The sequence below is a fragment of the Microcella flavibacter genome (assembly GCF_012530535.1).
GTDB lineage: Bacteria > Actinomycetota > Actinomycetes > Actinomycetales > Microbacteriaceae > Microcella > Microcella flavibacter.
The window spans coordinates 1,521,351-1,632,700 of sequence record NZ_CP051299.1 but is presented as its reverse complement, the minus strand read 5'-3'; the positions used below and the strand labels follow the sequence as shown (position 1 = coordinate 1,632,700).

Here is a 111,350-nt window from a genome sequence, read left to right as displayed (position 1 = left end):
CGGCCCCGTCGAGCACGTCGCCCGCGTCGCGGCCGGCGAGCGTGCTGTCGATGACGCTCACGATCTCGTAGCGCTCGCTGCGGCGCACGAGGCCGTTGGCGGTCTTGCCGTCCTGCTCGCCGAACTGGCCCTCGCAGTAGACGACGGCGGTCACGGCGCGGTGCGGCAGCGGGGCGGGGCGATCGGGATGCCCGAGCGCGCGGCGGTCGGAGGGGACGGGACGGTTGATGCCGGGCACGGGAGTGCTCCTCTGATCGAGTCAGAGGAGGCGGACGAGAGTCTTCCCTGAGATTGCCCGATGACGTTCACCGGTGGGGCGACCGTAGCAGGGGGGTCTGCGCGCCGACCCCGTGCCCTGATCGTGACCCGCTCGACTTGAGGCATCGCGAGCCCTTCGATATCACGCGCGCGGTGTCACATCACCCTCCGCGGCACCTGGCCGGATCCACGGAGACGGCCGACGACGGCTCGTAGCCTCGATGCACGTGACAGATCTGCAGACCGATACCCGTGCCCCCGTCCAACGCTGGGTCTTCTGGCCCACCGCCGTCATCGTCCTCGTGTTCACGGCCATCGCGCTCATCGCCCCGGAGGCCTCGGGCGAGGCATTCGGCGCCGTCCAGTCGACCATCATCGCCAACTTCAACTGGTACTACGTGCTCATCGCCGCCTTCTTCGTAGCTTTCGCCCTGTGGGCCGGCTTCAGCCGCCACGGCCATCTGCGACTCGGCAACGACGACGACAGGCCCGAGTTCTCGCTGGTGTCGTGGTTCGCCCTGCTCTTCGCCGCCGGCATGGGCATCGGCCTCGTGTTCTGGGGCGTGAGCGAGCCGCTCAGCCACTTCGCGAACCCGCGCCCCGGCGTCACCGGAACCGACGTCGAGCTCGCCCAGAAGGCGATGTCGCAGACGTACCTGCACTGGGGCGTGCACGCCTGGTCGATCTACGTCGTGCTGGGCCTCGCCCTCGCTTACGCCATCCACCGCCGCAAGCGCCCGGTGTCGATCCGCTGGGCCCTCGAGCCCCTGCTCGGCAAACGCGTGCAGGGCGGCTGGGGCAATGTCATCGACATCGCCGCCCTCGTCGGCACGATCTTCGGCGTCGCCACGTCGCTCGGCCTGGGGGTGCTGCAGATCGGTGCCGGCCTCGAGGAGGCGGGCATCATGCCCGCGAGCGACCTGTCGACGATCATCATCATCGCGGTCATCACCGTGGCGGTGCTGTTCTCGGTGCTCTCGGGCGTCAATCGCGGCATGAAGTGGCTCTCGGTCACGAACCTCGCCCTCGCCGGCGCGCTCGTGCTGTTCCTCATCATCGTCGGCCCCACCCAGTTCCTGCTCCGCGAGTTCGTGCAGTCGCTCGGCAACTACCTGCAGGACTTCGTCGGCTTGAGCTTCACCGTGAGCGCCTTCGCCGGCGCCGAGGGCGAGGCCTGGCAGGCCGCGTGGACGAGCTTCTACTGGGGTTGGTGGATCTCGTGGGCGCCGTTCGTCGCCATCTTCATCGCCCGCATCTCGAAGGGCCGCACCGTGCGGGAGTTCGTGTTCGGCGTCATGCTCGTGCCGACCGCGATCACCTTCCTGTGGTTCTCCGTGCTCGGCGGCAGCGCCCTGTACCGCGAGCTGTTCGGCGGCGGCGGGCTCGTCGGCGCGGACGGCGCGGTCGATACCGAGGCGGCTCTGTTCGGTCTGCTCGGCGACCTGCCCGGCGGCATCGCGCTGACGATCGGCGCGATCCTCCTCATCGCCATCTTCTTCATCACCTCCTCCGACTCCGGAGCCCTCGTGATGGCGATGATCGCGAGCGGCGGCGACGTCGACCCGGCCAAGCGCCTGCGGGTCTTCTTCGTCTTGGCGACGGCCCTGCTCGCCATCGCGCTCATCCTCGCGGGCGGGCTCGGAGCGCTGCAGACGGCGGCGATCATCATCGCGCTGCCGTTCTCGGTCGTGATGCTGGCTGCCTGCTGGGCCACCGCGATCGCCTTCCAGCGGGAGGCGCGGGCCTACGACCGCGCCCGCCGCGCCGCGTTCGTCGACCACATCGGCGAGTACTACGGCCTCGAAGTGGATGCCCCTGCCGAGCGCGATCCCCGCGGTCTGCTCAGCGGCCTGCGCCGCCGCTTCACGAAGGACCGCGCCGCGACGGATGCCGCGCTCGCGACGCCCGTCGGCGCGAGCCCCGACCTCACGTCGACGCTCGAGCCCGACGAGACGGCCGGGCAGAAGCAGCTGACCGAGCTGCCGGAGCGTGCGGCGGGCCCCGCCCCCCGCTGAGCCCGGCGCTGCTCACGACGACGCCCCGTCCCGCTGATCGCGGGGCGGGGCGTCGTCGTGCCGGAGGCGGTGCCGCGGGCCTTGCCGCGGGCGGTGCCGGGGTCGCCGCTCAGGCCCGCGCGAAGGCCCGCGCCGGGGAGTCGGCGAGCACGAAGCGGGCGGGGGAGGCGCTCGCCACGAGGCCGAGCACGACGGTGGCGACGAGCAGCCCGACGACGAGGGCGGGCGGGATGACGAAGGGCACGATCCGACCCGCCATCGAGAAGCCCATGACGCTCTGCGCGCCGACCCAGCCGAGCGCCGTGCCGAGCAGCAGGCCCGCGAGGGCCGCGCTCGTGCAGACGACCGCGGTCTCGACGAGGATCGCGCGCACGGCATCCCGCCGGCTCTGCCCGAGCACGCGGCCGGTCGCGATCTCGCGGGCCCGCAGCCGGGTGGTGAGCGCCACCGTCGTCGTCAGCCCGATGGCCGAGATGAGTGCGATCACCGAGACGAGCGCGCCGACGACGGCCAGGATGCCGGTGAGGATCACCGCGACCTCGGCCTCATCGCCCGTGCCGTAGTACTCGTCGATGATGGACCGCTCGAAGATGGCCGTGCCGACCGCGAACATCGTGACGACCGCCGTGCTCAGCACGACGCCGAGCGAGGCGCGGGCTGCCCGCACGGGATGCTGGGCGAGGCTGCGCCGGGCGGCCCCGCCCGCGCCGCTGCGGGGCAGCAGGCGGCCGAGCAGGCGGAACAGGTGCGGCAGGGTGCCGCCGATGCTCGTCATGACGCCGATGGCGAGCAGTACGCCGCCGAGGAGGCCGACGACGACGGCGAGCGGGCTGACGGCGCCGAGCACGGCGGCGACGGCGAGCAGCAGCACCCCGAGGCCGAGCAGCGCGACCGCGGGCGCCGAGATGCGCACGCGCTCATCGCCGGTCGCCCCCGTCTCGTGCGTCGCCGCGGCGCCGAGGGCGAGCACGGGCTGCGCGGAGAGCACCCCGTGGGAGCCGCGCCACGCCGCCACGGCGGTCGTCACGGCGACCGCGACGGCCGGCACGATCGCGAGCGGGTAGAGCACGTCGAGCGGTCCGGCCGCGGCCAGCAGCCCGTCGCCGTCGGGCCCCCGACCGATGGCGAGCATGCCGAAACCCGCGAGCACCGCGAGCGCCGTGCCCGCCGTCGCCCCGACCGCGCCCATGACGGCGCCCTGCCGGGCGATGCGGCCGCGCTCCTGTTGCGCCGAGGCCCCGAGCAGCCGGCGCAGGGCGATCTCGCGCACCCGGGAGGCCGTGACGAGGGTGAAGGCGCTCGAGATGACGCTCGAGGCGACGATGACGGCCACGGCGATGAAGGCGAAGGCCAGGACGCCGAGCACGAAGACCGTGGCGTCGTTGTCGCCGAAGCCCGTCTGCAGCACGCCCGCCGAGATGAGGCTCGTCGTGATGAGCAGCAGCACGCCGTAGAAGGCGCTGAGCACGACCACGGTCATGGCCGCGACCATGCCCGACCGGGTGGTCATCGGCCGGCCGCCGTCGCGCCGGCCGTCGCCGAGGCTCCGAGCATGACCGAGGCGAGCTGCTCGGCGCTGCGCGCGCCCGTGTCGCTCACGATGCGGCCGTCGCGGAGGGCGACGACCCGGCCGGCGTGGCTCGCCGCGACGGGATCGTGGGTGACCATGACGATGCCGCTGTCGGTCTCGGTGACGAGCTCCGACAGCAGGGCGAGCACCTCGCCGCTCGTGCGCATGTCGAGGTTGCCCGTCGGCTCGTCGGCGAAGACCACGGCGGGGCGGTGCGCGAGCGCCCGGGCGATCGCGACGCGCTGCTGCTGCCCTCCCGAGAGCTCGCCCGGCCGGCGGTCGAGCAGCGGAGCGATGCCGAGGCGGCTGACGAGCTGCTGCTCCCACACCCGGTCGTTCTGCCGCACCCGGCGGCCGAGCGTCTCGGGCAGGCGGATGTTCTCGAGCGCGGTCAGCGCGGGCATGAGGTTGAACGACTGGAAGACGAAGCCCGTGCGCTCGTGCCGCAGCGCCGCCATCGCGGTGTCGTCGAGGCCGCCGAGCGGCACGCCGTCGAGCTCGACGTCGCCCACGGTGGGGGCGTCGAGGCCGGCGAGCAGGTGCATGAGGGTCGTCTTGCCCGACCCGCTCGGTCCGATGACGGCCGAGAGCACGCCGCGCTCGAAGGCGACGGTGACCCCCTCGACGGCGTGCACGACGCTCGAGCCGGCGCCGAACATGCGCGAGACGCCGAGGGCGCGGGCCACGGGGGTGCGGCCCGAGGGGACGGTGGCGGGGGCCGGGGAGGCCGCTGCTGGTGAGGTGTGGAGGTTCATGCCGACGACGCTAGGAGCGCGGGGCATCCCGCAGCATCGGTCGCGGGGGCCGAGCCGGCCGCCCCCGGTACCGCCCCTCCGGCACGCGAGTACCGGGCCGACGGTCCGATCGGTGGATGCCCGCGCCGCGGCTCTTCGCCAGACTGGGGTGCATGACCCCCGACGAGCGGCACCGCCGCACGCAGCGCCTCGTCGTCGACGGGCTCGCCGCGCTGCTGCTGCTCGTGGTGGTGGCGGTCTCGGGGCCCGGCGGCATCGGCGACCCCGCCACGGGGCCCTTCGCCTCCGTCGCCCGCGTGCTCGCGGCGCTGCTGCTCGGCGCCGGCATCACCGTGCGGCGCGAGCTGCCCGCCGTCGGCCTGCTGCTCGCCTGGGCCTCGACCCTCGTGCACATGGCGGGCGGGCTCGACGCCTCGGTGCTGCAGCTCGGCCTGCTGCTCGTGCTCTACGGCGCGGCCCGCCACGGCAGCCGGCTCGTGCTGCTGCTCAGCGGCGTCTCGGTCGTCTTGGGCGCCCTGCTCGCGATCGTCTACCTGCTGGGCATCGGGTCGTGGGTGGTCTCCGACCTCGGGTTCCAGGGCCCGGCGACGGCGATTCTGCAGCTGCTCATCACGACCGCGGTGCTCGCCGTCGTGCTCGCCGTGCCGTGGCTGCTCGGACTGCTCGGGCGCACCGTCACCCAGGCGAAGGCCACCCGGCTGCGGCAGGCCGAGGCCGAGCGCGAGGCCGAGCGCTCCCAGCAGATCGCCGACCTCAGCGCCGAGCGCACCGCCCTCGCCCGCGACGTGCACGACATCGTCGGCCACTCGCTCGCCGTCATCATCGCCCAGGCAGAGTCGGTGCGGTTCCTGCACGAGCGCGAGCCGGGCGCCGTGCTCGCCGCCGTCGACACGATCGCCGGCACGGCGCGCCGCTCGCTCGCCGACGTGCGGCGCGTGCTCGAGCGCACCACCGATCTCGAGACCGCCGAGCACGGGGCCTCGCTCGCCCTCGACGACCTCGACCGTCTCATCGACGACGTCGCGGCGGCCCGCCCCGCGCTCGTACGCGGCGAGCACGGGCCTCGGCGCGCGCTGCCGCCCGAGATCGCCGCCGTCGCCTACCGGGTCACGCAGGAGCTTCTGACCAACGCCCTGAAGCACGGCGACCGCTCGGGCGAGCTGCGGCTCGACCGGTACTGGACGGCGGAGGCCCTCGTCGTCGTCGTGCGCAACGCCGTGGTGGGGGATGCCGCTGCCGGGGCCGACGCGGAGGGCGAGCCCGCTCCCGGCCCGGGCGGGCAGGGCGTGCCCGGCATGCGCTCGCGGCTCGCCGAGGTGGGCGGAGCGCTCGAGATCGAGCTCGTCGAGGGCACGATGACGGCGCGGGCGAGCATCCCGCTGCCGATCACGACGGAGGAGGCGGCATGAGCGCCCCGATCAGGGTCGTGCTCGTCGACGACCAGCCGCTGTTCCGCGCGGGCGTCGCCGCCGCCATCGAGGCGCAGCCCGACCTGACAGTGGTCGGGCAGGCCGGCACGGGCGTCGAGGCGCTCGCCCTGCTCGACGGGCTCGAGGCCGACGTCGTGCTCATGGACGTGCGGATGCCCGAGATGACGGGCGTCGAGGCGACCCGACGCCTGTTCAGCCCCGAGCGCGCCGCCGATCGGGCGACGCCGCTGCGCGTCATCGTGCTGACGACCTTCGCGCTCGACGAGCAGGCCAGGGCGGCGATCCAGTACGGGGCGAGCGGGTTCCTGCTGAAGGACACCAGCCCCGAGTTCCTCTGCTCGGCCGTGCGGGCGGTGCACGGCGGCAGCCCGGTGCTCGCGGCGGGCGACCTCACGGCACTGCTCGCCGAGGCCGCGACCCCGCCCGCGGCCCCGGCCTCGGTCGCCACGCTCACCGAGCGCGAGCGGGCCGTCTTCGACGCGGCCGCCACCGGGCTCAGCAACGCCGAGATCGGCACGGCGCTGTTCCTCAGCGAGTCGACGGTCAAGACGCACCTCAGCAGCGTGCTCGGCAAGCTCGGCCTGCGCGACCGCGTGCAGCTCGTCGTCTTCGCGCACCGGCACGGCCTCGCGGGCGGTGACGCGTCGGCCGCGACCTAGGCTGGCCTGATGCACCGCTTCGAAGAGCTGGCCTGGGTCGACACCGAGATGGGCGAGCTGACGCTGCGGCGCCGCCACGAGCCCTCCGTCGATGCGGAGGTCTACGAGGTCAAGCTCGGCGAGGAGTACCTCATGTCGAGCCTGTTCACCGTGGCGGAGGAGGAGCTCAGCCGCCTCGGCCTCGCCGCGCTCGCCCCCGACGCGCGCGAGCTCGACGTGATCGTCGGCGGCCTCGGGCTCGGCTACACCGCCGTCGCGGCGCTGCGCGACGATCGCGTGCGCTCCGTCTCGGTGGTGGATGCCCTGCCCGCCGTCATCGACTGGCACCGGGCCGGCCTGCTCCCGGTCTCCTCGTCCCTCGTCGACGACGCGCGCACGCGCCTCGTGCACGCCGACTTCTTCGCCCTCATGCGCGGCGACCCCGGAGCCCACGAGGCCGTGCCCGCCCGCGCCCACGCCATCCTGCTCGACGTCGACCACACGCCGAGCTTCCCGCTCGACGTGAGCCACACGAGCTTCTACACGGCCGACGGCCTGCGGCTCATGGCCCGGCACCTGCACCCCGGCGGCGTCTTCGCGCTGTGGAGCGACGACGAGCCCGACGAGGCCTTCCTCACCGTGCTCGGTGCGGTGTTCGGCCACGTCGAGGGCCACACCGTGCCCTTCGACAACCCCGTCACGGGCGGCGTCTCGACGAACGGGGTCTACGTGGCTCGCGACCTGCTGCCGATCTGACGTCGCTACAGCACCTTGCCCGGGTTCATGATGCCGAGCGGGTCGAACACGGCCTTGATGCGGCGCTGCAGCTCGAGCTGGGTCGTGCCGAGCTCGTCGCCGAGCCACTGCCGCTTGAGCGTGCCGATGCCGTGCTCGCCCGTGAGGGTGCCGCCGAGCTCGAGGGCGGCGGCGAAGATCTCGCCCGCGGCCGTCCACACCTGCTCGGGCACCTGCTCGCCCGTGTAGATGATGTTCGGGTGCATGTTGCCGTCGCCGGCGTGCGCCACCGAGGGGATGAGCAGCCCGTGCCGCTCGCCGATGCGCTCGATCGCGGCGACCATGGCGGGCAGCTGCGATCGCGGCACGCACACGTCCTCGATGAGCACCTCGCCCTGCGCCGCCATGGCCGGGTGGAAGCCGCGGCGCACGGCGAGCATCCCCTCGCCCTCGGCGGCGTCGCGCGCGATCGAGGCCGCGCCGCCGTGGGCGTGCACGATGCCGAGCACCGCCTCGGCCTCGCGCGCCGCGGCGGATCCGTCGGTCTGCACGATGAGCGAGGCGCTGCCCTCGGCCTCGAGCGGCAGCCCGAGGTGCGCGTGGATGAGGCGAAGGGCGAGCGGATCGATGAGCTCCATGGCGGCGGGCCGCAGCCCCGCGGCCGTGATCGCCGAGGCGGCGGCCGCGGCGGCGACGACGCTCGGGAAGGCCGCGGCGAGGGTGGCGGGCTCGCCCTCGGGCAGCGGCAGCAGGCGCAGGGACGCCTCGACGACGATGCCGAGCGTGCCCTCGCTGCCGATCATGAGCGCCGTCAGGTCGAGACCCGTGACGCCCTTGACGGTGCGGCGGCCCAGCTCGAGTAGGGTGCCGTCGGCGAGCACGACCGTGAGGCCCAGCACGGCCTCGCGGGTGACGCCGTACTTGGCGCAGAGCAGGCCGCCCGCGTTGGTGGCGATCGTGCCGCCGATCGAGCAGATCGCCCTGCTCGCCGGATCGGGCGCGTAGAACAGGCCGTGCGGCGCGACGGCGGCGCCGAGGTCGGCGACGATGACGCCCGGCTCGACGACGGCCAGCTGGTCGGCCGGCTCGATCGCGAGGATGCGGGTCATGCGCGCCGTGCTGACGACGAGCTCGCCGCCGCGGGCGATGGCGCCGCCGGTGAGCCCGGTGCCGGCGCCGCGGGGCACGACCGGCAGACGGTGCTCGGTCGCGATGCGCAGCGCCGCCTGCACGTCGCCCGCGGTGCGCGCGTGCACGACGGCGAGCGGCGGCGAGTCCGAGCGCTGGCCCGAGTAGTCGCCCCGCGCCGCGTCGAGGTCGGCCGGGTCGGTCGAGAGCGCGTCGCCGAGGGCGCGGCGCAGGGCGTCGAGGGCGGGATGCTCGGCAGCGGTCACCCTCCCGAGCCTACGGTCGCCCTCCCGCGCCGCGCCCCGGCCCGCGCTCAGCCCCGACGCGCTCAGCGCCGGCGCGTGCGGTCGGTCAGCCAGAACAGGCCGGAGACCATGACGAAGGTCGTCGCGATGAGCAGCGGGATGCTCGATCCCGCGCCGATCGGCTCGGTGGCGACCCCGACCGGCACGACGGGCCCCACGAGCAGCAGGCGCAGCCAGCCGAGGGCGATGCCGAGCGCGGCGACGGCGAAGCCGAGGGCGAGCCCGACCACGGTGATGCCGCGGTCGTCGCCGGCGGCGATGCGGGTGACCCGCACGCGCGTCCACAGCACGGCGGCGCCGATGGCGGCGATGAACGCGACGGTGAAGGGGTCGAGCAGGGCGGCGGACAGGCTCTCGCCCCCGATCGTGAGCCGCGCGACGAGGGCGGCGGCGGCCGCGACGACCGCGGCGACGACCACCCAGCGGAACCGCTCCGCGATCGCCCGCCAGCGCAGCGCGTGCAGGATGATCGGCGCGGCGGCGAACCACAGCACGGGCGCGAGGTCGACGAAGAGCAGCAGCAGCTGGCCCGGGCGGTCGAAGGAGGTCTCGGAGGCGCCGAGCTGGTACGCCAGCCCGATGACGGCGGTCGCGACGAGCGCCGCGAGCAGCAGGGTCTGTCGCACGCTCGCCGAGCGGGTCGTCCAGCCGTGGGCGTAGCCCGCGTGCTCGGGGGCCCTGCGCTCGTCGGCGGGGGTCGCATCGTCGCTCACAGGCGCGATGCTACGCCGCGTCGCTGGATCGAAGGCGTCAACCCCTCAGGGGTGAGGAGCAGTGAATCAGGCCTGCAGGGTTGATCGCTCACGGCCGATGCCTCTCGGTCGTCGTCCTCGGCTGTGCGGCCGCTGGACGACCCGGCCGATCCCCGAGCCGCCGCGCCTAGGGTCGGGCCCATGCTCCCCGCCCCCGACGACCGCCTCGACCCCTCGCCCGTCATCGCCCACCAGGTCGTCGTCATCGGCGGCGGCAACGCGGGCCTCTCGGTCGCCGGCCGCCTGCGGCGCGGGGGCGTGCGCGACGTCGTCGTCATCGAGCCGAGCGACGAGCACCGCTACCAGCCGATGTTCTCGCACATCGCGGGCGGCACGGCGACGGCCGCCGACGCGGTGCGCGCGCAGGCGCAGGTCATGCCGCGCGGCGTCGGCAGCATCCGCGACGAGGTCGTGTCGGTGAACCCGGGGGCGCGCACGGTCGCGCTCGCCTCGGGCGGCACGGTCGGCTATCAGCAGCTCATCGTGTGCCCGGGCATCCATCGCCGCTGGGACGCCGTGCCGGGGCTGGCGGAGGCGATCCGCACGCCCGCGGTCGCCTCGAACTACGAGCTCGAGCTCGCGGTGAAGGCCGCGCCGCTGCTCTCGCAGCTGCGCTCGGGCACCGTCGTCTTCACGCAGCCGCCCGGCCCCGCCTCCTGCGCGGGCGCGAGCCAGAAGCCGATGTACCTCGCCTGCGACGCCTGGCGCCGCGCGGGCGTGCTCGACGCCGTGCGCGTCGTGCTCGTGCTGCCCGATCCGACGATGTTCGGCATCCCCGCGATCGACCGCGAGCTCGAGCGCAAGGTCGCCGAGTACGGGATCGAGGTGCGCTGCTCCTCCGAGCTGCGCGGGGTCGACGCCGCGGCGCGCACGGTCGACATCGGCCCCGTCTCCGGTCCGGGGCGGGATGCCGCTGCCGGCCCGATCGAGCGCCTCGAGTACGACGTGCTGCACGTCGTGCCGCCCCAGTCCGCCCCGGGCTGGATCGCCGAGAGCGGCCTCGCCGCCGCCGACGACCCCGGCGCCTTCGTCGAGGTCGATCCGCGCACGCTGCAGCACGTGCGGCATCCCGAGATCTGGTCGCTCGGCGATGCGGCGGGCACCCGCAACTCGAAGTCGGGCGGCGCGCTGCGGCCGCAGGCGACGGCGCTCGCCCGCAACGTCATCGACGCCCTGCGGGGCGCGCGCCCGACGGCCGAGTACGACGGCTACTCGGTGTGCCCCTTCACGGTCTCGCGGGGCACCCTCGTCTTCGCCGAGTTCGACGAGGCGATGCGCCAGAAGCCGACCATCCCGTTCTGGCCGGGCCTCGCCCGCGAGCGGCGGTCGACGTGGGTCGTCGACCGGCACGTGCTGCCGCGGGTGTACTGGCGGCTCATCCTGCAGGGCAGGGCCTGAGGCGTCTCAGCGCCGCGCGCCCGCCTCCCCGTCGACCGGCACAGCGCCGCCGCGCTGCACGAAGCCGGCGCGGGTCTGCACGCCCCACTCCGACGGCCGGGAGAGGATCGCGCGCAGCAGGCCGATGGAGCGCCACACCGCGTGCGGGAAGTAGAAGACGATCGGCTCGATGAAGGCCGTGGCGACGAGCCGGGCCACCGATCGGGCGCGCCGGTAGTCGCGCGTGGCGGAGAGCTCGATCGCGATGGCGAGCAGCGAGGTCGCCACGGCCAGGAAGTACGAGACGGCGAGCGCGAGGCCGATGACCGGCCAGGGGATGAGCCCGAGCGCCCCGGTGAGCACGGTGAAGACGAAGGCGAGCATGACGATCGGGGCGCCCCACTGCTCGAACAGCCAGAAGTAGGGCAGCGTCACCATGCCGAGCGTGCCGAACCGGGGGCGCATGATCATGTCGCGCGCGCCCTTGAGCAGCTCGCCGAGGCCCTGCGACCACCGCTTGCGCTGGCGCGCCACCGCGCCCCAGGTCGACGGCACCTCCGTCCAGCAGACCGGGTCGGCGACGAAGACGATGCGGTACGGCTCGCGCGCGGCGCGGTGGTGCCGGTGCGCGGCGACGACGAGCTCGGCGTCCTCGGCGAGGCTCGCCGCGTCCAGCCCGCCGAACGACACGAGGGTGTCGCGGCGGAACACCCCGAACGCCCCCGAGATGATCAGCAGCCCCTTGATCGCCGACCAGCCGGCGCGTCCGACGAGGAAGGCGCGCAGGTACTCCAGCACCTGGATGCGCTCGATGAGCGTCCTCGGAACCTCGACCGAGTCGATCTCGGCGTCGAGCAGCACGGCGCCGTTCGCGGGGCGCACGATCCCGCCCGAGGCGACGACGGTCGGATCGTCGATGAAGGGCTGCACGACCCGCAGCAGCGCCGTCGGCTCGAGGATGGAGTCGCCGTCGATCATGCAGACGAGCTCGTGCCGGGCGAACTGCAGCGCCGCGTTGACGGCGTCGGCGCGGCGGCCGGAGGAGACCTTGCGCACGAGCAGCGCATCGCGATCCACGAAGCGCCAGACCTCCTCGACCGGCTTCAGCAGCTCGAGCGGGTTCACCGGGTCCTCGTCCGTGCGCAGCATGGGGTACGTCTCGCGCAGCACCTCCGAGGTGCCGTCGGTCGACCCGTCGTCCACGACGACGATCTGCACCTGGGGGTACTGCAGCCGCAGCAGGCTCTCGACGCAGGCGACGACGCCGGCGCTCTCGTTGTGCGCGGGCACCAGCACGCTCACTCCGGGCGTCAGCGGGCTCGCGAAGGTGCCGGAGAGCAGGTCGTCCGAGGCCCAGCGGCGCTCGTCCGTGATGGCGCCGATGGCGCGCGTGACGATCACGAGGTAGATGAGCTGGTACAGCAGGAAGTAGCAGGCGAAGGCGATCGTCGCGACGACGAGCACGGATTCGACGACCTGGGCGACGACGGGGTCGATCATCGGTCGCCGCCGAGCGCGCCGATCGCGGAGATCAGGTGGCGGCGGGCCACGGGGTTCTGCTCGATCCGCGCGCGGTCGCCGAGCGCCTGCAGCGACGGCCGCGTCCCCACCCGGCGCAGCGCGTCGGCCGCGGCGATGCGGACGAGCACGTCGTCGTCGTCGAGCGCCGCGAGCGCGTGCGCCTGCACGCCCGGGAGGCCCGCGGCGCTGCCGGTGGCGAGCGCCACGCGCAGACCGTCGGGGTCGCCTGTGCTCCAGGCGGCGTGCAGCGAGGCGATGTCGAGCAGCCGGCAGCGCATGATGGCGATCGACGCGACGAGCGGGGGGAGGCGGTTCTCGCTCCGGCACACGGCGGCGAGCATGGGGGCGATGGCCTCCGAGCGGCCCGTGCTGCCCCACTCGAGCGCGCAGACCCCGCGCACGCGGCGGTCGTGGTCCTCGAGCATCCGCTGCATGATGACCGCCGACGGTCGATCGATCGAGCGCACGTAGAGGCGCAGGGAGCGCGCGCGGGTCAACGGCCGCCGCGAGCGCATCCCGGCGAGCGCGCGGGTGATGGCGCCGTGCTCGCGCAGCCAGGTCTGGATCGCCTCGCGGTCCTCCCCGCTCACGCGGGACGCGACGGCGGCGACGGCGTGCAGCGTGCTGAGCCGTCGGGGCGCGGGGGCGGCGGCGACGTCGCCGACCAGCAGGCTGCGCAGCACGGCGGAGACCTCGGTGCGGCGCCGCGCGGCGCGGCGGTCGAGCCGCGCCAGCCGCAGCATCACGATGATCACCGCGGCCAGCAGCAGCAGGCACACCCCGAAGGACGCCCACACGGCCACGACCAGGCCGGTCATCGCGACCGGTTGAGCAGGGTGGTCGCCCGCAGCAGCAGCTCGCGGGGGCTGAACGGCTTCGTGATGTACTCCTCGGCGCCGGCGGCGAAGGCGCGCTCGACGTCGACCTCCTGCGCCCGCGCGGTGAGCATGAGGATGCGCGTGCCGGAGAGCGTGCCGTCCGAGCGCACCGCGCGGCACACCTCGAGGCCGTTGCGCCGCGGCAGCATCCAGTCGAGCACGATGAGGTCGGGCTTCTCCGCCAGCGCCCGCACGAGGGCGTCCTCGCCGTCGAAGACGCTCGTGACCTCGTGCCCGGCGCCCTCGAGCTTCATCGTGACGAGGTCGTTGAGGTCGATGTCGTCGTCGGCGACGAGTACCCGTGCCATGTGCATCCCTCCCGGGACTGCACAACGATCCCGCCGTGTCTCGCGCCCCCGCGCTGCACCCCGAGGATAATGCACGAGCAGGGCGACGACGGGGGATGACATGGTCGGCATGAGCGTCGCGGTGCTGATCCGCCGCTGGTCGACGGGGCGATCGCTCCTGGCGTTGGCCGCGGCCATCCTCATCATCTTCGGCCTCGCCGCGTTCTCGGCCTCGATCGTGGAGGCGCCGGGGCGGACGGCGCCCTGGGCGCCGGCCCTCGGGGTGCTCGCGGCGGCGGCGCTCATCGCGACCCCCCGCTACCGCATCCCGGTCATCGTGCTCGGCTCGCTCGCCGTGTTCGCGGCGAACATCGTCGCCGGTCAGGCGCTCGCCTTCGCCGGCGTCCTGGCCGTGATCCGCATGGTCGAGGTCGTGGTCTTCTGCCAGCTCGTCGATCGCGCCGGCCGGTTGCCGCGCCTCGACTCGGTCGTGCTCGTCCTCCGATTCGTCGTGGCGGCCGTCGTCGCGGCGAGCATCTTCGCCGCGGGCGTCCTGCTCGCGCGGGTCGTGGCCGGACTGCCGCTGCAGGCGGTGCTGCCGATCGACAGCCTCGTCGCCCACATCGTCGCGCTGCTGCTGGTGACCCCGCTGGCTCTCGCGCGCCGCGATCACGGTCGCCGCGCCTCCGGCGTCGAGACGGTCGTGCAGACGATGCTGCTGCTCGGCACCATCGCCGCGGTGTTCTCGCCGCTCAACTCCCTCCCGCTCGCCTTCCTGCCCCTGCCGTTGTTCGCCTGGGCGGCGCTCCGGCTGTCCGCCGTCACGATCGCCCTCCAGCTCCTCGCGGTCGCCCTGCTCAGCAGTGCGGCCACGCTCGTCGGGTGGGGTCCGTTCGGGGCGGGGAGCCTCGACGGGATCGATGCCCGCGAGTCGATCATCCTGCTGCAGGTCTTCCTCTTCGTCTTCGCGGCGTCGACGCTCGTGCTCTGGGCGAAGCGGGTGGAGGGCGACGCGGCGGCGGAGCGCGCCCGGGTGAAGGACGCCATCCTGCGCCGATCGATCGAGCAGGCCCAGACGGGTCTGCTGCTCGTCGAGCGCCTGATGGAGGACGTCTTCATCGTCGTGCAGGCCAACTCCCGCGGGCTCGAGGCCCTCGGGCTCGACCCGCAGGACGACTTCTTCTCGGGGTCGTCCGAGATCAACGTCGCGCTGCCCCCGCACCACCCGCTGCTCGCGGGCCTGAACGCGATGTCGCCGACGGTTCCCGCGTGGCGCGGCGAGCTGGAGCTCTCGCTCGCCGGGGGCCCGATGTCGATGGACGTCGTGATCGAGCAGGGATCGGGGGAGGCCGTCGACGTGCTCGCGGTTGAGCTGACCGACGTGACCGCCGCCCGCGAGGAGGGGCGCCGCCTGCGGGGGATCGTCGAGCGCGAGCGATCGCTCTCCGCCCAGTACCAGCAGCTCGCCGGCCAGAAGGACGACTTCCTCGCGTCGGTGAGCCACGAGCTGCGCACGCCCCTGTCGAGCATCGTCGGGTACATCGAGACGCTGGAGGAGACCGCGCTGGACGATGCGCAGCAGCGCTTCGTCGAGACCATCCGGCGCAATGCGGACCGCCTGCAGGAGCGGGTGGAGGAGCTGCTCACGGCGGCACGGCGCTCGGGCGCGGAGGGCGACGACCTGCACCCGGTCGACGTCGCCCGTCTCACCGCCGAGGTCGTCGACGACCTCCGGCCCCTCGCGGCGGCGCGGTCGATCTCCATCGCATCGAGCCCGGGGCGCGACGTGCCGTGGGTGCGCGCGACCGAGGACGCCGTCACCCGATCGGTCACCAACGTGCTGGCGAACGCGGTGAAGTTCGCGCCCACGGGCAGCACCATCGACGTCGACCTCGTCGCGACGGGTGATCGTCTGCAGATCGTGGTGGCGGACACGGGGCCGGGAATCCCCGCGGAGGATCGCGAGAAGGTCTTCGACCGCTTCTACCGCACGGAGGATGCGCGGACGAAGGCGGTGCCCGGTACCGGCCTCGGCCTCGGGATCGTCCGCGCCCTCCTCACCGGCGTCGGGGCGGTCATCTTGATCGAGGCGAACGAGCCCCGTGGCACCCGCGTGGTGATGACCTTCCTCGTCGACGCCGATCGCGCGGTCATCGCGGAGGCGGCACCCGTCCGATCGGCGTGATCGCCGGGCGCACCCCTGCGAAGAGCCTCCGAGAATCGAGCTCGGGCTTGCGAGCGGTCCCTCGGCTGCGGAATCGTGGCCGGCTTCCGAACGACCGCGAACGACCGCACCAGGAAGGAGCATCCCCATGCTCACACTGACGCCGACCGCCAGCACCGTCATCGAGACCCTCGTCGCCCGCGAGGGCGCACCGGAGACCGCCGGGCTCCGCATCGACTCCGGCACCCCCGAGAGCACCGAGTTCGCCGTCTCGGTCGCGGGGGAGCCGCAGCCCGGCGACCAGGTCGTCGAGGCCGGCGCCGCCCGCGTCTTCCTCGAGCCGAACGCCTCCGCCGCCCTCGACGACAAGGTGCTCGACGCCCAGGTCAGCGAGGAGGGCGCCGTGCGCTTCGCCATCGGCGAGCAGGCCCCGCAGGCCTAGCTGTACCCGGTCAGCACGTTGGTGACACAAGGCAGAGGAGAAGGCCTTCATTCTGGGTGGTGTCTAAACGCCCTGAAGAGGAAGGCCTTCTCGTGGTCCACCGTAACGCTCCCCTTGCTCCCGCCGGCCGACTGATCCTGGTCCGACGGGTGCTGTCCGGTCGTCCTGTGTCGCATGTCGCGAAAGAGCTCGGAGTATCACGCCAGTGCGCTCACCGCTGGGTGACCCGCTTCCGCGAGCACGGAATCCGCGCGCTGGAGGACCGCTCGTCGCGGCCGCGCCGATCACCCAGCACCACGTCCCCGCAGCTGGCCGCAGCGCTGATCGCGTCCCGGGAACGCGACAGGCTCGGCCGCGATGAGCTCGCGAGGCGTTTCGCGGTGAGCCCCTCGACCGCGTCCCGACTGATCGTGAAGGCGGGGTTGCCTGCCCTGCATGAGTTGGACCCGGTCACCGGGACTCGCATCCGTCAAGGCCGCCGGACCCGTCTTCGATACGAGCGCGAGCAGCCGGGTGATCTGATCCATATCGACGTGAAGAAGCTCGGCCGCATCCCTGACGGCGGCGGATGGCGCCTGAACGGTCTGGGAACGATCGAGCACAACATCGGCCGGAAACGATCCGTGAGGCTCGGCTTCGACTACGTCCACGTCGCGGTCGATGACCACTCCCGGCTCGCGTTCGCGCAGGTGCTGCCGGATGAAAAGGGCGAAACCTGCGCGGCGTTCCTCAACAACGCTGCTGCGTTCTTCACCGGACACGGGATCAGGATCCGGCAGGTCATGACCGACAACGCCTTGAACTACCGAAACTCCGCAGCCTTCCGAAGCGTTATGGAGTCGTTGGCGGCCACCCACGTGCTCACGAGACCGTATTCGCCCTGGCAGAACGGGAAAGCCGAACGCTTCAATCGCACCCTCCAGGAGGGGTGGGCATATCGACACGCGTTCACCTCGAACCAGGAACGCGCCAACGCCCTCGCGCCCTGGCTTGACCACTACAACTACGATCGACCCCACACCGCCTGCAAAGACCTGCCACCGATCAGTCGAGTGTCACCAACCTCATGACCGAGTACACCTAGCGCCGCCCCGCAGTCCTCCCGCTCCGCCGCCCGGATCCTCGTGGAGGCTCATGCGGGTCCGACGGCCGCCCCGCCTCCGCGCGGCGGCCGTCGTCGTCCGCGGGGGCCATCGGCCCTGGACAGCGCCGCGCGCAGCCGCCAGGCTCGCGCCATGACCGTCATCGAGAACTCCCGCCTCGCCATCATCGGCGCCGGCGCCGTCGGCTCCTCCCTCGCCTACGCCGCGCTCATCCGCGGCTCCGCCCGCGAGGTCGTGCTGTACGACATCGACGCCGCCCGAGCCGAGGCCGAGGTGCTCGACCTCGCGCACGGCACGCCGTTCACCGGGGCCTCGCGCATCACCGGCGGCGGCGACCTCGACGCGATCGAGGGCGCGAGCATGGTCGTCATCACCGCGGGTGCGAAGCAGCGGCCGGGCCAGAGCCGCCTCGATCTCGCCGCGACCAACGTCGGCATCCTGCGCGAGCTCATGCCGCGCCTCGTCGAGCGCGCCCCCGATGCCGTGCACCTGCTCGTGACCAACCCCTGCGACGTGCTCGCCGTCGCCGCGCAGCGCTTCAGCGGGCTCGATCCCGCCCGGGTCTTCTCCAGCGGCACGGTGCTCGACTCCAGTCGGCTGCGCTGGCGCCTCGCGGAGCGCCTCGGGGTCTCGCCGACGAGCGTGCACGCGATGATCGTCGGCGAGCACGGCGACAGCGAGTTCGCGCTCTGGTCGCAGTCGCGCATCGGCCCCGTGCCCGTGCGCGAGTGGGTCGACCCGCAGGGCGCGCGCATCGACGAGGTCGAGCTCGAGCGGCTCGCCGAGGAGGTCAAGAACGCGGCCTACGCGATCATCGCCGGCAAGGGGGCCACGAACTACGCCATCGGGCTCTCGGGGGCGCGCATCGTCGAGGCGGTGCTGCGCGATGAGAAGGCGGTGCTGCCGGTCAGCTCGGTGCTCGAGGGGTACCACGGCGTCGACGGCGTCGCGCTCTCCGTGCCGAGCGTGGTCGACTCGAGCGGCATCGCCCGCGTCATCGACGTCCCGTTCTCCGACGGCGAGCAGCGGGCCTTCGAGCGCAGCGCCGAGGCGGTGCGGCGCACCATCGGCACGCTCGGGCTCTGACCGGCTCTGACCGGCTCGTCGGCTCAGTCGTCGCGGCCGCGCAGCCGCTCGATGAGGCGGCGGTCGCGCTTCGTCGGCCGTCCGGCGCCGCGCTCGCGCTCGACCCGCGCGGGGCGCTCCTCGCGCGGCGGCGGCGGGGGCGTGCGGTCGACGTAGTGCTGCGCGGCGAGCGGCGCGCTCGTGCGCTTCGTGATGATGCCGGCCACCTCGACGATGCGCTCGCCGCCGGGCGTGTAGGCGCGCACGGTGTCACCCGGGCGCACGACCTGAGCGGGCTTCGCCGCGGCGCCGTTGACCTTGACGTGCCCGGCCTTGCACGCGGCCGTCGCGGCCGAGCGGGTCGAGTACAGCCGGATGGCCCACACCCAGGCGTCGACCCGCGCGCTCGTGGGGGCGGGGGCCGGGCTCATGCCCCCAGCGTAGGCGGCGGCATCACGAGAGCAGCTCGACGAGCGCCGCGTCGCTGACCCCCGAGCGGCCGAGCGCCGCCGTGCGGCCGCGGCGGTAGCGCTCGATGACCCGGGGGTCGATGTACGAGGTGCGCGCGACCGCGGGGGTGTTCCGCAGACGCTCCGCGACGGCGACGACGGCCTCCCTGACCACGCGATCCTGCTGGCGGATGCCCGCCACGGGCCCGGTGCGCGCGAGGTGCTCGGCCGCCGTGCGCGACCCGAGCAGCGTGCGCAGATCCTTCGGCGTCACGGTGCACGTGCTCGCCTCGGCGAGGTACGCGGTGAGGGCCCGCGACGACGTGCGCCGGGCATCCCCCGCGTCGTCGACCCATTCGGTGACGCGCTCGGTGCGCGCCCCTCCGCCCGCGCGCTGGGCGCGCGCGGATCGCAGGGCCGCGGCGAGGTCCTCGTCCGCCAGCTCCGCCTCCCAGCGCACGCCCGACTTCGCCGGGAAGTCGAACCGGATGGCGCTCGCGCCGACGGTGACGTGCTGCCAGCCGAGGGTGAGGGCCCCGATGGTGCCGCGCTCGAGGGCGTAGCGCTCCTCGCCGACCCGCATGCCGAGGCTGTCGATGAGGCGGGCGGCGATGGCGAGCGCGCGCGCCTCGGGGTCGTCGCCGCGCAGGTCGCGCGTCACCCGCGCACGCAGCGGGCCGGTGCACTGGGCCAGCTCGCGCACCCGGGCGTACTTGCGCTTGTCGGCGCGCGCCGACCAGGCCTCGTGGTAGCGGTACTGCCGGCGCCCCTCGGCGTCGAGCCCCATCGCCTGCACGTGACCGCGCTCGTCGGGGCAGATCCACACCTCCGTCCACGCCGGGGGGATGGCGAGCGCGGCGATGCGCGCCCGCACCTCGGCGTCGGCGATCACCTGACCCTCGGCGTCGCGATAGCTGAAGCCCTTCCCGCTGCGACGTCGGGTGATGCCGGGGGAGTCGGGGGAGGAGCGGCGCAGTCGCATCCGCTCAGCATGCCCGGTGAAGCCGGGAGCCCGTCAGGCGGTTGCGGCGTCGCCGCGCTGGGTGCTACGGCCGCGCGCCCCGGCGTCGCTGCGCGCGAGGGCGATGGCGTCGGCGGCGCGCACGAGCCCGAGGTGCGAGAGCGCCTGCGGCGTGTTGCCGATGTGCCGGTGCGTCTCGACGTCGTACTCCTCGCTCAGCAGGCCGACGTCGTTGGTCAGGCCGATGAGGCGATCCATGAGCGCCTCCGCGTCGGGGAGCCGCCCGCCCAGGGCGTAGTTCTCGACGAGCCAGAAGGCGCAGGCGAGGAACGGGTGCTCGTCGCCCTCGAGCCCGTCGACGCCCGACTCGACCCGGTAGCGCAGCGGCAGGCCGTCGCGCAGCAGCGTCCTCTCGATCTGCCCTACGGTCGCGAGCATCATCGGGTCGTCGTAGTCGACCAAGCCGACGTGCGCGAGCTGCAGCAGCGAGGCGTCGACCTCGTCGGTGTCGTAGTGCTGGGTGAAGTAGCCGTCGGCGTGCACGCCGTTCGCCATGATCTCCTCGCGCAGACCGTCGCGCAGCTGCTCCCAGTGCTCGGCGTCGCCCTTCATGCCGTGCTCGCGCACCGCGTGCGCGCCGCGGTCGAAGGCGGCCCAGAGCATGGCGCGCGAGTGGGTGAAGCGGCGGTGCGGCCCGCGGATCTCCCAGATGCCGTTGTCCTCCCGCTCGAGGTTCTGCTCGGCGTAGCTCAGCAGCGCCACCTGCAGCGACCAGGAGAAGCCGTCCTCCTCGACGCCGAGCTCGCGCGCCTCGTCGAGGGCGATCATCACCTCGCCGAAGATGTCGCCCTGGAACTGCGTGTACGCGCCGTTGCCGACGCGCACGGGGGAGGAGCCCTCGTAGCCGGGCAGCGAGTCGAGCTCGTACTCGACGAGCCGGCGCTCGCCGGCGATGCCGTACATGATCTGCAGGTCGTGGGGGTCGCCGGCGATGGCGCGCAGCAGCCACTCGCGCCACGCCATGGCCTCGGCCGAGTAGCCGTGCAACATGAGGGATTCGAGCGTGAGCGCGGCATCCCGCAGCCAGACGTAGCGGTAGTCCCAGTTGCGCGACCCGCCGATGTCCTCGGGCAGGCTCGTCGTCGGAGCGGCCACGATGCCGCCGGTGTCCTCGTGGGTGAGGGCGCGCAGCACGAGCAGCGAGCGGCGCACCTCGGCGTCGTAGGCGCCGGGCGGCGAGCAGGTGGTCGCCCAGTCGCGCCACCAGCCGCGGGTGCGCTCGATCTGCTCGTCGACGTCGAGGGCCTCGGGGTTGTCGCGATGCGAGGGGAACCAGGTGAGCACGGCGTCGTGCGTCTCGCCCTCGCGCACCGTCACGACGGCGCGGTGGGCGTGATCGACGGGGCGGAACCGCAGACCGCGCATGACGATCGCGTCGGGGCCGGCGATCGCGACGAGCTCCGGTGCCTCCTCGGTGCCGGCCTGGCGCACCCACGGCATGGCCGAGGCGTAGTCGAAGCGGATGCGCAGCAGGTGCTCCATCTCGACCTCGCCGCGGATGCCCCGCACACGCCGCACCACGTCGGCGTGCCGGTCGGCGTAGGGCATGAGGTCGACGACCTCGACCTCGCCGGTCGCGGTGCGCCAGCGGCTGACGAGGATGAAGGTGTCCTCCTCGTAGTGCCGCTCGACGAGCTCCGCCTCGCCGGTCGGCGCGAGGCTCCAGTGCCCGTGGTTCTCATCCCCGAGCAGTCGCGCGAACACCGAGGCGGAGTCGAACCGGGGCATGCAGAGCCAGTCGATCGAGCCCGACCTCCCCACCAGGGCCGCGGTGTGGCCGTCGCCGATGAGCGCGTAGTCCTCGATGGGTGCGGGCATGGGCTCCATTGCATCAGTCCCCGCTCCGAATGTCGTGCACGCGCCTCGCCGCCCGCACGGCGCGGGCCTAGCGTGGAGCCATGCCCGAACCCCGCACCCTCATCGTCCTCGGCGCCTTCGGCGACCTCTTCCAGCGACTGCTGCTGCCCGGGCTCGCCGGGCTGCTCGCCCTCGACGAGGACGAGGGGGGCGTCGTCGGCGAGCTCGAGCTCATCGGCGCCGGCCACACCGACCACTCCGACGACGAGTGGCGCGAGCGCGTCACCGCCGGCCTCGCCGACGCCCCGGCCGCCGTGCGCGAGCGCGTGCTGGCCGCCACCCGCTACATCGCCACCGATGCGACCGACGGGGATGCCCTCCGCGCCCTCATCGAGCAGGCGGCCCACCCGGCGGTGCTCTACTTCGCCCTGCCGCCCGCGGTCACGCTGAAGGCGGTCGCGGCGCTCGCCGCCGTCGACCTGCCCGCCGGCACGCGCCTGGCGATGGAGAAGCCCTTCGGCGCCGACCGGGAGGGCGCGCAGGAGCTCAACCGGCTCCTCGGCGGCCTCGTGCCCGAGGACCGCCTGTTCCGCGTCGACCACTTCCTCGGCATGTCGACCGTCGTCAACCTGCTCGGCCTGCGCTTCGCGAACCGCGTCATGGGCGCGGTCTGGAACGGCGAGAGCATCGCCCGCATCGAGATTGTCTTCGACGAGACGCTCGCCCTCGAGGGTCGCGCCGGCTACTACGACGCGGCCGGGGCGCTCGTCGACATGATCCAGAGCCATCTGCTGCTCGTGCACGCCCTCGTGGCGATGGAGCCGCCGGCGAGCCTCGAGGCCGACGACCTGCACGCCGCGATCCTGGCGGCGCTGCGCGCGACGCACATCGCCGGCTCCGACCCCGTCGCCTCGAGCCGTCGCGCCCGGTACACCGCGGGCGAGGTCGACGGCGAGAGCGTGCCCGACTACACCGCCGAGGAGGGGGTCGAGCTCAAGAACGCGACCGAGACCCTCGCCGAGGTGCTGCTCGAGGTGCGCACCCCGCGCCTCGAGGGCGTTCCGGTGCTGCTGCGCAGCGGCAAGGCCGTCGGGGCGCCCGCCTCGAGCATCCGCGTCGTGCTCGACCCGCCCCGCGACCGCCCGCGCGGTCTCACCGGCCAGGAGGGCCCCGCCGCGATCACGATCGCGCTGACCCCCGAGCGCCTCGCGCTCGACCTCGACATCAACGGCAGCGGCGACCCGACCGACCTCGACCGCGTCGCCCTCGAGACGGAGTTCTCGCCGGGCCGGCTCGACGCCTACGGCGAGGTGCTCGCCGGCATCCTCGGCGACGACCCGACCTTCGCGGTCGCCGGCGAGGTGGCCGAGGAGTGCTGGCGCATCGTCGAGCCCGTCCTCGCCGCCTGGCGCGAGGGCGCGGTACCGCTCGAGGAGTACCCGGCCGGCTCGAACGGCCCCGAGGGCTGGGCTCCGCTGGAGCGCCCGTGACCCGCGCGCTCGTCACCGGCGCGACGGCGGGCATCGGCGCCGAGTTCGCGCGGCAGCTCGCGGCGCGCGGCGACGACCTCGTGCTCGTGGCGCGCACGGCCGATCGGCTCGAGGTGCTCGCGGCCGCGCTGCGGGCCGAGCACCGCGTCGACGTCGAGGTGCTCGCGGCCGATCTGCTCGACGAGGCGGGTCTGGCCCGGGTGGATGCCCGGCTCGCCCAGGCGGAGCATCCCGTCGACCTGCTCATCAACAACGCCGGCTTCGGCCTCGTGACCGACCTCGTCGACTCGACCCTCGAGCAGGAGCTGCAGCACCTGGCCCTGCACGTCACCGTGCCCCTGCAGCTGAGCCGCACGGCCCTGCGCGGCATGCTGCCGCGCGGCAGCGGCCGGGTGGTGCTCATCTCGAGCGTCGCCGCCTTCACGCCGCGCGGCACCTACGGCGCGGCGAAGGCCTGGGGCGTCTCCTTCGCCCGCTGGGCGAACCTGCGCTACCGGCCGCGGGGCGTGAGCGTCACCGCGGTATGCCCGGGCTTCGTGCGCACCGAGTTCCACGAGCGCATGGGCGTCGCGGTCGACGGCATCCCGCGCGCGCTGTGGCTCGAGGCGCCGCAGCTCGTGCGCCTGGCGCTGCGCGGCATCGACCGCGGGCGCTCCGTCGTCATCCCGACCGTGCGGTACCGCGCGCTCGCCGGGCTCGCCCGGGTGCTGCCCGACCGTCTGGCGGCGGTCGGCGGGTTCCGCCGGGCGCGCTAGACGAGCGCGGGGCTAGACGAGCGCGGGCTGGGGCGCGTCGGCGTCCTCGGCGAGCGAGGCCTTCCACGCCACGAGGCGCTGCACGGTCTCGCTCGGGTCGGCCGCGAGCTGCTCCATCGCGTCCGCGGGCACGAAGTAGTTGATCGCGACCCAGGCGCGCACGATCTCGCTCTCGTCGCGGGCGAGCGCGCGCAGCGTGTCGCACGGCGTGTGCTCGTTGCGGGCGACGCAGGCGCGCACGCTCACCACCGGATCCGTGGCGAGGGCCTCGTAGACCTCGGTGGGCGCGTGGTACGACAGCGCGGCGCTCTCGCGGATGCGCGGATCGGGGTCGACCGCGAGCCGGCGGATGCGCGCGATCTTCGACGCCGTCACGGCGGGGGAGAGGAACTGCGCCACCGGCTCCGACGGCGCGGCCATGGTCGGGGCGCTCGCCGCGAGCTGCCGGCGCTGGGCGGGGGTGTTGAACCGGATGCACGACATGCGGGCGAGGATAACGCGCGGGCGGGCATCCATCGGGCCGGCTCCCGCGGCGCGCCGCGGCTGTCAGGGGATGCTCGGGCGGGGCCGCCCGACACGGCCCGCCACTAGGCTGACCCGCGTGAGCGAGCACCCCGTCCCCGCGCCGGCCCCCGGGCCCGCGGTGAGCGACCGCATCCTCACCATCCCGAACCTGCTGAGCTTCATCCGGCTGCTGCTCGTGCCGGTGTTCCTCGTGCTCGTGCTGGCGGGCGAGGACCTCGCGGCCCTCATCGTCATCATCATCTCCTCGGCGAGCGACTACCTCGACGGCGTCATCGCGCGGCGCTTCGATCAGATGACGCGCCTCGGACGCCTGCTCGACCCGGCCGCCGACCGGCTGTTCATCCTCGCCGCGGTCATCGGGCTCGCCGTGCGCGAGGTGGTGCCGTGGTGGCTCGTCGCCGTCATCGTGGGGCGCGACGTCATGCTGCTGCTGCTCGGCGTCGTGCTCGCGCAGCACCGCTACGGCCCGCTGCCGGTGCACCACCTCGGCAAGCTCGCGACCTTCGCGCTGTTCTACGCGCTGCCGATCCTCGTGCTCGGTCAGGCCTTCCCCGAGCTGCGCGCGTTCTCCGATCCGCTGGGCTGGGCGCTCGCGCTCTGGGGGGCCTTCCTGTACTGGTGGGCGGGGGCGCTGTACCTGCGTCAGACCCTCGATCTGGTCAGGGGATCCGGCCGGTCGGCGTCGGCGTCATCAGATAGAGTTGACGACTCAAGGAGGTCGACCGATGGCTGAAGTCCCGCCCACGGAACCCGCGGGCATCACCCCCGACGGTTCGCCGTCCGACGTGAACCGTCAGGACACCACGGTGCACCTCGGTGCCGAGTTCGCCGCGCAGCTCGCGGCGATGGAGGCCGGCGTCTCCCTCGAGGAGCAGGAGGCCATCGCGGCCCTGCCCTCCGGCTCCGCGCTGCTCATCGTGCGCCGCGGCCCGACCCTCGGCGCCCGCTTCCTGCTCGACGCCGATGTGACGGTCGCCGGCCGCCACCCCGACGCCGACATCTTCCTCGACGACGTCACGGTCTCGCGCAAGCACGCCGAGTTCGCCCGCACGGGCACGAGCTTCGCCGTGCGCGACCTCGGCTCGCTCAACGGCACCTACTTCAACGGCGAGCGCTTCGACGGCTCCGCCCCGCTCATCGACGGCTCCGAGGTGCAGGTCGGCAAGTTCCGCCTCACCTTCTACGCCTCCCGCACCGACCTGCCGGCCGCCTAGTGGCCGCCCGGTCCGCCGCCGCCCGAGCCGGGGCCGCGGGGCCGGCGCTGCTGAGCATCGGACAGGTGCTCGCGAAGCTGAGCCCCGAGTTCCCGGAGCTCACGCCCTCCAAGCTGCGCTTCCTGGAAGAGCAGCAGCTCGTCACGCCGCAGCGCACCGAGTCGGGCTACCGCAAGTTCTCCTCCGCCGACGTCGACCGGGTGCGCTTCGTGCTCGCCATGCAGCGAGACCACTACCTGCCGCTCAAGGTCATCCGCGGCTACCTCGTCGACCTCGACGCCGGCCGCACGCCGACGCTGCCGATGGGCGGCCCGGTGCCCGCGCCGTCGATGCTCGCCACCGAGCGGCGCTTCAGCCGCGACGAGCTGCAGCGCGAGGCCGGGGCCAGCCCCGCCCTCCTCGGGGACGCGATCACGGCATCCCTCATCGCCCCGGCCGACACCTACGGCGACGACGCCGTGCAGGTGCTCAAGGCCCTCGTCGAGCTGCAGCGCTCGGGCATCGAGCCGCGGCACCTGCGGGGCTTCCGCGCGGCCGCCGAGCGCGAGCTGGGGCTCATCGAGAGCGCGCTCATCCCCGTGGCCCGCCGGGCCGATCCCTCGAGCCGCGCGCGCGCCGCCGAGCTCGCCCGCGAGATCGCCGCGCAGCTCGAAGTCGTGCGCTCGAGCCTGATCAGATCGGCGCTCGGCAGGCTACAGTCGTAGTCGAGCCCGACACGCCGGGACGCCCGATCGGATGTCTCCGGTTCGCGCCCGGCGGCTCGCTAGGGTGGCTCCCGTGGCGCTAACTGTCACGGTGAACATGAAGGTTAGGTATCGGCCATGAGCGAAGTCCGCCGCAGCGACGATCGCTACGACATGGAACTGCTCTTCACCGACGGCCTGCCCGAGCTCGACAACCAGGCCGGCTACCGCGGGGCCGTCGCGGCCCGCGCCGCCGGCATCTCGTACCGCCAGCTCGACTACTGGGCCCGCACCGAGCTCGTCGAGCCCACCGTGCGCGGCGCCTCCGGCTCCGGCACGCAGCGCCTCTACGGCTTCCGCGACATCCTCGTGCTCAAGCTCGTCAAGCGCCTCCTCGACACCGGCATCTCGCTCCAGCAGATCCGCACGGCCGTCAACCAGCTGCGCGAGGCCGGCGTCAGCGACCTCGCCCAGACCACGCTCATGAGCGACGGCGCGAGCGTCTACCTCTGCACCTCCGACCACGAGGTCATCGACCTCGTCAGCCGCGGCCAGGGCGTCTTCGGCATCGCCGTCGGCAAGGTGCTGCGCGAGGTCGAGAGCACGCTCGTCGAGCTCGACTCCACGCCGGCGGAGGATCCCTCCGACGAGCTCGCCGCGCGCCGCGCGACCCGCGCCTCCTAGGGCGCTCGAGCGCCGCCGTCGGGCAGTGCCGCCAGGCTCAGCGGGCGGGGCGCGCCGAGCATCCACTGATCGTGCGATCGGCGACGGGATGCCCCGCTAGCGCTGCGCGTACTCCCCGAGCCGCCCCGTGCGCATGACGCGGTCCAGCAGCTGGTCGAAGTTGCGCGCCATCTCCTGCGCGCTCTCGCCCGGCCAGATGTGCAGCGGCTTCGCGGCGCCCTGCGCCTGCTGCAGCGAGGTGCGCTCGGGCAGCTGCGGGGCGAGCACGAGCGGGCCGAACATGTCGCGCAGCTCCTTGATGCGGAACTGATGCTCGAGGCTCTGCACGCGCGCGCGGTTGACGATGATGCCGAGCGGCTGGAGGCGGGGGGAGAGGCCGCGGCGGATCTCCTCGATCGCGCGGAGGGCGCGGTCGGCGGCGGCGACGGAGAACAGGCCCGGCTCGGTGACGACGACGACCCGGTCGCTCGCGGCCCAGGCGGTGCGGGTGAGGGCGTTGAGAGAGGGGGCGCAGTCGATGAGCACGAGGTCGTAGTCGGCCTCGACGTGGGCGAGGGCCTCCTCGAGCTTCCAGATCTCGCGGATGCTCGGATGCGGCCCGTCGAAGTTGATGGCAGAGGGGCTGCCGATGAGCACGTCCACGGTGCCCTGGCGCCCGCGGGTCCAGCCCGACGGGGCGATCGCCTGGCGCACGATCTTCTCCTTGGGGGAGGAGAGCACGTCGGCGACGTTGAGGTGCCCGGCGATCTGGATGTCCATGCCCGTGGACGCATCGGACTGCGGATCGAGGTCGACCACCAGGGTGCGAAGGCCCCGCGAGAACGCCGCCGATGCCAGCCCGAGCGTCACCGTGGTCTTCCCCACGCCGCCCTTCAGGGAGCTGATGCTCAGTACGTGCACGATCAACAACCCTACCTTCACTAGGGTGGAACCGCGCACCGCACGCGCCGTCGCACGAGCCGCCACCACTGCTCCCGGCAGCCGCCCGCACCTGTCCTGCCGCACGCCGAAAGGGATCGATGTTCCGGAAAATCCTGGTCGCCAACCGCGGGGAGATCGCGATCCGCGCCTTCCGCGCCGCCTACGAGCTGGGGGCCAAGACGGTCGCCGTCTTCCCGTACGAGGATCGCAACTCTATGCATCGGCTGAAAGCCGATGAGGCGTACCAGATCGGCGAGCCGGGGCACCCCGTGCGCGCCTATCTCGACGTGGCCGAGATCATCCGCGTCGCGAAGCTCGCAGGCGCCGACGCCATCTATCCCGGCTACGGCTTCCTGAGTGAGAACCCCGACCTCGCGCAGGCCGCCGCCGACGCCGGCATCACCTTCATCGGCCCGCCGCGCTCCGTGCTCGAGATGGCCGGCAACAAGGTCTCGGCGAAGGAAAAGGCGATCGCCGCCGGCGTGCCCGTGCTGAAGTCGAGCCCCGCGACGACCGACATCCAGGTGCTGCTCGACGCCGCCGACGAGATCGGCTTTCCCGTCTTCGCCAAGGCGGTCGCGGGCGGCGGCGGGCGCGGCATGCGCCGCGTCGAGCGCCGCGAGGAGCTGGAGGACGCCCTCAAGGCGGCCATGCGCGAGGCCGACAGCGCCTTCGGCGACGCGACCATGTTCGTCGAGCAGGCCGTCGTGCGCCCTCGCCACATCGAGGTGCAGATCCTCGCCGACGCCCACGGCGGCACGGTGCACCTGTTCGAGCGCGACTGTTCGGTGCAGCGGCGCCACCAGAAGGTCGTCGAGATCGCCCCGGCCCCCAACCTCGACGAGGGCGTGCGGCAGGCGATGTACCGCGACGCGATCGCCTTCGCGAAGTCGATCGGCTACGTCAACGCCGGCACGGTCGAGTTCCTGCTCGACACCGCGGGCGAGCGCGCGGGCGAGCACGTCTTCATCGAGATGAACCCGCGCATCCAGGTCGAGCACACCGTGACTGAGGAGGTCACCGACGTCGACCTCGTGCAGTCGCAGATGCGCATCGCCTACGGCCAGACCCTCGCCGAGCTCGGCCTGGAGCAGGAGAGCATCCACCTGCGCGGCGCCGCCCTGCAGTGCCGCATCACGACGGAGGACCCGGCGAGCGGCTTCCGCCCCGACACGGGCAAGATCACGACCTACCGCTCGCCCGGCGGCGCCGGCGTGCGCCTCGATGGCGGCACGATCGCCTCGGGCGCGCAGATCTCGCCGCACTTCGACTCCATGCTCGCGAAGATGACCTGCCGCGGCCGCGACTTCGCCGCCGCCGTCTCGCGCTCGCGCCGCGGTCTCGCCGAGTTCCGCATCCGCGGCGTGACCACGAACATCCCGTTCCTGCAGGCCGTGCTCGACGACCCGGCCTTCCAGGCCGGCGACCTCAGCACCTCCTTCATCGAGGAGCGGCCGCACCTCGTGCGCAGCAACGCCTCGAAGGATCGCGGCACGAAGGTGCTGAGCTGGCTCGCCGACGTCACCGTCAACCAGCCGCACGGCGCGGGCGCCGGCATCATCGACCCCGCGCTCAAGCTGCCGTCCGTCGACCTCGAGACCGCCGCGCCCGAGGGCTCGCGCCAGCGGCTGCTCGAGCTCGGGCCGCAGGGCTTCGCCCGCGCGCTGCGCGAGCAGACCGCGCTCGCCGTCACCGACACGACGTTCCGGGATGCCCACCAGTCGCTCCTCGCCACGCGGGTGCGCTCGCGCGACCTCACCGCCGTCATGCCGCACGTCGCGCGGCTGACGCCGCAGCTGCTCAGCGTCGAGGCCTGGGGCGGAGCGACGTACGACGTCGCCCTCCGCTTCCTGGGGGAGGACCCGTGGCAGCGGCTCGCCGCCATGCGCGAGGCCCTCCCGAACGTCGCCATCCAGATGCTGCTGCGCGGGCGCAACACGGTCGGCTACACGCCGTACCCGACCGAGGTGACCGACGCCTTCGTCGCCGAGGCCGCCGCGACCGGCATCGACGTGTTCCGCATCTTCGACGCGCTCAACGACGTCGACCAGATGCGGCCCGCGATCGACGCGGTGCTCGCCACGGGCTCCACGGTAGCCGAGGTGGCGCTGTGCTACTCGGGCGACCTGCTCGACCCGGCGGAGGACCTCTACACGCTCGACTACTACCTGCGGCTCGCCGAGCGGATGGTCGAGTCGGGCGCGCACATCCTCGCCATCAAGGACATGGCCGGGCTGCTGCGCGCCGGCGCGGCCGAGAAGCTCGTCGGCGCCCTGCGCGAGCGCTTCGACCTGCCCGTGCACGTGCACACGCACGACACCGCCGGCGGTCAGCTCGCGACGCTGCTCGCCGCCGCGCGCGCCGGGGCCGACGCCGTCGATGCCGCGAGCGCCCCCATGGCGGGCACCACCTCGCAGCCCTCGCTCTCGGCCCTCGTCGCCGCGCTCGCGCACACCGAGCGCGACACGGGCATCCCGCTCGAGGCCGTCACCGATCTCGAGCCCTATTGGGAGTCGGTGCGCCGCGCCTACGCGCCCTTCGAGTCGGGGCTGCCGGGCCCCACCGGGCGCGTGTACACGCACGAGATCCCCGGCGGCCAGCTGTCGAACCTGCGCCAGCAGGCCATCGCGCTCGGCCTCGGCGACCGCTTCGAGCTCATCGAGGACTGGTACGCCGCGGCGAACCGCATCCTCGGCCGCCCGACGAAGGTGACGCCGTCGTCGAAGGTCGTCGGCGACCTCGCGCTGCAGATGGCGGCCGCGGGCGCCGACCCGGCCGACTTCGAGCAGAACCCGCAGAACTACGACATCCCCGACTCCGTCATCGGCTTCATGGCCGGCGAGCTCGGCGACCTGCCGGGCGGGTGGCCCGAGCCCTTCCGCTCGAAGGTGCTCGAGGGCCGCACGGTCAAGATCGGCACGACGCCGATCACGGACGAGCAGCGCGCCAAGCTCGCGGGCTCGACCGACGACCGCCGACTCATGCTCAACCAGCTGCTCTTCGCCCAGCCGACGCAGCAGTTCCTGCAGGTGCGCGAGCAGTACGGCGACCTCTCGGTGCTCGCCACCCCCGACTACCTCTACGGCCTGAAGCCCGGGGTGGAGCACACGATCGAGATCGAGCGCGGCGTGAGCCTGTTCATCTCGCTCGAGGCGATCGGCGAGCCCGACGAGAAGGGCATGCGCAGCGTCATGGCGACGCTCAACGGGCAGATGCGCCCGGTGACGGTGCGCGACCGCTCGGTGGCCGTCGACGCGGTGAGCGCCGAGAAGGCCGACCCCGCGCAGCCCGGTCAGATCGCGGCGCCGTTCATGGGCGTCGTGACGCTCAAGGTCGCCGAGGGCGAGAAGGTCGCCGTCGGCCAGACCGTCGCCACCATCGAGGCCATGAAGATGGAGGCGGCGATCACCGCCCCCGTCGCGGGCACCGTGCAGCGGCTCGCCGTGCCGGCCACGCAGCAGGTCGAGGCGGGCGACCTGCTCGTCGTCGTCGGCTGAGCCCGGCGAGCCGGACGGTAGACTGGCGAGCCGCATACACAGGAGGAGGGTCGCTCTATGGTGCCTGATCGCGCCCGCCGCGACGAGACGACCGTCGACGACGGCCTCGAGCCCTCCGGCGACGACCTCGCCGCGTCTCTGCCCGAGTCGCTGACGATCGAAGTCGCCCTGCCCGCCCCGGTGCGCGTCGCTCCCGACGACGAGACCGCCGTCGCGATCCCGGGCTCGGCGATCGACCCGAGCGTCATCGAGGTGCTCGAGACGGGCACGACCACGATCGCCCTCGCCGACGAGTCGCTCGCCCGCGCGACCACCTCGCCGCCCACCGACACGGGCGGCGTCGCGGTCGCCGACTACACCCGGCACGAGCGGATGCACGGCCAGCGCGTCGGCCCCGAATCGGCCGCCATGCTCACCGCCGACCGCCTCATCGACAGCCGCCGCGGGCGGCGGGCGCAGCCCGAGGGCGCCTGGCCGCGCTTCGTCTACTCCGCGACCCTCCGCCGGGTGAACCTCGGCGACTCGCCGAAGGTGCGCGCGCGCAAGGAGCTCGACGCCCGCATCGACGTCGCCCTCGAGGGCGGGGCCCGGTTCGTGCCCGTCCTCACGCGCAAGGGCGGCGTCGGCAAGACCACCGTGACGGCCCTGCTCGGCATGGCGCTCGCCTCCGTGCGCGAGGACCGCATCATCGCCGTCGACGCGAACCCCGACCGCGGCACCCTCAGCGAGCGGATCACGAAGCAGACGCGCGCGACCGTGCGCGACGTCGTCAACCGGGCCGCGAGCATCCAGGGGTACACCGATTTCTCGACGCTCGTCTCGCGCGACGAGACGCGCCTCGACGTGCTCGCGAGCGACACCGACCCGATGCTGTCGGAGGCCTTCGACGAGAACGACTACAACGTCGTGGCCGACCTCGCCGCCCGCTACTACTCGATCGTGCTCACCGACTGCGGCACGGGCATCGTGCACTCGGTCATGCGGGCGACCCTGCAGCGCGCCGACTCGATCGTCATCGTCTCGGGCGGCAGCGTCGACGAGGCGCGGCTGGCCTCCGAGACGCTCACCTGGCTCGAGGCGAACGGCTACGGCGCCCTCGTGCGCAACGCCGTCGTGGCGATCAACGCCGGCACGCAGGCCACGAACCTCGTGAAGCTCGACGAGATCGAGGCGCACTTCGCCTCCCGCGTGCGCGCCATCGTGCGCATCCCGTACGACGAGCAGCTCGCCGCCGGCAGCGCGATCAACTGGGACTCGCTGCACTCAACCACCCGGTACTACGCCCGGCAGCTCGCGGCCATCGTCATGGACGGCATGCCCGTCGCGGAGCGCTGACCGCCCCGATGACCGTCCGCCCCATCCGCCTCTTCGGCGACCCCGTGCTGCGCTCGCGCACGGACGAGATCGCGACCATCGACGACGGCACGCGGCGGCTGGTGGCCGACCTGCTCGACACCGTGCGCGAGCCGGGCCGGGCGGGCGTCGCCGCGAACCAGATCGGCGTCGGCCTGCGCGCGTTCAGCTACAACGTCGACGGCGAGGTCGGCTACGTGCTCAACCCCGTGCTCGTCGAGGTGCGGGGCGAGCCCGAACCCGTCGACGAGGGCTGCCTCTCCGTGCCGGGCGTCGGGTTCCCGCGGCTGCGCCACCCGTGGGCGCGCGTCACCGGCATCGACCTCGACGGCGCGCCCGTCGAGCTCGCGGGGGAGGGTCTGCTCGCCCAGGCGCTGCAGCACGAGACCGACCACCTCGACGGCCGCCTCTACATCGAGGGCCTCGAGCCCGAGGTCAAGCGCGAGGCTATGCGCGCGATCCGCCGCCAGGAGTGGTTCGGCCGCTGAGCCCGCGCCGGGCATCCCGTCTCGATCGTCCGCTGCGCGGTTTCGGGATGCCCGCCGCGCGCCGCGCGCACGAACGACGCGGGCGCCCCTCCGGTGAGGAGGAGCGCCCGCGCCGATCGTGGTGCTCTAGCCCTGCAGCGAGATGCCCTGCGTCTGCGGAGCCCCGGCGTACATGCCCTCGATGACCGACGCGAAGTCGCTCGTGATGACGTTGCGCTTGATGCTCATCTTGGGCGTGAGGTGCCCGCTCGCCTCCGTGAATTCGGTGGCGAGGATGGTGAACTTGCGGATCGACTCGGCCCGCGAGACGCGGGAGTTCGCCACGTCGACGGCGCGCTGCACCTCGGCGAGCACCTTGGGGTGCCGGGCCGCGGCGTCGAGCGACATCGTGGCCTCCTCGCCGTTGTTGTTGAGCCACACCGGCAGCATCTCGCTGTCGAGCGTGATGAGCGCCGAGACGAAGGGCTTCTGGTCGCCGACGACGACGACCTGGCCGATGATCGGGTTCGAGCGGATCGGATCCTCCAGGCCGGCCGGGGCGACGTTCTTGCCGCCGGCGGTCACGATGATCTCCTTCTTGCGACCGGTGATCGTGAGGTAGCCGTCGTCGTCGAGCACACCGATGTCGCCGGTGCGGAACCACTCGCCGTCCATGACCTCGGCGGTCGCGGCCTCGTTCTTCCAGTAGCCGGCGAAGACGTTGATGCCCTTGACGAGGATCTCGCCGTCGTCGGCGATCTTCACCCCGACGCCGGGCAGGGCCGGGCCGGTGGTGCCGATCTTGAACTTGCTGACGAGGTTCACCGTCGCGGGGGCCGTGGTCTCGGTGAGGCCGTAGCCCTCGAGGATGCGGATGCCCATGCTGCGGAAGAAGTGGCCGAGGCGCAGCCCGAGGGGCGCCGAGCCCGAGACGGCGTAGACGACGCGGCCACCCATGGCGGTCTTGAGCTTCGAGTAGACCAGGCGGTCGAAGAGCGCGAACTGCACCTTGAGGCCGAACGGCACGCTGCCGGCGTCGAGCGCCTGCGAGTGCGCCACGGCGACGTCGGCCGCCTTGCGGAAGATCTTGCCCTTGCCGCCGGCCTCGGCCTTCTGCTCGGAGGAGTTGTAGACCTTCTCGAACACGCGGGGCACCGCGAGCAGGAAGGTCGGCTTGAACGAGCCGAGGGCCGGCAGCAGCTGCTTCGTGTCGGCCTGGTGGCCGACCTTCGCGCCCGCGTGCACGGCGAGGATCGAGATGAAGCGCGCGAAGACGTGCGCCGTGGTGATGAAGAGCAGGGTGGATGCTCCCGGCGCCAGCACCTCCTTCATGGCGACCGCGGCGTTGCGGCTGAGCTCGACGAAGTTGGAGTGGGTGAGCACGCAGCCCTTGGGGGTGCCGGTCGAGCCGGAGGTGTAGATGAGCGTCGCGAGGTCGGAGCCGACGGCGATGCTGCGGCGCTCCTCGACCTGCTCGTCGCTGACGGTCGTGCCCTGCGCGGCCAGCTTGTCGAGGTCGCCCAGGTGCATCTGCCACGTCGTCGTGACGTGGGCGACGTCGCCCGCGATCTCGTCGAAGCGCGAGAAGTGCTCGGCGGTCTCCACGATGATCGCGGTGGCCTCGGAGTTCTCGAGGATGTACTGGATCTGGCTCGGCGAGCTCGTCTCGTAGATCGGCACGAGCACCGCGCCGGCGAACCAGGCGGCGAAGTCGACCAGCGTCCACTCGTAGCGGGTCTTGCAGATGAAGCCGATCTTGTCGCCGGCCTGCACGCCGGAGGCCATGAAGCCCTTGGCGAGCGCGACGACCTGGCGGTGGAACTCGCCCGCCGAGACGTCCTGCCACCCCCCGTCGGCGGTCGGCAGCGCGAAGAGCGCGGCGTTCGGATCGAGGGCGACGCGGTCGACGAGGAGGTCGGTCGCGTTGGCCTGGGGGTCGGGTGTGACGACGGCCGGGACGACGAATTCTTTCACGGCAGCTCCTTCGGTACCGGTGGACGGGTGGTCGGCGCAGTCTATCCGCTGAACGGGCGCTCTCCCGGGGGCGACGAGCCCCGCTAGGCTCCATTCCCGTGCATGCTGTGGGAATCGACATCGGTGGGACCAAGATCGCGGGCGCGCTTGTCGCTGATGACGGGGTGATCCTCGCGGAGGAGCGCACCCCGACCCCGGCCGGCGACCCCGGCGCCATCGTCGACGCGGTGGTCGAGATGGTGCAGCGGCTCGGCGCGGGGCAGCAGGTCATCGCCACGGGCGTCGCCGCGGCCGGCTTCATCGACTCCTCGCAGAGCACCGTTTACTACGCGCCGAACATCAACTGGCGCAACGAGCCCTTCCGCGATCGTCTGCGCGACCGCCTCGGCATGGACGTCACGATCGACAACGATGCCAACGCCGCCGGCTGGGCCGAGTTCCGCTTCGGCGCCGCGCGGGATGCCCACGACATGACGATGCTCACCATCGGCACGGGGGTCGGCGGCGCGATCGTGACGGGCGACCGCCTGCTGCGCGGCGGCTTCGGCACGGCCGGCGAACTCGGGCATCTGCGCGTCGTCCCCGACGGCCTGCCCTGCGGCTGCGGCGCGCACGGCTGCATCGAGCAGTACGGCTCGGGCCGCGCCCTGCTGCGGATGGCCAACGAGATCGCCGACGCCGGCGGCATCGGCCTGACCCTCGCTGCGGCGCGCGAGCGGGCCGGCGCGCTCGACGGCGGGCTGCTCGCCGAGCACATCGCCGACGGCGACCCGGGCGCCCTGCACGCCCTGCGCCAGCTCGGTCACTGGCTCGGCCAGGCCTGCGCGAGCCTCTCGGCCGTGCTCGACCCCGAGCTGTTCGTCTTCGGCGGGGGAGTGTCGATCGCCGGCGATCTGCTGCTCGACCCGGTGCGCGAGAGCTACCTGAGCCACCTCCCGGCCCGCGGCTACCACCCCGAGCCGCGCTTCGTCGTCGCCGAGCTCGTCAACGACGCGGGGGTGGTCGGCGCCGCCGACCTCGCCCGCATCCACGCCGCGGCCGCCGCGGTCTGAGGCGCGGACCGCCCCCGATCGGGGGTTAGGGTGGAGCGCGGCGTCGACCGCAGTCGAGAGGAGGGGACACCGGTGTTCTACTGGCTGATGAAGAACCTCGTCATCGGGCCCATCCTCCTCACCGTGTTCCGCCCCTGGGTGCGCGGTATCGAGAACGTGCCCCGCAACGGCCCTGTCATCCTCGCGAGCAACCACCTCTCGTTCGTCGACTCGGTCTTCCTGCCGCTCGTGCTCGACCGCCGCGTCGTGTTCCTCGCCAAGAGCGACTACTTCACCGGCAAGGGCATCAAGGGCTGGATGACGAAGGTGTTCTTCGAGGCGAGCGGGCAGATCCCCATCGACCGCTCCGGCGGGCGGGCCAGCGAGGCCTCGCTCAACACCGGCCTGCGCGTGCTCGCCGACGGCTACGCGCTCGGCATCTATCCGGAGGGCACCCGCAGCCCCGACGGCATCATGTACCGCGGCCGCACGGGCGTGGCCCGCATGATCCTCGAGTCGGGCGCCCCGGTCGTGCCCGTCGCGATGATCGACACCGAGAAGGTCATGCCGATCGGCGTGCGCATCCCCAAGGTCATGCGCCCCGGCGTCGTGTTCGGCGAGCCCCTCGACTTCAGCCGCTTCGCCGGCCTCGAGGGCGACCGCTTCGTGCTGCGCTCGATCACCGACGAGATCATGTACGAGCTCGGCCGGCTGAGCGGTCAGCAGTACGACGACGTCTACGCCACGACGGTCAAGGACCGCCGACCCGCGCACACGCGCTGAGCGGCTCCCGCGCTCGACTAGGCTCGACCGAGGCCGCTGCGCGCGGCCGACGACCCCACCACCGCTCTCGAAGGACGTTCCGCCGTGGTCGATCCGACCGAACCCGTCATCTCCGCCGATCCCGCCGTGCTCGCCGGTCTCGACCACTGGCGCACGCTGCCGATCAAGCAGCAGCCCGCCTGGCCCGATGCCGCGGCCGTCGCCGCCGCCTCGGCCGAGCTCGCCACGATGCCCCCGCTGGTCTTCGCGGGCGAGGTCGACCAGCTGCGCGAGCGCCTCGCCCGCGCGGCCCGCGGCGACGCCTTCCTGCTGCAGGGCGGAGACTGCGCCGAGACCTTCGCCGGCGCGACCGCCGACCAGATCCGCAACCGCGTCAAGACGATCCTGCAGATGGCCGTCGTGCTGACCTACGGCGCCTCCATGCCCGTCATCAAGATGGGCCGCATGGCCGGCCAGTTCGCCAAGCCCCGCTCGAGCGACAACGAGACCCGCGGCGACGTGACCCTGCCCGCCTACCGCGGCGACATCGTCAACGGCTACGACTTCACGCCCGAGTCGCGCCAGGCCGACCCGGCCCGCCTCGTGAAGGGCTACCACACGAGCGCCTCGACGCTGAACCTCATCCGCGCCTTCACGCAGGGCGGCTTCGCCGACCTGCGCATGGTGCACAGCTGGAACAAGGGCTTCGCGGCGAACCCCGCCAACCAGCGCTACGAAGGCCTCGCCGGTCACATCGACCGCGCCATCAAGTTCATGGAGGCCGCCGGCGCCGACTTCGACGAGCTCAAGCGCGTCGAGTTCTACTCCAGCCACGAGGGACTGCTCATGGACTACGAGCGCCCGATGACCCGCATCGACTCGCGCACGGGCACGCCGTACAACACGAGCGCGCACTTCCTCTGGATCGGCGAGCGCACGCGCGACCTCGACCACGCGCACGTCGACTTCTTCCGCCGCATCCGCAACCCCATCGGCATCAAGCTCGGCCCGTCGACCAGCCCTGAGACGATGGAGAAGCTCATCGACGTGCTCGACCCCGATCGCGAGCCGGGCCGCATCACCTTCATCACGCGCATGGGCGCGGGCACCATCCGGGATGCCCTCCCACCGCTCCTCGAGGCCATCAAGTCGTTCGATGCCACCCCGCTGTGGGTCACCGACCCGATGCACGGCAACGGCCTCACCACCCCCACCGGATACAAGACGCGGCGCTTCGACGACGTCGTCGACGAGGTCAAGGGGTTCTTCGAGGCGCACCGCGCGGCGGGCACGCACCCCGGCGGCATCCACGTCGAGCTCACCGGCGACGACGTCACCGAGTGCCTGGGCGGCTCGGAGATGATCGACGAGGCGACGCTCGCCACGCGCTACGAGTCGCTCTGCGACCCGCGGCTCAACCACATGCAGTCGCTCGAGCTGGCCTTCCTCGTCGCCGAGGAGCTCAGCAAGGCCTGACCCGGTCGCGACCGCGCCCGCCCGCGGGCGGCGCGGTCGCCGAGACGGCGCCCGGCGTCAGTCGAAGAACGCGACGATCGTGATGGGCGTGCCCCGCAGCACCTGCGCGTCGCCCGGGCGCACCTCCTGCACGATCGCGAGGCCCCAGAACACGCTCGGGGCGTTCGTCTCGATCGTCACCTCGAAGCCGGCCTCCTGCAGGATGTCGCGCGCCGCGTTGATGCTCTCGCCGACCACGTCGGGCACGTCGACGAGGTCGGGCCCCTTCGAGATCGTGAGGCCGAACTCCGCACCGGGGCGGATCGCGCCCTCGGGCCCGGCGACGCTCACGACGCCGTCGGCGGCGATGTCGTTGTTGAACACGGGATCGCCCACGATCGTCGCGACGAGACCGCGCTCCTCGAAGGCGCGGATCGCGTCGGCGGACGACAGGCCGATCACCTCGGGGACGGCGCCGACGGAGACGACGAGGCTCACGGGGGTGCCGACGAAGGAGCCCGACTCGGGCTCGACGACGGTCTCCGAACCGTCCTCGGCGAGGCTCACGACGGCGATGACGGAGCCCTCGGCGATGCCGGCGTCGAACTGCGCGATCGTCGCCTCAGCCGGGACGAGCCCGGCGGTCTCGAGCGCGAGTCGGGCATCCGCCTCGGGGATGCCGATGACGCCGGGAACGGTGGTCGGCTCCCGACCGAGCGAGACGATGAGCCGCACGGGCTCATCGCGCGCGACGACCTCGCCCGCGGGCGGATCGGTGCCCAGCACGAGGCCGGCGGCGATCTCGGGGTCGTAGGCCTCGCCGCGCTCCTCGCCGACGAGCACGTTCTGCTCCGTCAGCGCGAGCTGCGCCTCCTCGACCGACAGCCCGCGGACGTCGCCGACGGTCGCCTGCGCGCCGGGGCCGGCGCCGAACCACCAGCCGGCGCCCGCGGCGAGACCGGCGAGCAGCAGGACGACGAGGAGGAGGATCCAGCCGCGGCGGCGGCGCGGCGCGGCCGCACGCGCGAGCTCGCCGGTGGCGCTCGAGGCGGCGAGAGCGGCCGGGTTCGTCGGCGCGGCGGCCGTGACGACGGCGCCGCGCATGCCGAGCACCTGGGTCTCGGCGGTGTCGGCGCGCGTCACCAGGGGCGTGGTGAAGGCCATCGTCTTCTGAGGCCCGGTGCCGGTGAGCGAGGTCTCGAGGTTGCGCGCGGTCTCCTGCACCTGCTCGAGCAGCGCCCGCGCGTCGGCGGGGCGGTCCTCGGGGTCGCGGGCGGTCGCCCACAGCACGAGCTCGTCGAGCTCGGCGGGCACCCTCGGGTTCGTGCCGCTCGGCGCGGGCACCGAGTCGTTCGCGTGCTGGTAGGCGATCTGCATGGGCTGCTCGCCCTTGAACGGCTGCTCGCCCGTGAGCATCTCGAACATCATGATGCCGACCGCGTAGATGTCGCTGCGGGTGTCGGCGATGCCGCGGGTCACGAGCTCGGGGGAGAGGTAGGCGATCGTGCCGAGCAGGGCGGCGCCCGTCGCGGTCGCCGCGGTCGCGGCCCGCGCGAGCCCGAAGTCGCCGATCTTGATGCGGCCGTCGTCGGCGAGCAGCACGTTCTCGGGCTTGAGGTCGCGGTGCACGATGCCGGCCCGATGGGCGGCGGAGAGCCCGGAGAGCAGCGCCTCGACGATGTCCATCGTCTGCGCGCTCGTGAGGGCGCCGTACTCCTGCAGCAGATCGCGCAGGGTGATGCCGGGCAGGTACTCCATGACGAGGTACGCCGAGTCGGCATCCTGCCCCTGATCGAAGACGTTGACCACGTTCGGGTGGGCCAGGCGCGCGGCCGATCGCGCCTCCTGGATGAAGCGCTCGGTGAAGGTGCTGTCGTCGGCGAGGTGCCCGTGCATGATCTTGACCGCGACGAGGCGCTCGAGCCGCTGATCGGTGGCGAGGTACACGGTCGCCATGCCGCCCCGCGCGATGCGCGAGCGCACCTGGTACCGGCCGTCGATGAGCCGGCCGATCATCGGGTCGGTCATCGAGGTGCTCACCCGAGCGATTCTAGGTCGCGTGCGGCGGCGGGCCCGGGTGCCACACGGATCAGGTCAGTTCGTAGAGCCAGGCCCAGGCGCTCGACTCCCACTTCGCGTAGTGGTCGGGGTACGCCGAGATCTGCACGGCCTGCGCGGCCTGCGTCAGGCTCATCGACTGCCATCCCGGGATGTCGAGCAGACCGCGGGTGAGTCCCTCGCGGCCGACGTAGAACAGCCTCGCGGCGGTGGCCGGCGTCTGCAGCTCGGCGACGGTGCCCCAGCCGGTGCTCGGCCGCTGCTGGAAGAGGCCGACCGAGTCGCGGTCGCCCCAGGTGAGGTTGCGCATCGACGACTCCTGCATCGCGGTGGCGAGCGCGATGACGATGCCGTAGTCGGGCACGCCGAGCTGGCGGCCGACCTGGATGATCGTGAGGGCGTGCTGCCGGCCCTCACCGCTCAGCGGCGAGATGGTGCCGGCCGGGGGCGGCGTCTGCTGCGGGGGAGCGGGCACGGGCTGCGCGACGGGGGCGGCCGGTGCCGCCGGAGCGGCGGCGGGGGCGGGAGCCGCGGCGGCGGGCGGCGGGCCCGGCAGTGCCGGCGACGCGCTGATCGCGGCGTCCGCGGCGCCCCCGGGCGTGATGTGGGCGGCCGGCACGGCATCGGCGAGCGGGGCGGGCCCGGTGCCGGGGATGACGATGACCTGGCCCGGGTAGATGATGCTCGACCAGCCGAGGCCGTTCGCGTCGAGGATCGACTGCGTCGAGACGCCGAAGCGCGCGGCCACGGCCGAGAGCGTGTCGCCCGAGCGGATCGCGTACTGCCCGCCGGTCACGGCCGGGGTCGAGGCGGCAGCGGCCTTGACCGGGCCGGAGGCGAGGGTCAGCCGCTGGCCGGGGAAGATCGTCGACTTCCAGCTCAGGCCGTTGAGCGCGAGCACCGAGGCGGTGGAGAGGCCGAAGCGCCCGGCGATGCCGCTGACGGTGTCGCCGGCGACCACGGTGTACTGCGTCGGCGCGGCGGCCGTCGCCACGGCCTGTGAGGCGAGGGCGCCGGGCGCGATCGCGGCGCCGACGTGGGCGAGCGCGGCGCGCAGCGTGCTGGGCCCGAGCGCCTGCTGCGGCTTGGGGCTCAGCGGCTTGCGGGGCGCGGCGTGCGCGCTGTCGGTCGGCCCGGTCAGGCCGATGCCGAGCGCGATCGCGCCCGTGAGCACGATCGGCATGGTGCTGCGCGCGGCGCTGCGCATGCGGGCGGCGGCGCGGCTCTGCTCGGGCATCCGGTCGTGGCCGTGCGCGGAGGTCGGGGCGGGCGAGGAGGCCAGAGCGGTCGCGGTGCTCGTCGGGGCGGAGGCGGCACCGCCGCGGGGCGCGAGGCCCCCGAAGACCGCGCGGGCGCGATCGCGCCCCTCGGTCTGCAGCTGCTGCCAGCGCGCCTGATCGTTCTCGTGGCTGCTCTCGGGCATGAGACGCCGTCCCCTCCGGTGGTGCGGTGCGCCGGTCGGAGTGCCGGGCGCGTGCGGATGTCCCCCATCCGCGGTCACAGAATACAACGGGTGTCAACCACTGTGGCGGATGGGGCTCCAGTTAACAAGCCCGAAACATGCAGGGATGCTCCAGCGGTGCCGCGGCGCATGGCACCCTGGAGGGGTGACCGCTGACTCCGCCCGCTGGCTGACCGTTCCCGACCTCGTCGAGATGCTCGGGGTCTCACCGGGCCGCATCCACCGCCTGCTCGAGGATCGCCAGCTGCTCGGCATCCGCCGCGACAAGGTGCTCGTCGTGCCGGAGGAGTTCCTGCGCGACGGCGAGCCGCTGCACGAGCTGCGCGGCACCCTCGTCCTGCTCGCCGACAGCGGGTACTCCGACGACGAGGCGATGCGCTGGATGCTCAGCCACGACGACGCGCTCGGCACGAGCCCGATCGCCGCGCTGCGCGAGGGCCGCAAGGCCGAGGTGCGCCGGGTCGCCCAGTCGCTCGCCTTCTAGCGCTCGCCTTCCGGCCCGGCGCCGGATCCGACCGACCTAGTCGGCCCGCGAGGGCCGCGGCGTGCGGCGCGCTAGTGCGCGCGCCGCGTGACGAGGTCGCTCAGGCCGATGAGCTCGGCGCGCGCGGAGCGGCTGAGCGGGGCATCCTCGATCGCGGCGATCGCCTGGGCCACGGAGCGGGAGATGATCTGCTCGACCGTGTCGACGGCGCCGCTCTCCTGGATGGTCGCCTGCAGGGTGCGGATCTGCGCCTCGGTGAGGTCGGGGTCGCCGAGCAGCTCGTCGATGAGGCGGGTCGCGCCGCCGGGCAGCGCCGCGCGGGCGAGGGCGATGAGCACGGTGCGCTTGCCCTCGCGCAGGTCGTCGCCCGCGGGCTTGCCGGTGACGCTCGGATCGCCGAAGACGCCGAGCAGGTCGTCGCGCAGCTGGAAGGCGACGCCGAGCGGCAGCCCGAAGGCGCGGAGGGCGTCGACCTGCTCGTCGGTGCCGCCGGCCATGAGGCCGCCGAGCGCGAGCGGCGCCTCGATGGAGTACTTCGCCGACTTGTAGGTGACGACGCGGTGGGCGCGGGGGAGGAGGTCCTCCTCGGGCGCCTCGCGCCAGGCGACCTCCTCGAGGATGTCGAGGTACTGGCCGACGGTGACCTCGGTGCGCATGAGGTGGAACTCGCTGCGGGCCCGCCGGGCGGCGCCGCGGTCGGCGACGCGGGAGAGGCCCTGGGCGAGCAGCTCGTCGCTCCACCCGAGCAGCAGGTCGCCGTGGAGGAGGGCGCTCGCGGATCCGTAGCCCGAGGAGGATCCGACCCACTCGCGGCGGGCGTGCTCGGCCTGGAAGCGGCGGTGCACGGAGGGCATCCCGCGCCGGGTGTCGGAGTTGTCCATGATGTCGTCGTGCACGAGGGCGGCGGCGTGGAAGATCTCCAGCGCCGCGGCGAGGTCGATGACGGCGTCGAGCTCGGGGTGGTCGTCGAGCTCGGCGAGCAGGTCGTCCTGGCGCACGGTGCCGGCGACGGAGTGCCAGCCCCAGTAGGCGAACAGGGCCCGGAACCGCTTGCCCCCGCTCAGCAGATCGCGGCTGGCGTCGAGGAAGACGTCGAGCTCGTCGGCGATGGTCGCCAGGTGGTTGCCCCGCTCGGTCAGGAACTCGTCGAGTCGGGCATTGACCAGGTCGACTAACCGCAATCTCTCAGGCACTCGCCTAGCCTATCCAGGAGCGCGGTCCTACACTGGGGGAGCGGTGGGAGACGACCCATCGCGCCGAGCATCAAGGGGTTCAGCATGCCGCTGTCGGAGCAGGAGCAGCGCCTTCTCGAAGAGATGGAGCGCAATCTCTACCAGAACGACGCCGACTTCGTGGCGACCGTCTCCGGTCGTCGCGGCAAGCCCAACTACACGCAGATCGCGCTCGGCGCCCTGCTCGCCATCGGCGGCGTCGGCGCCCTCGTCGCCGGCGTCATCACGCAGCTCGCCGTGATCGGCATCGTCGGCTTCGCCCTCATGCTCGCCGGCGTGCTCATCGTCATCACGCCCGGCAAGGGCTCCGCGACCGCGGAGCCGGCCGCTCGCCCGGGCGCCGCCCCGCGCAGCGGCGGCAAGCCGCGTCGCAGCGGCTCCTTCATGGACACGATCAACGAGCGCTGGGAGCGCCGCCAGGACGGCGACCGCTAGCCGCTCCACTCCCCTCCCTCTTCAGGGCCGGCCCTCCCGGGTCGGCCCTTTTTTCGTGCCCGCGCGCCGGGCTGGCGGTCATCATCGCCGCCCCGTCGCGGTTCGGGATGCTCGCGTCCTCCCCGGCGCCCAAATCCCCTCCACCGTCCTCCACCCCGGAGTTCCGCGGAATATCGGGCGAAGATGCCCCCAGTTCGGGCTACAGTGGTGCCGCGCCATAGTTTTGTGGAGCAAAGTGGAGTAAAGTGGAGCTCACCTAGATCTTCAGGCCGGAGATGGGAAGGGGGAGGGCGACGATGTTCCTCGGCACGCACACCCCCAAGCTCGACGAGAAGGGGCGCATCATCCTTCCGGCCAAGTTCCGCGAGGAGCTCTCCGGCGGCGTCGTGCTCGCCCGCGGCCAGGAGCGCTGCGTCTACGTCTTCAGCCGGCCGACCTTCCAGGAGAAGGTCGAGGCGATCACCAAGGCCCCGCTCACGAGCCGCGCCGCCCGCGACTACGTGCGCATGTTCCTCTCCGGCGCGAGCGACGAGGTGCCCGACAAGCAGCACCGCGTCACCGTGCCAGCGGCGCTGCGCGACTACGCCGGCCTCGGCCGCGACCTCACCGTGATCGGCGCGGGCGACCGCGCCGAGATCTGGGCGACCGAGGCCTGGGAGGCGTACTACGCCGAGAAGGAGGAGGCGTTCTCGAGCACCGAGGAGGAGGTGATCCCGGGCCTGTTCTGATCGCGAGGCATCGGACTCCCAGCCGTGATCTGCCCTGGCGCACCTTCCCCGGTGCCAGGTCGCACGGATGGGGATCCGGGCCCCGCGCTCCGATCCACCGGAACCGCATGACCGAGACCCGCCACGTCCCCGTGCTCCTCGAGCGATCGCTCGACCTCCTCGCCCCGGCGCTCGAGCGCCCCGACGCCGTCATGGTCGACGCGACGCTCGGCCTCGGCGGCCACACCGAGGCCGCCCTCGACCGCTTCCCCGGCCTCACCGTGGTCGGTCTCGACCGCGACACCGACGCGCTCGCGGCCTCCGGCGAGCGGCTCGCGCGCTTCGGCAGCCGCTTCCGGCCCGTGCACACGGTCTACGACGGCATCCGCGAGGCGCTCGACGACCTCGACCTGCCGGCGGCCGACGCCGTCCTCTTCGACCTCGGCGTCTCCTCCATGCAGCTCGACGAGGCCGAGCGGGGCTTCGCCTACTCGCAGGATGCTCCGCTCGACATGCGCATGGACCGCATGACGGGCCCCACCGCGGCCGACGTGCTCGCCGAGTACCCGGAGGAGGAGCTGCGCCGTATCTTCTACGCCTACGGCGAGGAGAAGCTCGCGCCGCGCTACGCCCGCCGCATCGTCGAGGCGCGGCTCAGCGCCCCGATCGCGCGCAGCGCCGAGCTCAACCAGATCATCTTCGACGCCACGCCGCGCTCGGCGCAGCGCACGGGGCACCCCGCCAAGCGCGTCTACCAGGCCCTCCGCATCGAGGTGAACGCCGAGCTGGCGGCCCTCGAGGTCGCGCTGCCCGCGGCGCTCGAATCGCTCACCATCGGCGGCCGCATCGTCGTCCTCGCCTACCAGTCCCTGGAGGATCGCATCGTCAAGCGCGAGCTCGCCGCCCGTTCCCGCTCCACCGCACCCGCCGGCCTCCCCATGGAGCTGCCCGAGCACCGGCCCGAGTTCCGCCTCCTCGTGCGCGGCGCCGAGCTCGCCGACGAGGCCGAGCGCGCACGCAACCCCCGCGCCATCCCCGTGCGACTGCGCGCCGCCGAGCGCCTGCGGATCGCCGCGTGAGCGCCGCGACGGCGACGGCCCGCCGCCTGCCCGACGCCGCACCCGGGGCGCCGGCATCCCCCCGCGCCCCGCGCCCGGTCGAGGTCGTCACGACGCGCGCCCAGCGCCGGGCCCGCCCCCGCGCCGTCTACGCGGTGGTCTCGACGGCCGGCGTGCTCGCCATCCTGCTGACGCAGCTGCTGCTCTCCATCGCGCTCAGCGACGGCGCGTACCGCATCGCCGCGCTGCAGGGCGAGGCGGTCGAGCTCGACCGATCGGCGCAGGTGCTCACCGAGAGCCTCGAGACGCTGCGCTCCCCCCAGAACCTCGCCGCCAACGCCGAGTCGCTCGGCATGGTGGCGAACGCCAGTCCCGCGTACCTGCGGCTGGCTGACGCGACGGTGCTGGGTGCACCGGTCGCGGCCGACGCCGGAGCAGGGGTGCTCGACGGGCGTGCGGGCACGATCGGCAACGTGCTGCTGACCGACGTGCCGCTGGTGACCTCGGGGCCGGAGGGAGAGGCGCCCGGCGTGGCCGCGACGCCGCCGGCCCCGGGGTCGCTAACCTCGCCCGCGAACGGCATCGCCCCCGAGCGGCCTACGACGCTGCCGTCACCGGTCACCCGGTGACGCGAACCACCCCCCGGTACGAGCATCCACCCCGGATCAGGCAGGAGCACCCCGTGATCGCAGTCCGCCGCACGCGCCGCCGCCTGGCCTTCACCGTCATCATCGTCGCGGCCATCGTGGTCGCGTTCCTCGTGCGCCTCGTCGACATCCAGGTCGTGCGGGCGGGGGAGCTCACCGCGGCGTCCGAGCAGCGGCGCTCGGTGCCGACGCTCACCTACGGCGCGCGCGGCGACATCGTCGACCGCAACGGCGCCGTACTCGCCGACACCGTCTACCGCTACGACATCACCGTGGCGCCCAAGTTCGTCGCCGATTCCACCGTCGTCGACGACGAGACCGGGGAGCGCTCGACCCGCACCGTCGCCGACGCGCTCGGCGCGATCGCCGCGCTCACCGGGCAGGAGGCGCCCGAGCTGCAGTCGTCGATCGACGCCGAGCTCGCCGCCGACCCGGACGACGACCACGCCTACCTCGTGCGCGGCGTCACGACCGAGGTGTACCGCGCCGTGCGCGACCTCGGCATCCCGTGGGTCTACTTCGAGCGGCAGCCGGCCCGCACCTACCCGAACGGGCAGGTGGCCGGCAACCTCGTCGGGTTCCTCGGCACGGATGCTCCTCAGACGGGCCTCGAAGCGAGCATGGATGACTGCCTGGCCGCCACGAACGGCACCTCAACCTACGAGCGCGGTGCCGACGGTGTGCGACTGCCCGGGTCCACGGTTGTGGAGCAGGCCGCAACCGACGGTGGCACGCTGCGCACCACTATCGACACCGACCTGCAGTGGTTCGCGCAGCAGGCGATCGAGGCGCAGGGCTCGGCGCTCGGCGCCGACTGGGCGACCGCGATGGTGGTGCGCGTCGTCGACGGGCAGATCCTCGCCGCGGCCGACTGGCCCACGGTCGACCCCAACGACGTGAACGGCACCGCTCCCGACAACCTCGGGTCCCGTATCTTCAGCTCGCCCTACGAGCCCGGATCGATCATGAAGCCCGTGACCTTCTCGGCTCTCCTCGATGCCGGCGTGACCACTCCCTCCGAGAAGGTCACGGTGCGCGACGGCTACGCGACGATCTCCGACTTCGTCATCCGCGATGCCTGGCCGCATGGCGACCTGGCGCTCACCAGCGCGGGAATCCTCGTCAACTCGTCGAACATCGGCACCGCGCAACTGACCGAACGGCTCTCGATCGCGCAGCGCGAGCAGTACCTGCGCGGCTTCGGGCTCGGCGACTACTCGGGGGTCGACTTCCTCGGCGAGTCGGCGGGCTTCGTCGACACCGCCGAGAATGTGGACGGCCACCGCGCGTTCGTGCAGATGTTCGGCCAGGGGGTCACCGCGACGAGCGCCCAGATGGCGGGGGCCTACCAGGTCATCGCGAACGACGGCGTGCGGGTTCCCCTGACCCTCGTCGCCGGGTGCGAGCGCGCCGACGGAACCGTGACCGACGTGCCCTCTGCCGAGAGGGTACGGGTGGTCTCCGAGTCCGCCGCCGACGGCGTCGTGGCGATGCTCGAGGGCGTCGTCACCGACGGCGCGCTGAGCAGCCAGCTCAGCATCCCCGGCTACCGCGTGGCGGCGAAGACGGGCACCGCCGAGGTCGCCGAGAACGGCGTGTACACGAACGAGCGCATCGTGAGCGTCGCCGGCATGGCCCCGGCGGAGGACCCGCAGTACCTCGTGATCGTCACGTACGGCAAGCCCGATACGATGAAAGTGTCCGCCGCCGCGGCACCCACCTTCCAGTCGATCATGACCCAGGTGCTGAAGACCTACCGGGTACCGCCCTCGACGCAGCCCGCGCCCCGCCTGCCGCTCACCTGGTAGCGCCTCCCTCGAGAAAGAAGTCGTGTTGTCCGGTCGCATCCCCCCCGTCCTCCGACCGGAGCACCCCGCGGCGCGCCCGCTCAGCGGCCTCGTCGAGGAGTTCGGCATCGAGGCCCGCGGGTCGCTCGACGCCATCGAGATCACCGGCATCACGCTCAGCACTGCCGACCTGCAGCCCGGCGACCTCTACGTGGGCCTGCGCGGCGAGCACCGCCACGGCGCGGAGTTCGCGGGCGACGCGGCGGAGAAGGGCGCGGTCGCGATCATGACCGACGAGACCGGCGCCGCCCTGGCGGGGGATGCCGCGCTCCCGATCCTCGTCGTCGACGACCCGCGCGCCGCCCTCGGCGACGTCTCGGCCTGGGTCTACCGCACGATGGAGGAGCCGCCGCTGCTCTTCGGCACGACCGGCACGAACGGCAAGACCTCCACCTCCCACCTGCTGGAGGGCATCCTGCGGCAGGTCGGGCTCGTGACCGGGCTCTCGTCGACGACCGAGCGCCACATCGGCGATCTGACGGTCGTGAGCCGCCTGACCACGCCCGAGGCGAGCGAGATGCACGCGCTGCTCGCCCGCATGCGCGAGGCCGGCGTGCGCGCCGTCGCCGTCGAGGTGAGCGCGCAGGCCCTCACCCGGCACCGCGTCGACGGCATCGTCTTCGACGTCGTCGGCTTCACCAACCTCAGCCACGACCACCTCGACGACTACGCCGACATGGAGGAGTACTTCCAGGCGAAGCTGCCGCTCTTCCAGCCGGAGCGCGGGCGCCGCGGCGTCGTCTCGCTCGACTCGCCCTACGGGCAGCGCGTCGTCGACTCGGCGCGCATCCCGGTGACGACGATCAGCGCGCGCGACGACGTCGACGCGGAGTGGCGCTTGCGGCTCACGGAGGAGACGCCGCAGTGGACGGCCTTCCGCCTGACCGGGCCCGGCGGGCAGTCGATCGAGACCCGCGTGCCGCTCATCGGCCGGCACATGGCCGCGAACGCCGGGCTCGCGCTCGTCATGATGGTCGAGGCCGGTTTCGAGCTCGACGCCATCGCGCACGCTCTCGGCGAGACGGGCATCGACGCCTACCTGCCGGGCCGCATCGAGCGCGTCTCGGGCGAGGAGGGGCCGAGCGTCTACGTCGACTTCGGCCACAGCCCCGACGCCTTCGAGAACACGCTCGCCGCCGTGCGGCGCTTCACGACGGGCCGCACGATCATGGTCGTCGGCGCCGACGGCGACCGCGACGCGACGAAGCGCCACGACATGGGCCGCGTCTCGGCCGAGGGCTGCGACGTGCTCGTCATCACCGACCACCACCCGCGCTTCGAGGATCCGGCGTCGATCCGCGCGACCCTGCTCGAGGGCGCCGCGCTCGCGACGAACCGCCCCGAGATCCACGAGGTCAGCCCGCCCGAGGCCGCCATCCGGGTCGCGGTCAACCTGGCGCGCGAGGGCGACTCCATCCTCTGGGCCGGCCCCGGCCACCAGGACTACCGCGACATCCGCGGCGTGCGCACCGAGTACTCCGCCCGCGAGGAGGCCCGCGCGGCCCTCCGCGAGGCCGGCTGGAGCCCGCGATGACGATCGTGGTCGATGACGTGCAGCACGGCCTCGAGGGCGCCATCGTCGAGGTGCGCCGCGGCGACGAGACGGGCACGATCCGGCTCGCCGCGCTCGGCGACGCCGTCGTCGACGCGGCCCTCGCGATGCTCGAGTCCACCCTCGCCGAGGGGGTGAGCTGGCCGGATGCCCTCGCCGCCGCCGCCCGCACCCCCGAGATCCCCGGCCGCTGCCGCCGCATCGAGCTCGGCAACGGCGCCCTGCTGCTCGACGACACCCTGGCGCGGACCCGGCACGAGGTCGGCCGCTCGCTCAAGGTGCTCGCCGACGCCACGCGCGGCCGCACCCGCTCGCTCGCCGTGCTCGGCGAGCTCGACTCCGAGCCCGCCGAGTGGTTCGAGGAGCACGACGGCCTCGGCCGTCTCGTCGTGCGGCTCGACGTCTCGCAGCTCATCGTCGTCGGGCACGGCGCCCGGCACACCGCGACCGCGGCCGGGCTCGAGGGCTCGTGGGACGGGGAGTCGGTGCTCGTCGCCGACCTCGACGAGGCCTACGCTGTGCTGCGATCGCACCTCCGACCGGGCGACGCGCTGCTCATCAGCGCGGCGGCCCGCACCCCGCTGGCCGACCTGGTCGACCGCCTGACCCAGGAGGCCTCGTGGTAGTCCTGCTCCTCTCGGGCGCCTTCGCCCTCGCGTTCACGCTCTTCACGACGCCGCTCTTCATCCGGCTCTTCAAGCGCCTCGAGTGGGGCCAGTTCATCCGCGACGACGGCCCGCAGTCGCATCACACCAAGCGCGGCACCGCCACGATGGGCGGTATCGTCGTCATCCTCGGCGCGGTCGGCGGCTACTTCTTCGGGCACCTCGTCACGGGGGAGCGCATCACCGTGAGCGCGCTCCTGGTGCTCCTGCTGCTCGTCAACCTCGGCTTCGTGGGCTTCATCGACGACTTCTCGAAGGTGCGCAAGCAGCGCAGCCTCGGCCTCGGCGGATGGGCGAAGATCGCCGGTCAGGTCATCGCGGCGACCGTCTTCGCCGTGCTCGCCCTCGGGTTCCCCGACGAGCGCGGCGTCACGCCGGCGTCGACCGCCATCTCGGCGGTGCGCGACATCGAGTGGCTCGACTTCGCGCTCCTCGGCGGCCCGGTGATCGGCGGCATCCTCTTCACGATCTGGACGATCATCATCGTGGTGAGCGCGTCCAACGCGGTCAACGTGGCCGACGGCCTCGACGGGCTCGCGACCGGATCCTCGATCTTCTCGATCGGCGCCTACATCCTCATCGCCTTCTGGCAGTTCAACCAGAGCTGCATCAGCCCCTCGCTCGACGAGGCCGTGCGGTACAAGTGCTACGAGGCGCGCGACTCGCTCGACCTCGCCATCGTCGCCGCCGCGATCGTGGCCTCGCTCATCGGGTTCCTCTGGTGGAACACCTCGCCCGCGCAGATCTTCATGGGAGACACCGGCTCGCTCGCCCTCGGCGGCACCATCGCCGCGCTCGCCATCCTCACCCGCACCGAGCTCCTCCTCGTCCTCATCGGCGGGCTCTTCCTCATCGTCACCGGCTCGGTGATCGTGCAGCGCATCTACTTCAAGCTCACCGGCGGCAAGCGCATCTTCCTCATGAGCCCGCTGCACCACCACTTCGAGCTCAAGGGCTGGGCGGAGGTGACGGTCGTCGTGCGCTTCTGGCTCATCGGCGGGTTCTTCGTCGCCATGGGCGTCGGCCTCTTCTACCTCGAGTGGGCGGTGCTCTAACGTGCAGCGGCTGGACGGGCTCACCAGCTGGCACGCCGACTGGTCGCAGCTGCGCGTCGTCGTGCTCGGCCTCGGCGTGACGGGCTTCGCCGTCGCCGACACCCTCGCCGAGCTCGGCGCCCGCGTGCTCGTGGCGGCGTCGGCGCCCGACGAGGAGCGCGCGCGGATCCTGCCCGTCATCGGCGTCGATCTCGTCGAGATCGGCGGGGGCGACGACGCGGCCGACATCGCGGCCCTCGCGGCGCACGAGCCCGAGCTGCTCGTCGTCTCGCCGGGCTTCCGGCCGGAGCATCCCCTGCTGCGGTGGGCCGAGCGCGAGGGGCTCGCGGTCTGGGGCGACATCGAGCTCGCCTGGCGCGTGCGCGACAAGATCGCCCCCGCGGCCGAGTGGATCCTCGTCACGGGCACCAACGGCAAGACCACGACGACCCAGCTGACGGCGACGATGCTGCAGGAGGCGGGCGTGCGCGTCGCGCCCTGCGGCAACATCGGCGTGCCCGTGCTCGACGCGGTGCGCGATCCTGCGGGCTTCGACGTGCTCGTGGTCGAGCTGTCGAGCTTCCAGCTGCACCGGCTGCCGACGGCCGGGCCGGGCGCCCTCGCCCCGCTCGCGAGCGTCTGCCTCAACCTCGCCGAGGACCACTACGACTGGCACGGCTCGGCCGAGGCCTACCGCGACGCGAAGGCGAAGGTCTACGCGAACACGCGCGTCGCCTGCGTCTACAACCTCCGCGACGAGGCCACGATGCGCATGGTCGAGCAGGCCGAGGTGCAGGAGGGCTGCCGGGCGATCGGCTTCGCCGCCGACACCCCCGGGCCGAGCGACGTGGGGCTCGTCGACGGCATCCTCGTCGACCGCGCCTTCCACGACGACCGCCGCCACTCCGCGCTCGAGCTCGGCACGCTCTCCGACGTCGCCGCCGCGGGCCTCGCGACGCCCCACGGTCTCGCCAACGCCCTCGCCGCCGCCGCCCTCGCGCGTGCGGCCGGTGCGCCCGTCATCGCGGTGCGGGATGCCCTCCGCCGGTTCCGCGTCGACGCCCACCGCACCGAGACCGTGCTCGAGGCGGCCGGCATCGTCTGGGTGGACGACTCGAAGGCCACCAACCCGCACGCGGCGGAATCGGCCCTCACGGCCTTCCGCTCGGTGGTCTGGATCGTCGGGGGCCTGCTCAAGGGCGTCGACATCGCCCCGCTCGTCGCCCGCCACCGCTCCCGGCTGCGGGCGGCCGTCGTGCTCGGGGTCGATCGGTCGGCCGTGCTCGAGGCGTTCGCGCGACACGCGCCCGACCTGCCCGTGTTCGAGGTCGAACCCGACGACACTGAAGGCGTGATGACCGGCGCCGTGCGAGCGGCGGCCGCGGCGGCGCACGATGGGGACACCGTGCTGCTGGCCCCGGCAGCGGCATCCATGGATCAGTTCGACGACTACGCCGACCGGGGACGACGCTTCGCCTCGGCCGTGCACCAGCATCACGGGGAGGGGGCGCCGCATGGCGACGACCCGAACGACGCACCCGGCACCGTCGACTGAGTCCGCGGCCTCCGCCGGTCGGGGCCCGGCCGCCGTCATCGCCGTCCGCAAGCTCTTCACGGCGCAGAGCACGGACTACATGCTCGTGCTCGGCACGGCGATCTTCCTCGTCGCCTTCGGGCTCGTCATGGTGCTGTCGTCGTCCTTCGTCCAGTCGGGTCGGGGCGGCGACGCCTTCGGGGTCTTCGTGCGCCAGTCGCTCTTCGCTGCCGTCGGCATCCCGGTCATGCTCGTCATGGCACGGCTGCCCGTGCTGTTTTGGCGCCGATGGGCCCGCACCTTCGTCTACATCGGCCTCGGCCTGCAGGTGCTCGTCTTCATCCCGGGGCTGAGCTACGCCTACGGCGGAAATCGCAACTGGATCTCGATCGGCGGCGTCAGCGCCCAGCCCTCCGAGTTCCTCAAGCTCGCGCTCGTGGTGTGGCTCGCGAGCGTGCTCAGCAGGCGCGCCGACGCGTTCCCCGATCTCAAGAGCGTCGTCTTCCCGGCGCTGCCGATCTCGGGCGTCGCGCTCCTGCTCGTGCTCGCCGGCGGCGACCTCGGCACGGCCGCGATCATGATCGCGATCGTCTTCGCCTCCCTCTTCTTCGCCGGAGCGCCGCTGCGGTACCTCGCTGTGATGCTCGGGCTCGGCGTCGGCGGTGCGATCGCCTTCGCCCTGACCGGCTCCTCGCGCACCGACCGCATCCGCATCTGGCTCGACGGCTGCACGCCCGAGCAGCTCGAGGGCGTGTGCTGGCAGCCGACCCACGGCATGTGGGCGCTCGGCTCGGGCGGCCTGCTTGGGCAGGGTCTGGGCAATTCCGCCGTGAAGTGGTCGTGGCTGCCCCACTCCGAGAACGACTACATCTTCGCGATCATCGGCGAGGAGCTCGGGCTCGTCGGCTGCGCCGTCGTCATCGGCCTCTTCGCCGTGCTCGGCATCGGCCTGCTGCGCATCATGCGCGGGCAGGCCGACCCGATGCGCCGCATCGCGACCGGCGGCGTCATGGTCTGGATCGTGGGTCAGGCCTTCGTCAACATCGCCGTGGTGCTCGGCATGCTGCCCGTGCTAGGCGTGCCCCTGCCCCTCATCTCGGCGGGCGGCTCGGCGATGGTCGCCAACCTGATGGCGCTCGGCGTGGTGCTCTCGATGGCGCGCACGAGCGGCGAGGGCTCGTTCACGACCGCCGCGGCGCGCTCGGCCGCGCCCACCCGGGGACCGGTCCCGTGACGACCGCACTCCTGGCCGGCGGAGGGACCGCCGGCCACGTCAATCCGCTGCTCGCCCTCGCCGATCACTGGCGCGAGCAGGAGTCTGACGCCGAGCTGCTCGTCCTCGGCACGGCCGAGGGGCTCGAGGCGCGGCTCGTGCCCGCGCGCGGCTACGAGCTGCTCACCATCCCGCGCGTGCCCTTCCCGCGCCGGCCGGACGGGGCCGCCCTGCGGTTCCCGCTGCGGTTCCGCGAGGCGGTCGCCCGCACGCGAGCGATCATCCGCGATCGCGGGGTGCAGGTCGTCGTCGGCTTCGGGGGCTACGCCTCGGCCCCCGCCTACCTCGCGGCCCGGCTCGAGGGCATCCCCATCATCGCCCACGAGGCGAACGCCCGCCCGGGCATCGCGAACCGCCTCGCGCACCGGCTCGGCGGGCGCATCGGCATCACCTTCGCCGGCACGCCGATGCGCGGCGCCCGGCTCGTCGGCATGCCGCTGCGACGCGAGATCCTGCAGCTCGACCGGGTCGCCGCGCGCCCCGTCGCGGGGGCCTTCTTCGATCTCGACCCCGCCCGCCCCGTCCTGCTCGTCACGGGCGGCTCGACGGGCGCGCGCCGCCTCAACCAGACGGTCGGGCAGTCGATCGCCCACCTCCTCGGCACGGGCTGGCAGGTGCTGCACATCACCGGCCGCGATCGCGGCGGCGACGACCCGGGCATCCCCGGCTACCGCGTCGTCGAGTACTGCGACCGCATGGATCTCGCCTTCGCCCTCGCCGACCTCGTCGTGTGCCGCTCGGGCTCCGCGACGGTCAGCGAGCTCGCCGCGCTCGGGCTGCCGTCCGTCCTCGTGCCCTACCCGGTCGGCAACGGCGAGCAGCGGCTCAACGCGCGGGAGCTCGTCGCGGCCGGGGGAGCGGTCGTCGTCGACGACGCGGACGCGACCCCGGAGTGGGTGCGCGACGCCCTCGTGCCCATGCTCATGCACCGCGCCGGCATCGCCCGGATGGCCGCCGCGGCGGGCACGGTCGGCCGTCGTGACGGCAGCGCCGCGCTGCTCGGCCTGGTGCGCGAGGCCCTCGCGACGAGCGCGTAGGGTGAGGCCGCTATGACGATCAAGCCCGACCCCGACCTCATCCTCCCCGACGACCTCGGCCGTCTGCACTTCGTCGGCATCGGCGGCAGCGGCATGAGCGGCATCGCCCGCATGTTCCACGACCGCGGGTACGCCGTGACCGGCAGCGACCGATCCGAGAGCGGGGCGGTCGACGCGCTGCGTTCGCGGGGCATCCCGGTCGCGATCGGCCACGACGCCGCCCACGTCGGCGAGGCCGACACGCTCGTCGTCACGGGAGCCCTCTGGCAGGACAACCCCGAGTACCTGGAGGCCCTGCGTCGCGGCCTGCCCGTGCTGCACCGCTCGCAGGCCCTCGCCTGGCTCGTGCGGGGCGAGCGCCTCGTCGCGGTCGCGGGCGCCCACGGCAAGTCCACCTCGACGGGGATGCTCGTCACGGCCCTGCGCGCCCTCGACCGCGACCCCTCCTTCGTCAACGGCGCGGTCATCCAGGGCGCCGGAGCCTCCGCCGGATGGGGCGAGGGCGAGCTCTTCGTGGTCGAGGCCGACGAGTCCGACGGCTCCTTCCTGCTGTACGACGCGAGCCTCGCGATCGTCACCAACATCGACACCGACCACCTCGACCACTACGGCTCGGCCGAGGCGATCGAGCAGGCCTTCGCCCAGTTCGCCCGCGCCGTGCGCGAGGTGCTCGCGATCTCCGCCGACGACCCGGCCGCGCAGCGGCTCACGGCGCTGCTCGCGGCCCGCGCCGCGGCCCCCGGCGCCCCCTCCGGCCCGCGCGTGCTCACCTTCGGCGAGTCGGCCGAGGCCGACGTGCGCGTGACCGACGTCGCCGAGACCGGTCCGATCGTGTTCACCGTGCACGCCGGCAGCTCGACGGCGACGGTCGCGCTCGCCGTGCCCGGGCACCACAACGCGCTCAACGCCGCGGGCGTCATCGCCGTGCTGCTGGGGCTGGGCATCCCGCTCGCCGAGGCCGCCGCCTCGCTCGACGGCTTCGCCGGCACCCAGCGCCGCTTCGAGTCGCACGGCGAGGCGGCGGGCGTGCGGCTCGTCGACGACTACGCGCACCACCCCACCGAGGTCGAGGCCGCGCTGCAGACGGCGCGCTCGGTCGCCGAGGGGCACCGCGTCATCGCCATCCACCAGCCGCACCTCTACAGCCGCACGCAGCAGCTCGGCGGCGAGTTCGCGGCCGCCTACGAGCGGCTCGCCGACCACACGGTCGTGCTCGACGTCTTCGGCGCCCGGGAGGACCCGATCCCCGGCGTGACCGGCGCGCTCGTGAGCGGGGCCTTCGTCGACGCCGCGCGGGTGGACTACCGGCCCGACTGGGCGGAGGCCGCGGCGCGCGTCGCCGAGATCGCGCGCCCCGGCGACATCGTCATGACGCTCAGCTGCGGCGACGTCTACCGCATCATCCCGCAGGTGCGCGAGGCGATCCTCGCCACGGCGGCGTCCGTGCCGGCGTCGGCCGACGATCCCACCGCGGCGTCCACCACCGGCGACCCGGCACCCGCGGAGCCGCAGCGATGAAGCGGCCCGAGGGCTTCGACCGCGGGCAGGGGCCCGCGGCGCCGGAGACCTCGGGAGCCCCGCGCGGACCGCGCGCGACGACGTCCGCCCGTGCGCGACGGGGCGACGCCCGGCAGCGCGGCGACGAGGGGGAGCGGCCGCGCGACGGTCGAGCCGGCGGGGGCGACCGCGTCGCCGCCCGCCCGGCGCGCGGCGACGAGGCCCGCGAGGGCGCACCCGCGCCGTCCGGCGTCGACGCCGGGCGCACGGCTCCGTCGATCCCGGGTCGCGGCCCGGGCGGGGCCGGCGGGGCCGCCGTCGCGGGCTCCTCGCTGCTCGCCCGCCTGCGCCCCGGTGCCCGCCCCGAGCGCGCGCCCCGCCCATCCCGCCCCGTCGACCCCGCCGCGCAGGCCCGCCAGGCCGATCGTCGCGCCCGCGCCGCCGCCCGGGCCGCCCGTCGCGCCGAGCGCGCCGAGGTGCGCCGCTTCACCCATCGCAGCCGCCGTCGGCGAATCCTCGTGCTCTCGTCCTCGGGGGCGCTCGTCGCGCTCGTCGCGGGCGTCGGCGCGGTGACCGTCTCGCCGCTCATGGCGCTCACCGAGATCACCGTGACGGGCGCCGAGCGGCTCGACCCCGCGGCGGTGACCGAGGCGCTCGACGAGCACACCGGCACCCCGCTCGCGCTGCTCGACCACGGCGCGATCCGCGACGACCTGCGCGCCTTCCCGCTCATCCGCTCGTACTCGACCGAGGTCGTGCCGCCGCACACGCTGGTCGTGCGGCTCGTCGAGCGCACGCCGATCGGCGCCGTCGAGCGGGCGGACGGCGTGGCGCTCGTCGACGCGGCGGGGGTCGTCGTCGACTCGACCGCCGAGCGGCCGCCCGGGGTGCCGCTCATCGAGGCGGGGGATGCCGATGCCGAGTCGATCGCCTTCCGCAGCGCGGCGGCGGTGCTCGCGGCCCTGCCCGCCGACCTCGTCGCCCGCATCGACGTGATCAGCGCGACCACCCGCGACGACGTCACCTTCTCCTTCGCCGACACCGGCCACCGGGTGCGGTGGGGGAGCGCGGAGCGCTCCGACTACAAGGCGCGCGTGCTCGCGGCGGCGATCGCCACGAGCGACCAGTCGGTCGCCTGGCAGTACGACGTCTCGGCGCCCGACAGCCTCATCGCCCGTCGCCTCTGATCCCGCGCGCCCGCCGCGCCGACGCGCCCGGGATGCGCATCCCGGCGATATTCCGCCGACACGCGGGCGTCCTTCGGCGACGAGGGGATGCCCGCCCCTACGGTCGTGTCAGGAATACATACTGAGCATAACTTTAGACCTCAACTACAGGTTTAAGGTTTGACGCGGAGGCCGGACGTGACCAGCAACCAGAACTACCTCGCCGTGATCAAGGTCGTCGGCATCGGCGGCGGCGGCGTCAATGCGGTGAACCGCATGATCGAGCTCGGGCTGCGGGGCGTCGAGTTCATCGCCATCAACACCGACGCCCAGGCGCTGCTCATGAGCGACGCCGACGTCAAGCTCGACGTGGGCCGCGAGCTCACCCGCGGACTCGGCGCCGGCGCCGACCCCGAGGTCGGCCGTCGCGCCGCCGAGGATCACGCGGAGGAGATCGAGGAGGCCCTCGCCGGGGCCGACATGGTCTTCGTCACCGCGGGCGAGGGCGGCGGCACCGGCACGGGCGGCGCGCCCGTCGTCGCGCGCATCGCCAAGTCGATCGGCGCCCTGACCATCGGCGTCGTCACGAAGCCCTTCGGCTTCGAGGGCAAGCGCCGCCAGGCCCAGGCCGAGGACGGCGTGGCGATGCTCAAGAACGAGGTCGACACCCTCATCGTCGTGCCGAACGACCGCCTGCTCGAGATCAGCGACCGCGGCATCTCGATGCTCGAGGCCTTCGCGACCGCCGATCAGGTGCTGCTCGCCGGCGTGCAGGGCATCACCGACCTCATCACGACCCCCGGCCTCATCAACCTCGACTTCGCCGACGTCAAGAGCGTCATGCAGGGCGCCGGCAGCGCGCTCATGGGCATCGGCTCCAGCCGCGGCGCCGACCGCGCCATCAAGGCGGCCGAGCTCGCCGTCGCGAGCCCGCTGCTCGAGGCGAGCATCGACGGCGCGCACGGCGTGCTGCTGTCGATCCAGGGCGGGTCGAACCTCGGCATCTTCGAGATCAACGACGCGGCCAAGCTCGTGCAGGAGGCCGTGCACCCCGAGGCGAACATCATCTTCGGCGCCGTCATCGACGACTCGCTCGGCGACGAGGTGCGGGTCACCGTCATCGCCGCGGGCTTCGACGGCGGCGAGCCGAGCACGGTCGCCAAGGACCGCCGCTCGACCTTCGTCGCCGCGGCGCCGGGGGAGAGCGTCACCGCCCAGCCGGCCGAGGGCGCCGAGCAGGCGCCCGCCGCTCCCGAGGCGCCCGGGCTCGTCGCCCGCTCGACCGTCGACCCGCTCGAGGCCGACGGCGACGACGACGATCTCGACATCCCCGACTTCCTGCGATGACGCCCGCCCCGGGCTCGACGGCGCGCCTCCGATGAGCGGGGCGCCCTCCGGCGATCCCGGGCTCGCCGAGCGCTACGCCGCGGTCACCGGGGGCATCGCCGAGGCCTGCCGGGCGGCGGGGCGCGCCGACGACCCGCCGACGCTCATCGTCGTCACCAAGTTCCACCCCGCCTCGCTGGTGCGCGAGCTCGTGAGCCTCGGGGTGCGTCACGTCGGCGAGAACCGGCATCAGGACGCGGCGCCGAAGGCGGCCGAGCTCGCCGACGAGCCGCTCACCTGGCACTTCGTCGGCCAGCTGCAGTCGAACAAGGCCAAGGCCGTGGCGCAGTACGCGAGCGCGGTGCACTCCGTCGACCGGGCATCCCTCGTCACCGCTCTCGCGAAAGCGCAGACCCCGCTCGACGTGTTCCTCGAGGTGAACCTCACCGACGACCCGGGTCGCGGCGGGGCTGCGCCCGATGCGGTGGATGCCCTGGCCGAGGTCGTCCTCGCCGCCGAGCACCTCTCCCTCCGCGGCGTCATGGGCGTCGCTCCCCTCGACGAGGAGCCGCGCGCCGCCTTCGCCCGCCTGCGCCGGATCAGCGAGCGCCTGCGCGCGATCGCCCCCGCCGCCACGCAGATCTCGGCGGGCATGTCCGGCGATTACGCCGAGGCGATCGCCGAGGGGGCGACACACCTGCGCATCGGCACGGCAATCACCGGAAAACGCCCCGCGCCCCTCTAGCCTCGAACCGCACGACGACCGTTAGGACGGATGATGAGCAACCCGCTGCGCAAGACCATGGTGTACCTCGGCCTCGCCGACGAGCAGGAGGAGTACGAGACGCCGGCCGCGCAGGACCGCGCCCCGCACGACCGCGCCCCGCACGACCGCGCCCCGCACGCCGCTCCCGCCGCCGCAGCCGCGGCTCCCGCCCCCGGCCCGCAGCGCGCCCCCGTGACGCCGCTGCGCCGCCCCGCCCCGACCCGGAATGCCGCAGCCGCCGACATGAACGAGATCCTCACCGTCCACCCCCGCCACTACAAGGACGCCCAGGTCATCGCCGAGAGCTTCCGCGACGGCATCCCCGTCATCATCAACCTCTCGCAGATGACCGAGTCCGAGGCCCGCCGCCTCATCGACTTCGCCAGTGGCCTGTCGCAGGGCCTCTACGGCAAGATCGAGCGCGTCACGAGCAAGGTCTTCCTCCTGTCGCCCGCGCACGTCGCCGTGAGCGGCGAGCAGGCCGATGTCGAGTCCGAGGTCGACGCCTCCTTCCTCGGCTGATCCGTCGCCGGGCCCCCGTGCCCGGCGCGGCGTCCGCCGACGCCCGCGCCCGTCCTCCGGGCGCAGGTTCCTCCCGCGCGCATCTGAGAGACTTCCCCCGTGACCCTCGTGCTCTCCATCGTCTTCGGAGCGATCTACGTCGCCCTCCTCGGCGTCTTCATCGCCATGTGGGCGAGGTTCATCTTCGACTGGATCCAGGCCCTCAACCGGTCGTGGCGCCCGCAGGGCGGCGTGATCATCGCGGCCGAGCTGAGCTACACGATCACCGATCCGCCGATCAAGGCCGTGCGCCGCGTCATCCCGCCGCTCCGCCTCGGCGCCGTGCAGCTCGATCTCGCCTGGACGATCGTGCTGATCGTGGTCTACATCCTGATGATCATCGCGCAGAGCATCGCCTTCTCGGGCTGACCGCGAGCGCGTCCGAGCGGTCGTCTCACCGCGCCGGCCCGATCGGCACTGCGCCGAGGCGCTCGGGTCTGTACGCTGGGGTCGCTGATGTGACGCGTGTGATGCGTTGTTGCTAGCGTTACTCCATCGTTATCCGCCCGCTCCAGAAAGTCACGAGGTGACGGACATGGCACTCACGCCCGAAGACGTCGTCAACAAGCGTTTCCAGTCCACCAAGTTCCGCGAGGGCTACGACCAGGACGAGGTCGACGACTTCCTCGACGAGATCGTCGTCGAGCTCCGCCGCCTCAACCAGGAGAACGAGGAGCTGCGCCAGCGGCTCGTCGCCGCGGATGCCCGCATGGCCGAGCAGCAGCGCAGCGGTGCGCTCCCGGCCTCGGCCCCCGCCTCCGCGCCCGCGCCGAGCCCGGTCGTCGCCGAGACCCCCGCTCCCGAGCCGACGCCGGCCCCCGCGCCCGCGGTGCCCTCGGCCCCGGCCGCTCCGGCCGTCGAGGCGCCGGCCTACGGCCAGACCTCGTCCGAGCTCGAGACGACGAGCACCAACAACCTGCTGCAGCTCGCCCGCCGCCTGCACGAGGAGCACGTGCGAGAGGGCATCGCCAAGCGCGACGAGCTCATCGCCGAGGGCGAGGCGCACAAGGCGCGCCTCATCTCCGAGGCCGAGGGCACGCAGCGCGAGATCGTCGACGCGTTGAACGCCGAGCGCGCCACGCTCGAGACCCGCGTGGAGGAGCTGCGCGTCTTCGAGCGCGAGTACCGCTCGCAGCTGCGCACGTACATCCAGGGCCAGCTGCGCGAGCTCGAGACCAGCTCGCAGAGCTCGGCCGCGCCCGCCGCGCCGGCGGGCTCCGCCGCCTCGGCGAGCTCGGCGGCCGCTCCGGCCTCCGCGCCCGCGCCCGGCTACGGCTTCCCGGGCTCCGCGCCGAGCTTCGGCCAGCCGCAGCAGACCCCGGGCACCTTCCCGGGCTACGGCTCCTGAGCAGCACCCTCCGTCGGGGACGGGGAGCACGATCGTGACCGAGTCGCGATCGCTCCCCGTCCCCGACGGGCTTTCCGGCGAGCGCGTCGACGCCGGGCTCGCGAAGCTGCTCGGCTTCTCGCGCACCCAGGCGGCCGAGATCGCCGAGGCCGGGGGAGTCCGGCTCGACGGCCGCGCGGTCGGCAAGAGCGACCGGCTGGTGGGCGACGCGTGGCTCGAGGTCGAGTGGCAGCCGCGGCGCGAGGTGCGGGTCGAGCCGCGCGCGGTCGACGACCTGCGGATCATGCACGAGGACGACGACCTCGTCGTGATCGACAAGCCGGTCGGCGTGGCCGCGCACCCCAGCATGGGCTGGGAGGGTCCGACCGTGCTCGGTGCCCTCGCCGCCGGCGGCGTCCGCACGGCGACCTCGGGCCCCGCGGAGCGGGCGGGCATCGTGCACCGTCTCGACGCCGGCACGAGCGGTCTGATGGTGGTCGCGAAGAGCGAGCGGGCCTACGTCGAGCTCAAGCGGCAGTTCCACGACCGCGAGGTCGAGAAGATCTACCACGCGCTCGTCCAGGGGCATCCCGACCCCTTCTCCGGCACGATCGACGCGCCCATCGGTCGGCACCCCGGCTCGACGTGGCGGTTCGCGGTCGTCGCCGACGGCAAGCCCTCGGTGACCCACTACGACACGCTCGAGGCGTTCCCGGCGGCGACCCTCCTCGAGGTGCACCTCGAGACGGGGCGCACCCACCAGATCCGCGTGCACATGGCCGCGCAGCGCCACCCCTGCGCGGGCGACGCGATGTACGGCGCCGACCCGCGGCTGAGCGAGCGCCTCGGCCTCGGGCGGCAGTGGCTGCACGCCATGCACCTCGGCTTCGCGCATCCCGCGACCGGCGATGCGGTGCGGTTCTCCTCGCTGTACCCGGCCGATCTGCAGCACGCGCTCGACGTGCTCGAGGCCCCCTGAGCCGACCCCCGGACACGCTCGGCCGACACGCCGATGGGCCCTCCGCGGCCGACCTAGACTGACTGCTCGACCCCACCCAGCGGAGGCTCCCGTGACATCTCCCGGCGACTCGTTCGTCCACCTCCACGTGCACAGCGAGTACTCGATGCTCGACGGCGCCGCCCGGGTGAAGCCCCTCATCACCGAGGCGGTCGCTCAGGGCATGCCCGCGATCGCCGTGACCGACCACGGCAACATGTTCGGCGCCTTCGACTTCTGGCGCACCGCCACCGAGGCGGGCATCAAGCCGATCATCGGCACGGAGGCCTACCTCACGCCCGGCACGCACCGCACGGACAAGACGCGCGTGAAGTGGGGCTCGGGCGGCGAGGACGACGTCTCGGGAGCCGGCGCCTACACGCACATCACGATGCTCGCCGAGACGACGGAGGGCATGCACAACCTGTTCCGCATGTCGTCGAAGGCCTCGCTCGAGGGCTACTACTTCAAGCCCCGCATGGACCGCGAGCTGCTGAGCACCTACGGCAAGGGCATCATCGCCACGACCGGATGCCCGAGCGGCGAGGTGCAGACCCGCCTGCGCCTGGGGCAGTACGACAAGGCCGTGGAGGCGGCGGCGGAGTTCCGCGACATCTTCGGCCGCGAGAACTACTTCGCCGAGATCATGGACCACGGGCTCGGCATCGAGCGGCGCATCATGAGCGACCTCATCCGGCTCGCGAAGGATCTCGGACTGCCGATGGTCGCGACGAACGACCTGCACTACACGCACCCCGGCGACGCCCAGTCGCACGCGGCGCTGCTGTGCGTGCAGTCCGGCTCGACCCTGCACGACCCGAACCGCTTCAAGTTCGACGCCGACGAGTTCTACCTGAAGACGCCGGCGCAGATGCGCGAGCTGTTCCGCGACCACCCCGAGGCCTGCGACAACACGCTGCTCATCGCCGAGCGCGTCGACGTGCGCTTCGACACGCAGGCGAACTACATGCCGAAGTTCCCCGTGCCGGAGGGCGAGACGGAGGACGGCTGGTTCGTGCAGGAGGTCGAGAAGGGCCTCGCCTACCGCTACCCCGACGGCGTGAGCGCCGAGGTGCGGGCGCGCGCGGAGTACGAGATCGGCGTCATCACGCAGATGGGGTTCCCGAGCTACTTCCTCGTGGTCGCCGACTTCATCAACTGGTCGAAGAACCACGGCATCCGCGTCGGGCCGGGCCGCGGCTCGGGCGCGGGCTCGATGGTCGCCTACGCGATGCGCATCACCGACCTCGACCCCATCCGGCACGGCCTCATCTTCGAGCGCTTCCTCAACCCCGACCGCGTCTCGATGCCCGACTTCGACGTCGACTTCGACGACCGGCGCCGCGGCGAGGTCATCCGCTACGTGACGGACAAGTACGGCGACGAGCGCGTCGCCCAGATCGTCACCTACGGCACCATCAAGGCCAAGCAGGCCCTCAAGGACAGCTCGCGCGTACTCGGGTTCCCGTTCGGCATGGGCGAGAAGCTCACGAAGGCGATGCCGCCGGCGATCATGGGCAAGGACATGCCGCTGTCGGGCATCCTCGACCGCTCGCACGAGCGCTTCAAGGAGGCCGCCGACTTCCGCACGGTCATCGAGACCGATGCCGAAGCGCGCACCGTCTTCGACACCGCGCTCGGGCTCGAGAACCTCAAGCGGCAGTGGGGCGTGCACGCGGCCGGCGTCATCATGTCGAGCGAGCCGCTGCTCGACATCATCCCGATCATGAAGCGGGAGCAGGACGGCCAGATCGTCACGCAGTTCGACTACCCCGCCTGCGAGTCCCTCGGGCTCATCAAGATGGACTTCCTAGGGCTGCGCAACCTCACGATCATCGACGACGCGCTCGACAACATCGAGGCGAACCGCGGCGAGAAGCTGGTGCTCGAGGAGCTCGAGCTCGACGACCCCGCCGCGTACGAGCTCATGGCCCGCGGCGACACCCTCGGGGTGTTCCAGCTCGACGGCGGGCCGATGCGCTCACTGCTGCGCATGATGAAGCCCGACAACTTCGAGGACATCTCGGCCGTGCTCGCGCTCTACCGGCCAGGCCCGATGGGCGCCGACTCGCACACGAACTACGCGCTGCGCAAGAACGGCCGTCAGCAGATCACGCCCATCCACCCGGAGCTCGCCGAGCCGCTCGAGGAGGTGCTGGGGCAGACCTACGGCCTCATCGTCTACCAGGAGCAGGTCATGGCGATCGCGCAGAAGCTCGCCGGGTACACGCTCGCCCAGGCAGACCTGCTGCGGCGCGCGATGGGCAAGAAGAAGAAGAGCGAGCTCGACAAGCAGTTCGAGAACTTCAGTGCCGGGATGGCCGCGAACGGCTACTCGATGGCCGCGGTGCAGACGCTCTGGGACATCCTGCTGCCCTTCTCCGACTACGCCTTCAACAAGGCGCACTCCGCGGCCTACGGCGTCGTGTCGTACTGGACGGCCTACCTGAAGGCGCACTACCCGGCCGAGTACATGGCCGCCCTGCTGACGAGCGTCGGCGACTCGAAGGACAAGATGGCGGTGTACCTCAACGAGTGCCGCCGCATGGGCATCACGGTGCTGCCGCCCGACGTCAACGAGTCGATCGGCTTCTTCGCGGCCGTCGGCGACGACATCCGCTTCGGCCTCGGCGCGGTGCGCAACGTCGGCACCAACGTCGTCGACGGCATCCGCTCGGCGCGCGAGCAGAAGGAGCCGTTCACGGGCTTCTTCGACTTCCTCAAGAAGGTGCCCGCCCCGGTCGCGAACAAGCGCGCGATCGAGTCGCTCATCAAGGCGGGCGCCTTCGATTCGCTGGGGTCGACCCGCCGCGCGCTCATGGAGATCCACGAGGGCGCCGTCGAGGCGGCCGTGAAGGAGAAGCGGGCCGAGCTCAACGGCGACGTCGGCTTCGACTTCGACAGCCTCTTCGACGAGCCCGCCCAGACCGAGCTGGTCCCCGAGCGCCCGGAGTGGGCGAAGAAGGACAAGCTCGCCTTCGAGCGCGAGATGCTCGGCCTCTACGTCAGCGACCACCCGCTCGCCGGGCTCGAGGTCGCGCTCTCGAAGCACGCGGGCTCGAGCATCGCCGAGCTCAACGACAACCCCCCGGGCGATGGCGAGCAAGTGACGGTCGCGGGCCTCATCACGAGCGTGCAGCACCGGGTGGCGCGCAACTCGGGCAACCCCTACGGCATGGTGACGATCGAGGACTTCGGCGGCGAGGTGCAGGCCATGTTCCTCGGCAAGACCTACCAGGAGTTCGGCATGCGGCTCGCGGCCGACTCGATCGTGGTGGTGCGCGGCCGGGTCAACCACCGCGACGACGGCATCACGCTGCAGGCGATCACGTTGCAGATGCCCGACATGGGGGTCGCCACCGAGTCGGGGCCGCTGACTCTCACGGTGCGCGAGCAGCGGGCGACGGTCGACGTCGTGACCGAGCTCGGCGCGGTGCTGAGCCGGCACCGCGGCACGACCGAGGTTCGCCTGCGCCTCGTGCGCGCCGACGCCGCGCGCGTGTTCGAGCTGCCGCACCGCATCGCCCCGACCACCGACTTCTTCGGCGAGGTCAAGAGCCTGCTGGGCCCGCGCGCGCTCGCCTGACCGCCTCTTGCCCCGGGGCCCCCGGTCATCCATGATCGTCAGGAGTGGATGCCCGCCCGCGGCCTCCCCGTGACGGAAGGCTCGGCCCATGGCCATCGACGACATCACCAAGAAGGCGCAGGAGTTCCTGAACGACGAGAAGGTCAAGGGGATGCTCGCGAGCGAGCAGGCGGAGGGCGTCAGCGACAAGGTGCTCGACGGTGTGGCCGGCCTCGCCGACTCGCTGACCGGGGGCAAGTTCAGCGAGCAGATCGACGACGTCAAGGGGACGATCGACGAGAAGATCGGCGACGAGTAGCGCGCTCCTAGAGGTGGGCGCCGAGCACGCGGTACGCGCGCTCGTGGTAGAGCAGCGGCTCGTCGGGCTCCCCGAGGGCGCCCTGCTCGATCTGCACCGCGATCATGGCGTTCTCGGCCACGTTCGTGCGCGCGACGATGCGGCCGAGCATCCAGGCCGTCACGTTCTTCAGCACCGGCAGCCCGTGCGGTCCCGGCTCCCAGTGGTCGCCGTCGAACCGCTCGGCGTTGGGGCCGGCCATGATGCGCGCCACCTCGAGGTCGCCCTCGCCGAGCATGTGGATGACGACGAGGTCGGTCTGCTCGATCGCGGGCCAGCTGCTGGCGATGCGGGCCATGTTGAAGGTGGCGAGCGGGGGCTCCGCCGCGAGCGAGGCGAGCGAGGTGGCGGTGAAGCCGACCGGCCGCCCCTCGGGGCTCAGCGCGGTGATGACGGCGACCCCGGCGGCGTGGCGGCGGAAGGCTTGGGCGAAGGCGTCGAATCCGGTGGCGTCGGCTGTCGTGGTCATCACGCAAGCATGCAACAGCCGAGGCGCTCGGCTATTCCCGAGCCGGCCCCCGATTAGGCTGATGCCGCCATGATCCAGACCCTCGATCTGCGCGGTCGCAGCCTCTCGACCGCCGACCTGCTCGCCCTCGTCCCGCGCTCCGCGAGCGACGTCGGCTCGGCGGTCGCCGTCGTCGACGCCCTCATCGCGGATGTGCGCGAGCGCGGCTCCGCGGCCCTGCTCGAGCAGGCCGAGCGCTTCGATCGCGTGCGGCCCCCGCACCTGCGCGTGCCGGCCGAGGCGCTCGCCGCCGCCGCCGCCCAGCTCGATCCGGCGGTGCGGGATGCCCTCGACGAGGCCATCACCCGGGTGCGGCGCGGCACGGCCGGCCAGGTGCCCCCGCCCGTGACCACCGAGGTGGCGCCGGGAGCGCGCATCGTGCAGCGCTGGGTTCCCGTCGCCCGCGTCGGCCTCTACGTGCCCGGCGGCAAGGCCGTCTACCCGTCGAGCGTCGTCATGAACGTCGTCGCGGCGCAGGTCGCGGGCGTGCGCTCGATCGCCCTCGCGAGCCCGGCCCAGGAGGCCTTCGGCGGCTCGGTGCACCCCACGATCCTCGCGGCCGCCCACCTGCTCGGCGTCGACGAGGTCTACGCCATGGGCGGCGCCGGCGCGATCGGCGCCCTCGCCCACGGCGTGCCCGACCTCGGCCTCGAGCCCGTGCAGGTCATCACCGGTCCCGGCAACCTCTTCGTCGCGACGGCGAAGCGCGCCGTGAACGGCGTCGTCGGCATCGACTCCGAGGCCGGCCCGACCGAGATCCTCGTCATCGCCGACCGCACGGCGAATCCGGCCTACGTCGTCGCCGACCTCGTGAGCCAGGCCGAGCACGACGAGCTCGCCGGCAGCGTGCTCGTCACCGACGACCTCGAGCTCGCGCGCGCTGTCGAGCGGCTGCTGCCCGCCGCGGTCGCCGCGGCGCACCACCGCGAGCGCATCACCACGAGCTTCGCCGGCCCGCAGTCGGCGATCGTGCTCGTCGACGACCTCGCGCAGGCGGTCGCCTTCAGCAACGCCTACGCGCCCGAGCACCTCGAGGTGCAGGTCGCCGACCCGGAGGCGCTGCTGCCGGCCCTCGAGAACGCCGGCGCCATCTTCGTCGGCGATCACACCCCGGTCAGCCTCGGCGACTACATCGCCGGCTCCAACCACGTGCTGCCGACGGGCGGCGCCGCGCGCTACTCCTCGGGGCTCGGGGCCTACACCTTCCTGCGCCCGCAGCAGATCGTCGAGTACGACCGCGCCGCGCTCTCCGTCGTCGCCGATCAGGTCTCGGCGCTGAGCGGGGCCGAGCAGCTGCCCGCGCACGGCCGCGCGGTGCAGGTGCGGTTCGACCCGGCGGCGGACGGCGGCCCGGCCGCCGGATCCGGCGCCGACGGCTAGGCTCGGGAACCATGCACTGCCCCTTCTGCCGGTACTCCGACAGCCGCGTCATCGACTCGCGCACGAGCGATGACGGGCTGAGCATCCGCCGACGCCGTCAGTGCCCCGAATGCGGTCGCCGCTTCTCGACGACCGAGACCGCGAGCCTCTCGGTCATCAAGCGCAACGGCTCGGTCGTCCCGTTCTCGCGCGAGAAGATCGTGGCCGGCGTGCGCAAAGCCTGCCAGGGCCGCCCCGTCACCGACGGCGACCTCGCCCTGCTCGCGCAGAAGGTCGAGGAGTCGCTGCGGGCGACCGGCGCCTCGCAGCTCGAGGCCAACGACATCGGGCTCGCCATCCTGCCCGAGCTGCGCGAGCTCGACGAGGTCGCGTTCCTCCGATTCGCGAGCGTCTACCAGGCCTTCGAGAACCTCGAGGACTTCGAGGCCGCGATCGCCCAGCTGCGCGTCGAGGACGCCGCGCGACCCGAGAAGGGCTGAGCAACGTGAGCGCGTACGACCTGCTGTTCCGCCAGGTCTTCGCCCGCATGGACCCGGAGCGCGCGCACCACGTCGCCGTCGCGGTCATCCGCGCCATCCCGCGCCTCGGCCTGACCGGTCTCGTGCGCCGCGCCACCCGGCCCGACCCGTCCCTCGCGGTCGAGACGCTCGGCCTGCGCTTCGAGTCGCCGTTCGGCGTCGCCGCCGGCTTCGACAAGAACGCCGAGAGCATCCGCGGGCTCTGGGCCCTCGGCTTCGGTCATGTCGAGATCGGCACCGTGACGGCGGTGCCGCAGGAGGGCAATCCGCGGCCGCGGCTCTTCCGCCTGATCGACGACCGCGCCGTCATCAACCGCATGGGCTTCAACAACGAGGGGGCCGCCCGGGCCGCCGAGCGCGTACGCCGCGAGTCCGTCCGCCGGCCCCGAGCGATCATCGGTGCGAACATCGGCAAGAGCCGCGTCGTCGCCGTGGAGGACGCCATCGCCGACTACCGCGAGTCGGCCCGGCTGCTCGCCCCCGTCGCCGACTACCTCGCCGTCAACGTCTCCTCGCCGAACACCCCCGGCCTGCGCGGCCTGCAGGACGAGGCGATGCTCGGCCCGCTGCTCGACGCCGTGCTCGAGGAGGCCGGCGCGACCCCGGTGCTCGTGAAGATCGCCCCCGATCTCGATGACGAGGCCGTCGAGGGCGTCGCGCGCCTCGCCGTCGCGAAGGGCCTGCGCGGCGTCATCGCGACGAACACGACGATCGCCCGCGAGGGGCTGCGCACCGATGCCTCGGTGGTGGATGCCGCCGGGGCGGGCGGACTGAGCGGCGCGCCGCTGCGGGCCCGCGCCCTCGAGGTGCTGCGCATCGTGCGCGCCGCGGTGCCCGCCGACTACTGCGTCATCGCCGTCGGGGGAGTGGACACCGCCGAGGACGTCGCCGAGCGGCTCGAGGCCGGCGCGACGCTCGTCCAGGGGTACACGGCGTTCCTCTATCGCGGGCCGGGCTGGGCGCGCGCGATCAACCGCGGGCTGGCGCGACGCACGGTCTCCGCCCGCGTCTGAGCGTCCACCCGGGTCCGAGCCGAGGGCTCGTCGACGGGGGAGCGCCGCGGCTCAGGCGGGAAACTCGCCGCGCTTGACCTGCGGCTTCGGCAGGCGCAGCACGCGCAGCTGCAGCGAGCGCATCGCCGCGTAGAAGCGCACCTTCTCGACGCGGTCCTTGCCGTACTTGCGGGCGAGCGCGCGGGTCACGAGCCAGCCGAGCACGGTGGAGTCGATGATGGCGACGAGGAAGAAGGCCCACAGGGCGAGCACCGCGTAGACGTCGAGGGTCGGGATGAAGGTGATGATGATGACGACGAACATCACCGGGATCATGAACTCGCCGAGGCTCCAGCGCGCGTCGACGTAGTCGCGCACGAACTTCTTCTGCGGCCCGCGGTCGCGCTGCGGCAGGTAGCGCTCCTCACCGGCGGCCATGCCGAGGCGGGCGCGCTCGCGGGCCTCGTTCATCTTCGCCCGGTGCGCCTTCGCCGCCTCCTTGCGGTCGTTCGGCACGAGCGGCCGCTTGCGGGCAGCCTCGCGCTCCTTGCGGCTGGGCGTCGGCCGGCCCTTGCCGGCGGCGATCGCCTCGGCGTGCGCGATGGCGTCGGCGCCGGCCTTCTCGGCGGCGCGGGGGGCGGACTTGGCGTTGTCTCGGGCGGCCACGGCGGCACATCCTTCCGGTGGGCGTGAGCTATAGATTACCGCCATGACGCTCGACGCCCGGCCCACGAGGCCCGCAACCCCCGCCGATCTCCTCGACCGCCTGCGCGACGCCGTGCGCGACGGACTGCCGGCGGCGATCGCCGATCTGTCGACGCTTGTCCGCATCCCCTCGGTCTCGTGGGACGGCTTCGACCCCGCGCACGTCGAGGCTTCGGCGGCCGAGGTCGCCCGCCTGCTCACCGAGCTCGAGGTCTTCGACACCGTCGTGGTCGACCGCGTCGAGATCCCCGGCACCGAGGGCGTGCTCGGCCAGCCCGCCGTCTTCGCGCGCCGCGCGGCCCGCGGCGGCAAGCCGACCATCCTGCTCTACGCGCACCACGACGTGCAGCCCCCCGGCGACGAGGCCGACTGGCAGACCCCGCCCTACGAGCCGACCGTGATCGGCGACAGGCTCTACGGCCGAGGCGCGGCCGACGACAAGGCGGGCGTCATCGCGCACGTCGCCGCCATCCGCGCGCTCGTCGAGACCTCGGGCGACCCCGAGCTCGGCATCGCCGTCTTCATCGAGGGGGAGGAGGAGTTCGGCTCGCGCTCCTTCGGCGCTCTGCTGGCAAAGCACCGCGACCTGCTCGCCGCCGACGTCATCGTCGTCGCCGACTCCGACAACTGGAACGTCACGACCCCCTCGCTCACCGTCGGCCTGCGCGGCAACGCCGCCTTCACCCTCACCGTCTCGACGCTCGGCCACGCCTCGCACTCCGGCATGTTCGGCGGTGCGGCCCCCGACGCGATGCTCGCCGCCGTGCGCCTGCTCGCGACGCTGCACGACGACGACGGCGCGGTCGCCGTCGAGGGGATGCGCGCCCACGAGCAGTCCGTCCCCGCCTTCGACGAGCAGCGTCTGCGCGAGGAGGCCGCCCTGCTCGAGGGCGTGCGCTCGATCGGCCGCGGCGAGATCCTGCACCGGCTCTGGGCGCAGCCCGCGATCACGGTCACCGGCATCGACGCCCCGAGCGTGAAGAACGCGTCCAACACCCTCCTGCCGAAGGTCTCGGTGAAGATCAGCGCTCGAGTCGCCCCCGGGCAGGACGCCCGCGAGGCCTTCGAGGCCATCCGCGCCCACCTCGAGGCGCACGTGCCCTTCGGCGCGCACCTCGAGTTCTCGAGCATCGACTGCGGCAACCCCTTCCTCGTGGACACGAGCGGCTGGGCCGTCGACGAGGCGCTCACCGCCATGCACGAGGCATGGGGGGAGGAGCCCCGGCTCGTCGGCGTGGGCGGATCGATCCCCTTCATCGCGCAGCTCAACGACACCTTCCCCGAGGCGCACGTGCTCGTCACGGGCGTGGAGGATCCCGACACGCGGGCCCACAGCCCGAACGAGTCGCTGCACCTGGGCGTACTGCACCGGGCCGTGCTCACCGAGGCCGTGCTGCTGGCCCGCCTCGGCGGTGCGGTCGACGCCGGCAGCGCATCCCGCGACGCCGAATAAAACGCCCCCGTCGGCTGTTCACCCTGACAGGGTGCCGACGTACACTGGCCCCCGACCGCCTACGCACCGAGGAGCGAACCCATGACCGACACCGCCATCTCCACCCACGGCGTCGCCCTGACCGACGCGGCCGCGTCGAAGGTCAAGAGCCTGCTCGAGCAGGAGGGCCGCGACGACCTGCGTCTGCGCCTCGCCGTGCAGCCCGGCGGCTGCTCGGGCCTGATCTACCAGCTGTACTTCGACGAGCGCATGCTCGACGGCGACATCGCGCGCGACTTCGACGGTGTCGAGGTCGTCGTCGACAAGATGAGCGTGCCCTACCTCGACGGCGCCTCGATCGACTTCGAGGACACCATCCAGAAGCAGGGCTTCACGATCGACAACCCCAACGCCGGCGGGTCCTGCGCCTGCGGCGACAGCTTCCACTAGGCGGCGGCGCGACGCGGGCCCCGGCCTGCGAATCGCCCGCGAACCGTGCGACCGGCGCGGGCATCCATCGAGCGGTGGATGCCCGCGCCGTCGCCGTTCGCGGGCCCGAGCACCCCGTTCGCATGCCGATTCTCACGCCTGTTTCGGAGCGTCGCCGGGAAGGCCGGGGGATGCGGGTGACGTAGACTGAAGCCCGTTCCACAATCCGTCTTCCCTCCGAGAGGCCCCCGGTGCGCTCCAACCGTCGACTCCGCATGGCGGCGATCCCCCTCGCCATCGTGACCACCCTCGTTCTCGCCGCGTGCACCCCCCAGCAGACGCTGGGCTGGCTGCCGACGGAGCCCGGGACGACGAACCAGGTGGACCGCGTCATCGGCCTCTGGACCACCTCGTGGATCGTGCTCCTCGTCGTGGGCGCCATCACGTGGGGCCTCATCATCTGGGCCGCCATCGTCTACCGCCGCCGCAAGGGCCAGACGGGCCTGCCGGTGCAGCTGCGCTACAACATGCCGATCGAGATCCTCTACACGGTGATCCCGCTCATCCTCGTGATCGGCTTCTTCGCCTTCACCGCGCGCGACCAGGCCGCGATCGAGGAGCCCCTCGCCGACCCCGACGTGCAGATCGAGGTCTACGGCAAGCGCTGGGCCTGGGACTTCAACTACCTGACCGACGACGTCTACTACCAGGGCATCCAGGCGCAGGAGGGCGAGAACGGGATCACTTTCGACTCGCTGCCGACCCTGTACCTGCCGGTCGGCCAGAAGGTCGAGATCAAGATCGAGTCGCGCGACGTGCTGCACTCCTTCTGGATCGTGGACTTCCTCTACAAGAAGGACATGGTCCCCGCGAAGTCCAACTACTGGTACTTCATCCCTGAGAAGGAGGGCTCGTACCAGGGCAAGTGCGCCGAGCTCTGCGGCGAGTACCACTCGCTCATGCTGTTCAACGTCGAGGTCGTCTCCGTCGAGGAGTACGAGGCCTACACCGCCTCGCTGCGCGACGCGGGCAACGAGGGCCGACTCGGCGTAGAGTTCAACACTAACCAGAACCTGCCGGGCACCACCGGCGCCAGCGAAGAGGAGTAGTCGGCACATGACGACGACCGCACCGCGTCCTACCGTCGGCACCGAGCCGGGCTACAGCCGCCCGGGTGTCGAGAGGAAGGGCAACGTCTTCGTCGGCTGGATCACCTCCACCGACCACAAGACCATCGGGTACATGTACCTGATCACCTCCTTCATCTACTTCCTCGTCGGCGGCGTCATGGCGCTCGTCATCCGCGCGCAGCTCTTCGCGCCGGGCCTCGAGATCGTGGCCACGAAGGAGCAGTACAACCAGCTCTTCACGATGCACGGCACGATCATGCTGCTGATGTTCGCGACGCCGCTCTTCGCCGGCTTCGCCAACGTGCTCATGCCGCTGCAGATCGGCGCCCCCGACGTCGCGTTCCCGCGCCTCAACGCCTTCGCGTACTGGCTCTACTCCTTCGGCTCGCTCATCGCCGTCGCCGGCTTCTTCACCCCGCAGGGCGCGGCCTCGTTCGGCTGGTTCGCCTACGCCCCGCTGTCCAGTCAGACCTTCTCACCAGGGCTCGGCGGCAACCTCTGGGTCTTCGGTCTCATCATGAGCGGATTCGGCACCATCCTCGGCGCCGTGAACTTCATCACGACGATCATCTGCATGCGCGCTCCCGGGATGACGATGTGGCGCATGCCGATCTTCACGTGGAACACCCTCGTCACCTCGCTGCTCGTGCTCATGGCCTTCCCCGTGCTCGCCGCCGCGCTCTTCGCACTCGGCTCCGACCGCGTGTTCGGCTCGCACTTCTTCGACCCGGCCAACGGCGGCGCGATCCTCTGGCAGCACCTGTTCTGGTTCTTCGGGCACCCCGAGGTGTACATCATCGCGCTGCCGTTCTTCGGCATCGTCTCCGAGATCCTCCCGGTGTTCAGCCGCAAGCCGATCTTCGGCTACAAGACGCTCGTCTACGCGACCATCGCGATCGCCGCCCTCTCGATGACCGTGTGGGCGCACCACATGTACGTCACCGGCTCGGTGCTTCTGCCCTTCTTCTCGCTCATGACGATGCTCATCGCGGTGCCGACGGGCGTGAAGATCTTCAACTGGGTCGGCACGATGTGGCGCGGTTCGGTCACCTTCGAGACACCCATGATGTGGTCGATCGGCTTCCTCATCACCTTCGTCTTCGGCGGCCTCACCGGCGTCATCCTCGCCTCGCCGCCGCTCGACTTCGCGGTCTCCGACTCCTACTTCGTCGTCGCGCACTTCCACTACGTCGTCTTCGGCACGGTCGTGTTCGCGATGTTCGCGGGCTTCTACTTCTGGTGGCCGAAGTGGACGGGCAAGATGCTCAACGAGCGCCTCGGTCAGATCCACTTCTGGACGCTGTTCGTGGGCTTCCACACGACGTTCCTCATCCAGCACTGGCTGGGCGTCGTGGGGATGCCCCGTCGCTACGCGACCTACGCGGTCGAGGACGGCTTCACCTGGATGAACCAGCTGTCGACCTTCGGGGCGTTCCTGCTCGCGGCTTCGATGATCCCGTTCCTCCTGAACGTCTACATCACCGCGCGCCGTGCACCCAAGGTGACCGTGAATGACCCGTGGGGCTACGGCCGCTCGCTCGAGTGGGCCACCTCGTGCCCGCCGCCGCGCCACAACTTCACCTCGATCCCGCGCATCCGCTCGGAGTCGCCCGCGTTCGACCTCAACCACCCGGAGGCCGGCATCCCCGTCGGCATCGGGCCGGCGAAGGACGCCCCGGACGCCCCCACGTACGACCTCGGCGACGAGAAGGTGAAGTGAGCTGACCCATGAAGACCAACATCAACCTGTTCTGGGTCCTCGCGGTCTTCTTCGTCGCGCTGGCCGCGGTCTACGTCACCTGGGCGATCATCGACACCGGTCAGGTGGAGTGGGTGGGCACGCTCGGCATCGGCCTCAGCGCCGTGCTGTCGCTGTTCATCGCCTTCTACCTGCGGCTCGCCAACCGATCCATCGGCGGCACGCTGCCGGAGGACCGCCTCGACGCCGACATCGATGACGGCGACGCCGAGCTCGGCTACTTCTCGCCGTGGAGTTGGTGGCCGGTGTTCCTCGCCGGTGGTGCCGCGCTCGTCTTCCTCGGTCTCGCGACCGGCATCTGGATCACGTACTACGCCATCCCGCTCGCCCTCATCGCGATCGTCGGCTGGACGTACGAGTACTACCGCGGCAACTTCGCCCGCTGATGGTCGTCCGCGCAGCGCGGGCCGCCGATGCGGACGCCGTCTTCGCCCTCGTGCAGCAGTTGGGTGCGGCATTCGTGCCCGTGCGCGGCGCCTTCGATGCGAGCTTCACGGCCGCGGTCGGGGCGGGCGAGGACGCCGACCTCTTCCTGCTCGTCGCCGAGGATGCGGAGGGCGCGGTTTTGGGCTACGCCCTGACGACAGTCGCCCGTCTGCTGTCGACCAACGGCATGTCGGCCCAGCTGCAGGAGATCGCGGTCGACGCCTCCGCTCGCGGTCAGGATCTCGGCACCGAGCTCGTCCACGCCGTCGAGGCGGAGTGCATCCGCCGCGGCGTGCGCCAGATCACCGTCGCGAGCCGTCGCGCCGGCGGGTTCTACGACCGCCTCGGCTACAGCCAGAACGCGGAGTACATGCGTCGCGTCTTCTGACGCTCCGCCCGCACTCCGTCCCGTCGTCCGACGTGGCCCGACGCCTCAGCCCGTCACCTCTGACAGCTGCGCGATCGTGCGGTCGGGCGCCGGGTACCCGGCCGGCCACGAGCGGCCGCGCGGCAGCCACACGCCCTGCAGGCCGGCGCGCTGCGCGCCGATGATGTCCCAGGGGTGGCAGGCGACGAGCGCCGTCTGCTCGGGCATGACGCCGAGCCGGTCGCAGGCACCGAGGTAGGCCTCGGCGTGCGGCTTCCACGTGCGCGTGCCGTCGACGCTGATCAGGCCGATGCCCTCGCCCGCGAGGCCGAGGCGCTCGAGCAGGCCCGCGGCGATCGCGGGGGAGCCGTTCGTGAGCGTCGCGACGCCGAGGCCGGCCTCGATCATGCTGCGGATGCCCGGCTCGACGTCGTCGTGGGCGGGCAGACCCGCCACCACCCCGGGCAGCTCCTGCTGCATCGACTCCCCGGCGTCGGCGTCGATGTGCGCGGCCGCGAGATCCGACAGTGCGGAGGCCCCGAGCGGGCCGAACGATGCCGGCAGCCCGGCGAGCGAGGCGGCGAAGCCGTCGCGCAGCACGGCCGCGAGCCAGGCCGACGCCGAGCCGGCGGGCAGGCCGTGGCCGCGCATCCACTCGTCGACGGGGCGCAGGTCGGTCAGCGTCTCGTTGACGTCGAGGAGGACGGTGGTGAGGGGTGCGGGGCTCATGCGTTCACGCTACGCGCTGCGGCGCCGCGCTGCCACGGGAACGACGACGGCCCCGCCCTCCCGGAGGAGGAGCGGGGCCGTCGAGGTGCTGCTGGTCAGTGCCGAGCGGGTCAGTGCTTCTGCGACTCGATCTCGTTCTGCGTGACGGGCGCGATGCGGTCCTCGAAGAACCAGCGCGACAGGCCGGCACGCACCCGCTGACGGGCCGTGATGCGGCCACGGGCGTCGGGGCGCACGACGAGCGGCTGGTACTCCTCGAAGCTCACGAGCTTCCAGCGCTCGTAGTCGTCGAGCTGCTCGTGCACCTCGATGTACTCGCCACCGGGCAGACGCACGATGCGACCGGACTCGAAGCCGTGGAGGGCGATCTCGCGGTCCTTGCGCATGAGCGCCAGGCAGACGCGCTTCGTGACGAAGTAGGCGACGATCGGGCCGAAGACGGTCACCATCTGCAGAGCGAAGATGACGCCTTCGATCGTGAGCCGGAAGTGCGTCGCGATGATGTCGGAGCTCGCCGCGGCCCAGAGGCCCGCGTAGAACGTGACGCCGGCCGCGCCGATGGCGGTGCGGGTGGGGGCGTTGCGCGGGCGGTCGGCGATGTGGTGCTCGCGACGGTCGCCCGTGACCCAGGCCTCGAGGAACGGGTAGGCGGCGACGACCGCGAGGAAGACCAGGAGCCCGACGAGCGGGATCAGGATGTTCCACGAGAACGTGTAGCCGAGGATGACCGACTCGAGGTGCGGCGGGATGAGCCGCAGGGCGCCGTCGGCGAATCCGATGTACCAGTCGGGTTGCGTGCCCGCCGACACCGGGGACGGGTCGTAGGGGCCGTAGTTCCAGATCGGATTGATCGTGAAGAGCGAGGCGATGAGCACGATGACGCCGAAGACGAGGAAGAAGAACCCGCCGGCCTTGGCCGCGAACACCGGCATGATGGGTGCGCCGACGACGTTGTCGTTGGTGCGACCGGGGGCCGCGAACTGCGTGTGCTTGTTGACGATGAGCAGCACCATGTGCGCCCCGATGAGGGCGATCAGGATGGCCGGCAGCAGCAGGATATGCAGGACGTAGAGGCGGGGGATGATATCCGTGCCCGGAAATTCGTTCCCGAACAGCAGGTAGGAGATCCAGGCGCCGGCGAGCGGGACCGCCTTGATCATGCCGTCGATGATGCGCAGGCCGTTGCCCGAGAGCAGGTCGTCGGGGAGCGAGTAGCCCGTGAAGCCGAGCGCCATGGCGAGCACGAACAGCAGGAAGCCGATGACCCAGTTGAGCTCGCGCGGCTTGCGGAAGGCGCCGGTGAAGAAGACGCGCAGCATGTGCAGGCCGATCGAGGCCACGAACAGCAGTGCCGCCCAGTGATGCACCTGGCGCATGAGCAGGCCGCCCCGGATCTCGAACGAGATATCGAGGGAGGAGTGGTACGCCACCGACATCGGGATGCCGTTGAGCGGCAGGTAAGAGCCCTCGTACTCGACCTCCGTCATCGACGGGTCGAAGAAGAAGGTCAGGAAGGTTCCGCTCAGGAGGATGACGACGAAGCTGTACAGCGCCACCTCGCCGAGCATGAACGACCAGTGGTCGGGGAAGATCTTGCGCCCCAGCGCCTTGACCGCCGTGGAGGCGCTCGTGCGCTCGTCAATGTAGTTGGCCGCCCACCCGGTGAACCGCATGCCGCGCGAGGGCGCGGGGGCGGCGGAGGTGGAGGGCTCCGTGATGGTGCTCACAGTTCACGCTCCCAGAAGCTCGGACCCACAGGTTCGGTGAAATCGCTCGTCGCGATGAGATAACCCTCGTCGTCCACGCTGATCGGGAGCTGGGGAAGAGGACGGGCCGCCGGTCCGAAGATGACCGCCGCGTGGTTCGCGACGTCGAACTCGGACTGGTGGCAGGGGCACAGCAGAGTGTGGGTCTGCTGCTCGTACAGCGCGACGGGGCATCCGACGTGCGTGCAGATCTTGGAATAGGCGACGATGCCGTCGTAGGACCAGGAGCGGCGATCCTCGGTCTCGTTGAGGCGGTCGATCGGGAGGCGCATGAGGAGGACGGCGGCCTTGGCCTTCTCCTCCAGGCGGTGCGACTCGAGCTGCGCGAGGCCGTCGGGGATGACATGGAACGCCGACCCGATCGTGACCTCGGAGGCGAGGATGGGCGTGCCCGAGGGGTCGCGCGCAAGCCGCGTGCCGGCCTCCCACATGGTCTGGCGCAGCAGGCCGACCGGGTCCTCCGCCGGCGCGAGGTCGCGGAACAGGACGACCGCCGGGATGGGCGTGGCCACGATGGCGCCGATGAGGGTGTTGCGCACGAGGCTGCGGCGGGTGAAGCCCGACTCCTTGTTGCTCTCGGAGAAGATCTCGAGCGCCTTGGCGCGCGTCTCGTCGTCGCCGCGGGTCGGGTGGCGCTGCTCGACCAGCTCGTGGCCGTGCATGAGCGCCTTAGACCAGTGCACCGCGCCGATGCCGATGCCGAGCAGGCCCAGGGTGATGCCGAGACCCAGGAAGAGGTTGTTGAGGCGGATGGTGCTCGGGTCGGCCTCGTCGATCGGGAAGGCGATGTACGCGACGACCGCGAGCACGCTGCCGACGACCGAGAGCAGGAAGAGTCCGCTCACGGTGCGCTCGGCCTGCCTCTCCTTCGCCGGGTCCATGTCGGTGACCCGGAGGCGCTCCGCCGGGAAGCCGGGGTTGGGGACGCGGTCGGTCCGTGCGACGGCGACGCCCGAGGAGGGAGCGGCGCTCTCGCGCCGCTCGACAGCCGTCTCGGCGGCGTCGCTCTGCGCAGCGCCGTCGTGGGGGTCCGCCATTATCGTTCCTTCCTCGTGCGACCCACGGGTCGTCAGTTCGACTTCGCGGTCAGCCAGATGGTCACGGCGATGAGGCCGCCGAGACCGAAGATCCAGATGAAGAGGCCCTCCGACACCGGCCCGAGGCTTCCCAGGTCGATGCCGCCGACCGAGGGGTTCTCCTCGAGGTAGGTGAGGTAGGTGATGATGTCGTTCTTCTCCTCGGGCGTGAGGTTCAGGTCGCTGAACACGGGCATGTTCTGCGGACCGGTCACCATGGCGCCGTAGATGTGGACGGGGTCGACCCCGGCGAGGCTGGGGGCGTACTTGCCCTCGGTGAGCGCGCCGCCCGCGCCGGCCACGTTGTGGCACATGGCGCAGTTGACGCGGAAGAGCTCCGCGCCGATCGCGGCGTCGCCGTCGCCGGCGATGTACTCATCGGCGGGGATCGCCGGGCCCGGGCCGAGCTGGGCGACCCAGGCGCCCATGGCGTCGATCTGATCCTGCGTGAACTGGACGGGTTTGACCTCGGCCTGGGGGCCGGAGGCTGCCATGGGCATGCGGCCGGTTCCGACCTGGAAGTCCACGGCGAGAGCGCCCACGCCCACGAGGCTCGGGCCGGTCTCGGCGCCCTGGCCCTGCAGACCGTGGCAGCTGGCGCAGTTGGCGGCGAACAGCTTGCCGCCCTCATCGACCATCTTGGTGCTCGCGGTGGTCGACTCGGCGGTTGCAGTCGTCGTCGCGACCGCGTAGGCGCCGCCGGTCGCAAGCAGGCCGATGACGAGCAGGGCTGCGGCCACGAGCGGATGCCGTCGACCGGTGCGTCGTGTCGGCGCCGCCGCGGAGGAGGAGGAAGAGGAGGGTGCCATGGGGAGTGCGTCTCGTTTCCGTTGCTTACTGGAGGACGTAGATGACGATGAAGAGACCGATCCAGACCACGTCGACGAAGTGCCAGTAGTACGACACGACGATCGCGCTCATGGCGTCGCGGTGGGTGAACACCTTGACGGCGTACGCGCGGCCGATGACGAGGAGGAAGGCGATGAGACCGCCGGTCACATGCAGGCCGTGGAAGCCCGTGGTGAGGTAGAAGGACGAGCCGAAGGCGTCCGAGGTGAGCGTGACGGATTCACTGACGAGGATCGCGTATTCGTAGACCTGGCCGACGACGAAGACCGCGCCCATCGCGAACGTCAGGAAGAACCACTCGACCATGCCCCACTGCGTCGGCTTCCAGCCCGTGCGCCGCGGCTGCAAGCGCTCGGCGGCGAACACGCCGAACTGGGCGGTGACCGAGGAGAGCACGAGGATGGTGGTGTTCACCGCCGCGAAGGGGACGTTGAACAACTCCGTGCCCGCCTCCCACAGCTCCGGCGAGGTGGATCGCAGGGTGAAGTAGATCGCGAAGAGGCCGGCGAAGAACATGACTTCGCTGCCCAGCCACACGATCGTGCCGACCGCGACGGTATTCGGGCGGTTGATCGTGGGAGCGCTGAGCGAGCTCGAGAGAGAGGTGCTGGTCACTCGTCCATTATGACCGATGATCCTGGAAGTTCTTGCCCGACGACATGCCTTCTCGCGGTGATTGGCTAGCCTTCTCACATGTCCGCCACCCCGACCTGGCCCGCGCTGCTCACCCGATTGCTGGAGCGGCAGGATCTGTCGATCGCCGAGTCCAGCTGGGCCATGGAGCAGGTCATGGCGGGGGAGGCGACACCGGTTCAGCTGGCGGGGTTCCTGGTGGCGCTGCGGGCCAAGGGCGAGACGATCGATGAGATCGTCGGGTTCCGGGATGCTGCTCTCGCGCACGCGCTGCCGGTGGGCATCCCGGCCATGGTGCTCGACATCGTCGGAACCGGCGGCGACCCCTACGGCGCCGTGGTCAACGTCTCCTCGGTGGCGTCGATCGTCGCGGCGGCCGCCGGCGTACCGGTGGCCAAGCACGGCAACCGCGCAGCGAGCAGCGCCTCGGGCGCCTCCGACGTGCTGGGCGCTCTCGGCATCGCCCTCGACCTCGAGCCGGATCGGCTGGCACGCGTCTTCGACGAGGTCGGGCTCACGTACCTCAACGCGGCCGTGCTGCACCCCGGGTTCCGGCATGCCGGCGCGGCGCGGCGCGAGCTCGGCGTCTCGACCCTGTTCAACGTGCTCGGCCCGCTCGTCAACCCGGCGCGGCCCGAGGCCAGCGCGGTCGGTGTCGCGAGCCTCGAGCGGGTGCCGCTCATCGTCGGCGTGTTCCGCACGCGCGGGGCGACGGCGCTCGTCTACCGCGGGGACGACGGCATCGACAAGCTCACCACGACGGGGCACAGCCACGTGTGGGAGGTGTCGCGCGGCGCCGTGACCGAGCACGACATCGACCCGCGCGATCTCGGCATCGCCTACAGCAGCATCGCCGACATCCTCGGCGAGGGGCCGGAGCACAACGCCGCGATCGCGCGCCGGGTGCTGGTGGGGGAGCCCGGCGCCGTGCGCGACATCGTGCTGCTCAACGCGGCGGCGGGGCTGGTGTCGTGGCGGCTCGCGCAGGATCCGGCGCAGGTCTCGCGGCCGCTCGTCGAGCGCCTGCGCGAGCAGATGGCGGTCGCGGCCGAGTCGATCGACTCGGGCGCCGCGGCCGGGAAGCTTGCGGCGTGGGCCGCGGCCACCCAGCGCTGAGCATCCCTTCGCCGGTCATCGACGGCGCGCGGCCGCTCAGTCGAGCGGATCGTGGCCGCAGTTCATGAGCGAGTACCGCCACCGCGTCTCGCTGACGTCGCCCTGGGGGCGCTGGGCGAGGTGCCGGCGGACGTAGCCGACGACCTTCCGCATGTGGGCGCGGTCGGCCTCGGTGAGGTCGGCCTTCTTGGTGCGCAGGATCTCGACGATGCGCCGGCCGCTGCGATGCCCGGTCGACTCGCCGCCGTCGGACTGCCCGACGGAGCGGGACTCCTCGGTGTCGAGCCAGCGCTCGAGCTCGGCGGGGGCCATGGTCACGACCTCGCGGAACTCGGTCTCGGTCGTCGTGTCGTCGTCGTCGCTCATGCCTCCAGGGTGCTCGCCCGGCGCGGCGGGGTCGAGCCCGCTCCCGGCCGCCTCCCAGCGGGGGGCTGGACGCCGGCCGAGAGCGCGCTTCCGACCCTCGGCGGCCCGGGTTACCGTCGGCGCATGACGACGAGCTTCCGTAAGGGCGACAAGGTGGCATGGGATTCGCACGGCGACGAGGCCGTCGGCGAGGTCGTGCGGAAGATCACGAGCGACACCGAGGCGGGCGGCCGCACGGTGCGCGCCTCGGAGGACGAGCCGCAGTACCTCGTGCGCAGCGAGAAGAGCGGCGGCGAGGCCGTGCACAAGCCCGAGGCGCTGCGCCGGCGCTCCTAGCGCTGCTCGCGCGGCCGGGGCAGCAGCCCCGCCCCGTCGATGACCTCGAACACCAGCTGCGTCTCGGTGTGCCGCACGCCCGGGTGCACGGTGATGTGCTCGAGCACGAGGTCGCGCAGCGCGACGGCCGAGTCGACGGCGACGTGCAGCAGGTAATCGTCGGCCCCGGCGAGGTGGAAGATCGTCAGCACGTTCGGGATGCTCGGCAGCAGCTCGCGGAAGGCGTGCACCTGATCGCGGCTGTGGCTCGCGAGCCGCACCTTGATGACGGCTTGCATGGTGAGGCCGAGGGCGGCGGGGTCGACGTCGGCGCGGAAGCGTCGGATGGCGCCTCCGGCCCGGAGCGCCCGCAGCCGCTGCGTGCAGGTCGACTCGGCGATGCCCGCCCGGGCGGCGAGCGCCGCGTTCGTGAGGCGGGCGTTCGACTCGAGCTCGGCGAGCAGCACCATGTCGACGGCATCGAGGGGGGTGGGGCGCGCGATCTGCGGCGGCGGGGCATCCGTCATCGGGCCATCATGCAGGATGCGCGCCGATCATGCAGCATGTCGCGCGTACTGCGGAGCATCTTGCGCTTTGCCGCAGGGCGCGCCAGCCTCGCGGGATGGACGATGACGCCGCCTTCGAGACCCTCGCCGTGCACGCCGGACGGGCGGACCTCGCCGGGCTGGGCGTGCACGCGCTGCCCCTCGACCTGTCGACGACGAACCCTCTGCCCGGGATCGAGAGCGGCGGGGCATCCTACGAATCGATCGCGACCGGCCACCGGCCCACCGAGGGCGGAGCGGTCTACGCCCGCCTGTGGAACCCGACGGTCGCGCGGTTCGAGGAGGCGCTCGCGGTGCTGGAGCGCACCGAGGAGGCCGTCGCGTTCTCGACCGGCATGGCGGCCTTCACCGCCGCCGTGCTCGCCGCCGCGAGCCGGGGGAGGGGGCGCCACGTCGTCGCCGTGCGGCCGATGTACGGCGGCACCGACCACCTGCTCGCCTCGGGGCTGCTGAGCGTCGAGACCACCTACGTCGATGCGGCCGGCGTCGCCGCCGCGATGCGTCCCGACACCTGCCTCGTCGTGCTCGAGACGCCCGCGAACCCGACGCTCGAGCTCGTCGACATCGCGGCCGTCGTCGCGGCGGCGGGGGACGCGCCCGTGCTCGTCGACAACACCTTCGCCACCCCCGTGCTGCAGAACCCGGCCGCGCTCGGTGCCGCCCTCGTGCTGCACAGCGCCACCAAGTACCTCGGCGGGCACGGCGACGCCATGGGCGGCGTCATCGCCTGCTCGACCCAGTGGGCCGAGGCGCTGCGGCCGGTCCGCGCCATCACGGGCGCCCTGCTGCACCCGCTCGGCGCGTACCTGCTGCACCGCGGGCTGCCGACGCTCGCGCTGCGGGTGCGCGCGCAGCAGGCGACGGCCGGGATGCTCGCCGAGCGCCTGGCGCAGCACGAGGCCGTCGCAGCGGTGCACTACCCGGGGCTCGGCGGCGGCGATCCGACGGGTCTCGTCGGGCGCCAGATGCGGGGGGCCGGAGCGATGCTGACCCTCGACCTCGCGGGCGGGTACCCCGCCGCCTCGGCCGTCGTCGGGGCGCTCGGGCTGTTCACCCACGCCGTGTCGCTCGGGGGCGTGGACTCGCTGGTGCAGCATCCCGCCTCGCTCACGCACCGGCCGATCGCCCCGGACGCGCGGCCGGGGGCGGGGATCCTGCGGCTGTCGATCGGGCTCGAGGGCGTCGAGGACCTGTGGCGGGACCTCGAGCGCGCGCTCGGCCGGAGCTGAGCGCGCGCTCGATCCGATCGCGGCGGGATCAGTCGAGGTCGACCTCGACGACGGCGTAGGAGGCGTCGAGCGTGATTTCCGCGCGCACCTCGCCGCGCACCGAGATCTCGTAGGCGCCGTCGTCGTCGGTGAGGGCGATCTCGTGCGCCTCGCCGCCGCCGGTCTCGGCGAGCGCGGCCTCGATGGCGCGGGCGATGCCGTCGTCGGCGAAGGAGCCCTGCTCGCGCCGATCGTCGTCGGTGTCGGGGGTGCCGACGGTGGCCTCGAGCGCCTCGGTGAGGGCGACGTCGACATCCGTGCCATCGGCGCGCAGCACCTCCGCGCTCCAGCCGTCGCGCGTGCGCTCGAGCTCGAGCAGCTGCTCGCCGTCGGCCGCGTCGAGGGCGGCGTCGCGCGCGCTCTCGAACTGCTCGACGTCGGCGGTGCTGCCGCCGCTCGCCGTGCTCGCCGACGTGCTCGCGTCGTCGTCGCCGCGCTCGGACGCGCCGCTACCGTCCGCGCCGACACCCCGGTCGCCGGAGGAGTCGGCCACGAGGGAGGAGCGGTCGTCATCGTCGTCGTCGTCGAAGGCGTCGACGGCGACGGCGGTGACGCCGGCGGTGAGAGCGATGACGCCGAGTGCGGCGGCGGCGATGCCGAGCCCGAGGCGGGTGCGGCGCGACGAGCGCTCCGGAGCGGGCGTCGAGGCCGGTGCAGTCGGCGACGCGGGGGCGGGGGGCGGGGAGGAGGGGGAGTCGGTGCGGTCGGTCATGGGTCCACTGTGGAAGACGAGCACTGAAGCGCCGCTGAAGCGACCTGAAGCGGATTTCAGGAAGGGCGCGGCCCGCTGTCGTCGCCGGGGGAGATCGATGCATCGAGGCCCAGAGGCAGCCGGATCTCCGCGCGAGCGCCGCCGAGCGCCGACGCGAGGATGCGCACCTCGCCGCCGTGCGCGGCGGCCGTGCCCGCGACGATGGCGAGCCCGAGACCGGAGCCGCCAGCGTCGCGCGACCGTGCGTCGTCGAGACGGTGGAAGCGCTCCAGAACCCGCTGCCGTTCGTGCTCGGGCACGCCCGGTCCGTCATCCTCGACGGCGATCACCGCGGTGCCGCCCTCCCGCGACGTCGCGATGCTCACGCTCGTCGCCGCGTGCCGACGCGCGTTGTCGCCGAGGTTGCGCAGGGCGCGCCGCAGGGCGGCGGGGTCGGCGATCAGCTGGACGGCGGACACGCCCGCGGTGCTGATCGAGAGACCCGTCTCGGCGCGCAGCCGCGCCGCCTCGGCGAGGGCGAGGTCGTCGAGGTCGACCGCCTCCCGCCGCAGGGCCCCCTCCTCGGCGCGGGTCAGGGCGAGCATCGATTCCACGAGCTCGGTGAGGCGGGTGCTCTCGGCGTCGACGACCTCGGCGAGCGTCGCCAGGTCGGTGGCGCCCGGGTGCTGCTGCGCGAGCTGCGCGTGCTGCGCGAGCGAGGCGACCGGGGAGCGGAGCTCGTGCGAGGCGTCGGAGAGGAACCGCCGCTGCGCGAGCTGCGCCTGCTCGAGCCGGTCGAGCATGCGATTCATCGTGCGGGCGAGCGTCGCGACCTCGTCCCGCGTCGGCGGCACGTCGACGCGCCGGTCGAGCTGCGCGGAGCCGATGGCGTCGACGTCGCGACGGATGCGATCGACGGGCCGGAGCGCTCGGCCGACGACGACCCACACCGTGAGCGCGATCGCCGCGGTGAGGAGGGGCAGCAGCAGGGCGAGCAGGGCACCGACCGTGGTCGTCGCCGCCGCGACCTGCTCGAGATCGCGCGCCACGACGACGTCGAGCTCCGCTCCGCCGATCTCGGCGTCGGTGCTGGAGGTGACGACCTCGCCCTCGTCGGTGCGCGCGAGCCCCTCGAGCGGCAGCGGCTGCGCGACGTCGTCGTCGGAGGTGGCGAGCACGACGCCGTCGCGCTGCACCTGGGCGACGCCGTCCTCGACGTCGTCGAGCCGGGTGCCGCCCGTCGCCTCGAGTCGGTCGGCGAGCTGCTCGGCGAGCTGCTCGGCGGTGGTCGCCTCGCTGGCGGTCAGGGTGGTGCCGAGAACCCCCACGAAGGCGAGGCCGATGATCGCGAGGCCCGCCGCGACGGCGGCCGCGGTCACCGCCGTGATCCGCCCGCGCATGCCCCTCGGCCTTCGCTGCGCTCGGGCGGAGCTCGGCCGCGGTTCAGCCACCGTCGGGCGCCAACCGGTAGCCCGCTCCGCGCAGGGTCGTGATGGCCGATCGCCCGAAGGGTCGATCGATCTTCGCGCGCAGGTGGCCTATGTACACCTCGACGATGTTCTGGTCGCCCTCGAAGTCGGCGTCCCACACGCCGTCGATCACGTCGCGCTTGCTGACGACGATGCCCGCGTGGCGGGCGAGGTACGCGAGCACGGCGAACTCGCGGGCGGTCAGCGGGATGTGCTGGGCGCCGCGATGCACCGTCCGCGCCGCCGGATCGACCCGCAGGTCGCCGAGCTCGATCGTGACGGGCCGCTCGCGCGCGCCGCGCCGCACGAGCGCGCGGATGCGGGCGACGAGCACGGCGAAGTGCACGGGCTTCACCACGTAGTCGTCGGCCCCGGTATCGAGCCCCTCGACCTCGTCCCACTCGCCGTCCTTCGCCGTCAGCATCAGCACGGGAGTCCAGTCGCCGCTCTCCCGGAGGGTGCGGCAGACGCGGTACCCGCTCATGCCCGGCATCATGATGTCGAGCAGGATGGCGTCGTACCGGTGCTCCTGCGCGTACCAGAGCCCGTCGACCCCGTTGCCGGCGACGTCGACGGCGAAGCCCTCGGCCTCGAGGCCGCGACGGATTCCGTCGGCGAGCCGGACCTCGTCGTCGACGATGAGCACGCGCATCCCCACAGTGTGGAGGCGGGGGCCTGAAGCGGCGCTGAAGCGCGCCGCCCGGTGCCGCTAGACCCCGTCGACGTAGAACCAGTGGCCGCCCTCGCGCACGAAGCGGCTCGTCTCGTGCTGCGAGCCGCCGCCCTCGGGGGAGCGGAAGAAGGCCTCGAACTCGACGCGCCCCTCACGGTCGAGCGGGCCGCCGCGCTCGGTGCGCAGGATGTCGAGGCGGTACCAGCGCAGCTCCGCGTCGAGCGTGAGCGGTGCCGGGCGGGTCGAGGCGTGGTGGCTCGCGAGCAGGTACGCGGCGTCACCGAGGGCGAAGGCGGAGAAGCGCGAGCGCATGAGGCGCTCGGCCGTGGGCGCGGGGGCGCCGGCGTGGAGGGGCGCGCAGCACTCGGCGAGGGGGAGTCCGCTCAGGCAGGGGCAGCGCATGCGCTTCAGGCTAGGGGAGCCGGGGCGGCGAGCGCCGCCGGCCGTCCCGCGGAAAGATCGCGCGCGGTGCGGACATGACCCTCATGTGACGACCGCCGTCGACTCCGCCCGCCGTGCGCGTTTCGCCGCGCTCGTCGCCGAGTGCGGCGAGCCCCTGCAGCGCTACCTGCGCCGCCGCACCGACCCCGACACCGCGGACGACGTGCTGAGCGAGGTTCTGCTGGTGTGCTGGCGGCGGCTCGATGAGATCCCGGTGGATGCTCTGCCCTGGGTCTACGTCGTCGCGAGCAACTGCCTCGCCAACGCCCGCCGGGCCGCTCGTCGCCGCGAGCGGCTGGTGCAGCGCATCCGCGTCGTCGATCCGCCGCAGCCGGCGCCCTCCGCCGCCGAGAGAGCGCGCACGGGCGGCGCCGCCGCGGCGGACGCCGAGCTGCACGCCGCCCTCCGGCGCCTGCGCCCGGCCGAGGCCGAGGTGCTGCGCCTCTGGGCCTGGGAGGAGCTCGCGCCCGGGCGGATCGCGGTCGTGCTCGGCATCAGCGCGAACGCCGTGTCGATCCGGCTGCACCGGGCGAAGAAGGCGCTGCGGGCCGAGCTCGAGCGGGCCGGTGCCGCGCCGATCGGGACGGAACAGCCCGGGTTCGGAAAGGTCGGGCTCGATGCCGGACATGTCGGGGATGACGGAGGGAGCCGGTGATGGGCGACGAGGACGAGGTGCTGCGGCGCCGACTGCGCCGCGCGGATCCGGCTGCCGAGGCCGACCCTGCCGCCGCCCGGCGGCTCGAGCAGATCACGGAGACGATCATGAGCAGCAGCATCCGCACCCCCGCCCCCGCCGGCACCGAGGGGGACGCCCGACGGCCCCGGTGGATCCTGCCGGTCGCGCTGACCGGCGCCGCCGCGGCGATCGCCGCCGCCGTCGTCATCGGCACGGGCGGCGGCGCCTCGCCGACGCGGTTCGTCGCGCCGGAGGCCGTCGGCCCCGCCACGTCCTGCGCCGTGCTCACCGCCGAGGGGCTCGCGATGAACGAGGTCGCCTTCGCGGCGACCGTCACGAGCGTCGACGGCGACGAGGTCGCGCTGGCGGTGACCGAGCGCTTCCGCGGGGAGGTGACCGACGAGGTCATCGTCGCGCAGGGCACCGATCCGAATCTCGAGTACTCGACGGGCGAGTTCGTCGCCGGCGGCGACTACCTCGTCGCCGTCACCGATGGCGCAGCGGCGTCGTGCGGGTTGACGGGGCCGGAGAGCCCCGAGCTGCGCGCGCTGTACGAGGAGGCCTTCGCCGGCTGAGCGCACTGCGACGTCACCCGTCGGCGAGCGCCGCGATGACCTCGAGCTCCTCGGCGCGGGTGAGCCCCGCGCGGCGAGGGCGGTCGAGCCCCCGCGCGCGCTCGTCGGCGAGCACGTCGACGAGGGTGCTGCGCAGCGGCCGGGTGCGCCCGCCCGCCGCGCGGTACCGCTCGCCCGAGCGGCGCGCGAAGCCCTCGTACCCCGCGGGCAACCAGAGCGGCAGCGAGCGCGGGCCCGCCCATGGGGCGACGCCGTGCGCGACGAGCGCCTCGTCGTCGGCGCTGACGAGCGGGGCCGTCGCGCCGGCGACGTCGGCGGCGAGCGCGAGCATCTCCTCGAGCGGCAGCGGGTCGCCGACGGCGTTGACGACGCCGGTCACGCGCGAGCGGGCGGCGTCGGCGATCCAGTCGGCGAGGTCGCGGGCGTCGATGACCTGCGCCGTCTGCCGCGCGCGTCCCGGCACGAGCACGGGCTCCGCGCCCGCGAGCGCGAAGCGGCCCGCCCAGTAGCCGAAGCGGTCGCTGCCGTCGCCCGGGCCGACGATGAGGCCGGGCCGCGCGATCAGCAGCCGGTCGCCGACCCGGTCGGCCGTCGCCTGCTCGGCCGCGACCTTCGCGTGCGCGTAGTCGGTGAGGTCGGTGGGCTCGACGAGGGCCGCCGTCTCGTCGGCGCCGGGCTCGTCGTTCGCGGCGTACACCGAGACGGAGGAGACGAGCGTCCAGTGCTCGGCCGCCGGGGCCAGCGCCTCCAGCGCTCCCGTGACGAGCGACGGCTCGGAGGCGAGCTCGATCACGGCGTCCCAGTGCGAGCCGCCCACCACGTCGTACGCCCCGGGCTCGCGCCGGTCGCGGGTGATGAGCGCGGCGCCGGCGGACGCATCCCCGGATGCTCCGCGCGCGAGGCACGTGACGTCGTCGCCGCGGGCGACGAGGCTCGCCGCGATGAGCCGGCCGAGCCAGGCCGTGCCGCCGAGGACGAGGACGCGCGCCACGGCGATCAGGCCCCGACGTACCGGGCGAGGTGCTCGCCGGTGAGGGTGGAGCGCGCCGCGACGAGCTCGGCCGGCGTTCCCTCGAAGACGATGCGGCCGCCGTCGTGACCGGCCCCGGGGCCGAGGTCGATGATCCAGTCGGCGTGCGCCATGACGGCCTGGTGGTGCTCGATGACGATGACCGAGCGGCCCGCGTCGACCAGGCGGTCGAGCAGCCCGAGCAGGGTCTGCACGTCGGCGAGGTGCAGACCCGCGGTGGGCTCGTCGAGCACGATGACGTCACCCTTCTCGCCGAGGTGGGTCGCGAGCTTGAGTCGCTGACGCTCGCCGCCCGAGAGCGTCGTGAGCGGCTGCCCCAGCCCGATGTAGCCCAGTCCCACCTCGACGAGCCGGTGCGCGATGGCGTGCGCCGCGGGGATGCGGCCGGGCCCCTCGGCGAAGAAGGCCTCGGCATCGGCGGCGGGCATCGCGAGCACCTCGCTGATGTCCTTGCCGCCGAATCGGTGCTCGAGCACGCTCGCCTGGAACCGGCGGCCCTCGCAGGCCTCGCAGGGGCTCGCGACGCCGGCCATCATGCCGAGATCGATCTCGATGACGCCCGCGCCCTTGCACACCGGGCAGGCGCCTTCGGAGTTCGCGCTGAACAGCGCCGGCGTGACCCCGTTGGCTTTGGCGAAGGCGGTGCGGATCGAGTCGAGCATGCCCGTGTAGGTCGCGGGGCTGCTGCGCCGCGACCCGCGGATGGCGCCCTGGTCGATGGCGACGACGCCGGGCCGAGGAGCGACGGACCCGTGGATGAGCGAGCTCTTGCCGGACCCGGCTACTCCGGTGACGGCGACGAGCACGCCGAGCGGGATGTCGACGTCGACCCCGTGCAGGTTGTGCGAGCGGGCGTCGCGCACCTCGATCGTTCCGCGCGGCGTGCGCGGGGCATCCTTCACCAGCACGCGATCGTGCAGATGGCGGCCGGTGAGGGTGCCGCTCGCCGTGAGCTCGGCGAGGGTGCCCTCGAAGCAGATCGTGCCGCCCGCGGTGCCCGCCCCGGGCCCCAGATCGACGACATGGTCGGCGATGGCGATCGTCTCGGGCTTGTGCTCGACCACGAGCACGGTGTTGCCCTTGTCGCGCAGGCGCAGCAGCAGCTCGTTCATGCGCTGGATGTCGTGCGGGTGCAGGCCGATCGTGGGCTCGTCGAAGACGTAGGTGACGTCGGTGAGCGACGAGCCGAGGTGCCGGATCATCTTCGTGCGCTGCGACTCGCCCCCCGAGAGCGTGCCCGACGGCCGGTCGAGCGAGAGGTAGCCGAGCCCGATCTCGACGAAGGAGTCGAGGGTCTGCTGCAGCACGGACAGCAGCGGCGCCACGGCGGGGTCGTCGAGCCCGCGCACCCAGGCGGCGAGGTCGCTGATCTGCATCGCGCACGCATCGGCGATCGAGACCCCCTGGATGCGCGAGGACCGCGCCGCCGCGTTCAGCCGAGTGCCCTCGCACTCGGGGCAGCGGGTGAAGGTCACCGCCCGGTCGACGAAGGCGCGCACGTGCGGCTGCATCGCCTCGCGGTCCTTCTGCAGAAAGGACTTCTGGATCTTCGGGACGAGCCCCTCGTACGTCATCTTCATCGACTGCAGCTGCACCTTGGTGGGCTCGCGGTAGAGGAAGTCCTGCCGCTCGGTCTCGGTGTAGTCGCGGATGGGCTTGGTGGGGTCGAGGAAGCCGGACTCGGCGAAGATGCGCACCATCCAGCCGTCGACCGTGTAGCCGGGCATGGTGAGGGCGCCCTCGGCGAGCGAGAGGCTGTCGTCGTAGAGCTGCGCGAGGTCGATGTCGGAGACCGAGCCCATGCCTTCGCACCGCGGGCACATGCCGCCGAGGTACACCTCGTCGTCGACGACGATGCGCTCGCCGGTGGCCGTCGTGCGCACCCCGCTCGTGCGGCTCGTCGGGATGTTGAACGAGAACGCGTTCGGGGCCCCGATGAACGGCTCGCCGAGCCTGCTGAACAGGATGCGCAGCATCGCGTTCGCGTCGGTGGCCGTGCCGACCGTGGACCGGGCGTTGGCGCCCATCCGCTCCTGGTCGACGATGATCGCCGTCGTGACGCCCTCGAGCAGGTCCACGTCGGGGCGCGCCTGACTCGGCATGAAGCCCTGCACGAAGGCGCTGTAGGTCTCGTTGATCATGCGCTGCGACTCGGCGGCGATGGTGTCGAAGACGAGGGAGCTCTTGCCCGAGCCCGAGACGCCCGTGAACACGGTGAGGCGGCGCTTCGGGATGTCGACGCTCACCTCGCGCAGATTGTTCTCGCGCGCGCCGACCACGCGGATCAGGTCGTGCGTGTCGGCCGGGTGCCGGGCATCCGTCGCGGGGCGAGCCGGTGCGGCGGGGCTCGGAGCGGCGGAGGCGGCGGTCATGCGGTCAGGATACGGGGGAGGGGCGGCGCGGTCAGCGTTGCGGAATCTATCGACTATCGATAGATTTCCGTCATGACCTCCTCGACATCGTTCTTCACCGCCGGCCTGGTGATGGCGCTGCGCGTCGTCATCGCGCTCAGCCTGCTCGGCTCGCTGCTCGTGCAGGGCATGATCCTGCCGCTCGTCTGGGAGGACCTCGCCGGGGCGCCCGAGCTGTCGCGCACCCTCTTCGTGCTGCTCATCGGCGCCGGCGTCGTCACCCTGCAGGTCAGCGCCGTCTGCATCTGGCGCCTGCTGACGATGGTGCGGCGCGGCTCGGTGTTCAGCCGCGCGGCGTTCCGGTACGTCGACGTCATCATCGGGGCGATCCTCGTCGCCGCGGCCCTCATGGCCGGGCTCGGCCTGCTGCTCGTTCCCGGGGGAGTGGCCCCGGGCGTCGTCGGCCTCATCGGGGGCGCGGCCCTCGTCATCGGCGGCGTCGCGCTGCTCATGGTCGTCATGCGCGTGCTGCTCGCGCAGGCCGTCGAGCGCGAGACCGAGGCGCGCGCGCTGCGCTCCGAGCTGCAGGAGGTGATCTGATGCCGATCGTCGTCGACATCGACGCCATGCTCGCGCGGCGCTCGATGGCGGTCGGCACGCTCGCCGAGCTCGTCGGCATCACGCCCGCCAACCTCGCCGTGCTCAAGAACGGGCGCGCCAAGGCGGTGCGCTTCACGACGCTCGACGCGCTCTGCGCGGCGCTCGACTGCCAGCCGGGCGACCTGCTGCGCTGGCAGCCGGAGGGGGAAGGCGTCGCGGGCGACGATCCCGCGGAGTCGTCGCCCGGCCGCGACCTCGCCGCCGGATCGAGCGCACGATGATCGTCCACGCGTCCGCGACCCTGACCCCCGCGTCGCGCGTGCTGCTCTGGCACGGCGGCACTCCGCACACCGGCCGACTGCTCGCGCCCGTGCTCGCCCTCGCCCGAGCGCTCGACCGAGAGCTGGTCTGCGTCGCGCGGCCCGGTTACGGCGGTGCGCCCCGGCACCGGGGCCGCAGCGTCGCCGAGGGCGCGGCCGACACCGCCCTCCTGCTGCGGCAGCACGACCTGCACGACGTGCACGTCGCGGGGTACTCGGGCGGCGGGCCGCACGCGCTCGCCCTCGCGGCCGCCGAACCGACGCGCATCCGGGCGGTCGTCGTCGCGGGATGCCCCGCCCCGTACTCGGGAGGCGACGAGTGGTTCGCCGGCATGGTCGACCCGGGTGCGCTGCGCGCGGCGGTCGAGGGCATCGCGGCGCGCGACGGGCATCCCGAGGTCTGGGAGCCCCGGTCGTTCACGGCTCGCGACTACGCGGCGCTCGAGGGGGAGTGGGGCGTTCTCGGCGAGGACGCCGGCGCCTCGGACGAGCTCATGGACGGGGGAGCGGTCGATGACGACGTCGCCTTCGTCACCGACTGGGGGTTCCCGCTCGCCGCGGTCGGCGCCCCGGTGACGGTCGTGCACGGCACGCAGGACCGCATCATCCCCGTCGCCCACGCCGCGCTGCTCGGCGGTCGGCTGCGGGATGCCCGACTCGCGATCCACGACGGCGAGGGGCACGTCTCGGTGCTCGAGCACCTGGGGCAGCACCTCGCGGAAGCCGGCGGTTAACGCGCGCCGTTCCGCGGGATACGCTCAGCCCATGAAGCGCATTCGGTTCGGCAGCGGCGAGGTCGTCACGGGCGACGCGGTCGCGGCCGCGCTCGTGGAGTACATCACCTCGGTGCCCGCCACCGAGGGCAGCGTCTCGGTCGACATCCCGGTGCTCGGTGACGACGGGCAGACCTCGGTCAGCACCTTCGTGGTCGGCGCCGACACGCAGATCGAGGTGTCGGCCGGGGACGACCTGCACGTCGACCACGAGGCGTTGCGGTTCCCCGTTCCGGAGCTGCCCATCATCGGGCTCGTCGCGACCATCGAGACCGACCCGCAGGCGGAGCGGACGGCCGAGGACATCGACGCCATGATGGCCGACATCGACGACGGGCTGGGGCGGTAATCGTGGGCCGATTCATCTACGGAACCCCGTCGATCACCGTCGAGTTCGACGACCGGGTGCTCGCGCACCTCAAGATCGTCATCCTGTCGAAGGTGCGGCGCGGCGAGAGCTTCACCTTCTCGTGGGAGTACTCGGTCGCCTCCGGCAGCGGGCACAGCTCGATCTGGATCAACCCGACTATCCCGCTGCAGTTCGACTTCGACGGCAGTCGCGAGCCGCGGCTCAACCGCGCCTGGGTCGAGGAGCTCGTCCGGCTCAGCAACACTCCCGCGGGTCTGCGGGTCGTGCCCGAGCCGCCCGAGGTGCCCGAAGTGGGTGCCGGCGGGCGTTGACGCGTAGACCGCTCCGCGAGGACTGGGGCGGGACTCAGGATAGGAGCTTCTGCGCGACTGGATCTAAGAGATATCGCCGTAGGTCGTGAGGTCGCTGTTGGCAGCCGTACCGACCGAGAGTGTCTGACTGTGGCTTCGTTCGCTTGGTGGCGGGGTTTTTGCAGCGCTCCGTGGCGGTCTTGTTGCCGCGATCACGCAGGGCTGGCTGCAGGTAGGTGTCGCGGTCTGAACCGAGAGGGGTGCGCCCGGTCGGGGCCGTTTGGATCGCTGCCGCTACATCAGAGTCCGAAGGCTCCGCCGCTGACGAGGATCACGATGCCGAGGCCGATGAGAACGATGGGGAAGAGGATGTGCTCCCAGCGTTCGAGCACTTCGGCGATCGGGGGGCGGGTGGCGACGAACTTTGCCAGGGCCACCAGGACCGCGACGAGCGCGAGGAAGACGATGCAGTAGGCGACTACTGCGAGAGGTTCCACGCTGAGGAAGACAGGGGTGTAGACGCCGATGTTGTCGCCGCCGTTGGCAAGGGTGACGCCTGCGACTGTCCACACGCCGACCTTCTTGCCGGCAACCTTGGCCTCGTCGTCATCGTCGTCATCGTCTCCGCGCCAGGCCTGCCATGCGGCCCAGAGGCCGAGGCCCAGAGGGATGAGACCGAAGTACGGGATGGCTGCCGAGGGCAGGAATGCTCCGGCACCGATGGTCACCAGGACCGCGGCACCGAGGATGCCGGCGAATCCGAGGTACTGGCCGGCCAGAATGCGGGCGGTAGTGCCGCGCTGGCCTGCCCCTCGCGCGAAGAAGAGGGAGAGCACGATGATGTCGTCGATGTTGGTCGCTGCGAACAGGCCCATCGCCTGCAAGACCGAGGTGAGGATCATGCGCCCTCCCCAGCTGCGTCGCATCCGGGAAGCGAGCAGGCGGGATCGATGCACGGGGCGTCTTCGTCCACTGCCAGGGTGGCATCGACCAGTGCCGTCAGCGCCTGCGCCAGGTGCGAATCGGCGATCTCATATCGTGTCCGACGACCCTCGGGCTCGGAGACGACGATCCCGCAATCGCGCAGGCATGCCAGGTGGTTGGACACGTTCGGGCGTGTCAGGTCCAGATCTCGGGCCAGTTCCGCCGGGTAAGCGGGATGGTCGAGCAGGGTCAAGATGATCCGGGATCGAGTGGGGTCGGCCAGTGCACGACCCAGGCGGTTCATCACGTCGAGACGCGAAGCAATAGTCAGCATGGACTGAACTATACAGCGCGCACTGAACACTCGGTCACAGGCGTCAGCCCAGATCGCATGCCCGTAAGGGGAACCCTCACCGGGACACTTCGAAGTGACAGCGGCGCCGATCGAGATCGGGCTGGATGCTCGATCTGGACATTCCCGTTGGACCCGCCCGCAAATATGCCCGATGAGGGGGCGTCAAAGGCTACCGTCGTCGCATGCTGATCGGGTATGCGCGCGTCTCCACCATCGAGCAGGATCTGACCGTCCAACAGGATGCACTGATGGCTCTCGGAGTCGAGGAACGGAACATCCACGTCGACCACGGACTGACCGGCACGAACCGTGCTCGGCCGGGCCTGCGCGAGGCCCTAGCCGCGTGTCGCGAAGGCGACACCCTCGTGGTGTCGAAGCTCGACCGGCTCGCACGCTCCCTGCCGGACGCCCGCGACATCGCCGACGAGCTCGCTGCGAAGGGCGTGCGTCTGAGCCTCGGCGGAAGCCTCTACGACCCGACAGACCCCGTTGGTCGGTTGTTGTTCAACGTGCTCGGCATGGTCGCCGAGTTCGAGGCAGATCTCATCCGGGCTCGCACCCGCGAGGGCATGGCGATAGCCCGAGCAAAGGGCCGTCTGCGCGGCAAGAAGCCGAAGCTCTCCCCGACTCAGGAGGCGCACCTCGTCAGCCTTCATCGCGCGGGCGCACACACTTCCGGCGAGCTCGCGGAGTTATTCGGTGTTGCCCGTGCGACTGTCTACCGCGCCGTGGAACGCGCCTCCCGAGTGAGCTGATCAGAATTCGCTCTCATTGCCACCGCTCCCTCTTGGTGGACATGCAGCCGGAACCTCTGACCCGCCGAGAACCACCGAGCCCTTGACAAAAGACCTAGAATAATTGAGGTGAACTTCACGAACAGAGTCGTCGATCAGGGCGTGAACTTTCCAGCAGCGACCTTCGTCGCCGCAGGTCAGGAGTCACCCAAACCCTCAGCAGTCCGACGCTCAGCCAGACGCGGAACGACCGCGACGCAAAGAGGTACCTGTTGAGCACGAGCGGGGCGGGGCCGAAATGAGGTTGAAGTGACCAGCAAGCGAAGCGATCGGTGAATCGCCCCGGGTTTGATGGAGGGTCTGATTCCCCGAGAGGATCGGATCATGCCAGCACTGAGGAAGTATCCGCAGGAATTGCGGGAGCGGGCTATTCGGCTCGTGCAAGAGGCGCGTAAGGAGGATTCGGAGCTGTCGCTGAACGCGGCGGTGGTCCGGATCGGGCAGCGGACGGGGGTGAATGCCGACACGTTGCGTGGGTGGTGCAAGCAGGCCGCTATCGATGCCGGTGAGCGGCCCGGGACCACGACCGGCGATGCGGCTCGGATCAAGCAGCTCGAGGCGGAGAACCGCGAGCTGAAGCGTGCCAACGAGATTCTGTTGGCGGCCTCCTCGTTCTTCGCGCGGGAGCTCGACCCGCGACTGCCGTGGTAGTTCAGTTCATTGACGATCATCGTGACCGGTTCGGGGTCGAGCCGATCTGCCGGGTGCTCTCCGAGCACGGCGTCAAGATCGCCCCGTCTGGTTACTACGCCTTCAAGTCCCGTCCGATATCGGCGCGAGCGGCCAGCGATGCGGAGCTCGTCATCGAGCTCCGCCGAGTCTTCACGGATCGGAGCCTCGGGCGCGGGATCAGCGGGGTCCGGAAGATGTGGCATCTGCTGCGCCGAGAAGGCATCGTGGTGGCGCGCTGCACTGTCGAACGTCTCATGCGGCAAGAGGGTCTGCGTGGGGTTCGTCGGGGCAAGCAGTTCGTCACGACCCGCTCTGACGACAAGGCGGCCCGCCCGGCTGATCACGTCGAGCGTTGCTTCCGCGCAGACCGTCCAAACGAGCTCTGGGTCGTGGACTTCACCTATGTTCCAACATGGTCCGGGATGGCGTTCACCGCGTTCGTCACCGATGTGTTCTCCCGGCGGATCGTTGGCTGGCGCACGATGAATCGAATGCCAACCGAGCTGCCGTTGGACGCGCTCGAGATGGCACTCTGGGTTCGTGATCGCGCCGGTGAAGACGTCACCGGCGTGATCCAACATTCGGATGCGGGAGCGCAATACACCGCGATTCGCTACGCCGACAGACTCGCCGACGCCGGCGCGATCGCGTCGATCGGCACCGTCGGCGACAGCTACGACAATGCTCTCGCCGAGAGCGTGGTCGGGCTCTACAAGAACGAGTGCGTGAAGATCGACGGACCGTTCCGCGGGGTTGACGACCTCGAACTCGCGACCCTCTCCTGGGTGCACTGGTTCAACGAGAACCGACTGCACTCATCGATCGGATACCTCACACCCATCGAGATGGAGAACCAGTACTACCGTGAGATCAACCCCCAGCGTCAGCCGACGTTGGGAGAACCCGCCCTCCACTAAACCCGGGGCGATTCACACCGTCCTCGAACTCAGCGCTTAACCCATCACTTCGAAGGACCGCGCTACACCACTACCTGGGACTTGACCGTCGGCGATGTAGGCCAAGAACAGCGCGAGATCGTTCTGGATCGCACGGATCGTAGACGGGGAAAGGTGCTGGATGCCTCGCAGCTCGGCGAAGAAGTCGTGCGCCTCCAATTGCGTCCACTGCCACGGGTATTTGCCTGACCAGTCCATGAATCTGCGAACGGTTCGCTGGCGCCTGGCTGCGGTGCGTTGCTGGAACCCTTGCGACAGCTGAGCGTGAGTCCATCCGTCGAGCATTGCGATGCACAGCGATTCGGCGTCGATGGCGGCGTCGGGCGATCGAAACAGGCGAATCCGACCCGTCTGCTCCATGACCACCTCCGTGTCAGAATCTGCACCAATGATGCATCAGATGCAACATCCGAGACGAAAATGCCGGTCAGAGCGAGGTTCACGTGATGCATCAGATGCATCACTCGGCGGGCTTTCCGCTACTCATGGATCGAGTCGCTCTGAAGGAAAACCAAGATGGCGGCCGTGTTATGGACACCGCGTCAGTCCGATCGGGGAGGGAGACCAATCGTGCGTATGGGACTCATGCCCGACTTGAGCTGACATAATGATGATTATCGGAGTGTGGCCGACGGTGTCGATCGGGGCCTCGCTCGCCGCTCAGCCCCGCTGAGTGCGAGTCGGCGTCGTGAGCTGCGCCGCCCGCGCCGCCGGGCGGCCGATGAGGAACCAGGCGATCGGCCCGAGGAGCGTGGCGAAGATCACGACGGCCGACCAGACGGCGGTCGCCATCGACGACAGTCCGTCGGTGTGGCGCGCGATCGACACGAGCGAGACGGCGATGAGCGCGATCATCAGGATCGGCACGATCGTCCACGCGAGGTCGTAGGCGGCGGGCAGCGTCGGATTCGCGGTCTCGGCGGCGGAGCCTGCCAGTGCGATGGGCATGCCGGCAGTCAAGCACCTCGAGGGCGCGAGCGCGAGCATTCCTCCGCTGCGGGCCGCCCCGTGCCGATCCCTAGTCGGCGGCGCGGTGCCGGGCGCCGATGCGGAACCAGAGGGCGACGCCGATCGGGCCGCCGACCATGACGACCACGATCCATCCGATGAGCGCGCGCGGGGGCATCCCCTCGCGGTGGGCGGCGATCGAGGCGAACGCCGCGCCCCACATCACGACCAGCAGGATCATGACGATCGAGACCCAGCTGGAGAAGAAGGGCCCGACCGTCGCGGCACGGTCGTACTGCGTGCCCGGGATCACGTCGACGAGGGCGCGCGCGGCGAGCCGGGCCGACTCCCCTGCTGCCTGCGCCGTGAGATTCATGGCTGCAGTGAACCACGATCGGCTCGGAGCGTCACCCGGCGAGGTGCGCGCGCACGGCCTCCATCGCAAGATCGTGGTCCTGGACGTCGGGCAGGCCCGAGACCGTGAGGGTGCCGACGAGCGCTCCCCCGGCCATCCGCAACGGGATGCACCCACCGGCCAGCGCGTAGTGCACCGGGTCGAGCCACCCCAGGTCGCCGTCGTCGAGCTCGTGCCGCACGCGGGCCTGCAGGCTGCTGATCTCGAGCCTGCGCACGAGCCGGATCTTCCGCTCGATCCACGCGTCGTTGTCGGCGCTCGTCCCGTCCGTCACCGCGTGGAAGGCGAGCTGGTCGCCGCGCGTGACGCGGATGGCGACGGGGAGCGACCGTTCGACGGCGAGCGTCAGGGCGCGCGAGCCGAGGTCGACGGCGTCGGCGTGCGCGAAGGCCGGCAGGAGCGACTCGCGCTCGTCGGCGCGGACGCGCTCGAGCAGGGCGAGCAGCTTGGGGCGGGCATCCCTCGTCGGGGTCATGCCGGCGCCGTCGGGGCGAAGCGTCGCAGCAGGGCCGGCAGCTCGGCGGGTTCGAAGGGCTCCGCGCCCGCCTCGAGCTCGTCGGCGGTGACCCAGCGGTGGGCGGTGACGTCGACGTGCTCGTCGTCCGTCCAGTTCTCGGAGCTCGGCGCGAAGCGCTCGGGCACGCGCACGAGGTAGTACTCGGCGTGGCCCCGGTCGTGGTCGGCCTCGTCCCAGGCGACCGGGAAGTCGAGGGAGAAGACCGGCCCGTCGACGCCGTCGATGCGCAGCCCCGTCTCCTCGAAGAGCTCGCGCACGGCGGCGTCGGCGTGCGACTCCCCCGGGTCGACCCCGCCGCCGGGCGTGATCCAGCGGGCGAACCGCGAGGAGTCGGGCGCCGCCGTCATGAACAGCAGCGCCGCGCCGTCGGGGGCGAGAAGCAGGATGCGCGAGGTGCGGCGCAGCCCCGGGGTGGCGACCACGGAGGGCTACTCCCCCGCGGCGGTGAAGGAGGAGGTGTCGCCGACCAAGCGCGTGTTGTCGGCGGGCACGGGGTCGACGGCGGCCTGCGCGACCTCGGCGGCGAACTCGGCCACGTTGTACAGACGCCCCGCGTCCTGCTTGCGGGCGTCGATCGCGCCCGGGTTCGCGCGCTCGAGCAGGGTCGCGGTGATGGTGCCCTCGATCATGTCGCCCGAGACGACGGTGAAGCCGATGCCGGCGGCCTCGAGGTGCGGGATGCGCTCGCGCAGGGCGTCCTCGCCTGCGCGCTTCGACAGCGCCACCGGCTCGTACTCGGGCATCGTCGGCACGGTGCGGATGAAGTGGGCCTGGTGGCTCGTGACGAAGACCACGCGGGATCCGGTGCCGAGCAGCGGGAGGGCGGCGTCGAGCACGTTGAGCTGCGCGTCGCGGTTGAGGCGCAGAGCGTAGTCCTCGCCCATGTTCGCCTCCATGCCGCCGGAGGCGTTGAGCACGAGCACGTCGAGCGATCCGAAGCGCGCGCGCACGGCATCCATCATCGCGGCGACCGAGTCGGGATCGGTGAGGTCGGCGCCGATCGCGAGCCCCTCGGTTCCGGCGGCCTCGAGCTCGGTCAGCAGCTTCTGCGCGCGGGGCGCCTTCGAGCGGTAGTTGATGACGACGTTCGCGCCGGCCTCGGCGAAGAGGCGGACGGTGTCGGCGCCGATGCCGCGGGAGGAGCCGGTGACGAGGACGGTCTTTCCGGCGAGCACGCCGGCGGGGAGAGGGCTGTTCACAGCGCCGACACTATCGCGTCGTCCGCGGGCGGGGAGGGAGCCGGGCGGCCGTCGGAGGCCGGTGATAGCGTCGGCACCACTCGACCCGGGAAGGGGCGCCGATGCTCGTGGATCTGACCCAGTACCTCTGGATCGTCTGGATCGTCTTCGTGCTGATCTGCGTCATCATCGAGCTGCTGACGCTCGAGTTCACCTTCCTCATGATCGGCGCCGGCAGCCTCATCGGCGGCCTCGGCGTCAATCTGCTCGGCGGCGAGTGGTACTGGCAGGTTGCGGCCGCCGCGATCGTCGCGGCCCTGCTGCTGTTCACCATCCGGCCCCTGCTGCTGAAGACCCTGCGCCGCGGCGGCGACGTGCGCGGCTCGAACACGAACGTCGACGCGCTGGCCGGGATGCGCGCTCGCGTCACCGCCCCCTTCGACGGGCACGGCCAGGGGTTCGCGAAGCTCGCCAACGGCGAGACCTGGACGGCCCGGCTCGCCCCGGCCCACGAGACCACCACCCTCACGGAGGGCGATCGCGTGATCGTCGTCCGCGTCGACGGAGCGACCGTCGAGGTCGCCCCCGAGGAAAGGAGCGCCCCCGCGTGACCACCCCCACCGAGTTCATCGGGCAGCTGTTCGTCATCGCCCTGCTGGTCGTCCTCGGCATCTTCGTCGTGGTCGTCCTCATCCGGTCGATCCGCATCGTGCCGCAGGCCTACAACGGCGTCGTCGAGCGCCTCGGGCGCTACCACAAGACCTTGCAGCCGGGCCTCAACATCCTCGTTCCCTTCATCGACCGGCTGAAGCCGCTCGTCGACATGCGCGAGCAGGTCGTGTCGTTCCCGCCGCAGCCGGTCATCACCGAGGACAACCTCGTCGTCTCGATCGACACGGTCATCTACTTCCAGGTCAACGACGCCCGCGCCGCCACGTACGAGATCGCCAACTACCTCGCCGGCGTCGAGCAGCTGACCGTCACGACCCTGCGCAACGTGGTGGGCGGCCTGAACCTCGAGGAGGCGCTGACCAGCCGCGACAACATCAACGGGCAGCTGCGCGTCGTGCTCGACGAGGCCACCGGCAAGTGGGGTCTGCGCGTCAACCGCGTCGAGCTCAAGGCGATCGACCCGCCCGCCTCGATCCAGGACTCGATGGAGAAGCAGATGCGCGCCGAGCGCGACCGCCGCGCCGTCATCCTCACCTCGGAGGGCTCGAAGCAGTCGCAGATCCTCGAGGCCGAGGGCGCCCGCCAGTCGGCCATCCTCAAGGCCGAGGGCGATGCGAAGGCCCAGGTGCTGCGCGCCGAGGCCGAGGCCGAGTCGATCAAGATCGTCTTCGGCGCCATCCACGCCGGCAACCCCGACAGCAAGCTGCTCGCCTACGAGTACCTGCAGACGCTGCCGAAGCTCGCCGAGGGCGACGCCAACAAGATGTGGATCATCCCGAGCGAGCTCACCGAGGCGCTCAAGGGCATCGGCGCCGGGTTCTTCCCCGGCGGCGGCGCACCCGGTCAGCCGACCGCCGCTCCCGGCCACCCGAACGCCGCTCCCCCGGCCGGGCCCGCCCGCTAGGTGCCCGCGCACCCGTACCTCGCCGCTGCCGGCCCCCGCGTGCTCGCGCACCGGGGGCTGGCGACCGCGGCCCCCGAGAACACCCTGCTGGCCTTCGCGCACGCCCTCGCCCTCGGCATCACCCACATCGAGACCGACGTGCACGCGAGCCGCGACGGCGTCGCCGTGATCGCGCACGACGCCGAGCTTCAGCGCGTGGCCGGCCGCCCCGGCGGCGTCGCCGAGCTCGACGCCCGCGCGCTCGGGCGGCTCGACCTCGGCGGCGGTCACGGCATGCCGACGCTCGACGCCGCGCTCGAGGCTTTTCCCGAGGCGCGGTTCAACATCGACGTCAAGAGCGCCGCCGCCATCGCGCCGACCGCCGAGGCCGTGCGCCGGCACCGGGCCGAGCATCGCGTGCTGCTCACCTCCTTCAGCGAGCGGCGGCGCGCGGCCGCCGTGCGGCTCGCGCCGGGCGTCGCCACGAGCGCCTCCGGGCCGCGGTTCGCCGCCGCGCTCCTCGCCGCCCGGGTGGGGCTGCGGCCGCTCGTGCGCCGCGCCCTCGCCGGCCTCGACGCGGTGCAGATCCCCGAGCGCGCGCTCGGCATCGAGACCACCGCTCCCCCGCTGCTGCGCGCCTTCCACGACGCCGGCGTCGAGGTGCACGTCTGGACGATCAACGACCCGACGACCATGCGCGCCCTGCTCGAGCGGGGCGTCGACGGCGTCGTGACCGACCGCGCCGACCTCGCCGTGGAGGTGCTGCGCTCGCTGGCATGACACTGGCAATGGTCTGGGAAAGGACCTCCCTCCGCGAGGGCGCCCCGGCACCAGGTCTATACCTATACATAGATTCGACGAGCGGACGACGTCACGAGACGGGGGTGGATCATGGCCGATCGCACATTGCGCGGGATGCGCTTGGGCTCGCAGAGCCTGCAGAGCGAGGAGGGCGTCGAGTTCGCCTCGCGCCAGCGCGCGCAGTACCGCACGACCGACGGCGAGCACTTCGAGATCGTGTTCTCGGCCGACGCTGAGCTGCCCGACACGTGGGAGTCGCCGAAGAGCGGCCAGGAGGGCGTGCTGCTCGCGCCCGACGGCACGCCGATCGACATCGTGCAGGGCGAGGTCAAGGCCGCCCGCACCCACTGGGACATGCTGCTCGAGCGCCGCAGCATCGCCGAGCTCGAGGAGCTGCTCGAGGAGCGCCTGCAGCTGCTGCGCGAGCGACGCGGCACCGCGGGCAGCGAGAGGCTCGGGGCCTAGCTCCGCCCCGTGGCCGCGTCGGCCCCGCCGCGCAGGCGGTCTCGCACGCCCCACGCGGTGACGCGCCAGAGCGCCTCGGCGACGATGCCCGCGTGCATCTTCGAGCGGCCCGACGCGCGCTCGACGAAGGCGATGGGATGCTCGAGGATGCGTCTGCCCGCGCGCTCGAGCATCCACGCCGTCTCCACCTGGAAGCAGTACCCGTGCGAGGAGACGACCGCCTCGTCGACGCCCTCGAGCGCCGTGACGCGGTAGACCCGGAAGCCCGCCGTGATGTCGGCGATGCCCGAGCGCAGCAGGCGCCCGGCGTAGCGGTTGCCCGAGCGCGAGATCGCCCGTCGCACCCACGGCCAGTTGACGACGCTGCCGCCCTCGATCCAGCGCGAGCCGATCACGAGGTCGGCGGCGTGCGCCTCGGCGAGCGCGATCATCGCCAGCAGCTCGGCCGGATCGTGCGAGCCGTCGGCGTCGATCTCGACGACGAACCGGTAGCCCTGCTCGCGCGCCCGGGCGAAACCGGCGAGGTAGGCGGAGCCGAGACCGCGCTTGCCGTCGCGGTGCAGCGCGGACACGGCGGGGTCGACCGCGGCGAACTCGTCGACGATGCGGCCCGTGCCGTCGGGCGAGGCGTCGTCGACGACGAGCACGTCGGCGGCGGGCACAGCGATGCGCACGCGATCGATGACGGCGCGGATGCTGCCCGCCTCGTCGTACGTGGGCAGCACGACGAGCACGTCGGCGTCGGGGCGGCGGGTCACGCGAGCGGCTCCGGGGTCGACGGCGCGAGGCCGTGCGGGTCGGATCGGCGGGGGTCCGCTGCGCGCCGCCCCGCGCGCCCGAGGTGCAGGGCCGCCAGGGCGAGGGAGGCGAGGCCGAGCATCCCGAGCCCGAATTCGAGGGTGCGGCCGAGCGCGTGCGCGGGGGTGATGACGGTGCTGAGCGGCACGTCGGCGACCATTGTCCCCGCCTCGTAGAGCGGCAGGCTGTCGATGTCGCGGCCGTCGGGGCCGATGATCGCGCTCGCGCCCACGGTGGAGGCCTGCACGACGCTGCGGCCCCGCTCGATGGCGCGCAATCGGGCGATGGCGAGCTGCTGCACGTTCTGGTCGCTGCGGCCGAAGTCGGCGTTGTTCGTCGGCGCGGCGATGAGGGTCGCGCCCTCGTCCACGATGCGCGCGAGCACCTCGTCGTCGACGATGTCGTAGCAGATGGCGATGCCGGTGACGACCCCGCGGGCGACGAGCTCGGCGTCGTCGAGGATCGTGTCTCGCTGGCCGAAGGAGTAGTCGCGCGGCACGAGGTCGAAGAGGTCGGGGGCAAGCGGGTAGAAGAAGTCGCGCTCGGGCAGGTACTCGGCGAAGGGCACCGGGTGGATCTTGTCGTACTGGTCGACGCTGCCCTCCCCCTCGCGCCAGAGCAGGGCCGAGTTGAAGGTCTCGTCCCCCTCCTGCGTGATCGTTCCGACGATGAGGGGTGCGTCGAGGTTGCGCGTCACGACGTCGAGCACCGACGCCGAGTACTGGTCGCGCAGCGGATCGATGTCGCTGGAGTTCTCGGGCCAGACGACGAGGTCGAGCTCCTCCCCCGCGTCGAAGAGGGGTCGCGTCGCGTCGTAGTGGTCCTGCAGGATGGCGCCCCGCTCGCGGCCGGCGAACAGCCCCGCCTCGGAGTCGCCCTGCACCGCGGCCACCCGGGCGGTGCCGGAGGTGACCGTCGGGAAGGCCGGCCAGACGAGCAGGAGGGCCGCGAGGGCGACGACGCCCGTCCCGCGGGCGAGCACCGGTGTGCGGCGCTCGACGACGACGGCCGCGAGCGCCGCTGCGAGGAGCGCGACGAGGAAGCTGAGCCCCGACATCCCGACCCAGCCGACCCAGCCGGCGAGCGGCCCCTCCGCCTGCGTGACCGCGAGCCGGCCCCACGCGAAGCCGCCCCAGGGGAACACGTTCGCGATGCCCTCGCGGAGCATCCACAGGGCGGCGAGCACGACGGGGAGCAGAACGAGGCGGCCCGCCGGCCCGGGGAACGCGCGCGGCAGCCAGCGCCAGGCCAGCGCGATCGGTACGGCGCCGAACGCCACCCACAGCACCTGGGCGATCGTGAGCGCCAGCCACGGCACGGGCCCGAGGTAGACGGTGAGCCACTCGATGAGCGCACCGTAGTAGACGAAGCCCCCCACCGCGCCGACGAGCAGCGCCCCGCGCAGGCTGCGACCCCGCAGGCTCAGCAGGAAGAGCGCGGTGCCCCCGATCGACAGCGGCCACCAGCCGCGGTCGGGGAACCCGGCGTCGAGCAGCAGCCCGCCGGCCGCGGCGGCGAGCAGGGCCAGCCCGATCGGCATGCCGGCATCGGCTTGCGACGACGTCGGCGGCGGGCCGAGGAGGGGGGTGCGGGGGTGCGGGGCGAGCGCGGCATGCATCACCCGATCGAGTCTACGAGCGCGACGATGGATGCTCACGCCACCGAGCTGTAGGCGACGATGCCGCGCCGCACCCCGTCGAGGGCCGCGCGCGCGGTGCGCCCGACCGGCCCGTCGGCGACCACCGAGATCTGATCGAGCAGGTCGATGGTCTGCTTGCACCAGCGCACGAAGTCGCCCGCCGCGAGCCCGGCGTCGCGCAGGACCTTCTCGAGCGGGGCGCCCTTCGCCCACTGGTACATAGGCAGGGCGAGGGTCGTGGCGAGCATGATGGTGCCGGGAAGCTGGTGCTCCTGCTCGAGGTCGTCGAGCTCGGCCCAGAGCAGCTGCGTGCGCTCGAGCGCGGGGCGGAAGGCGCCGCGCGGCAGGGCGTACTCGGGCGCCTGGCCGTCGTCGCGCCGCGCCTCGAAGACGATCGCGCAGGCCATCGCCGCGAGCGAGGGGGCGTCGAGGTCGTTCCAGAGGCCCGTCCGCAGGCTCTCCGCGACGAGCAGGTCGCGCTCTCCGTAGATGCGGCGCAGCGCCCGGCCGTCGTGCGAGAGGCCGAGGCGGCCGTGCTCGTCGGGCACGAGGTAGTCGAGGCGGCGCAGCACGTCGACGACGCGATCGAAGACCTGCGCGACGGCGCCCGTGCGGCCGTGGATCTGGCGGCTCACCTTGTCGGTCTCGCGCTTCAGGCGCCACCAGCGCTCGGCCCAGCGCGAGTGCGCCTCGCGGTCGGCGCAGCCGTGGCAGGGGTGCTTGCGCATGCGGGTGCGCACGCCCTCGATCTGGCGCTGGCGCCGATCGCGCTCCGCCCGTCCGCCGGCCTCGCCCTTCTGCGCGCGCAGGCGCTCGAGGTCGCTGAGCTCGCGTCGCAGCGCCGCGTACTCGCCGAAGTCGCCGAGGTGGCACTGCATCGACTGCGCGTAGCCCTCGAGCGAGGCCTGCTGCTTCCGCACCGTGCGGGCGAGGTCGACGACCGCGCGGTCGGCCTGGAACTGCGCGAACGAGCTCTCGAGGATCTCGCGGGTGCGCTGGCGCCCGAACTGCTCGATGAGGTTGACGGCCATGTTGTACGTCGGCCGGAAGCTCGAGTTCAGCGGGTAGGTGCGGCGCGAGGCGAGCGAGGCGACGGCCTGCGGGTCGAGCCCGCCCGTCCACTGGATGACCGAGTGCCCCTGGGTGTCGATGCCGCGGCGCCCGGCCCGGCCGGTGAGCTGCGTGTACTCCCCCGGCGTGATCGGCACGCGCGCCTCGCCGTTGAACTTCTCGAGCTTCTCCAGCACGACCGTGCGCGCGGGCATGTTGATTCCGAGCGCCAGGGTCTCGGTGGCGAAGACGACCTTGACGAGCTTCTTCTGGAAGAGCTCCTCCACCACCTCCTTGAAGGCGGGCAGCATTCCGGCGTGGTGCGCGGCGACCCCGCGCTGCAGGCCGTCGAGCCACTCCCAGTAGCCGAGCACCGCGAGGTCGTCGTCGCGCAGCGTGCGGCAGCGCTCCTCGACGATCTGGCGGATCTCCTCGCGCTCGTGCGCCTCCGTCAACCGCACGCCGGTGCGCAGCAGCTGGGTGACGGCGCCGTCGCAGCCGGCCCGGCTGAAGATGAAGAAGATGGCGGGCAGCAGGTTGCGCTGCTGCAGCATCCCCACGATGTCGGCGCGGGATGCCCGGCCGTCGCCGTCCGCGCGCTTCTCCCACCGGCGCGGGTGGTGCTGCCGCCCGCGGTGCGGGGTGTGCCCGCCCGCGCGCGCGAGCTGCACGAGCTCGGGGTTGACGCGGTTGGTCGCCGCCTGCCCGCTCGAGTCGAAGAGGTCGACCATCTTGGAGCGCACGACGACGTGCTGCTCGAGCGGCACGGGCCGGGTCTCGCTGACGATGACGTCGGTGTCGCCGCGCACGGCCTGCAGCCAGTCGCCGAACTCCTCGGCGTTCGACACCGTCGCGCTGAGCGAGATGAGCGCCACGTGGGAGGGCAGGTGGATGATGACCTCCTCCCACACCGCGCCGCGGAACCGGTCGGCGAGGTAGTGCACCTCGTCCATGACGACGTAGGCGAGGTCGCGCAGCAGGTCGGAGTCGGCGTAGAGCATGTTGCGCAGCACCTCGGTCGTCATGACGACGATCCGCGCGGAGGCGTTGATGTTGGTGTCGCCCGTGAGCAGGCCGACCTCGCTCGCGCCGTAGGTGGCGACGAACTCGTTGTACTTCTGGTTGCTGAGCGCCTTCATCGGGGCGGTGTAGAAGATCTTCGCCCGCGGGTCGAACATCGCCAGGAACACGCCGAACTCGGCGACGATCGTCTTGCCGGCGCCGGTCGGGGCGGCGACGAGCACGCTGCGCCCCTCCTCGAGCGCGGCGCAGGCGGTCTGCTGGAAGGGGTCGAGGTCGAAGGCGGCCTGCTCGCGGAAGGCCTTCAGGCGGGGATGCTTGCGCAGGGCCGCGGCGGCCGCGAACCGCTCGGCCGGGGTCGGATCGCTCATGCGGGGGCCGTGTCGATGCCGTACTCGGCCGCGAACGCCGCATCCTTCTTGGCGACCCGCCTGTCGTGCAGCACCGCGACCGCCGCCGCGAGGAAGTACAGCCCGATCATGGGGATGGCGAGGAGCACCATCGAGAGCACGTCGGCGGCGGGGGTGGCGAGGGCCGTGAAGGTGGCGACGCCGAGGATGGCCCAGCGCCAGGCCTTGAGGATGCTGCCCCCGGTGATGACGCGGGCGAAGTTGAGGGCCACGAGGACGACGGGGAAGATGAAGCCGACGCCGATCGCGAGGATGAACTTGATGGCGAAATCGAGGTAGATGCGAGCGCTGAGAAAGGTCGCCGACTCGTCGAACGAGAAGCTCGTGAGCAGGGTGACGATGTTCGGGAAGACGTACCACGCGGCGAGGCAGCCGCCGACGAAGAGCGGAGCGGTGGCCGCGAGGAAGCCGATGGCGTATCTCTTCTCCTCGCGGTGGAGCGCGGGGACGATGAAGGCCCACAACTGGTAGAGCCAGATCGGCGAGGAGGCGATGATGCCGACGACGATCATGATCAGCAGGCGCGTGTCGAAGGCCTCACCGATGGTCGTGTAATTGAGAGTCGCCTGGACGTTCTCGTCTGCTTCGGCCCGCACGAGGACGGGCGCACTGAGCGCCGCCCAGATCGGATCGACCGCCCACCAGGCCGGGATCGCCGCGACGACGATCGAGAGCCCGGCGATGGTGATGCGCTTGCGCAGCTCGACGAGGTGCGCGCCGAGGGTCATGCGGCCCTCGGGATTCCGGGGCCGCGCGGTGCGACCGGCCACCGGCTACTTCGTGGCGGTGGAGTCGGTGCCGTCGCCGGTGCGGGGGGCCGGAGCGGCCGAGGGCTGCGCGGCGGGGGCGGAGTCGCTCGGGGCGGCGGTGCTCGTGGCCGTGCCGGCGTCGGTCGCGTCCTCCTCCTTGCCCGCCTTGATCTCCTTCTTGAAGATCGTCGCGGACTGGCCGAGGCTCTTGGCGAGCTGGGGCAGCTTGGGCGCGGCGAAGAGGAGCAGGATGACCAGCAGCAGGATGAGGCCGGTCCAGCCGGAGAGTTGAGGCATGACAGCGTCCGTCTCTTGAGTCGGGGTGCGAAGCGCCGTCAGTCTAGCGCCCGCTCCCCGCACCCTCCGCGGCGCCGCCCGGGAGGACGCCGTGCGATCGCCCTACGCCGGCGGCCGCTCCCCCGCCGC

114 protein-coding genes and 1 other annotated feature (2 of these 115 cut by a window edge) are annotated in these 111,350 nt (G+C 72.3%); of the genes, 68 read left to right on the top strand and 46 right to left on the bottom strand.

From position 1 onward, the window contains the following. Window positions 1-238: the 5' portion of a DUF1611 domain-containing protein gene (locus HGB54_RS07730; protein ID WP_228545739.1), read on the bottom strand. Its footprint begins 938 nt before the window's first position; only the first 238 of its 1,176 coding nucleotides appear in the window; its start codon is at window positions 236-238; its stop codon lies beyond the left edge, outside the window. 247 nt (window positions 239-485) lie between these two features. Between HGB54_RS07730 and HGB54_RS07725 the strand changes: the two genes are divergently transcribed. Beyond that, window positions 486-2,273, top strand: coding sequence for a BCCT family transporter (locus HGB54_RS07725; protein WP_228545738.1), 1,788 nt, complete (start codon window positions 486-488; stop codon window positions 2,271-2,273). A gap of 109 nt (window positions 2,274-2,382) precedes the next feature. On the opposite strand, the gene HGB54_RS12745 is transcribed toward HGB54_RS07725, so the two are convergent. Then, on the bottom strand, window positions 2,383-3,783 hold the full coding sequence (locus HGB54_RS12745) for an FtsX-like permease family protein (protein WP_168915925.1): 1,401 nt from the start codon (window positions 3,781-3,783) through the stop codon (window positions 2,383-2,385). Further along, window positions 3,780-4,598, bottom strand: coding sequence for an ABC transporter ATP-binding protein (locus HGB54_RS07715; RefSeq protein ID WP_168915924.1), 819 nt, complete (start codon window positions 4,596-4,598; stop codon window positions 3,780-3,782). Before HGB54_RS07715 ends, HGB54_RS12745 begins: the two co-directional genes overlap by 4 nt. 152 nt (window positions 4,599-4,750) lie before the next feature. Here HGB54_RS07715 and HGB54_RS07710 point away from each other — a divergent pair, with 152 nt between their 5' ends. From HGB54_RS07710 to HGB54_RS07700, 3 genes are read left to right on the top strand one after another with little or no spacing between them, the layout of a single operon-like run. Then, complete coding sequence (locus HGB54_RS07710) at window positions 4,751-6,007, top strand: sensor histidine kinase (RefSeq protein ID WP_168915923.1); 1,257 nt, start codon at window positions 4,751-4,753, stop codon at window positions 6,005-6,007. After that, window positions 6,004-6,687: a response regulator gene (locus HGB54_RS07705; RefSeq protein WP_168915922.1), complete on the top strand. Its 684-nt coding sequence runs from the start codon at window positions 6,004-6,006 to the stop codon at window positions 6,685-6,687. Before HGB54_RS07710 ends, HGB54_RS07705 begins: the two co-directional genes overlap by 4 nt. A 9-nt stretch (window positions 6,688-6,696) precedes the next feature. After that, the gene (locus HGB54_RS07700; protein WP_168915921.1) at window positions 6,697-7,422 is read left to right on the top strand and encodes a polyamine aminopropyltransferase; all 726 of its coding nucleotides are present in this window, start codon (window positions 6,697-6,699) and stop codon (window positions 7,420-7,422) included. A gap of 5 nt (window positions 7,423-7,427) precedes the next feature. Here HGB54_RS07700 and HGB54_RS07695 read toward each other — a convergent pair whose 3' ends face one another. Continuing rightward, window positions 7,428-8,795, bottom strand: coding sequence for an FAD-binding oxidoreductase (locus tag HGB54_RS07695; protein ID WP_168915920.1), 1,368 nt, complete (start codon window positions 8,793-8,795; stop codon window positions 7,428-7,430). A gap of 62 nt (window positions 8,796-8,857) precedes the next feature. Further along, window positions 8,858-9,547 carry a hypothetical protein gene (locus tag HGB54_RS07690; protein WP_168915919.1) on the bottom strand — a complete coding sequence of 230 codons (690 nt, stop codon included), beginning with the start codon at window positions 9,545-9,547 and terminating at the stop codon, window positions 8,858-8,860. Between the two features lie 180 nt (window positions 9,548-9,727). Between HGB54_RS07690 and HGB54_RS07685 the strand changes: the two genes are divergently transcribed. Further along, on the top strand, window positions 9,728-10,984 hold the full coding sequence (locus HGB54_RS07685; RefSeq protein ID WP_168915918.1) for an NAD(P)/FAD-dependent oxidoreductase: 1,257 nt from the start codon (window positions 9,728-9,730) through the stop codon (window positions 10,982-10,984). Window positions 10,985-10,990: 6 nt separating this feature from the next. On the opposite strand, the gene HGB54_RS07680 is transcribed toward HGB54_RS07685, so the two are convergent. Genes HGB54_RS07680 through HGB54_RS07670 form a run of 3 tightly spaced genes read right to left on the bottom strand, consistent with a single transcriptional unit; the run spans window position 10,991 to window position 13,670 of the window. Then, a complete protein-coding gene (locus tag HGB54_RS07680; protein WP_168915917.1) occupies window positions 10,991-12,463 on the bottom strand; it encodes a glycosyltransferase family 2 protein in 1,473 nt (490 codons plus the stop codon). Then, complete coding sequence (locus HGB54_RS07675) at window positions 12,460-13,302, bottom strand: HEAT repeat domain-containing protein (RefSeq protein ID WP_168915916.1); 843 nt, start codon at window positions 13,300-13,302, stop codon at window positions 12,460-12,462. The genes HGB54_RS07680 and HGB54_RS07675 overlap by 4 nt, the downstream gene beginning before the upstream one ends. Further along, complete coding sequence (locus HGB54_RS07670; RefSeq protein WP_168915915.1) at window positions 13,299-13,670, bottom strand: response regulator transcription factor; 372 nt, start codon at window positions 13,668-13,670, stop codon at window positions 13,299-13,301. The genes HGB54_RS07675 and HGB54_RS07670 overlap by 4 nt, the downstream gene beginning before the upstream one ends. Window positions 13,671-13,770: 100 nt before the next feature. Here HGB54_RS07670 and HGB54_RS07665 point away from each other — a divergent pair, with 100 nt between their 5' ends. The 4 genes from HGB54_RS07665 (at window position 13,771) to HGB54_RS07650 (ending at window position 18,444) form a co-directional block, all read left to right on the top strand. Beyond that, window positions 13,771-15,834 (top strand): ATP-binding protein, encoded by a 2,064-nt coding sequence (locus tag HGB54_RS07665; protein ID WP_168915914.1) that lies wholly within the window; start codon window positions 13,771-13,773, stop codon window positions 15,832-15,834. Between the two features lie 127 nt (window positions 15,835-15,961). Continuing rightward, window positions 15,962-16,255, top strand: a complete 294-nt coding sequence (locus HGB54_RS07660) for a Fe-S cluster assembly protein HesB (RefSeq protein ID WP_168915913.1) — start codon at window positions 15,962-15,964, stop codon at window positions 16,253-16,255. 92 nt (window positions 16,256-16,347) lie between these two features. Then, on the top strand, window positions 16,348-17,325 hold the full coding sequence (locus HGB54_RS07655) for an IS481 family transposase (protein WP_168915912.1): 978 nt from the start codon (window positions 16,348-16,350) through the stop codon (window positions 17,323-17,325). A 165-nt stretch (window positions 17,326-17,490) separates the two neighbouring features. Next, the gene (locus tag HGB54_RS07650; RefSeq protein WP_168915911.1) at window positions 17,491-18,444 is read left to right on the top strand and encodes an L-lactate dehydrogenase; all 954 of its coding nucleotides are present in this window, start codon (window positions 17,491-17,493) and stop codon (window positions 18,442-18,444) included. A 23-nt stretch (window positions 18,445-18,467) separates the two neighbouring features. On the opposite strand, the gene HGB54_RS07645 is transcribed toward HGB54_RS07650, so the two are convergent. The 3 genes from HGB54_RS07645 to HGB54_RS07635 are packed head-to-tail and all read right to left on the bottom strand — an operon-like array spanning window position 18,468 to window position 21,711. Continuing rightward, window positions 18,468-18,854 (bottom strand): RNA-binding S4 domain-containing protein, encoded by a 387-nt coding sequence (locus HGB54_RS07645; RefSeq protein ID WP_168915910.1) that lies wholly within the window; start codon window positions 18,852-18,854, stop codon window positions 18,468-18,470. Window positions 18,855-18,876: 22 nt separating this feature from the next. Next, window positions 18,877-19,854, bottom strand: a complete 978-nt coding sequence (locus tag HGB54_RS07640; protein ID WP_168915909.1) for a DNA topoisomerase IB — start codon at window positions 19,852-19,854, stop codon at window positions 18,877-18,879. A 33-nt stretch (window positions 19,855-19,887) separates the two neighbouring features. Further along, window positions 19,888-21,711: a glycoside hydrolase family 15 protein gene (locus HGB54_RS07635; protein WP_168915908.1), complete on the bottom strand. Its 1,824-nt coding sequence runs from the start codon at window positions 21,709-21,711 to the stop codon at window positions 19,888-19,890. Window positions 21,712-21,791: 80 nt separating this feature from the next. Here HGB54_RS07635 and HGB54_RS12635 point away from each other — a divergent pair, with 80 nt between their 5' ends. Both HGB54_RS12635 and HGB54_RS12630 read left to right on the top strand, forming a co-directional pair. Then, a complete protein-coding gene (locus HGB54_RS12635) occupies window positions 21,792-23,180 on the top strand; it encodes a glucose-6-phosphate dehydrogenase (RefSeq protein ID WP_228545737.1) in 1,389 nt (462 codons plus the stop codon). Then, entirely contained in the window at window positions 23,177-23,935 is a 759-nt protein-coding gene (locus HGB54_RS12630) for an SDR family NAD(P)-dependent oxidoreductase (RefSeq protein ID WP_228545736.1), read from the top strand. The genes HGB54_RS12635 and HGB54_RS12630 overlap by 4 nt, the downstream gene beginning before the upstream one ends. Before the next feature lie 12 nt (window positions 23,936-23,947). Here HGB54_RS12630 and HGB54_RS07625 read toward each other — a convergent pair whose 3' ends face one another. Continuing rightward, the gene (locus tag HGB54_RS07625) at window positions 23,948-24,418 is read right to left on the bottom strand and encodes a hypothetical protein (RefSeq protein WP_168915907.1); all 471 of its coding nucleotides are present in this window, start codon (window positions 24,416-24,418) and stop codon (window positions 23,948-23,950) included. A 118-nt stretch (window positions 24,419-24,536) separates the two neighbouring features. On the opposite strand from HGB54_RS07625, the gene HGB54_RS07620 reads away from it, so the two are divergent. The 4 genes from HGB54_RS07620 to HGB54_RS07605 all read left to right on the top strand — a co-directional run bounded on the left by HGB54_RS07620 (window position 24,537) and on the right by HGB54_RS07605 (window position 27,041). Then, complete coding sequence (locus HGB54_RS07620; protein WP_228545735.1) at window positions 24,537-25,193, top strand: CDP-alcohol phosphatidyltransferase family protein; 657 nt, start codon at window positions 24,537-24,539, stop codon at window positions 25,191-25,193. After that, the gene (locus HGB54_RS07615) at window positions 25,186-25,674 is read left to right on the top strand and encodes an FHA domain-containing protein (protein WP_168915905.1); all 489 of its coding nucleotides are present in this window, start codon (window positions 25,186-25,188) and stop codon (window positions 25,672-25,674) included. Before HGB54_RS07620 ends, HGB54_RS07615 begins: the two co-directional genes overlap by 8 nt. Then, window positions 25,674-26,378, top strand: a complete 705-nt coding sequence (gene ftsR, locus HGB54_RS07610; protein ID WP_168915904.1) for a transcriptional regulator FtsR — start codon at window positions 25,674-25,676, stop codon at window positions 26,376-26,378. The genes HGB54_RS07615 and ftsR overlap by 1 nt, the downstream gene beginning before the upstream one ends. 117 nt (window positions 26,379-26,495) lie before the next feature. After that, window positions 26,496-27,041, top strand: a complete 546-nt coding sequence (locus HGB54_RS07605; RefSeq protein WP_168915903.1) for a MerR family transcriptional regulator — start codon at window positions 26,496-26,498, stop codon at window positions 27,039-27,041. A 96-nt stretch (window positions 27,042-27,137) separates the two neighbouring features. Here HGB54_RS07605 and HGB54_RS07600 read toward each other — a convergent pair whose 3' ends face one another. Then, a complete protein-coding gene (locus HGB54_RS07600) occupies window positions 27,138-27,941 on the bottom strand; it encodes a ParA family protein (RefSeq protein WP_168915902.1) in 804 nt (267 codons plus the stop codon). Window positions 27,942-28,060: 119 nt separating this feature from the next. Here HGB54_RS07600 and HGB54_RS07595 point away from each other — a divergent pair, with 119 nt between their 5' ends. The 3 genes from HGB54_RS07595 to HGB54_RS07585 are packed head-to-tail and all read left to right on the top strand — an operon-like array spanning window position 28,061 to window position 33,300. Next, window positions 28,061-31,459, top strand: a complete 3,399-nt coding sequence (locus HGB54_RS07595) for a pyruvate carboxylase (protein WP_168915901.1) — start codon at window positions 28,061-28,063, stop codon at window positions 31,457-31,459. A 57-nt stretch (window positions 31,460-31,516) separates the two neighbouring features. Further along, a complete protein-coding gene (locus HGB54_RS07590) occupies window positions 31,517-32,794 on the top strand; it encodes a MinD/ParA family ATP-binding protein (RefSeq protein WP_168915900.1) in 1,278 nt (425 codons plus the stop codon). 8 nt (window positions 32,795-32,802) lie between these two features. Further along, window positions 32,803-33,300 (top strand): peptide deformylase, encoded by a 498-nt coding sequence (locus HGB54_RS07585; RefSeq protein ID WP_168915899.1) that lies wholly within the window; start codon window positions 32,803-32,805, stop codon window positions 33,298-33,300. 126 nt (window positions 33,301-33,426) lie between these two features. Here HGB54_RS07585 and HGB54_RS07580 read toward each other — a convergent pair whose 3' ends face one another. Next, window positions 33,427-35,253, bottom strand: a complete 1,827-nt coding sequence (locus tag HGB54_RS07580) for an AMP-dependent synthetase/ligase (protein WP_168915898.1) — start codon at window positions 35,251-35,253, stop codon at window positions 33,427-33,429. A gap of 98 nt (window positions 35,254-35,351) precedes the next feature. Here HGB54_RS07580 and HGB54_RS07575 point away from each other — a divergent pair, with 98 nt between their 5' ends. From HGB54_RS07575 to HGB54_RS07565, 3 genes are all read left to right on the top strand, one after another. Continuing rightward, a complete protein-coding gene (locus HGB54_RS07575) occupies window positions 35,352-36,305 on the top strand; it encodes an ROK family glucokinase (protein ID WP_168915897.1) in 954 nt (317 codons plus the stop codon). Between the two features lie 72 nt (window positions 36,306-36,377). Next, window positions 36,378-37,067 (top strand): lysophospholipid acyltransferase family protein, encoded by a 690-nt coding sequence (locus HGB54_RS07570; protein WP_168915896.1) that lies wholly within the window; start codon window positions 36,378-36,380, stop codon window positions 37,065-37,067. An 84-nt stretch (window positions 37,068-37,151) separates the two neighbouring features. Further along, entirely contained in the window at window positions 37,152-38,522 is a 1,371-nt protein-coding gene (locus tag HGB54_RS07565; protein ID WP_168915895.1) for a class II 3-deoxy-7-phosphoheptulonate synthase, read from the top strand. Between the two features lie 57 nt (window positions 38,523-38,579). Here the strand turns inward: HGB54_RS07565 and pknB are convergent, their stop codons facing one another. Both pknB and HGB54_RS07555 read right to left on the bottom strand, forming a co-directional pair. After that, the gene (gene pknB, locus HGB54_RS07560) at window positions 38,580-40,541 is read right to left on the bottom strand and encodes a Stk1 family PASTA domain-containing Ser/Thr kinase (protein WP_168915894.1); all 1,962 of its coding nucleotides are present in this window, start codon (window positions 40,539-40,541) and stop codon (window positions 38,580-38,582) included. 49 nt (window positions 40,542-40,590) lie between these two features. Beyond that, complete coding sequence (locus HGB54_RS07555; RefSeq protein WP_228545734.1) at window positions 40,591-41,982, bottom strand: LysM peptidoglycan-binding domain-containing protein; 1,392 nt, start codon at window positions 41,980-41,982, stop codon at window positions 40,591-40,593. A gap of 145 nt (window positions 41,983-42,127) precedes the next feature. Between HGB54_RS07555 and HGB54_RS07550 the strand changes: the two genes are divergently transcribed. Continuing rightward, window positions 42,128-42,505 (top strand): Rv2175c family DNA-binding protein, encoded by a 378-nt coding sequence (locus HGB54_RS07550; RefSeq protein ID WP_168915893.1) that lies wholly within the window; start codon window positions 42,128-42,130, stop codon window positions 42,503-42,505. Window positions 42,506-42,576: 71 nt separating this feature from the next. Here HGB54_RS07550 and HGB54_RS07545 read toward each other — a convergent pair whose 3' ends face one another. Continuing rightward, on the bottom strand, window positions 42,577-43,698 hold the full coding sequence (locus HGB54_RS07545; protein ID WP_168915892.1) for a polyprenyl synthetase family protein: 1,122 nt from the start codon (window positions 43,696-43,698) through the stop codon (window positions 42,577-42,579). Between the two features lie 84 nt (window positions 43,699-43,782). On the opposite strand from HGB54_RS07545, the gene HGB54_RS07540 reads away from it, so the two are divergent. The 21 genes from HGB54_RS07540 to HGB54_RS07440 all read left to right on the top strand — a co-directional run bounded on the left by HGB54_RS07540 (window position 43,783) and on the right by HGB54_RS07440 (window position 67,050). Further along, window positions 43,783-44,172: a DUF3040 domain-containing protein gene (locus tag HGB54_RS07540; RefSeq protein ID WP_168915891.1), complete on the top strand. Its 390-nt coding sequence runs from the start codon at window positions 43,783-43,785 to the stop codon at window positions 44,170-44,172. 296 nt (window positions 44,173-44,468) lie between these two features. Next, window positions 44,469-44,900, top strand: a complete 432-nt coding sequence (gene mraZ, locus HGB54_RS07535) for a division/cell wall cluster transcriptional repressor MraZ (RefSeq protein WP_168915890.1) — start codon at window positions 44,469-44,471, stop codon at window positions 44,898-44,900. 107 nt (window positions 44,901-45,007) lie between these two features. Then, a complete protein-coding gene (gene rsmH / locus HGB54_RS07530) occupies window positions 45,008-45,958 on the top strand; it encodes a 16S rRNA (cytosine(1402)-N(4))-methyltransferase RsmH (protein ID WP_168915889.1) in 951 nt (316 codons plus the stop codon). Continuing rightward, window positions 45,955-46,566, top strand: a complete 612-nt coding sequence (locus HGB54_RS07525) for a hypothetical protein (protein ID WP_168915888.1) — start codon at window positions 45,955-45,957, stop codon at window positions 46,564-46,566. Before rsmH ends, HGB54_RS07525 begins: the two co-directional genes overlap by 4 nt. 53 nt (window positions 46,567-46,619) lie before the next feature. Beyond that, on the top strand, window positions 46,620-48,392 hold the full coding sequence (locus HGB54_RS07520) for a peptidoglycan D,D-transpeptidase FtsI family protein (RefSeq protein ID WP_228545733.1): 1,773 nt from the start codon (window positions 46,620-46,622) through the stop codon (window positions 48,390-48,392). Between the two features lie 25 nt (window positions 48,393-48,417). Next, complete coding sequence (locus tag HGB54_RS07515) at window positions 48,418-49,965, top strand: Mur ligase family protein (RefSeq protein ID WP_168916885.1); 1,548 nt, start codon at window positions 48,418-48,420, stop codon at window positions 49,963-49,965. Then, window positions 49,962-50,609 carry a glutamate ligase domain-containing protein gene (locus tag HGB54_RS07510; protein ID WP_168915887.1) on the top strand — a complete coding sequence of 216 codons (648 nt, stop codon included), beginning with the start codon at window positions 49,962-49,964 and terminating at the stop codon, window positions 50,607-50,609. Before HGB54_RS07515 ends, HGB54_RS07510 begins: the two co-directional genes overlap by 4 nt. Further along, the gene (gene mraY, locus HGB54_RS07505) at window positions 50,603-51,703 is read left to right on the top strand and encodes a phospho-N-acetylmuramoyl-pentapeptide-transferase (RefSeq protein ID WP_168915886.1); all 1,101 of its coding nucleotides are present in this window, start codon (window positions 50,603-50,605) and stop codon (window positions 51,701-51,703) included. Before HGB54_RS07510 ends, mraY begins: the two co-directional genes overlap by 7 nt. 1 nt (window position 51,704) lies before the next feature. Then, entirely contained in the window at window positions 51,705-53,237 is a 1,533-nt protein-coding gene (gene murD / locus HGB54_RS07500; RefSeq protein ID WP_168915885.1) for a UDP-N-acetylmuramoyl-L-alanine--D-glutamate ligase, read from the top strand. Then, entirely contained in the window at window positions 53,197-54,450 is a 1,254-nt protein-coding gene (gene ftsW, locus HGB54_RS07495; RefSeq protein ID WP_168915884.1) for a putative lipid II flippase FtsW, read from the top strand. Before murD ends, ftsW begins: the two co-directional genes overlap by 41 nt. Continuing rightward, the gene (gene murG / locus HGB54_RS07490) at window positions 54,447-55,526 is read left to right on the top strand and encodes an undecaprenyldiphospho-muramoylpentapeptide beta-N-acetylglucosaminyltransferase (protein ID WP_168915883.1); all 1,080 of its coding nucleotides are present in this window, start codon (window positions 54,447-54,449) and stop codon (window positions 55,524-55,526) included. Before ftsW ends, murG begins: the two co-directional genes overlap by 4 nt. Before the next feature lie 12 nt (window positions 55,527-55,538). Further along, window positions 55,539-57,044, top strand: a complete 1,506-nt coding sequence (murC, locus tag HGB54_RS07485; RefSeq protein ID WP_168915882.1) for a UDP-N-acetylmuramate--L-alanine ligase — start codon at window positions 55,539-55,541, stop codon at window positions 57,042-57,044. Next, window positions 57,041-58,210, top strand: a complete 1,170-nt coding sequence (locus HGB54_RS07480; protein WP_228545732.1) for an FtsQ-type POTRA domain-containing protein — start codon at window positions 57,041-57,043, stop codon at window positions 58,208-58,210. The genes murC and HGB54_RS07480 overlap by 4 nt, the downstream gene beginning before the upstream one ends. A gap of 177 nt (window positions 58,211-58,387) precedes the next feature. Then, window positions 58,388-59,536, top strand: a complete 1,149-nt coding sequence (ftsZ, locus tag HGB54_RS07475; RefSeq protein ID WP_168915881.1) for a cell division protein FtsZ — start codon at window positions 58,388-58,390, stop codon at window positions 59,534-59,536. A gap of 31 nt (window positions 59,537-59,567) precedes the next feature. Then, the gene (locus tag HGB54_RS07470; RefSeq protein WP_168915880.1) at window positions 59,568-60,260 is read left to right on the top strand and encodes a YggS family pyridoxal phosphate-dependent enzyme; all 693 of its coding nucleotides are present in this window, start codon (window positions 59,568-59,570) and stop codon (window positions 60,258-60,260) included. 33 nt (window positions 60,261-60,293) lie between these two features. Beyond that, window positions 60,294-60,803, top strand: a complete 510-nt coding sequence (locus tag HGB54_RS07465; protein ID WP_168916883.1) for a cell division protein SepF — start codon at window positions 60,294-60,296, stop codon at window positions 60,801-60,803. A 99-nt stretch (window positions 60,804-60,902) separates the two neighbouring features. Continuing rightward, window positions 60,903-61,211 carry a YggT family protein gene (locus HGB54_RS07460; protein WP_228545731.1) on the top strand — a complete coding sequence of 103 codons (309 nt, stop codon included), beginning with the start codon at window positions 60,903-60,905 and terminating at the stop codon, window positions 61,209-61,211. A 166-nt stretch (window positions 61,212-61,377) separates the two neighbouring features. Further along, a complete protein-coding gene (locus HGB54_RS07455; RefSeq protein ID WP_168915879.1) occupies window positions 61,378-62,190 on the top strand; it encodes a DivIVA domain-containing protein in 813 nt (270 codons plus the stop codon). 34 nt (window positions 62,191-62,224) lie between these two features. Further along, window positions 62,225-63,148 carry an RluA family pseudouridine synthase gene (locus tag HGB54_RS07450; protein ID WP_168915878.1) on the top strand — a complete coding sequence of 308 codons (924 nt, stop codon included), beginning with the start codon at window positions 62,225-62,227 and terminating at the stop codon, window positions 63,146-63,148. A gap of 145 nt (window positions 63,149-63,293) precedes the next feature. Then, window positions 63,294-66,752: a DNA polymerase III subunit alpha gene (dnaE, locus tag HGB54_RS07445; RefSeq protein WP_407663500.1), complete on the top strand. Its 3,459-nt coding sequence runs from the start codon at window positions 63,294-63,296 to the stop codon at window positions 66,750-66,752. A gap of 88 nt (window positions 66,753-66,840) precedes the next feature. After that, the gene (locus HGB54_RS07440; RefSeq protein WP_168915876.1) at window positions 66,841-67,050 is read left to right on the top strand and encodes an Rv0909 family putative TA system antitoxin; all 210 of its coding nucleotides are present in this window, start codon (window positions 66,841-66,843) and stop codon (window positions 67,048-67,050) included. Between the two features lie 7 nt (window positions 67,051-67,057). On the opposite strand, the gene HGB54_RS07435 is transcribed toward HGB54_RS07440, so the two are convergent. After that, window positions 67,058-67,558 (bottom strand): flavin reductase family protein, encoded by a 501-nt coding sequence (locus HGB54_RS07435; protein ID WP_168915875.1) that lies wholly within the window; start codon window positions 67,556-67,558, stop codon window positions 67,058-67,060. A gap of 69 nt (window positions 67,559-67,627) precedes the next feature. Between HGB54_RS07435 and hisD the strand changes: the two genes are divergently transcribed. The 3 genes from hisD to HGB54_RS07420 are packed head-to-tail and all read left to right on the top strand — an operon-like array spanning window position 67,628 to window position 70,508. Next, entirely contained in the window at window positions 67,628-68,977 is a 1,350-nt protein-coding gene (hisD, locus tag HGB54_RS07430) for a histidinol dehydrogenase (RefSeq protein ID WP_168915874.1), read from the top strand. Window positions 68,978-68,988: 11 nt separating this feature from the next. Further along, entirely contained in the window at window positions 68,989-69,456 is a 468-nt protein-coding gene (gene nrdR, locus HGB54_RS07425; protein ID WP_168915873.1) for a transcriptional regulator NrdR, read from the top strand. A gap of 5 nt (window positions 69,457-69,461) precedes the next feature. Beyond that, window positions 69,462-70,508, top strand: a complete 1,047-nt coding sequence (locus HGB54_RS07420; RefSeq protein ID WP_168915872.1) for a quinone-dependent dihydroorotate dehydrogenase — start codon at window positions 69,462-69,464, stop codon at window positions 70,506-70,508. A gap of 51 nt (window positions 70,509-70,559) precedes the next feature. Here the strand turns inward: HGB54_RS07420 and HGB54_RS07415 are convergent, their stop codons facing one another. Continuing rightward, window positions 70,560-71,153, bottom strand: coding sequence for a DUF3043 domain-containing protein (locus HGB54_RS07415; protein WP_228545729.1), 594 nt, complete (start codon window positions 71,151-71,153; stop codon window positions 70,560-70,562). 43 nt (window positions 71,154-71,196) lie between these two features. Between HGB54_RS07415 and HGB54_RS07410 the strand changes: the two genes are divergently transcribed. The 6 genes from HGB54_RS07410 (at window position 71,197) to HGB54_RS07385 (ending at window position 76,756) form a co-directional block, all read left to right on the top strand. Further along, the gene (locus HGB54_RS07410) at window positions 71,197-72,645 is read left to right on the top strand and encodes a dipeptidase (protein WP_168915870.1); all 1,449 of its coding nucleotides are present in this window, start codon (window positions 71,197-71,199) and stop codon (window positions 72,643-72,645) included. An 81-nt stretch (window positions 72,646-72,726) separates the two neighbouring features. Beyond that, window positions 72,727-73,074, top strand: a complete 348-nt coding sequence (locus HGB54_RS07405; RefSeq protein ID WP_168915869.1) for a HesB/IscA family protein — start codon at window positions 72,727-72,729, stop codon at window positions 73,072-73,074. Window positions 73,075-73,304: 230 nt separating this feature from the next. After that, complete coding sequence (gene ctaC, locus HGB54_RS07400; RefSeq protein ID WP_456085601.1) at window positions 73,305-74,162, top strand: aa3-type cytochrome oxidase subunit II; 858 nt, start codon at window positions 73,305-73,307, stop codon at window positions 74,160-74,162. A gap of 7 nt (window positions 74,163-74,169) precedes the next feature. After that, window positions 74,170-75,903 carry an aa3-type cytochrome oxidase subunit I gene (ctaD, locus tag HGB54_RS07395; RefSeq protein ID WP_168915867.1) on the top strand — a complete coding sequence of 578 codons (1,734 nt, stop codon included), beginning with the start codon at window positions 74,170-74,172 and terminating at the stop codon, window positions 75,901-75,903. An 8-nt stretch (window positions 75,904-75,911) separates the two neighbouring features. Next, entirely contained in the window at window positions 75,912-76,328 is a 417-nt protein-coding gene (locus HGB54_RS07390; protein WP_168915866.1) for a cytochrome c oxidase subunit 4, read from the top strand. Further along, window positions 76,328-76,756, top strand: coding sequence for a GNAT family N-acetyltransferase (locus tag HGB54_RS07385; RefSeq protein ID WP_168915865.1), 429 nt, complete (start codon window positions 76,328-76,330; stop codon window positions 76,754-76,756). Before HGB54_RS07390 ends, HGB54_RS07385 begins: the two co-directional genes overlap by 1 nt. 45 nt (window positions 76,757-76,801) lie before the next feature. On the opposite strand, the gene HGB54_RS07380 is transcribed toward HGB54_RS07385, so the two are convergent. The 5 genes from HGB54_RS07380 to ctaE form a co-directional block, all read right to left on the bottom strand. Next, window positions 76,802-77,464, bottom strand: a complete 663-nt coding sequence (locus HGB54_RS07380; protein ID WP_168915864.1) for an HAD family hydrolase — start codon at window positions 77,462-77,464, stop codon at window positions 76,802-76,804. Window positions 77,465-77,574: 110 nt separating this feature from the next. Then, window positions 77,575-79,137: a cytochrome bc1 complex cytochrome b subunit gene (gene qcrB, locus HGB54_RS07375; RefSeq protein ID WP_168916881.1), complete on the bottom strand. Its 1,563-nt coding sequence runs from the start codon at window positions 79,135-79,137 to the stop codon at window positions 77,575-77,577. Between the two features lie 50 nt (window positions 79,138-79,187). After that, on the bottom strand, window positions 79,188-80,267 hold the full coding sequence (qcrA, locus tag HGB54_RS07370; protein WP_168915863.1) for a cytochrome bc1 complex Rieske iron-sulfur subunit: 1,080 nt from the start codon (window positions 80,265-80,267) through the stop codon (window positions 79,188-79,190). A 32-nt stretch (window positions 80,268-80,299) separates the two neighbouring features. After that, the gene (qcrC, locus tag HGB54_RS07365) at window positions 80,300-81,115 is read right to left on the bottom strand and encodes a cytochrome bc1 complex diheme cytochrome c subunit (RefSeq protein ID WP_168915862.1); all 816 of its coding nucleotides are present in this window, start codon (window positions 81,113-81,115) and stop codon (window positions 80,300-80,302) included. 25 nt (window positions 81,116-81,140) lie between these two features. Next, window positions 81,141-81,770, bottom strand: a complete 630-nt coding sequence (ctaE, locus tag HGB54_RS07360) for an aa3-type cytochrome oxidase subunit III (RefSeq protein ID WP_168915861.1) — start codon at window positions 81,768-81,770, stop codon at window positions 81,141-81,143. 78 nt (window positions 81,771-81,848) lie between these two features. Here ctaE and trpD point away from each other — a divergent pair, with 78 nt between their 5' ends. Beyond that, entirely contained in the window at window positions 81,849-82,904 is a 1,056-nt protein-coding gene (trpD, locus tag HGB54_RS07355) for an anthranilate phosphoribosyltransferase (protein ID WP_168915860.1), read from the top strand. A gap of 36 nt (window positions 82,905-82,940) precedes the next feature. Here the strand turns inward: trpD and HGB54_RS07350 are convergent, their stop codons facing one another. Next, window positions 82,941-83,270, bottom strand: coding sequence for a DUF3140 domain-containing protein (locus HGB54_RS07350; protein ID WP_168915859.1), 330 nt, complete (start codon window positions 83,268-83,270; stop codon window positions 82,941-82,943). A gap of 123 nt (window positions 83,271-83,393) precedes the next feature. Here HGB54_RS07350 and HGB54_RS07345 point away from each other — a divergent pair, with 123 nt between their 5' ends. Next, entirely contained in the window at window positions 83,394-83,606 is a 213-nt protein-coding gene (locus tag HGB54_RS07345; RefSeq protein WP_168915858.1) for a hypervirulence associated TUDOR domain-containing protein, read from the top strand. Here HGB54_RS07345 and HGB54_RS07340 read toward each other — a convergent pair. Continuing rightward, window positions 83,603-84,112: an Lrp/AsnC family transcriptional regulator gene (locus HGB54_RS07340; protein WP_168915857.1), complete on the bottom strand. Its 510-nt coding sequence runs from the start codon at window positions 84,110-84,112 to the stop codon at window positions 83,603-83,605. The two genes, HGB54_RS07345 and HGB54_RS07340, sit on opposite strands and share 4 nt — an antisense overlap. Before the next feature lie 95 nt (window positions 84,113-84,207). Between HGB54_RS07340 and HGB54_RS07335 the strand changes: the two genes are divergently transcribed. Next, a complete protein-coding gene (locus tag HGB54_RS07335) occupies window positions 84,208-85,380 on the top strand; it encodes a trans-sulfuration enzyme family protein (protein ID WP_168915856.1) in 1,173 nt (390 codons plus the stop codon). Between the two features lie 28 nt (window positions 85,381-85,408). Here the strand turns inward: HGB54_RS07335 and HGB54_RS07330 are convergent, their stop codons facing one another. The 4 genes from HGB54_RS07330 to HGB54_RS07315 form a co-directional block, all read right to left on the bottom strand. Then, window positions 85,409-86,131: a hypothetical protein gene (locus tag HGB54_RS07330; RefSeq protein WP_168915855.1), complete on the bottom strand. Its 723-nt coding sequence runs from the start codon at window positions 86,129-86,131 to the stop codon at window positions 85,409-85,411. 56 nt (window positions 86,132-86,187) lie between these two features. Then, window positions 86,188-87,489, bottom strand: coding sequence for a sensor histidine kinase (locus HGB54_RS07325; RefSeq protein WP_168915854.1), 1,302 nt, complete (start codon window positions 87,487-87,489; stop codon window positions 86,188-86,190). 64 nt (window positions 87,490-87,553) lie between these two features. After that, on the bottom strand, window positions 87,554-88,231 hold the full coding sequence (locus HGB54_RS07320; protein ID WP_168915853.1) for a response regulator transcription factor: 678 nt from the start codon (window positions 88,229-88,231) through the stop codon (window positions 87,554-87,556). A gap of 57 nt (window positions 88,232-88,288) precedes the next feature. Continuing rightward, complete coding sequence (locus tag HGB54_RS07315) at window positions 88,289-88,654, bottom strand: YchJ family protein (protein ID WP_168915852.1); 366 nt, start codon at window positions 88,652-88,654, stop codon at window positions 88,289-88,291. Between the two features lie 85 nt (window positions 88,655-88,739). On the opposite strand from HGB54_RS07315, the gene HGB54_RS07310 reads away from it, so the two are divergent. Next, the gene (locus HGB54_RS07310) at window positions 88,740-89,348 is read left to right on the top strand and encodes an RNA polymerase sigma factor (protein WP_228545728.1); all 609 of its coding nucleotides are present in this window, start codon (window positions 88,740-88,742) and stop codon (window positions 89,346-89,348) included. Then, a complete protein-coding gene (locus tag HGB54_RS07305; RefSeq protein WP_168915850.1) occupies window positions 89,348-89,944 on the top strand; it encodes a hypothetical protein in 597 nt (198 codons plus the stop codon). Before HGB54_RS07310 ends, HGB54_RS07305 begins: the two co-directional genes overlap by 1 nt. 13 nt (window positions 89,945-89,957) lie before the next feature. Here HGB54_RS07305 and HGB54_RS07300 read toward each other — a convergent pair whose 3' ends face one another. Next, window positions 89,958-90,935, bottom strand: coding sequence for an NAD-dependent epimerase/dehydratase family protein (locus HGB54_RS07300; protein WP_168915849.1), 978 nt, complete (start codon window positions 90,933-90,935; stop codon window positions 89,958-89,960). Between the two features lie 5 nt (window positions 90,936-90,940). Next, window positions 90,941-93,346 (bottom strand): ATP-binding cassette domain-containing protein, encoded by a 2,406-nt coding sequence (locus HGB54_RS07295; RefSeq protein WP_168915848.1) that lies wholly within the window; start codon window positions 93,344-93,346, stop codon window positions 90,941-90,943. Window positions 93,347-93,418: 72 nt separating this feature from the next. On the opposite strand from HGB54_RS07295, the gene HGB54_RS07290 reads away from it, so the two are divergent. The 5 genes from HGB54_RS07290 to HGB54_RS07270 are packed head-to-tail and all read left to right on the top strand — an operon-like array spanning window position 93,419 to window position 95,699. Next, the gene (locus tag HGB54_RS07290) at window positions 93,419-93,925 is read left to right on the top strand and encodes a DUF2975 domain-containing protein (protein ID WP_168915847.1); all 507 of its coding nucleotides are present in this window, start codon (window positions 93,419-93,421) and stop codon (window positions 93,923-93,925) included. Then, a complete protein-coding gene (locus tag HGB54_RS07285; protein ID WP_168915846.1) occupies window positions 93,925-94,206 on the top strand; it encodes a helix-turn-helix domain-containing protein in 282 nt (93 codons plus the stop codon). Before HGB54_RS07290 ends, HGB54_RS07285 begins: the two co-directional genes overlap by 1 nt. Next, window positions 94,203-94,979, top strand: coding sequence for an alpha/beta fold hydrolase (locus tag HGB54_RS07280; RefSeq protein ID WP_168915845.1), 777 nt, complete (start codon window positions 94,203-94,205; stop codon window positions 94,977-94,979). Before HGB54_RS07285 ends, HGB54_RS07280 begins: the two co-directional genes overlap by 4 nt. Before the next feature lie 31 nt (window positions 94,980-95,010). After that, complete coding sequence (locus HGB54_RS07275; protein ID WP_168915844.1) at window positions 95,011-95,367, top strand: hypothetical protein; 357 nt, start codon at window positions 95,011-95,013, stop codon at window positions 95,365-95,367. A gap of 2 nt (window positions 95,368-95,369) precedes the next feature. Further along, complete coding sequence (locus tag HGB54_RS07270; RefSeq protein ID WP_168915843.1) at window positions 95,370-95,699, top strand: DUF7882 family protein; 330 nt, start codon at window positions 95,370-95,372, stop codon at window positions 95,697-95,699. Window positions 95,700-95,977: 278 nt separating this feature from the next. Here the strand turns inward: HGB54_RS07270 and HGB54_RS07265 are convergent, their stop codons facing one another. Both HGB54_RS07265 and cmtR read right to left on the bottom strand, forming a co-directional pair. Further along, entirely contained in the window at window positions 95,978-96,580 is a 603-nt protein-coding gene (locus HGB54_RS07265) for a cadmium resistance transporter (RefSeq protein WP_016997609.1), read from the bottom strand. Continuing rightward, window positions 96,577-96,936 carry a Cd(II)/Pb(II)-sensing metalloregulatory transcriptional regulator CmtR gene (cmtR, locus tag HGB54_RS07260; RefSeq protein ID WP_006590980.1) on the bottom strand — a complete coding sequence of 120 codons (360 nt, stop codon included), beginning with the start codon at window positions 96,934-96,936 and terminating at the stop codon, window positions 96,577-96,579. Before cmtR ends, HGB54_RS07265 begins: the two co-directional genes overlap by 4 nt. 203 nt (window positions 96,937-97,139) lie before the next feature. Here cmtR and HGB54_RS07255 point away from each other — a divergent pair, with 203 nt between their 5' ends. Further along, window positions 97,140-97,712, top strand: coding sequence for a recombinase family protein (locus tag HGB54_RS07255; RefSeq protein ID WP_168915842.1), 573 nt, complete (start codon window positions 97,140-97,142; stop codon window positions 97,710-97,712). A gap of 363 nt (window positions 97,713-98,075) precedes the next feature. After that, window positions 98,076-99,340, top strand: a protein-coding gene (locus tag HGB54_RS07250; RefSeq protein WP_228545727.1) for an IS3 family transposase whose coding sequence is annotated in 2 segments (ribosomal slippage) — window positions 98,076-98,367 and window positions 98,367-99,340 — 1,266 coding nt in all. Because the reading frame shifts where the segments join, the coding sequence is not laid out codon by codon here. Next, window positions 98,360-98,488 (top strand) — a sequence feature (AL1L pseudoknot). (Overlaps the previous gene by 129 nt.) A 36-nt stretch (window positions 99,341-99,376) precedes the next feature. On the opposite strand, the gene HGB54_RS07245 is transcribed toward HGB54_RS07250, so the two are convergent. From HGB54_RS07245 to HGB54_RS07220, 6 genes are all read right to left on the bottom strand, one after another. Continuing rightward, on the bottom strand, window positions 99,377-99,739 hold the full coding sequence (locus HGB54_RS07245) for a phage integrase N-terminal SAM-like domain-containing protein (protein WP_168915841.1): 363 nt from the start codon (window positions 99,737-99,739) through the stop codon (window positions 99,377-99,379). 300 nt (window positions 99,740-100,039) lie between these two features. Continuing rightward, on the bottom strand, window positions 100,040-100,327 hold the full coding sequence (locus tag HGB54_RS07240; RefSeq protein WP_168915840.1) for a PLDc N-terminal domain-containing protein: 288 nt from the start codon (window positions 100,325-100,327) through the stop codon (window positions 100,040-100,042). A 70-nt stretch (window positions 100,328-100,397) separates the two neighbouring features. After that, window positions 100,398-100,703, bottom strand: a complete 306-nt coding sequence (locus HGB54_RS07235; RefSeq protein WP_168915839.1) for a hypothetical protein — start codon at window positions 100,701-100,703, stop codon at window positions 100,398-100,400. Window positions 100,704-100,734: 31 nt separating this feature from the next. Beyond that, entirely contained in the window at window positions 100,735-101,217 is a 483-nt protein-coding gene (locus HGB54_RS07230) for a heme-degrading domain-containing protein (RefSeq protein ID WP_168915838.1), read from the bottom strand. Next, entirely contained in the window at window positions 101,214-101,681 is a 468-nt protein-coding gene (locus HGB54_RS07225) for an NUDIX hydrolase (RefSeq protein ID WP_168915837.1), read from the bottom strand. The genes HGB54_RS07230 and HGB54_RS07225 overlap by 4 nt, the downstream gene beginning before the upstream one ends. Window positions 101,682-101,687: 6 nt before the next feature. Next, window positions 101,688-102,458: an SDR family oxidoreductase gene (locus HGB54_RS07220; RefSeq protein WP_168915836.1), complete on the bottom strand. Its 771-nt coding sequence runs from the start codon at window positions 102,456-102,458 to the stop codon at window positions 101,688-101,690. Between the two features lie 101 nt (window positions 102,459-102,559). Here HGB54_RS07220 and HGB54_RS07215 point away from each other — a divergent pair, with 101 nt between their 5' ends. From HGB54_RS07215 to HGB54_RS07200, 4 genes are all read left to right on the top strand, one after another. Next, window positions 102,560-103,048 (top strand): NfeD family protein, encoded by a 489-nt coding sequence (locus tag HGB54_RS07215; protein WP_168915835.1) that lies wholly within the window; start codon window positions 102,560-102,562, stop codon window positions 103,046-103,048. Further along, window positions 103,045-104,013, top strand: a complete 969-nt coding sequence (locus tag HGB54_RS07210) for an SPFH domain-containing protein (protein WP_168915834.1) — start codon at window positions 103,045-103,047, stop codon at window positions 104,011-104,013. The genes HGB54_RS07215 and HGB54_RS07210 overlap by 4 nt, the downstream gene beginning before the upstream one ends. After that, complete coding sequence (locus HGB54_RS07205; RefSeq protein ID WP_168915833.1) at window positions 104,014-104,772, top strand: glycerophosphodiester phosphodiesterase family protein; 759 nt, start codon at window positions 104,014-104,016, stop codon at window positions 104,770-104,772. A gap of 111 nt (window positions 104,773-104,883) precedes the next feature. Beyond that, window positions 104,884-105,258 (top strand): RNA polymerase-binding protein RbpA, encoded by a 375-nt coding sequence (locus HGB54_RS07200; RefSeq protein ID WP_168915832.1) that lies wholly within the window; start codon window positions 104,884-104,886, stop codon window positions 105,256-105,258. Here the strand turns inward: HGB54_RS07200 and HGB54_RS07195 are convergent. From HGB54_RS07195 to HGB54_RS07170, 6 genes are all read right to left on the bottom strand, one after another. After that, window positions 105,255-106,016 carry a polyprenol monophosphomannose synthase gene (locus HGB54_RS07195; RefSeq protein ID WP_168915831.1) on the bottom strand — a complete coding sequence of 254 codons (762 nt, stop codon included), beginning with the start codon at window positions 106,014-106,016 and terminating at the stop codon, window positions 105,255-105,257. The genes HGB54_RS07200 and HGB54_RS07195 overlap by 4 nt on opposite strands. Next, complete coding sequence (gene lnt, locus HGB54_RS07190; protein ID WP_228546010.1) at window positions 106,013-107,674, bottom strand: apolipoprotein N-acyltransferase; 1,662 nt, start codon at window positions 107,672-107,674, stop codon at window positions 106,013-106,015. Before lnt ends, HGB54_RS07195 begins: the two co-directional genes overlap by 4 nt. Window positions 107,675-107,709: 35 nt before the next feature. Beyond that, window positions 107,710-110,136: a DEAD/DEAH box helicase gene (locus tag HGB54_RS07185; RefSeq protein ID WP_168915830.1), complete on the bottom strand. Its 2,427-nt coding sequence runs from the start codon at window positions 110,134-110,136 to the stop codon at window positions 107,710-107,712. Then, window positions 110,133-110,945 carry a twin-arginine translocase subunit TatC gene (gene tatC / locus HGB54_RS07180; RefSeq protein ID WP_228545726.1) on the bottom strand — a complete coding sequence of 271 codons (813 nt, stop codon included), beginning with the start codon at window positions 110,943-110,945 and terminating at the stop codon, window positions 110,133-110,135. Before tatC ends, HGB54_RS07185 begins: the two co-directional genes overlap by 4 nt. A 3-nt stretch (window positions 110,946-110,948) precedes the next feature. Next, the gene (locus HGB54_RS07175; RefSeq protein WP_168915829.1) at window positions 110,949-111,221 is read right to left on the bottom strand and encodes a twin-arginine translocase TatA/TatE family subunit; all 273 of its coding nucleotides are present in this window, start codon (window positions 111,219-111,221) and stop codon (window positions 110,949-110,951) included. Window positions 111,222-111,323: 102 nt separating this feature from the next. Further along, window positions 111,324-111,350, bottom strand: the 3' portion of a protein-coding gene (locus HGB54_RS07170) for a helix-turn-helix transcriptional regulator (RefSeq protein WP_168915828.1). 954 nt of this gene lie beyond the right edge of the window; 27 of the gene's 981 nt are visible here — the last part of the coding sequence; the start codon falls outside the window, past its right edge; the stop codon is at window positions 111,324-111,326.

Bases quoted from the DNA above. Each gene is read 5' to 3' on its own strand.
- HGB54_RS12745 (WP_168915925.1), bottom strand. From the start codon at position 3,783: ATGACCACCCGGTCGGGCATGGTCGCGGCCATGACCGTGGTCGTGCTC.
- HGB54_RS07715 (WP_168915924.1), bottom strand. From the start codon at position 4,598: ATGAACCTCCACACCTCACCAGCAGCGGCCTCCCCGGCCCCCGCCACC.
- HGB54_RS07710 (WP_168915923.1), top strand. From the start codon at position 4,751: ATGACCCCCGACGAGCGGCACCGCCGCACGCAGCGCCTCGTCGTCGAC.
- HGB54_RS07705 (WP_168915922.1), top strand. From the start codon at position 6,004: ATGAGCGCCCCGATCAGGGTCGTGCTCGTCGACGACCAGCCGCTGTTC.
- HGB54_RS07700 (WP_168915921.1), top strand. From the start codon at position 6,697: ATGCACCGCTTCGAAGAGCTGGCCTGGGTCGACACCGAGATGGGCGAG.
- HGB54_RS07685 (WP_168915918.1), top strand. From the start codon at position 9,728: ATGCTCCCCGCCCCCGACGACCGCCTCGACCCCTCGCCCGTCATCGCC.
- HGB54_RS07680 (WP_168915917.1), bottom strand. From the start codon at position 12,463: ATGATCGACCCCGTCGTCGCCCAGGTCGTCGAATCCGTGCTCGTCGTC.
- HGB54_RS07675 (WP_168915916.1), bottom strand. From the start codon at position 13,302: ATGACCGGCCTGGTCGTGGCCGTGTGGGCGTCCTTCGGGGTGTGCCTG.
- HGB54_RS07670 (WP_168915915.1), bottom strand. From the start codon at position 13,670: ATGGCACGGGTACTCGTCGCCGACGACGACATCGACCTCAACGACCTC.
- HGB54_RS07665 (WP_168915914.1), top strand. From the start codon at position 13,771: ATGGTCGGCATGAGCGTCGCGGTGCTGATCCGCCGCTGGTCGACGGGG.
- HGB54_RS07660 (WP_168915913.1), top strand. From the start codon at position 15,962: ATGCTCACACTGACGCCGACCGCCAGCACCGTCATCGAGACCCTCGTC.
- HGB54_RS07650 (WP_168915911.1), top strand. From the start codon at position 17,491: ATGACCGTCATCGAGAACTCCCGCCTCGCCATCATCGGCGCCGGCGCC.
- HGB54_RS07645 (WP_168915910.1), bottom strand. From the start codon at position 18,854: ATGAGCCCGGCCCCCGCCCCCACGAGCGCGCGGGTCGACGCCTGGGTG.
- HGB54_RS07640 (WP_168915909.1), bottom strand. From the start codon at position 19,854: ATGCGACTGCGCCGCTCCTCCCCCGACTCCCCCGGCATCACCCGACGT.
- HGB54_RS07635 (WP_168915908.1), bottom strand. From the start codon at position 21,711: ATGCCCGCACCCATCGAGGACTACGCGCTCATCGGCGACGGCCACACC.
- HGB54_RS12635 (WP_228545737.1), top strand. From the start codon at position 21,792: ATGCCCGAACCCCGCACCCTCATCGTCCTCGGCGCCTTCGGCGACCTC.
- HGB54_RS07625 (WP_168915907.1), bottom strand. From the start codon at position 24,418: ATGTCGTGCATCCGGTTCAACACCCCCGCCCAGCGCCGGCAGCTCGCG.
- HGB54_RS07615 (WP_168915905.1), top strand. From the start codon at position 25,186: ATGGCTGAAGTCCCGCCCACGGAACCCGCGGGCATCACCCCCGACGGT.
- HGB54_RS07605 (WP_168915903.1), top strand. From the start codon at position 26,496: ATGAGCGAAGTCCGCCGCAGCGACGATCGCTACGACATGGAACTGCTC.
- HGB54_RS07595 (WP_168915901.1), top strand. From the start codon at position 28,061: ATGTTCCGGAAAATCCTGGTCGCCAACCGCGGGGAGATCGCGATCCGC.
- HGB54_RS07590 (WP_168915900.1), top strand. From the start codon at position 31,517: ATGGTGCCTGATCGCGCCCGCCGCGACGAGACGACCGTCGACGACGGC.
- HGB54_RS07585 (WP_168915899.1), top strand. From the start codon at position 32,803: ATGACCGTCCGCCCCATCCGCCTCTTCGGCGACCCCGTGCTGCGCTCG.
- HGB54_RS07555 (WP_228545734.1), bottom strand. From the start codon at position 41,982: ATGCCCGAGAGCAGCCACGAGAACGATCAGGCGCGCTGGCAGCAGCTG.
- HGB54_RS07550 (WP_168915893.1), top strand. From the start codon at position 42,128: ATGCTCCAGCGGTGCCGCGGCGCATGGCACCCTGGAGGGGTGACCGCT.
- HGB54_RS07540 (WP_168915891.1), top strand. From the start codon at position 43,783: ATGCCGCTGTCGGAGCAGGAGCAGCGCCTTCTCGAAGAGATGGAGCGC.
- mraZ (WP_168915890.1), top strand. From the start codon at position 44,469: ATGTTCCTCGGCACGCACACCCCCAAGCTCGACGAGAAGGGGCGCATC.
- rsmH (WP_168915889.1), top strand. From the start codon at position 45,008: ATGACCGAGACCCGCCACGTCCCCGTGCTCCTCGAGCGATCGCTCGAC.
- HGB54_RS07510 (WP_168915887.1), top strand. From the start codon at position 49,962: ATGACGATCGTGGTCGATGACGTGCAGCACGGCCTCGAGGGCGCCATC.
- ftsW (WP_168915884.1), top strand. From the start codon at position 53,197: ATGGCGACGACCCGAACGACGCACCCGGCACCGTCGACTGAGTCCGCG.
- murC (WP_168915882.1), top strand. From the start codon at position 55,539: ATGACGATCAAGCCCGACCCCGACCTCATCCTCCCCGACGACCTCGGC.
- HGB54_RS07480 (WP_228545732.1), top strand. From the start codon at position 57,041: ATGAAGCGGCCCGAGGGCTTCGACCGCGGGCAGGGGCCCGCGGCGCCG.
- HGB54_RS07470 (WP_168915880.1), top strand. From the start codon at position 59,568: ATGAGCGGGGCGCCCTCCGGCGATCCCGGGCTCGCCGAGCGCTACGCC.
- HGB54_RS07465 (WP_168916883.1), top strand. From the start codon at position 60,294: ATGAGCAACCCGCTGCGCAAGACCATGGTGTACCTCGGCCTCGCCGAC.
- HGB54_RS07455 (WP_168915879.1), top strand. From the start codon at position 61,378: ATGGCACTCACGCCCGAAGACGTCGTCAACAAGCGTTTCCAGTCCACC.
- dnaE (WP_407663500.1), top strand. From the start codon at position 63,294: ATGCTCGACGGCGCCGCCCGGGTGAAGCCCCTCATCACCGAGGCGGTC.
- HGB54_RS07440 (WP_168915876.1), top strand. From the start codon at position 66,841: ATGGCCATCGACGACATCACCAAGAAGGCGCAGGAGTTCCTGAACGAC.
- HGB54_RS07435 (WP_168915875.1), bottom strand. From the start codon at position 67,558: ATGACCACGACAGCCGACGCCACCGGATTCGACGCCTTCGCCCAAGCC.
- hisD (WP_168915874.1), top strand. From the start codon at position 67,628: ATGATCCAGACCCTCGATCTGCGCGGTCGCAGCCTCTCGACCGCCGAC.
- nrdR (WP_168915873.1), top strand. From the start codon at position 68,989: ATGCACTGCCCCTTCTGCCGGTACTCCGACAGCCGCGTCATCGACTCG.
- HGB54_RS07410 (WP_168915870.1), top strand. From the start codon at position 71,197: ATGACGCTCGACGCCCGGCCCACGAGGCCCGCAACCCCCGCCGATCTC.
- HGB54_RS07405 (WP_168915869.1), top strand. From the start codon at position 72,727: ATGACCGACACCGCCATCTCCACCCACGGCGTCGCCCTGACCGACGCG.
- ctaD (WP_168915867.1), top strand. From the start codon at position 74,170: ATGACGACGACCGCACCGCGTCCTACCGTCGGCACCGAGCCGGGCTAC.
- HGB54_RS07390 (WP_168915866.1), top strand. From the start codon at position 75,912: ATGAAGACCAACATCAACCTGTTCTGGGTCCTCGCGGTCTTCTTCGTC.
- HGB54_RS07385 (WP_168915865.1), top strand. From the start codon at position 76,328: ATGGTCGTCCGCGCAGCGCGGGCCGCCGATGCGGACGCCGTCTTCGCC.
- HGB54_RS07380 (WP_168915864.1), bottom strand. From the start codon at position 77,464: ATGAGCCCCGCACCCCTCACCACCGTCCTCCTCGACGTCAACGAGACG.
- qcrB (WP_168916881.1), bottom strand. From the start codon at position 79,137: ATGCGGTTCACCGGGTGGGCGGCCAACTACATTGACGAGCGCACGAGC.
- qcrA (WP_168915863.1), bottom strand. From the start codon at position 80,267: ATGGCGGACCCCCACGACGGCGCTGCGCAGAGCGACGCCGCCGAGACG.
- qcrC (WP_168915862.1), bottom strand. From the start codon at position 81,115: ATGGCACCCTCCTCTTCCTCCTCCTCCGCGGCGGCGCCGACACGACGC.
- trpD (WP_168915860.1), top strand. From the start codon at position 81,849: ATGTCCGCCACCCCGACCTGGCCCGCGCTGCTCACCCGATTGCTGGAG.
- HGB54_RS07350 (WP_168915859.1), bottom strand. From the start codon at position 83,270: ATGAGCGACGACGACGACACGACGACCGAGACCGAGTTCCGCGAGGTC.
- HGB54_RS07345 (WP_168915858.1), top strand. From the start codon at position 83,394: ATGACGACGAGCTTCCGTAAGGGCGACAAGGTGGCATGGGATTCGCAC.
- HGB54_RS07340 (WP_168915857.1), bottom strand. From the start codon at position 84,112: ATGACGGATGCCCCGCCGCCGCAGATCGCGCGCCCCACCCCCCTCGAT.
- HGB54_RS07335 (WP_168915856.1), top strand. From the start codon at position 84,208: ATGGACGATGACGCCGCCTTCGAGACCCTCGCCGTGCACGCCGGACGG.
- HGB54_RS07330 (WP_168915855.1), bottom strand. From the start codon at position 86,131: ATGACCGACCGCACCGACTCCCCCTCCTCCCCGCCCCCCGCCCCCGCG.
- HGB54_RS07320 (WP_168915853.1), bottom strand. From the start codon at position 88,231: ATGCGCGTGCTCATCGTCGACGACGAGGTCCGGCTCGCCGACGGAATC.
- HGB54_RS07315 (WP_168915852.1), bottom strand. From the start codon at position 88,654: ATGCGCTGCCCCTGCCTGAGCGGACTCCCCCTCGCCGAGTGCTGCGCG.
- HGB54_RS07305 (WP_168915850.1), top strand. From the start codon at position 89,348: ATGGGCGACGAGGACGAGGTGCTGCGGCGCCGACTGCGCCGCGCGGAT.
- HGB54_RS07295 (WP_168915848.1), bottom strand. From the start codon at position 93,346: ATGACCGCCGCCTCCGCCGCTCCGAGCCCCGCCGCACCGGCTCGCCCC.
- HGB54_RS07290 (WP_168915847.1), top strand. From the start codon at position 93,419: ATGACCTCCTCGACATCGTTCTTCACCGCCGGCCTGGTGATGGCGCTG.
- HGB54_RS07285 (WP_168915846.1), top strand. From the start codon at position 93,925: ATGCCGATCGTCGTCGACATCGACGCCATGCTCGCGCGGCGCTCGATG.
- HGB54_RS07280 (WP_168915845.1), top strand. From the start codon at position 94,203: ATGATCGTCCACGCGTCCGCGACCCTGACCCCCGCGTCGCGCGTGCTG.
- HGB54_RS07275 (WP_168915844.1), top strand. From the start codon at position 95,011: ATGAAGCGCATTCGGTTCGGCAGCGGCGAGGTCGTCACGGGCGACGCG.
- HGB54_RS07265 (WP_016997609.1), bottom strand. From the start codon at position 96,580: ATGATCCTCACCTCGGTCTTGCAGGCGATGGGCCTGTTCGCAGCGACC.
- cmtR (WP_006590980.1), bottom strand. From the start codon at position 96,936: ATGCTGACTATTGCTTCGCGTCTCGACGTGATGAACCGCCTGGGTCGT.
- HGB54_RS07255 (WP_168915842.1), top strand. From the start codon at position 97,140: ATGCTGATCGGGTATGCGCGCGTCTCCACCATCGAGCAGGATCTGACC.
- HGB54_RS07245 (WP_168915841.1), bottom strand. From the start codon at position 99,739: ATGGAGCAGACGGGTCGGATTCGCCTGTTTCGATCGCCCGACGCCGCC.
- HGB54_RS07240 (WP_168915840.1), bottom strand. From the start codon at position 100,327: ATGCCCATCGCACTGGCAGGCTCCGCCGCCGAGACCGCGAATCCGACG.
- HGB54_RS07235 (WP_168915839.1), bottom strand. From the start codon at position 100,703: ATGAATCTCACGGCGCAGGCAGCAGGGGAGTCGGCCCGGCTCGCCGCG.
- HGB54_RS07230 (WP_168915838.1), bottom strand. From the start codon at position 101,217: ATGACCCCGACGAGGGATGCCCGCCCCAAGCTGCTCGCCCTGCTCGAG.
- HGB54_RS07215 (WP_168915835.1), top strand. From the start codon at position 102,560: ATGCTCGTGGATCTGACCCAGTACCTCTGGATCGTCTGGATCGTCTTC.
- HGB54_RS07200 (WP_168915832.1), top strand. From the start codon at position 104,884: ATGGCCGATCGCACATTGCGCGGGATGCGCTTGGGCTCGCAGAGCCTG.
- lnt (WP_228546010.1), bottom strand. From the start codon at position 107,674: ATGCATGCCGCGCTCGCCCCGCACCCCCGCACCCCCCTCCTCGGCCCG.
- HGB54_RS07185 (WP_168915830.1), bottom strand. From the start codon at position 110,136: ATGAGCGATCCGACCCCGGCCGAGCGGTTCGCGGCCGCCGCGGCCCTG.
- HGB54_RS07175 (WP_168915829.1), bottom strand. From the start codon at position 111,221: ATGCCTCAACTCTCCGGCTGGACCGGCCTCATCCTGCTGCTGGTCATC.